This is a genomic window from Cupriavidus sp. GW823-FHT07A04 (assembly GCF_058794615.1).
This window is the reverse complement of record NZ_JBXAHA010000015.1, coordinates 57,672-169,823: the sequence shown is the minus strand read 5'-3', so window position 1 is coordinate 169,823 and position 112,152 is coordinate 57,672. Positions and strand designations below refer to the sequence as shown.

The 112,152-nt window shown below is 65.0% G+C and carries 102 protein-coding genes, 1 tRNA gene and 2 pseudogenes (2 of these 105 running past the window's edge); 59 read left to right on the top strand and 46 right to left on the bottom strand.

Annotated features, from left to right (window positions below):
• From AC1Q7Q_RS25615 to AC1Q7Q_RS25585, 7 genes and pseudogenes are all read left to right on the top strand, one after another.
• A protein-coding gene (locus AC1Q7Q_RS25615; RefSeq protein ID WP_492371236.1) for an ABC transporter permease crosses the window boundary here: on the top strand, positions 1 to 297 show its final stretch. It extends 501 nt beyond the left edge of the window; 297 of the gene's 798 nt are visible here — the last part of the coding sequence; its start codon lies beyond the left edge, outside the window; it ends in the stop codon at positions 295 to 297.
• 41 nt (positions 298 to 338) lie between these two features.
• Positions 339 to 1,010 carry a response regulator gene (locus tag AC1Q7Q_RS25610; RefSeq protein WP_492371235.1) on the top strand — a complete coding sequence of 224 codons (672 nt, stop codon included), beginning with the start codon at positions 339 to 341 and terminating at the stop codon, positions 1,008 to 1,010.
• Positions 1,007 to 2,326 carry an ATP-binding protein gene (locus tag AC1Q7Q_RS25605; protein WP_492371234.1) on the top strand — a complete coding sequence of 440 codons (1,320 nt, stop codon included), beginning with the start codon at positions 1,007 to 1,009 and terminating at the stop codon, positions 2,324 to 2,326. The genes AC1Q7Q_RS25610 and AC1Q7Q_RS25605 overlap by 4 nt, the downstream gene beginning before the upstream one ends.
• 51 nt (positions 2,327 to 2,377) lie before the next feature.
• Positions 2,378 to 4,108 carry a glycosyltransferase family 39 protein gene (locus tag AC1Q7Q_RS25600; RefSeq protein WP_492371233.1) on the top strand — a complete coding sequence of 577 codons (1,731 nt, stop codon included), beginning with the start codon at positions 2,378 to 2,380 and terminating at the stop codon, positions 4,106 to 4,108.
• Positions 4,109 to 4,949: 841 nt separating this feature from the next.
• Positions 4,950 to 5,210 (top strand): annotated as a pseudogene (locus tag AC1Q7Q_RS25595) (glycosyltransferase); the annotation flags it as partial.
• Positions 5,211 to 5,318: 108 nt separating this feature from the next.
• Positions 5,319 to 6,305 carry a lysylphosphatidylglycerol synthase domain-containing protein gene (locus tag AC1Q7Q_RS25590; RefSeq protein WP_492371279.1) on the top strand — a complete coding sequence of 329 codons (987 nt, stop codon included), beginning with the start codon at positions 5,319 to 5,321 and terminating at the stop codon, positions 6,303 to 6,305.
• 35 nt (positions 6,306 to 6,340) lie between these two features.
• Complete coding sequence (locus AC1Q7Q_RS25585; protein ID WP_492371232.1) at positions 6,341 to 7,204, top strand: hypothetical protein; 864 nt, start codon at positions 6,341 to 6,343, stop codon at positions 7,202 to 7,204.
• A gap of 165 nt (positions 7,205 to 7,369) precedes the next feature.
• Here the strand turns inward: AC1Q7Q_RS25585 and AC1Q7Q_RS25580 are convergent, their stop codons facing one another.
• Positions 7,370 to 7,933, bottom strand: a complete 564-nt coding sequence (locus AC1Q7Q_RS25580) for a c-type cytochrome (protein WP_492371278.1) — start codon at positions 7,931 to 7,933, stop codon at positions 7,370 to 7,372.
• Between the two features lie 109 nt (positions 7,934 to 8,042).
• Positions 8,043 to 9,251 (bottom strand): cytochrome C, encoded by a 1,209-nt coding sequence (locus tag AC1Q7Q_RS25575; RefSeq protein WP_492371277.1) that lies wholly within the window; start codon positions 9,249 to 9,251, stop codon positions 8,043 to 8,045.
• A 336-nt stretch (positions 9,252 to 9,587) separates the two neighbouring features.
• Here AC1Q7Q_RS25575 and AC1Q7Q_RS25570 point away from each other — a divergent pair, with 336 nt between their 5' ends.
• The 8 genes from AC1Q7Q_RS25570 (at position 9,588) to AC1Q7Q_RS25535 (ending at position 19,200) form a co-directional block, all read left to right on the top strand.
• Positions 9,588 to 10,283, top strand: coding sequence for a VIT1/CCC1 transporter family protein (locus AC1Q7Q_RS25570; protein WP_416052661.1), 696 nt, complete (start codon positions 9,588 to 9,590; stop codon positions 10,281 to 10,283).
• 466 nt (positions 10,284 to 10,749) lie between these two features.
• Positions 10,750 to 12,108, top strand: a complete 1,359-nt coding sequence (locus AC1Q7Q_RS25565; RefSeq protein WP_492371231.1) for a c-type cytochrome — start codon at positions 10,750 to 10,752, stop codon at positions 12,106 to 12,108.
• 79 nt (positions 12,109 to 12,187) lie between these two features.
• On the top strand, positions 12,188 to 13,366 hold the full coding sequence (locus AC1Q7Q_RS25560) for a porin (protein ID WP_492371230.1): 1,179 nt from the start codon (positions 12,188 to 12,190) through the stop codon (positions 13,364 to 13,366).
• 64 nt (positions 13,367 to 13,430) lie between these two features.
• A complete protein-coding gene (locus AC1Q7Q_RS25555; protein ID WP_492371229.1) occupies positions 13,431 to 13,967 on the top strand; it encodes a sugar dehydrogenase complex small subunit in 537 nt (178 codons plus the stop codon).
• Positions 13,960 to 15,600, top strand: coding sequence for a GMC family oxidoreductase (locus AC1Q7Q_RS25550; protein WP_492371228.1), 1,641 nt, complete (start codon positions 13,960 to 13,962; stop codon positions 15,598 to 15,600). Before AC1Q7Q_RS25555 ends, AC1Q7Q_RS25550 begins: the two co-directional genes overlap by 8 nt.
• Positions 15,601 to 15,718: 118 nt before the next feature.
• Positions 15,719 to 17,236, top strand: coding sequence for an MFS transporter (locus AC1Q7Q_RS25545; RefSeq protein WP_492371227.1), 1,518 nt, complete (start codon positions 15,719 to 15,721; stop codon positions 17,234 to 17,236).
• Between the two features lie 75 nt (positions 17,237 to 17,311).
• Positions 17,312 to 18,577: a M20 family metallopeptidase gene (locus AC1Q7Q_RS25540; protein ID WP_492371226.1), complete on the top strand. Its 1,266-nt coding sequence runs from the start codon at positions 17,312 to 17,314 to the stop codon at positions 18,575 to 18,577.
• The gene (locus AC1Q7Q_RS25535; RefSeq protein WP_492371225.1) at positions 18,574 to 19,200 is read left to right on the top strand and encodes a trimeric intracellular cation channel family protein; all 627 of its coding nucleotides are present in this window, start codon (positions 18,574 to 18,576) and stop codon (positions 19,198 to 19,200) included. Before AC1Q7Q_RS25540 ends, AC1Q7Q_RS25535 begins: the two co-directional genes overlap by 4 nt.
• A 477-nt stretch (positions 19,201 to 19,677) precedes the next feature.
• On the opposite strand, the gene AC1Q7Q_RS25530 is transcribed toward AC1Q7Q_RS25535, so the two are convergent.
• The 4 genes from AC1Q7Q_RS25530 to AC1Q7Q_RS25515 all read right to left on the bottom strand — a co-directional run bounded on the left by AC1Q7Q_RS25530 (position 19,678) and on the right by AC1Q7Q_RS25515 (position 27,190).
• Positions 19,678 to 20,748, bottom strand: a complete 1,071-nt coding sequence (locus AC1Q7Q_RS25530; RefSeq protein ID WP_492371224.1) for a porin — start codon at positions 20,746 to 20,748, stop codon at positions 19,678 to 19,680.
• Between the two features lie 451 nt (positions 20,749 to 21,199).
• A complete protein-coding gene (locus AC1Q7Q_RS25525) occupies positions 21,200 to 24,244 on the bottom strand; it encodes an FAD-binding and (Fe-S)-binding domain-containing protein (protein WP_492371223.1) in 3,045 nt (1,014 codons plus the stop codon).
• Positions 24,245 to 24,453: 209 nt separating this feature from the next.
• Positions 24,454 to 25,722 (bottom strand): MFS transporter, encoded by a 1,269-nt coding sequence (locus tag AC1Q7Q_RS25520; RefSeq protein WP_492371222.1) that lies wholly within the window; start codon positions 25,720 to 25,722, stop codon positions 24,454 to 24,456.
• A gap of 247 nt (positions 25,723 to 25,969) precedes the next feature.
• The gene (locus AC1Q7Q_RS25515; RefSeq protein ID WP_492371221.1) at positions 25,970 to 27,190 is read right to left on the bottom strand and encodes a pyridoxal-phosphate-dependent aminotransferase family protein; all 1,221 of its coding nucleotides are present in this window, start codon (positions 27,188 to 27,190) and stop codon (positions 25,970 to 25,972) included.
• 170 nt (positions 27,191 to 27,360) lie between these two features.
• Here AC1Q7Q_RS25515 and AC1Q7Q_RS25510 point away from each other — a divergent pair, with 170 nt between their 5' ends.
• A complete protein-coding gene (locus tag AC1Q7Q_RS25510) occupies positions 27,361 to 28,086 on the top strand; it encodes a GntR family transcriptional regulator (protein WP_150984617.1) in 726 nt (241 codons plus the stop codon).
• 85 nt (positions 28,087 to 28,171) lie between these two features.
• Positions 28,172 to 28,390, top strand: a complete 219-nt coding sequence (locus AC1Q7Q_RS25505) for a DUF2188 domain-containing protein (RefSeq protein ID WP_174425930.1) — start codon at positions 28,172 to 28,174, stop codon at positions 28,388 to 28,390.
• Between the two features lie 68 nt (positions 28,391 to 28,458).
• On the opposite strand, the gene AC1Q7Q_RS25500 is transcribed toward AC1Q7Q_RS25505, so the two are convergent.
• From AC1Q7Q_RS25500 to AC1Q7Q_RS25490, 3 genes are all read right to left on the bottom strand, one after another.
• Positions 28,459 to 28,755, bottom strand: a complete 297-nt coding sequence (locus tag AC1Q7Q_RS25500; protein WP_492371220.1) for a XapX domain-containing protein — start codon at positions 28,753 to 28,755, stop codon at positions 28,459 to 28,461.
• Between the two features lie 78 nt (positions 28,756 to 28,833).
• The gene (locus AC1Q7Q_RS25495) at positions 28,834 to 30,705 is read right to left on the bottom strand and encodes an amidohydrolase (RefSeq protein ID WP_492371219.1); all 1,872 of its coding nucleotides are present in this window, start codon (positions 30,703 to 30,705) and stop codon (positions 28,834 to 28,836) included.
• 86 nt (positions 30,706 to 30,791) lie between these two features.
• Complete coding sequence (locus AC1Q7Q_RS25490; protein WP_416052675.1) at positions 30,792 to 31,478, bottom strand: hydrolase; 687 nt, start codon at positions 31,476 to 31,478, stop codon at positions 30,792 to 30,794.
• A 341-nt stretch (positions 31,479 to 31,819) separates the two neighbouring features.
• On the opposite strand from AC1Q7Q_RS25490, the gene AC1Q7Q_RS25485 reads away from it, so the two are divergent.
• The gene (locus tag AC1Q7Q_RS25485; protein ID WP_492371218.1) at positions 31,820 to 32,584 is read left to right on the top strand and encodes an SDR family oxidoreductase; all 765 of its coding nucleotides are present in this window, start codon (positions 31,820 to 31,822) and stop codon (positions 32,582 to 32,584) included.
• Between the two features lie 39 nt (positions 32,585 to 32,623).
• Positions 32,624 to 33,415: a helix-turn-helix domain-containing protein gene (locus AC1Q7Q_RS25480; protein ID WP_492371217.1), complete on the top strand. Its 792-nt coding sequence runs from the start codon at positions 32,624 to 32,626 to the stop codon at positions 33,413 to 33,415.
• 20 nt (positions 33,416 to 33,435) lie between these two features.
• Here the strand turns inward: AC1Q7Q_RS25480 and AC1Q7Q_RS25475 are convergent, their stop codons facing one another.
• The 3 genes from AC1Q7Q_RS25475 to AC1Q7Q_RS25465 are packed head-to-tail and all read right to left on the bottom strand — an operon-like array spanning position 33,436 to position 35,835.
• On the bottom strand, positions 33,436 to 33,921 hold the full coding sequence (locus AC1Q7Q_RS25475) for a RidA family protein (RefSeq protein ID WP_492371216.1): 486 nt from the start codon (positions 33,919 to 33,921) through the stop codon (positions 33,436 to 33,438).
• Positions 33,918 to 34,805, bottom strand: coding sequence for a PhzF family phenazine biosynthesis protein (locus AC1Q7Q_RS25470; RefSeq protein WP_492371215.1), 888 nt, complete (start codon positions 34,803 to 34,805; stop codon positions 33,918 to 33,920). The genes AC1Q7Q_RS25475 and AC1Q7Q_RS25470 overlap by 4 nt, the downstream gene beginning before the upstream one ends.
• 16 nt (positions 34,806 to 34,821) lie before the next feature.
• Positions 34,822 to 35,835, bottom strand: coding sequence for a Bug family tripartite tricarboxylate transporter substrate binding protein (locus AC1Q7Q_RS25465; protein WP_492371214.1), 1,014 nt, complete (start codon positions 35,833 to 35,835; stop codon positions 34,822 to 34,824).
• Between AC1Q7Q_RS25465 and AC1Q7Q_RS25460 the strand changes: the two genes are divergently transcribed.
• The gene (locus AC1Q7Q_RS25460; RefSeq protein ID WP_492371276.1) at positions 35,829 to 36,203 is read left to right on the top strand and encodes a hypothetical protein; all 375 of its coding nucleotides are present in this window, start codon (positions 35,829 to 35,831) and stop codon (positions 36,201 to 36,203) included. The genes AC1Q7Q_RS25465 and AC1Q7Q_RS25460 overlap by 7 nt on opposite strands.
• Here AC1Q7Q_RS25460 and AC1Q7Q_RS25455 read toward each other — a convergent pair.
• Entirely contained in the window at positions 36,157 to 36,864 is a 708-nt protein-coding gene (locus tag AC1Q7Q_RS25455) for a hypothetical protein (protein ID WP_492371213.1), read from the bottom strand. The two genes, AC1Q7Q_RS25460 and AC1Q7Q_RS25455, sit on opposite strands and share 47 nt — an antisense overlap.
• Positions 36,865 to 37,092: 228 nt before the next feature.
• On the opposite strand from AC1Q7Q_RS25455, the gene AC1Q7Q_RS25450 reads away from it, so the two are divergent.
• On the top strand, positions 37,093 to 37,410 hold the full coding sequence (locus tag AC1Q7Q_RS25450) for a high-potential iron-sulfur protein (RefSeq protein WP_174425926.1): 318 nt from the start codon (positions 37,093 to 37,095) through the stop codon (positions 37,408 to 37,410).
• A gap of 18 nt (positions 37,411 to 37,428) precedes the next feature.
• Here AC1Q7Q_RS25450 and AC1Q7Q_RS25445 read toward each other — a convergent pair whose 3' ends face one another.
• The 12 genes from AC1Q7Q_RS25445 to gtdA form a co-directional block, all read right to left on the bottom strand.
• Positions 37,429 to 37,833 (bottom strand): Na+/H+ antiporter subunit G, encoded by a 405-nt coding sequence (locus tag AC1Q7Q_RS25445; protein WP_492371275.1) that lies wholly within the window; start codon positions 37,831 to 37,833, stop codon positions 37,429 to 37,431.
• Positions 37,834 to 37,860: 27 nt separating this feature from the next.
• The gene (locus AC1Q7Q_RS25440) at positions 37,861 to 38,136 is read right to left on the bottom strand and encodes a K+/H+ antiporter subunit F (RefSeq protein ID WP_441631606.1); all 276 of its coding nucleotides are present in this window, start codon (positions 38,134 to 38,136) and stop codon (positions 37,861 to 37,863) included.
• Positions 38,121 to 38,624, bottom strand: a complete 504-nt coding sequence (locus tag AC1Q7Q_RS25435; RefSeq protein WP_492371212.1) for a Na+/H+ antiporter subunit E — start codon at positions 38,622 to 38,624, stop codon at positions 38,121 to 38,123. Before AC1Q7Q_RS25435 ends, AC1Q7Q_RS25440 begins: the two co-directional genes overlap by 16 nt.
• Positions 38,625 to 38,628: 4 nt before the next feature.
• On the bottom strand, positions 38,629 to 40,161 hold the full coding sequence (locus AC1Q7Q_RS25430; RefSeq protein ID WP_492371211.1) for a monovalent cation/H+ antiporter subunit D: 1,533 nt from the start codon (positions 40,159 to 40,161) through the stop codon (positions 38,629 to 38,631).
• Positions 40,158 to 40,562 (bottom strand): Na+/H+ antiporter subunit C, encoded by a 405-nt coding sequence (locus tag AC1Q7Q_RS25425; protein WP_492371210.1) that lies wholly within the window; start codon positions 40,560 to 40,562, stop codon positions 40,158 to 40,160. Before AC1Q7Q_RS25425 ends, AC1Q7Q_RS25430 begins: the two co-directional genes overlap by 4 nt.
• Positions 40,562 to 43,399 (bottom strand): monovalent cation/H+ antiporter subunit A, encoded by a 2,838-nt coding sequence (locus AC1Q7Q_RS25420; RefSeq protein ID WP_492371209.1) that lies wholly within the window; start codon positions 43,397 to 43,399, stop codon positions 40,562 to 40,564. The genes AC1Q7Q_RS25425 and AC1Q7Q_RS25420 overlap by 1 nt, the downstream gene beginning before the upstream one ends.
• Positions 43,400 to 43,804: 405 nt before the next feature.
• Positions 43,805 to 45,655, bottom strand: coding sequence for an OPT/YSL family transporter (locus AC1Q7Q_RS25415; protein WP_492371208.1), 1,851 nt, complete (start codon positions 45,653 to 45,655; stop codon positions 43,805 to 43,807).
• 314 nt (positions 45,656 to 45,969) lie between these two features.
• Entirely contained in the window at positions 45,970 to 47,310 is a 1,341-nt protein-coding gene (locus AC1Q7Q_RS25410; RefSeq protein ID WP_492371207.1) for an MFS transporter, read from the bottom strand.
• A 144-nt stretch (positions 47,311 to 47,454) separates the two neighbouring features.
• The gene (locus AC1Q7Q_RS25405; protein WP_492371206.1) at positions 47,455 to 48,663 is read right to left on the bottom strand and encodes a 3-hydroxybenzoate 6-monooxygenase; all 1,209 of its coding nucleotides are present in this window, start codon (positions 48,661 to 48,663) and stop codon (positions 47,455 to 47,457) included.
• A gap of 61 nt (positions 48,664 to 48,724) precedes the next feature.
• Positions 48,725 to 49,369, bottom strand: coding sequence for a maleylacetoacetate isomerase (maiA, locus tag AC1Q7Q_RS25400; protein WP_492371205.1), 645 nt, complete (start codon positions 49,367 to 49,369; stop codon positions 48,725 to 48,727).
• A 40-nt stretch (positions 49,370 to 49,409) separates the two neighbouring features.
• The gene (locus tag AC1Q7Q_RS25395) at positions 49,410 to 50,108 is read right to left on the bottom strand and encodes a fumarylacetoacetate hydrolase family protein (RefSeq protein ID WP_492371204.1); all 699 of its coding nucleotides are present in this window, start codon (positions 50,106 to 50,108) and stop codon (positions 49,410 to 49,412) included.
• A 55-nt stretch (positions 50,109 to 50,163) separates the two neighbouring features.
• Positions 50,164 to 51,210 (bottom strand): gentisate 1,2-dioxygenase, encoded by a 1,047-nt coding sequence (gtdA, locus tag AC1Q7Q_RS25390; protein ID WP_492371203.1) that lies wholly within the window; start codon positions 51,208 to 51,210, stop codon positions 50,164 to 50,166.
• A gap of 157 nt (positions 51,211 to 51,367) precedes the next feature.
• Between gtdA and AC1Q7Q_RS25385 the strand changes: the two genes are divergently transcribed.
• Positions 51,368 to 52,312 (top strand): LysR substrate-binding domain-containing protein, encoded by a 945-nt coding sequence (locus tag AC1Q7Q_RS25385; RefSeq protein WP_492371202.1) that lies wholly within the window; start codon positions 51,368 to 51,370, stop codon positions 52,310 to 52,312.
• Positions 52,313 to 52,328: 16 nt separating this feature from the next.
• On the opposite strand, the gene AC1Q7Q_RS25380 is transcribed toward AC1Q7Q_RS25385, so the two are convergent.
• The 8 genes from AC1Q7Q_RS25380 to AC1Q7Q_RS25345 form a co-directional block, all read right to left on the bottom strand.
• Entirely contained in the window at positions 52,329 to 54,041 is a 1,713-nt protein-coding gene (locus AC1Q7Q_RS25380; protein ID WP_492371201.1) for an ABC-F family ATP-binding cassette domain-containing protein, read from the bottom strand.
• Positions 54,042 to 54,310: 269 nt separating this feature from the next.
• Positions 54,311 to 55,735 carry a DHA2 family efflux MFS transporter permease subunit gene (locus AC1Q7Q_RS25375; protein ID WP_492371200.1) on the bottom strand — a complete coding sequence of 475 codons (1,425 nt, stop codon included), beginning with the start codon at positions 55,733 to 55,735 and terminating at the stop codon, positions 54,311 to 54,313.
• A gap of 151 nt (positions 55,736 to 55,886) precedes the next feature.
• Positions 55,887 to 56,837 (bottom strand): cation diffusion facilitator family transporter, encoded by a 951-nt coding sequence (locus AC1Q7Q_RS25370; protein WP_174425909.1) that lies wholly within the window; start codon positions 56,835 to 56,837, stop codon positions 55,887 to 55,889.
• A gap of 24 nt (positions 56,838 to 56,861) precedes the next feature.
• Positions 56,862 to 57,326, bottom strand: a complete 465-nt coding sequence (locus tag AC1Q7Q_RS25365; protein WP_492371199.1) for a DUF6691 family protein — start codon at positions 57,324 to 57,326, stop codon at positions 56,862 to 56,864.
• Positions 57,327 to 57,334: 8 nt separating this feature from the next.
• Positions 57,335 to 57,769, bottom strand: coding sequence for a YeeE/YedE family protein (locus AC1Q7Q_RS25360; protein WP_492371198.1), 435 nt, complete (start codon positions 57,767 to 57,769; stop codon positions 57,335 to 57,337).
• A 14-nt stretch (positions 57,770 to 57,783) separates the two neighbouring features.
• The gene (locus AC1Q7Q_RS25355) at positions 57,784 to 58,104 is read right to left on the bottom strand and encodes a metalloregulator ArsR/SmtB family transcription factor (RefSeq protein WP_492371197.1); all 321 of its coding nucleotides are present in this window, start codon (positions 58,102 to 58,104) and stop codon (positions 57,784 to 57,786) included.
• A 96-nt stretch (positions 58,105 to 58,200) separates the two neighbouring features.
• Positions 58,201 to 59,052 carry a universal stress protein gene (locus AC1Q7Q_RS25350; RefSeq protein ID WP_492371196.1) on the bottom strand — a complete coding sequence of 284 codons (852 nt, stop codon included), beginning with the start codon at positions 59,050 to 59,052 and terminating at the stop codon, positions 58,201 to 58,203.
• A 164-nt stretch (positions 59,053 to 59,216) separates the two neighbouring features.
• Positions 59,217 to 59,906, bottom strand: coding sequence for a cobalt-precorrin-7 (C(5))-methyltransferase (locus tag AC1Q7Q_RS25345; protein WP_492371195.1), 690 nt, complete (start codon positions 59,904 to 59,906; stop codon positions 59,217 to 59,219).
• A gap of 243 nt (positions 59,907 to 60,149) precedes the next feature.
• Between AC1Q7Q_RS25345 and AC1Q7Q_RS25340 the strand changes: the two genes are divergently transcribed.
• On the top strand, positions 60,150 to 62,717 hold the full coding sequence (locus AC1Q7Q_RS25340; protein WP_492371194.1) for a sensor domain-containing protein: 2,568 nt from the start codon (positions 60,150 to 60,152) through the stop codon (positions 62,715 to 62,717).
• Between the two features lie 41 nt (positions 62,718 to 62,758).
• On the opposite strand, the gene AC1Q7Q_RS25335 is transcribed toward AC1Q7Q_RS25340, so the two are convergent.
• Positions 62,759 to 64,126, bottom strand: coding sequence for a M20/M25/M40 family metallo-hydrolase (locus tag AC1Q7Q_RS25335; protein WP_492371193.1), 1,368 nt, complete (start codon positions 64,124 to 64,126; stop codon positions 62,759 to 62,761).
• 220 nt (positions 64,127 to 64,346) lie between these two features.
• On the opposite strand from AC1Q7Q_RS25335, the gene AC1Q7Q_RS25330 reads away from it, so the two are divergent.
• The 3 genes from AC1Q7Q_RS25330 to AC1Q7Q_RS25320 all read left to right on the top strand — a co-directional run bounded on the left by AC1Q7Q_RS25330 (position 64,347) and on the right by AC1Q7Q_RS25320 (position 66,105).
• Positions 64,347 to 64,634, top strand: a complete 288-nt coding sequence (locus AC1Q7Q_RS25330; protein WP_492371192.1) for an HPr family phosphocarrier protein — start codon at positions 64,347 to 64,349, stop codon at positions 64,632 to 64,634.
• 25 nt (positions 64,635 to 64,659) lie between these two features.
• On the top strand, positions 64,660 to 65,802 hold the full coding sequence (locus AC1Q7Q_RS25325) for a DUF1275 domain-containing transporter (protein WP_492371191.1): 1,143 nt from the start codon (positions 64,660 to 64,662) through the stop codon (positions 65,800 to 65,802).
• Positions 65,803 to 65,925: 123 nt separating this feature from the next.
• A complete protein-coding gene (locus tag AC1Q7Q_RS25320; protein WP_492371190.1) occupies positions 65,926 to 66,105 on the top strand; it encodes a hypothetical protein in 180 nt (59 codons plus the stop codon).
• A gap of 23 nt (positions 66,106 to 66,128) precedes the next feature.
• On the opposite strand, the gene AC1Q7Q_RS25315 is transcribed toward AC1Q7Q_RS25320, so the two are convergent.
• Both AC1Q7Q_RS25315 and AC1Q7Q_RS25310 read right to left on the bottom strand, forming a co-directional pair.
• Positions 66,129 to 69,122 (bottom strand): transglycosylase domain-containing protein, encoded by a 2,994-nt coding sequence (locus tag AC1Q7Q_RS25315; RefSeq protein WP_492371189.1) that lies wholly within the window; start codon positions 69,120 to 69,122, stop codon positions 66,129 to 66,131.
• A 264-nt stretch (positions 69,123 to 69,386) separates the two neighbouring features.
• On the bottom strand, positions 69,387 to 70,928 hold the full coding sequence (locus AC1Q7Q_RS25310) for a methyl-accepting chemotaxis protein (protein ID WP_492371188.1): 1,542 nt from the start codon (positions 70,926 to 70,928) through the stop codon (positions 69,387 to 69,389).
• 245 nt (positions 70,929 to 71,173) lie between these two features.
• Between AC1Q7Q_RS25310 and AC1Q7Q_RS25305 the strand changes: the two genes are divergently transcribed.
• Entirely contained in the window at positions 71,174 to 72,730 is a 1,557-nt protein-coding gene (locus AC1Q7Q_RS25305; RefSeq protein WP_492371274.1) for a methyl-accepting chemotaxis protein, read from the top strand.
• A 50-nt stretch (positions 72,731 to 72,780) separates the two neighbouring features.
• Here the strand turns inward: AC1Q7Q_RS25305 and AC1Q7Q_RS25300 are convergent, their stop codons facing one another.
• Positions 72,781 to 73,647 carry a LysR substrate-binding domain-containing protein gene (locus AC1Q7Q_RS25300; RefSeq protein WP_492371187.1) on the bottom strand — a complete coding sequence of 289 codons (867 nt, stop codon included), beginning with the start codon at positions 73,645 to 73,647 and terminating at the stop codon, positions 72,781 to 72,783.
• 137 nt (positions 73,648 to 73,784) lie between these two features.
• On the opposite strand from AC1Q7Q_RS25300, the gene AC1Q7Q_RS25295 reads away from it, so the two are divergent.
• The 7 genes from AC1Q7Q_RS25295 to bluB all read left to right on the top strand — a co-directional run bounded on the left by AC1Q7Q_RS25295 (position 73,785) and on the right by bluB (position 80,283).
• Complete coding sequence (locus tag AC1Q7Q_RS25295) at positions 73,785 to 74,372, top strand: cysteine dioxygenase family protein (RefSeq protein WP_492371186.1); 588 nt, start codon at positions 73,785 to 73,787, stop codon at positions 74,370 to 74,372.
• A 136-nt stretch (positions 74,373 to 74,508) separates the two neighbouring features.
• Positions 74,509 to 76,149 (top strand): rhodanese-like domain-containing protein, encoded by a 1,641-nt coding sequence (locus tag AC1Q7Q_RS25290; RefSeq protein WP_492371185.1) that lies wholly within the window; start codon positions 74,509 to 74,511, stop codon positions 76,147 to 76,149.
• Between the two features lie 285 nt (positions 76,150 to 76,434).
• On the top strand, positions 76,435 to 77,442 hold the full coding sequence (locus tag AC1Q7Q_RS25285; RefSeq protein WP_492371184.1) for a Bug family tripartite tricarboxylate transporter substrate binding protein: 1,008 nt from the start codon (positions 76,435 to 76,437) through the stop codon (positions 77,440 to 77,442).
• 105 nt (positions 77,443 to 77,547) lie between these two features.
• On the top strand, positions 77,548 to 78,765 hold the full coding sequence (gene metC, locus AC1Q7Q_RS25280) for a cystathionine beta-lyase (protein WP_492371183.1): 1,218 nt from the start codon (positions 77,548 to 77,550) through the stop codon (positions 78,763 to 78,765).
• 57 nt (positions 78,766 to 78,822) lie between these two features.
• A complete protein-coding gene (locus AC1Q7Q_RS25275; protein ID WP_492371182.1) occupies positions 78,823 to 79,068 on the top strand; it encodes a FitA-like ribbon-helix-helix domain-containing protein in 246 nt (81 codons plus the stop codon).
• Positions 79,065 to 79,484 (top strand): type II toxin-antitoxin system VapC family toxin, encoded by a 420-nt coding sequence (locus tag AC1Q7Q_RS25270; RefSeq protein ID WP_492371181.1) that lies wholly within the window; start codon positions 79,065 to 79,067, stop codon positions 79,482 to 79,484. The genes AC1Q7Q_RS25275 and AC1Q7Q_RS25270 overlap by 4 nt, the downstream gene beginning before the upstream one ends.
• A gap of 121 nt (positions 79,485 to 79,605) precedes the next feature.
• On the top strand, positions 79,606 to 80,283 hold the full coding sequence (gene bluB, locus AC1Q7Q_RS25265) for a 5,6-dimethylbenzimidazole synthase (protein WP_492371180.1): 678 nt from the start codon (positions 79,606 to 79,608) through the stop codon (positions 80,281 to 80,283).
• A gap of 16 nt (positions 80,284 to 80,299) precedes the next feature.
• Here the strand turns inward: bluB and AC1Q7Q_RS25260 are convergent, their stop codons facing one another.
• A complete protein-coding gene (locus AC1Q7Q_RS25260) occupies positions 80,300 to 80,770 on the bottom strand; it encodes an Lrp/AsnC family transcriptional regulator (protein ID WP_045240794.1) in 471 nt (156 codons plus the stop codon).
• A gap of 172 nt (positions 80,771 to 80,942) precedes the next feature.
• Between AC1Q7Q_RS25260 and AC1Q7Q_RS25255 the strand changes: the two genes are divergently transcribed.
• Positions 80,943 to 81,263, top strand: a complete 321-nt coding sequence (locus AC1Q7Q_RS25255) for a hypothetical protein (protein ID WP_492371179.1) — start codon at positions 80,943 to 80,945, stop codon at positions 81,261 to 81,263.
• 54 nt (positions 81,264 to 81,317) lie between these two features.
• On the opposite strand, the gene AC1Q7Q_RS25250 is transcribed toward AC1Q7Q_RS25255, so the two are convergent.
• Complete coding sequence (locus tag AC1Q7Q_RS25250) at positions 81,318 to 82,031, bottom strand: NUDIX hydrolase (RefSeq protein WP_492371178.1); 714 nt, start codon at positions 82,029 to 82,031, stop codon at positions 81,318 to 81,320.
• A 191-nt stretch (positions 82,032 to 82,222) separates the two neighbouring features.
• Between AC1Q7Q_RS25250 and AC1Q7Q_RS25245 the strand changes: the two genes are divergently transcribed.
• On the top strand, positions 82,223 to 83,254 hold the full coding sequence (locus AC1Q7Q_RS25245) for an SPFH domain-containing protein (protein ID WP_492371177.1): 1,032 nt from the start codon (positions 82,223 to 82,225) through the stop codon (positions 83,252 to 83,254).
• A gap of 80 nt (positions 83,255 to 83,334) precedes the next feature.
• On the top strand, positions 83,335 to 84,264 hold the full coding sequence (locus tag AC1Q7Q_RS25240; protein WP_492371176.1) for a diacylglycerol kinase catalytic domain-containing protein: 930 nt from the start codon (positions 83,335 to 83,337) through the stop codon (positions 84,262 to 84,264).
• Between the two features lie 10 nt (positions 84,265 to 84,274).
• On the opposite strand, the gene AC1Q7Q_RS25235 is transcribed toward AC1Q7Q_RS25240, so the two are convergent.
• Positions 84,275 to 85,198, bottom strand: a complete 924-nt coding sequence (locus tag AC1Q7Q_RS25235) for a LysR family transcriptional regulator (RefSeq protein ID WP_492371175.1) — start codon at positions 85,196 to 85,198, stop codon at positions 84,275 to 84,277.
• Positions 85,199 to 85,351: 153 nt separating this feature from the next.
• On the opposite strand from AC1Q7Q_RS25235, the gene metE reads away from it, so the two are divergent.
• Positions 85,352 to 87,739: a 5-methyltetrahydropteroyltriglutamate--homocysteine S-methyltransferase gene (metE, locus tag AC1Q7Q_RS25230; RefSeq protein ID WP_492371174.1), complete on the top strand. Its 2,388-nt coding sequence runs from the start codon at positions 85,352 to 85,354 to the stop codon at positions 87,737 to 87,739.
• 258 nt (positions 87,740 to 87,997) lie between these two features.
• A pseudogene (locus AC1Q7Q_RS25225) lies at positions 87,998 to 90,115 on the top strand (TonB-dependent receptor family protein).
• A gap of 74 nt (positions 90,116 to 90,189) precedes the next feature.
• Here AC1Q7Q_RS25225 and AC1Q7Q_RS25220 read toward each other — a convergent pair.
• Entirely contained in the window at positions 90,190 to 91,614 is a 1,425-nt protein-coding gene (locus AC1Q7Q_RS25220) for a DUF1254 domain-containing protein (RefSeq protein ID WP_492371173.1), read from the bottom strand.
• A 312-nt stretch (positions 91,615 to 91,926) separates the two neighbouring features.
• Between AC1Q7Q_RS25220 and AC1Q7Q_RS25215 the strand changes: the two genes are divergently transcribed.
• From AC1Q7Q_RS25215 to AC1Q7Q_RS25200, 4 genes are all read left to right on the top strand, one after another.
• On the top strand, positions 91,927 to 92,103 hold the full coding sequence (locus AC1Q7Q_RS25215; protein WP_492371172.1) for a hypothetical protein: 177 nt from the start codon (positions 91,927 to 91,929) through the stop codon (positions 92,101 to 92,103).
• 255 nt (positions 92,104 to 92,358) lie between these two features.
• Positions 92,359 to 93,114 (top strand): hypothetical protein, encoded by a 756-nt coding sequence (locus AC1Q7Q_RS25210; protein ID WP_492371171.1) that lies wholly within the window; start codon positions 92,359 to 92,361, stop codon positions 93,112 to 93,114.
• 132 nt (positions 93,115 to 93,246) lie between these two features.
• On the top strand, positions 93,247 to 93,768 hold the full coding sequence (locus AC1Q7Q_RS25205; RefSeq protein WP_492371170.1) for an MFS transporter: 522 nt from the start codon (positions 93,247 to 93,249) through the stop codon (positions 93,766 to 93,768).
• A gap of 187 nt (positions 93,769 to 93,955) precedes the next feature.
• Positions 93,956 to 94,162, top strand: a complete 207-nt coding sequence (locus AC1Q7Q_RS25200; RefSeq protein WP_492371169.1) for a hypothetical protein — start codon at positions 93,956 to 93,958, stop codon at positions 94,160 to 94,162.
• Positions 94,163 to 94,188: 26 nt separating this feature from the next.
• Here AC1Q7Q_RS25200 and AC1Q7Q_RS25195 read toward each other — a convergent pair whose 3' ends face one another.
• A complete protein-coding gene (locus AC1Q7Q_RS25195) occupies positions 94,189 to 94,578 on the bottom strand; it encodes a hypothetical protein (RefSeq protein ID WP_492371168.1) in 390 nt (129 codons plus the stop codon).
• Between the two features lie 61 nt (positions 94,579 to 94,639).
• Between AC1Q7Q_RS25195 and AC1Q7Q_RS25190 the strand changes: the two genes are divergently transcribed.
• A complete protein-coding gene (locus tag AC1Q7Q_RS25190) occupies positions 94,640 to 95,617 on the top strand; it encodes a tripartite tricarboxylate transporter substrate binding protein (RefSeq protein WP_492371167.1) in 978 nt (325 codons plus the stop codon).
• Positions 95,618 to 95,658: 41 nt separating this feature from the next.
• Here AC1Q7Q_RS25190 and AC1Q7Q_RS25185 read toward each other — a convergent pair whose 3' ends face one another.
• Both AC1Q7Q_RS25185 and AC1Q7Q_RS25180 read right to left on the bottom strand, forming a co-directional pair.
• On the bottom strand, positions 95,659 to 96,597 hold the full coding sequence (locus AC1Q7Q_RS25185) for an alpha/beta fold hydrolase (RefSeq protein ID WP_492371166.1): 939 nt from the start codon (positions 96,595 to 96,597) through the stop codon (positions 95,659 to 95,661).
• A gap of 79 nt (positions 96,598 to 96,676) precedes the next feature.
• The gene (locus tag AC1Q7Q_RS25180) at positions 96,677 to 98,248 is read right to left on the bottom strand and encodes a flavin-containing monooxygenase (RefSeq protein WP_492371165.1); all 1,572 of its coding nucleotides are present in this window, start codon (positions 98,246 to 98,248) and stop codon (positions 96,677 to 96,679) included.
• A gap of 192 nt (positions 98,249 to 98,440) precedes the next feature.
• On the opposite strand from AC1Q7Q_RS25180, the gene AC1Q7Q_RS25175 reads away from it, so the two are divergent.
• The 6 genes from AC1Q7Q_RS25175 (at position 98,441) to AC1Q7Q_RS25150 (ending at position 104,182) form a co-directional block, all read left to right on the top strand.
• Positions 98,441 to 99,091 (top strand): TetR/AcrR family transcriptional regulator, encoded by a 651-nt coding sequence (locus AC1Q7Q_RS25175; RefSeq protein WP_492371164.1) that lies wholly within the window; start codon positions 98,441 to 98,443, stop codon positions 99,089 to 99,091.
• Between the two features lie 312 nt (positions 99,092 to 99,403).
• Positions 99,404 to 100,564, top strand: coding sequence for a hypothetical protein (locus AC1Q7Q_RS25170; RefSeq protein WP_492371163.1), 1,161 nt, complete (start codon positions 99,404 to 99,406; stop codon positions 100,562 to 100,564).
• Positions 100,555 to 101,628, top strand: a complete 1,074-nt coding sequence (locus AC1Q7Q_RS25165) for a hypothetical protein (RefSeq protein ID WP_441631497.1) — start codon at positions 100,555 to 100,557, stop codon at positions 101,626 to 101,628. Before AC1Q7Q_RS25170 ends, AC1Q7Q_RS25165 begins: the two co-directional genes overlap by 10 nt.
• 80 nt (positions 101,629 to 101,708) lie before the next feature.
• On the top strand, positions 101,709 to 102,383 hold the full coding sequence (locus tag AC1Q7Q_RS25160) for a hypothetical protein (RefSeq protein WP_441631495.1): 675 nt from the start codon (positions 101,709 to 101,711) through the stop codon (positions 102,381 to 102,383).
• Between the two features lie 37 nt (positions 102,384 to 102,420).
• On the top strand, positions 102,421 to 103,746 hold the full coding sequence (locus AC1Q7Q_RS25155; RefSeq protein WP_492371162.1) for a CsgG/HfaB family protein: 1,326 nt from the start codon (positions 102,421 to 102,423) through the stop codon (positions 103,744 to 103,746).
• Between the two features lie 250 nt (positions 103,747 to 103,996).
• Positions 103,997 to 104,182: a hypothetical protein gene (locus AC1Q7Q_RS25150; RefSeq protein WP_492371161.1), complete on the top strand. Its 186-nt coding sequence runs from the start codon at positions 103,997 to 103,999 to the stop codon at positions 104,180 to 104,182.
• Between the two features lie 65 nt (positions 104,183 to 104,247).
• On the opposite strand, the gene AC1Q7Q_RS25145 is transcribed toward AC1Q7Q_RS25150, so the two are convergent.
• A tRNA-Met gene (locus AC1Q7Q_RS25145) sits at positions 104,248 to 104,323 on the bottom strand.
• A gap of 142 nt (positions 104,324 to 104,465) precedes the next feature.
• A complete protein-coding gene (locus tag AC1Q7Q_RS25140) occupies positions 104,466 to 104,666 on the bottom strand; it encodes a DUF6566 family protein (RefSeq protein ID WP_492371160.1) in 201 nt (66 codons plus the stop codon).
• 334 nt (positions 104,667 to 105,000) lie between these two features.
• Between AC1Q7Q_RS25140 and AC1Q7Q_RS25135 the strand changes: the two genes are divergently transcribed.
• The 9 genes from AC1Q7Q_RS25135 to AC1Q7Q_RS25095 all read left to right on the top strand — a co-directional run.
• Positions 105,001 to 106,098: a TauD/TfdA dioxygenase family protein gene (locus tag AC1Q7Q_RS25135; protein ID WP_492371159.1), complete on the top strand. Its 1,098-nt coding sequence runs from the start codon at positions 105,001 to 105,003 to the stop codon at positions 106,096 to 106,098.
• Positions 106,099 to 106,296: 198 nt separating this feature from the next.
• Complete coding sequence (locus tag AC1Q7Q_RS25130; protein ID WP_492371158.1) at positions 106,297 to 106,476, top strand: hypothetical protein; 180 nt, start codon at positions 106,297 to 106,299, stop codon at positions 106,474 to 106,476.
• 58 nt (positions 106,477 to 106,534) lie between these two features.
• On the top strand, positions 106,535 to 107,212 hold the full coding sequence (locus AC1Q7Q_RS25125) for a hypothetical protein (protein WP_492371157.1): 678 nt from the start codon (positions 106,535 to 106,537) through the stop codon (positions 107,210 to 107,212).
• Positions 107,212 to 107,952 (top strand): 2OG-Fe(II) oxygenase, encoded by a 741-nt coding sequence (locus AC1Q7Q_RS25120; protein WP_492371156.1) that lies wholly within the window; start codon positions 107,212 to 107,214, stop codon positions 107,950 to 107,952. The genes AC1Q7Q_RS25125 and AC1Q7Q_RS25120 overlap by 1 nt, the downstream gene beginning before the upstream one ends.
• Positions 107,942 to 109,135 (top strand): PLP-dependent transferase, encoded by a 1,194-nt coding sequence (locus AC1Q7Q_RS25115; RefSeq protein WP_492371155.1) that lies wholly within the window; start codon positions 107,942 to 107,944, stop codon positions 109,133 to 109,135. Before AC1Q7Q_RS25120 ends, AC1Q7Q_RS25115 begins: the two co-directional genes overlap by 11 nt.
• A 58-nt stretch (positions 109,136 to 109,193) precedes the next feature.
• Positions 109,194 to 109,772: a GNAT family N-acetyltransferase gene (locus AC1Q7Q_RS25110; protein ID WP_492371154.1), complete on the top strand. Its 579-nt coding sequence runs from the start codon at positions 109,194 to 109,196 to the stop codon at positions 109,770 to 109,772.
• Positions 109,773 to 109,815: 43 nt separating this feature from the next.
• Positions 109,816 to 110,814: a hypothetical protein gene (locus tag AC1Q7Q_RS25105; protein ID WP_492371153.1), complete on the top strand. Its 999-nt coding sequence runs from the start codon at positions 109,816 to 109,818 to the stop codon at positions 110,812 to 110,814.
• Between the two features lie 13 nt (positions 110,815 to 110,827).
• A complete protein-coding gene (locus tag AC1Q7Q_RS25100; RefSeq protein ID WP_492371152.1) occupies positions 110,828 to 112,003 on the top strand; it encodes a YcaO-like family protein in 1,176 nt (391 codons plus the stop codon).
• Between the two features lie 24 nt (positions 112,004 to 112,027).
• Positions 112,028 to 112,152, top strand: the 5' portion of a protein-coding gene (locus AC1Q7Q_RS25095; RefSeq protein ID WP_492371151.1) for an O-acetylhomoserine aminocarboxypropyltransferase/cysteine synthase family protein. 1,171 nt of this gene lie beyond the right edge of the window; the window shows 125 of its 1,296 coding nt (coding positions 1-125); its start codon is at positions 112,028 to 112,030; the stop codon falls past the right edge of the window.

Below are 112,152 nucleotides of genomic sequence, written 5' to 3'. Positions count from 1 at the left end.
CTTGGCGACGACCGCCAGGCGGCGCTGCGCGTGATCGTGCGCCAGGCGGTGCGCAGCGGCATGCTGCCCACCATGAACACCATGGCGGCGGCCGGCATCATCACCATGCCAGGCATCATGACCGGCCAGATCCTGGCCGGGATGGACCCGATCGCCGCGGCCCGGTACCAGATCCTGCTGATGTTCCTGCTTGCCGGTGGCAGCATGCTGGGCGTGATCCTGGCCGCCACGCTGGCGGTCCGGCGCCTGACCGACCACCGCCACCGCTTGCGCCTGGACCGGCTGCAACGCCGTTGACCCCAAGGCACCCACTCATCACCAACCAAGGAATCCATGCCATGCGCCTGCTGCTGGTGGAAGACGACCCGATGATCGGCGAAAGCGTAGAGGAAGGCCTGCGGGCCGAAGGCTACGCGGTCGACTGGGTCAGGGATGGCCGCCTCGCCGATGCCGCGCTGGCCGCCAATGCGCCCGGCACCTACGACGCCGTGCTGCTCGACCTTGGCCTGCCCGGCCGCTCCGGCGAGGCGGTGCTGCGGCAACTGCGCGCCCGCGGGCTGGCGCTGCCGGTGCTGATCCTGACCGCGCGCGACGCCACCGCCGACCGCGTGCGCGGCCTGGATGCCGGCGCCGACGATTACATGGTCAAGCCGTTCGACCTCGACGAGCTGTTCGCGCGCATCCGGGCCTTGCTGCGCCGTAGTGCCGGGCGCGTCAGCACCGAGCTGGCGCATGGCCCGGTGCGCCTGGACCCCGCCACGCGCGAGGTGCGCTGCGACGGCGAGATCGTGGCGCTGTCGATGCGCGAGTTCATGGTGCTGCAGGCCTTGATGGAGCAGCCGGGCCACGTTGTGACCCACGAGCGCCTGCGCGAGGCGGTCTACAACATGAATGAGGAAATCAGCAGCAATACAGTGGAAGTCCATATCCATGCGCTGCGCAAGAAGCTTGGCGCCGACTTTATCCGCAATGTGCGCGGTGTCGGCTACAAGCTGGGCGGCCCGGCATGAGAACGATCCGCGCCCAGTTGCTGGCTGGCCTGCTCGGGGCCATGCTCGCATGCGCCCTGGTGGCAGGCGCGGCCGCCTATTTCAAGGTGCGCCGCGAAGCCAACGAGGTCTTCGATGCGCAACTGCAGCAAGCGGCACGCATGTTGCCGACACATCTGGAGCGCGACGCCACGCCGCCGCTGAACGGCAGCGAACTTGACGAGGAGATCGTGGTGCAGGCCTGGGATGTGCAGGGCCGCCAGATCTACGCCTCGCACCCGGTCACGCTGCCGCGCGCGGACCTGCCGGGCTTTCATGACCTGCAGGCGCGCGGCAGCGAATGGCGCATCTATGGCGTGCTCGCCGGGGATCGGTATGTGCAGGCCGCGCAATCGGTCGTGTTCCGCCGCAAGCTGGCGGCCTCGCTGTCGCTTGGCGCGTTGCTGCCCATCCTGGCGCTGGTGCCAGCGCTTGGCTTGCTGATCCACCTGGTGGTCAGGCGCTCGCTACGCCCGGTCGAGGAGATCGCGCGCGCGGTCGGCAGCCGCTCGGCAGATGCGCTGGCGCCGCTGGACGCGCACGGCTGGCCGCCGGAACTGGTGCCGGTGGTGGAAGCCCTCAATGCCCTGCTGGCCCGCCTGCAGCAATCCATGGACACCCAGCGCGCCTTTGTCGCCGACGCCGCGCACGAACTGCGCACGCCGCTCACCGCGCTCAAGCTGCAACTGCAGCTGGCCCTGCGCGCCGACAGCGAAGACAAGCAGAAACTGGCGCTCGCCAAGCTGGGCGAGCGCCTGGACCGCACCACCCACCTGGTGGCGCAGTTGCTGACGCTGGCACGCAGCGAAGACGGCGCCCCTGCCACCCAGGCCCCGCTCGCCGACGTGCGCTTGCGCGATGTGGCGGTGCAGGTGGTGCGCGAGCTGCTGCCTATGGCCGAAGCCAAGGATGTGGACCTCGGCCTGGACGCGAGCGCGCCCGAATGCCGGGTGCGCGGCGTGGGCGGCGATCTCTTCATCCTGCTGCGCAACCTCGCCGACAACGCGATCCGCTACACCAGCCCGGGCGGCCGGGTCGACCTGCGCATCGAATGGCGCAACGGCGCGCCCATGCTGGGCGTGAGCGACAGCGGCCCGGGCATCGCGCCGGCCGAGCGCGACAATGTGTTCCGCCGCTTTCATCGCGGCGACGCCAGCGACGCGCATGGCAGCGGACTCGGCCTGGCGATCGTGCAGAGCATCGCCGCGCGCCATGGCGCCACGGTGTTGCTGGAGGACGGCCCGGCGGGCCGCGGGCTCACGGTGGCCGTGGTATTCCCGGCGCAAAACGGTGCCTGAAAGGCAACGCCGGTCGTGCACGGCTAGACTTCATTCTTATTCGGAGTTCCGATGCATCCCCAATCCGACTCTCGCTCCCCTGCATTCTTCGCCCGGCGGGTGGCCGGCCTGCCGACAGCCCTGTGGCTGCTCGCCGGCCTGCTGATCCTGCTGCTGTGGTTCGGCACGCTAGATTTTCGCCACCTGCTCAGCTCCGATGAAGGCCGCTACGCCGAGATCTCGCGCGAGATGTTCGCCAGCGGGGACTGGGTAACGATCCGCTACAACGCACTCAAGTACTTTGAGAAGCCGCCTTTCCATATGTGGGTGACGGCGCTGTCGTATACCTTGTTCGGCGTGGGCGACTGGCAGGCCCGGCTATGCGTGGCGCTGTCCGGCATGGTTGGCCTCATCGCGTCGATGTTTGCGGCAACGCGCTGGTACGGCATTCGCGCTGGCCTGCTGACCGGCCTGGTGCTGGTGGCCGCGCCGATGTGGAGCGTGGCCTCGCACTTCAACTCGCTGGACATGACGCTGTCCGGCGCCATGGCCTGCGTGCTGGCCTTCATGCTGGTGGCACAGCATCCCGACGCAACGCCTGCGGCCCGCCGCTACTGGATGTGGGCCTGCTGGGTGTCCATGGGCGTGGCGATCCTGAGCAAGGGCCTGGTGGGCATCGCCCTGCCTGGGTTGGTGCTGGTGATTTACACCCTGATCTCGCGCGACTTCGGCCTGTGGCGGCGCCTGCACCTGATCTCCGGCATCGGGCTGATGCTGATCGTCACGGTGCCCTGGTTCTGGCTGGTGTCGGCGCGCAACCCCGAATTCCCGAATTTCTTCTTTATCCACGAGCACTGGCAGCGCTACACCTCGACGGTGCACTCGCGCGGCGGGCCGGTCTGGTACTTCGTGCCATTGCTGGTGGCGGGCTTCGTGCCCTGGCTGGGCCTGGCGCCGCGCATGTGGGAGGTGGTCCGCGACGATGGCGCCGCGGCGCGCGTGGCGACGGTGCGGCGCCTCCGGCCGGCGCTGTTGCTGGCTGTGTGGGCCATCGCCATCTTTATCTTCTTCAGCCTGTCCGGCTCCAAGCTGCCCGGCTATATCGTGCCGGTCTTCCCGGCGCTTGGCATGCTGGCAGCCATGGCGCTGGAGCGCATCGGCGAGCGCGGCTGGCGCCAGCAGCTCAACGCCATGCTGGTGATCATGGCGATCGGGTTGCTGGCCAGCCCGGTGGTGGCCACGCTGCATTCCAACCACACCGCGACCGCCGACTACCGCCGCTACGCGGTCTGGGTGACCGCCGCGTTTGTGGTGATGCTGGCGGGCACGTGGCTGGCGCGCCGGCTGCTGCGCACCCACGGCCTGATGCCGAGCATCGTGGTCTACACGCTAGCGCTGTTCACGGGTTTTACCGGCGCGCTGCTCGGGCACGAATCGATCGGCGGCCCGGCCTCGGGCGCCAGCCTGGTGCCGGCCATCCGGGCGGTGCTCAAGGACGACATGCCGATCTACGGCGTGCGCACGCTGGACCACACCCTGCCGTACTACCTGCGCCACACCACCGTGATGGTGGAACACCCCGACGAACTGGAGTTCGGCACCCAGCAGGAGCCGCAGAAATGGCTGCCCACGCTCGACAGCTTTATCGCCCGCTGGCGCGAGGGGCCACCGGCGCTGGCGATCATGTCCGCCGATACCTACCGCGAGCTGACCGCGCGCCAGGTGCCCATGCACCTGGTTGCGCAAGACCAGCGGCGCATCGTGGTAGCCAATTTCCCGGTGCCGGCTTCGCCTGGCCGCTAAGCGCGGCCAAGACAGATCCAGGACGCCGCAGCATCTAGCTCCTCATGGGTGGCCGACGAAAAACGGTAACGATTGTCATTTGCTATCCGCACCCACCCCTCCCCTTGTTCCACGCGCCGTCTCACGTAAGGTGCCTCCTGTTCCTTGCCGGTGCATCCCCCGCCCGGCGCTACGATTTATCCCGGCCGGTACTGCCGGGACCGGCTACACCAGTGACTTCCCGCATCGATTCCAGGCAAGAAATCGACCTGACATATACCCTGTTTTCGAATTACTTAATCAACGATTCCAATCAAATATGACGGCACGTTCAATAGCACATTTAAGCTGTCAATTTAATAGATCGCCTTACCCCACCAAAGCATGGGACACCATTCCTTGACAGCCACCATCGCTCTTTTTCCGGACGCATACTGATCTGATTCCGTGCACCCTCACGGCCCCTTTCTTCCATCCACCCTTAAAATTCAAACAACAATCATTATCAATACATGCAATATTTCTCGCAGCAATTTGTCAATAACTGCAGATAATTGGGGCGAGAACCTTACGTTTTCATTTCAATGCCCTCCATAATTTTCCTGATCAGGCAGAGTGCCTTTCTTTCCAGTACCGTATGATTGAGCCTCATCGGAATCGACGTGCGCGGACCACGGTGAATGAATCGGGAGTAGCCCATGCAAATGATGTCTTCCCAGTTCAGTGGCTTCCGGTACGAGGAGCCTGCAGCTCCCGTCATCTGCCTGCGCGACGTCGCCCGCCCGTGTCTTCGTAAGCGGGCCACTGGCAATGCACCCGAAACGCAGGGCCAGGCCAGCGTCGCTGCCAAGGGCTTCTCCAGATGAATTGGGGCGTGCTTGCCTACACCGTGCTGGCGTGCCCGGTGACCGGGTATGCCGCTACTGCGGCCTGGGCAGCATGGCGGCCACCGGCTGCCAGCCACGATCCGGAAAGCACCGGCCTGCGCCCGGTGAGCGTACTGAAGCCGTTGTGCGGCGCCGACCCCCGGCTCTATGACAACCTTGCCGGCCTGTGCCGGCAACAGCATCCGGCGTTCCAGCTGGTGTTCGGTGTGCGCGCGGCAGACGACGCGGCCATCGCCGTGGTGGAACGTCCGGAACGAACAGCTGTGTCCCGCCAGGCGGCGGCATCCGATTTCGATCCTCCTGTCGTCATTGACGCTATTCATCCTAGGAGCGGCAATCGCATCATGAAGTATCTCGGTTCCATAGCGGCCTTTGTCGGCCTGGTGGCTGCGCTCTGGCTCGTCTGGCACGAAGACCCCGGCCAGGTGTTCTCCTTGATGCGCGCCGCGGGGGGCGGACTTGTTATCGCCGGGCTTGCGCATTGGCTTCCCATGCTGTTCAACGCGTGCGACTGGCAGACACTGATTCCAGAAACGAAACGGCCCGGGATTGGCTCGATGCTGCGCCTGGTCTGGATCCGGGAGTCGGTGAACGGCTTGCTGCCTGTCGCCCGCGTAGGGGGCGAGATCGTCTCGTTCCGGCTGATGCGGCACTGGGGACTGCGCGCGTCGACGGCATCGGCCAGCCTGATCGTCGATATGCAACTGACCTTGATCAGCCAGCTGATTTTTACGATGGTGGGAATCGGCTTCCTGCTCTCGGCACACTCGGACTCGAAGGCACTCCAGCTCGCCGGCAGTCTCGCCTGGGGTGTAGTCGCGCTCTTGCCGCTGCTGGCGTTGTTCGCATTGGTGCAGCACGCTAGCCCATTCGAACGGGCCAGTCGTGCTCTCAGCCGGTTGACCAGCGGCAAATTTGCCGCGCTGACTGGCCAGTCGGCCAGGATCGATCAATCGATCAAGCTTGTCTGGCGCCGCCGGGCCGTCATCATTCGCTACCTGTTCTTCTGGCAGCCGCTGCAGTACATGGCGACTGCGCTGGAGCTATGGCTAGCACTGTATTTCCTTGGGGAACCGGTGAACATGATGGATGCCCTGGTGCTCGAAGCCCTGGTTCAGGCACTCAGCAGCGCGGCTTTTTTCGTGCCTGCGGCACTGGGAGTCCAGGAGGGTGGCTTTGTCCTGATCGGGACCGCGCTGGGTCTTGAGCCGACGACCTGCATTGCGCTGGCCGGTGCCCGTCGCATCCGGGACTTGATGATTTACCTGCCCGGGCTGCTTGCCTGGCAAATCTCGGAATCGCGCAGCCGCATCGGCCGGCTTCGCTCCTGACTCGATCTGCAGCGATGCGGAATATGCACCAACTCATGAAAAAGACGCGCCGCGCGCGCCTGAAATCCCGGCAGGGTGACCGCGAGCCACTAACTGGGCTGCCCGGAACGCGCGCCAAGTCCCACTCGTGCGCCGCCCTTTGCTTGTGTTCCGCGTTGCTCGGTTTGCTCAGCGCACCGGCCTCGGCGGTGCTACCGGATGAAATCCAGGTGTACACCGGCGATATCAACGCGCCGGGAGAGTTCGGACTCGAACTGCATCTGAACACCACGCCAAGCGGCCATTCGCGGCCATCTTATCCCGGGGAAGTCACCACGCCGCACGGCTGGCGCGCGACCGCCGAGTTCTCCTATGGCCTCGCGCCTGCCTGGGAACTTGGGCTTTACATCCCCACCATGCTGTCGCGAGACAACAGCTATTACGTGACCGGTCCAAAGCTTCGCGTGAAGTGGATGCCAATCCGCACTGTCGATGGCGCTGGATACTTCGCTGGCGCCAACGTTGAACTCGCGCGCGTCGGACAGAAATTCGAGAGCGCAACCAAGACCCTGGAGCTGCGTCCAATCATTGGTTATCAGGACAGTAATTGGCTCTTTGCCTTTAACCCCGTGTTGGGATGGGATCTTGCTGGCCCGGACAAAAGCGCTGTCCCCAGCGCAACCCCTAGCTTCAAGGTGGCCCGAACAGTATTGCCAGGGTTGCGCGCGGGCGCCGAATACTACACGGATCTGGGCCGCGTCAATCATCCAGCCACGGGGCCTTGGCAGGCGCAGATCATCTATCTTGCTTTCGATGTGAGTCGCGGCCCCCTGGTCTTCAATTTCGGCATAGGCCGCGGGCTATCCCAGGCAGCTGACCGCTGGACACTGAAATGGATCTTCGAAATACCGTTCTCCTGAGCCGCCAGCCTGGGAGAGAACCGCGCCAGGATAGGCGCCAGGAGGTTCTTGAGTCTGGCGCCTTCACGCGCAAATCGGTCATCGACCTATGACCGTCGGGTCCGATTCCTTTGCCCACCCAACAATCACAAACAAGATACGACTGAACCTGAATCCGAATCTGAATCACTTGGATTGCAGATAGGTTGCAACGGCGTTGGCTTGATCGTTGTTCAGATTGTGTGCCACCGCACTCATGACCGGTGCATTGCCGCGCGACTTGTCCCTGAAAGCCTCGATCTGACGTAGCAGATAGGATTTATGCTGCCCGGCAAGTCGCGGGAATTGCGCAGCCCCCTGCCCCTGCGCGCCATGACAGGACGCGCAGGCTGGCACCCCGCCATCGGGAGCGCCATGCTCGAAAATGGTCTGCCCCTTGGACATCAGTGCCGTGTCTCCGGCCGCACCGGGTGCCGCCGTTTGACCTGCATAGTATTCGGCCAGCGATCGGATGGTTGCGTCGTCAAGTTGTGACGCGATACCCCACATGAATGAACGCGCCTCCGATTCGCCACGCGCATGCTCCCGGAAACCTTTGAGCTGCGTCTCCAGGTATTCAGGTGTCTGAGCGTCAAGCCGGGGGAACATTGGCGATTCGCTTCGCCCGTGAATGCCATGGCAAGTTGCGCATAGCTGGGCGGCGAGCTTGGCGCCATCCTCGCCATAAGCCCGCATGATCGCCATGCTCATGCCTGCAAAGGTAAGCAGCGCGAACAACGGTACACGGATGGTCAGCGTCATTTTCATAGTCGTACCAGGCCCGGAAAATCTCCAGCGGCAGATGTTGCCGGTGGCTCGTTCAGAACAGAAACCAGCCGAGCAGATATAGCGTGTTGTTATCGCCGGCATTCCTGCCGTTACCGTCGTAGTTGGAGCGTGCGCCATTGAATTTAAGGAACCACGTGTACTGCACCGCAAACTTGACTTGCGGGTGAGGCAGATAGTTGAGCTCGAAGATCAGCCCGCGCGAGTCGGGATATCCATTGGCGCTGCCTATGACCGGCGCCGGAGTGTACAAGCCCGTATCCGCGTTTCCGGTGGTCGAGAAATAGGCCAGCGTGCCACCATACTTGCGCTGGTAGATATAGGACGCCTTGGCCTTGAAGGTCGTAAGGTGGTCGGTCGGGTTCGCCGGTGTGGGGCCAGCGCCTATGCCGCCGCTGGGAAAGCTCGCGCGCCAGTCCTGTTTCTCGTAGATCCAGGCTGCCTGGGCAGTAAAGGCATGGGGTAGCGTGAGGTACTGGTACTGCGCGTCCAACGCATAGTCGCTGAAGCGGTCCGTGGGCGTGCCGGGCAAGGTGTTGTCCGGATACCGGCTGGCTATCAGGCCAAAGGTGCCCGCCATGATGGAGTGCGGGCCCCACTCCCGGTTGTACGCCACGCGCCAATATGGGTTCGCGCCACTCAAGCGTGCCACGCCCCCGGGTGTGTTGCTATCTTGTCCGGTCCGGAACACCGAGAATGCCTGGTCAGCTGTCCGATAGAGGCCAAACTCGATATAGAGGCTGCGCTGCCAGAAGAGGTACGCGGACGCGCCCGCCACTTGTTGCGCCAACCCGCCATCGATGAGCGTGCTCGCCATTGGCGTTAGCGAAACACTGCTCGACGCGTAGGGATAACCGAAGGCTGGCGTGCTGTTCCACACGTCGGAGACCGTCGGGTTATTGTTGACGGTCATGCCGTAGATGAAGTCGACATCGTTATCTGTCAAGTGCCACGCGGCGCGGATGTCTGTGTTGTCGAGCGCGGCATGATGGGCGATGCCATCGTAGGTCCATTGCGCAAAGGCGCCCACATGGTCAACGATGCGGCCGGCATAAAAGAGGCTCGCCTGCTGCAGCGTAGTGTCGCCATCGCGCAGGAAGTCGTAATTGGCCCGGTCAAGGGTCCTGGTATGTGTTTTTGATACCTGCACCATTGCCGAGACCGGAATGGTGGTGTTGTTCGTCAAGGTGTAGCCAGTCAACTTGAAGAAGCGGCCGAACGGGGTCAGTTCGGGAAAATTCACATGGCAGGCCATGCAGGCCATGCCCGTCTGGCGGGCAAAGGCGGGAACCGCCTCCGCCTGCCTCGGCAGCAGAGCGACCACGCAGGCAAGCGTCAATAGCGCCTCTACCGCGTACCTTGTGTGAGCTCTCATCATGTCCCCCCGCCTTCCCCTCGGATTCCGCTCTTAGGCTGGCACTTTTTCCCAGCCTAGAAAATCAAGTAACCTTTGAACAGGAACTTCGACGCAAAAGCTTGCGCTGCGTCAAGTTGAGCGGATGCGGGCGGCCAGCCGCTACTTCGGCGTTCCCCTTTGCCGCCGTCCAGGCGATTCTGCCAACCCCCTTGATGAGGAAATATGCCCAGGCGACATAAGGAACAGCATCGTGTTGAGGCCATTGGGTGGCTGCGTGCCGCGGTGCTCGGCGCCAATGACGGCATCGTATCGACCGCAAGTCTCGTTATCGGCGTGGCATCGGCACACACCGCTCACGAGAATATCGTGCTCACGGCCGTAGCAGGTCTGGTCGCAGGGGCCATGTCGATGGCAACAGGGGAATACGTATCAGTTTCATCTCAGGCGGATACCGAAGCGGCGGCCTTATCCGAGGAGCAGGCTGAACTCGACGCCGATTTTCCACGCGAGCAGCAAGAACTGACCGCAATCTATATGCATCGTGGCCTGGATCTTTCGCTTGCCAAGCAGGTTGCCGAAAAGCTGATGGCGCACGACGCGCTTGGCACGCATGCACGCGATGAACTGGGGCTTTCGATTGCGACCTCTGCCCGGCCTTTGCAAGCCGCGCTGGCTTCCGCCTGCAGTTTCTCGGTCGGCGCTGCCCTGCCGGCTACCGTCGCAGCGCTTGCCCCTGAATCAGCAGTGATCCCGTGCATAGTCATCTCGGCGTTGATATCGCTGGCTGCCCTGGGCGGCCTGGCCGCAAAAACCGGCGGTGCCAAAGTCGGCCCGGGTGTTATCCGCGTGGTCTCCTGGAGTGCCTTGGCCATGGCTGTGTCATCAGGCATCGGCCTGTTGTTTGGCAACATAGGCTGAGACGCCATAGCCCGCTGGCGCGCAGCTCGAGGCGCCGCCTGAAAGGCTCCCGCTCAAGCTCGCGCAAGCCGACTGCGCAGCGTCGTGACGATGTGGGTCGACGAACGCGTACTCAAAGCGGCTACCACCGGGCCTCGCGCGTCGATCACTGCATGTACCGACTCGAGACGTTTACCGTCGATCGCCTCCGGGCTCGCCACTTCAGTTCCCAGGCAACCGAAGGCCGGTCCGTGCGGGAGTGCTCAACCGCGCGTCCGCTGCCTGTCCGCCGTGCGTCCGCATCACTTGGTGCTTACTACTGTTCGCACACCGGGCGCCGCAATGAGGAATGTACATTGCACAGTTTCGTTCTTTACACTAGGCTCAATCGAATTGAGGAGCTTACACTCTTCGCTTGGAAGCGAGATCGATCAGCGTGCACTCAACCCGATGGATGCCTCGCTTTATCCTTGCCCTGAGTTACGTGATGGCTTCGCTCTCAGGTTTCTATGCATCGCAAAGCGAGGCACAGGACACCGTGGATGCCGATCAGGTCAAACGAGGCCAATACCTGGCAACGGCAGGCGACTGTGTGGCCTGCCACAGTGCCCCTACCGGGAAGCCCTATGCAGGTGGGCTGTCGCTTCCAACGCCCCTGGGTGCCATAGTTTCGACGAATATCACTCCATCGAAAACCCACGGCATCGGCAACTATACGCTTGCACAGTTTACCGACGCGTTGCGCAAAGGCGTGCGTGCAGACGGGCAACGTCTGTATCCGGCCATGCCATACACGTCCTATGCGCTGGTGACCGATGAAGATGCGGCAGCGCTCTATGCCTATTTCATGCATGGCGTAGCGCCTGTAGATGCCGCGCCCAACGCCACTGCCCTGCCCTTCCCCTTCAATATCCGTATGTCGATGGCGGCCTGGAATCTGCTATTCCTCGACGACAAGCCATTCCGCACCGACCCGGGCAAGAGCGCTGAGTGGAACCGCGGCGCCTACCTGAGCCGCGGGCTGGCGCACTGCAGCGCCTGCCATACCCCACGTAATGTCATGATGGCCGAAGATAGCGCTCGTGAGTTCGGTGGCGGGGATGTGGGGACATGGTATGCACCGAATATCACTTCGGATGCGATCAGCGGCATCGGGAGTTGGAACGAGCAGGAGATTGCCGCCTATCTGCGCAACGGTGATGCCGTGAATAAATCACAGGCCGCCGGGCCAATGGCCGAAGCCATTGATCACAGCCTGAGACATCTGAACGACGCCGACCTGCATGCTATTGCGATCTATCTGAAGAGCGTGCCCCCGATTCACGATGTCGCGGATACCCGTGCAGCCTCTGCATGGGGTGCCAAGGCGGACGATCTGATCAGTATTCGCGGGGTTGCCTTGCCCACTGACCTGAACCGGATGAGCGGCCCCCAACTCTATGATGCCCATTGCGCGACTTGCCACCAGGCACACGCGGAGGGAAGTTTTGACGGAGGGTTGCCCTCATTGTTTCACAATGCGGCGCTTGGCAGGTCCAAGGCCAACAACCTGGTCATGGTGATACTGGACGGCGTTCAGCGCCAGGTCGATCCGCCTGAACTGCGGATGCCCGGATTCGCCCATTCACTCACCGACCAGCAGATCGCGACGCTGGCGTCCTACCTGACGCAACGCTACGGTAATCCCAAGGTGATCGTCACGGCCGATGAAGTCAAATCGCTGCGGCAGGGCGGAGCGCCGTCGAATCTTGTCGCCCTCGCCCGTGCCGGCATGGCGGTAGGTCTGCTTGTGGTCATTGGCCTGGTATTTTTCGTCGTCCGACGCAAGCGCAGAAGGTCAACCTAAGCGGATGCAGGGCCGGCATGACGGCTGTGGGGCGAACCGTCAACCTGAAACTGGCATATTTGCGGAGCCACCTGGAGAGATGATGAAGCCATCCCATTTTCTCAAGGCTACAGCTATCCCGTTGCTCTGGCTTGCTGGCGCGTCGGCCAGCGCGCAAAGCAGCGTCACGCTGTACGGCATCGTGGACGATGCGCTTGTCTATGCGAACAATCAGCAAGGCCACTCCAATTTCTATACCCGAAGCGGCAATGTCTCGGCTTCGCGTTTCGGCCTGCGCGGTAGCGAACCCCTCGGCGGGACAACCTCAGCCATCTTCGATCTGCAGGAGGGTTTTGATATCGACTCGGGCAAGGAATCCAGTTCCGGCCTGATATTTAACCGGCAGGCCTTTGTCGGCCTGCAGGACACACGTGCCGGGACGCTGACATTAGGTCGCCAGTACTCAGCCTATTACCAAATACTCGGCGGGATCGGGCCCGTTGGGTATCTGACCGGCGCGACGGGCGCACACCCTGGCGATCTCGACGCCCTGGATACCACGGTCCGCCTCAACAATTCTGTCCAGTACGTCACCCCGCTACTTTCCGGCTTTAGCGCGGCCGTGCAATACGCCTTTGGGGAGATACCTGGAACCTTGCAGCGCGGCAGTTCCTTTAGCTCGGGCATCAAATACGCAAATGGGCCGTTTACCATCGGTGCAGCCTATCTGCGTTTGTACAACACCGGAAACGTGCGGGCGCTCGATCCCAATGCGAGTGGCAGCTATGGTTCCTCATCGGTCACTACCGGCTTTGTGTCCGCGCATGATGTCCAGCACGTTGGCGCGGCGGCTACGTACAAGCTGGGGCTGGCGCTCCTTGGACTTAATTACACCAACGTGCGGTTCAAGCCAGGCAATAGTTCGCTATTTACCGACACCGCTGTATTCAACACTTACGGCGCCATCGCCCACTTCGATATCGCCCCGCAGTTCGACGCCGCCGTCGGCTATAGCTACACGCGCGCCAGTACCTCAAACGGCATTTCCGATAGCGCCCGCTATCACCAAGTGTCGCTCAAGGAGTCCTATCACTTCTCGAAGCGCACTGCGCTATACGCGCTGCAGGCCTACCAGCACGCAAGCGGGCAGACGCTCGGTGCTGCCGGCGGTGCGCAAATCGTCAATGCAACGGCGACCGTGGGCGATTCGCAAAATAGTACGCCGGCTTCTGGCAGCAATCAGTTTGTTGGCATGTTTGGCATCGTGCATAATTTTTGAGCAAACCGGGCGTCAACCGCTTCCGCAGGAGGCGACGGCATTTTTTTCCTGGACGGGTATCGCTATGGAATCTCGCGAACAAATAACGACCAAGGACGCTGAGCCAAATCGCGCCCGCCGGGCGTTGCTGGCCGGCTTGCTCTCCACCTATACAGCCTCGCTGATTCCCTGGGCGCTGGCCCAGCCCGTAGCCAATGGCGATCAGGGTGCGTTTCTCGCGCTCTCCGCCATCATAGCGGGGCGACAGACACTTGACGGCGCACTGGCAAAGCGCCTGTATCAGGCGCTGACCGACGACGATGCCAAATTCCCCGCGGAGGCCCGCCAGTTGCTGGCCCTCATCGACGAGCGCAAGATCGACCCACTTCAATTACAGCAGGTGCTCGACAGTGAGCAGTCGCCGCTGGCCACCTTACCGCGCAAGATTGCGACGGCGTGGTTCATGGGCATGGTTGGCAGTGGCGACAACGTGCGGACTATCGCCTATGAAAACGCACTCAATGCCGTCATCGTCTCGGATGTCTTGAAACCCCCGACCTACTGTTTTGGCGTCTATGGCAGCTGGGCAGCGAAGCCGAACGCAGGAGCGAAGAATGGCTGACCAGTCATCTGCTGATTTTGTCGTCATTGGATCGGGAATCATCGGTTCGCTGACCGCGCGAAAACTGGTCACGAGTGGCGCCTCCGTACTGATCCTGGAGGCGGGGCCGCGTATCACTCGCGCCGAAATCGTTGCACGATTCCGGAACTCCACGCGCAGGAGCGACTGGCTGTCGCCCTATCCGCCCGCCCCATGGGCACCACACCCGATCTACCAGCCTAAGGACAATGGGCATCTGATTCAAGCCGGACCCTACCCATATCCCGCTGAATACATGCGGATCTACGGTGGCAGCACCTGGCACTGGGCGGCACAAGCCTGGCGCAACGTACCGAACGACTTCCGGATACAGAGTTTGTATGGCGTCGGAGTCGACTGGCCTATCACCTATGAAGAGCTCGAGCCGTTCTACCAGGAAGCGGAAGAAATCATGGGCGTGTCGGGAGCGCCCAATACCGGCTCGCCACGCACCAAGCCGTTTCCGATGGAGCCAGTAGCGGAAGCATGGGCCATGCGCCGGATTCGGGAGCGGCTCGCCCCCGCCTATGAAGTGGTCAGCAACACCACAGCGCGCAACAGCCGAACCTACGACGGCAGACCGCCGTGTTGCGGCAATAACAGTTGCCAGCCGATCTGCCCGATCGACGCGCAATACAATGGCGGCGTCGCCGCAGCCTCGGCGGAGGCTGCTGGCGTCACCATCCTGACAAGTGCAAACGTCTACAAGCTGGAGCACGACGACAAAGGGCGAATCACCGCAGCCCTGTACTATGATCCGGACAAGCGATCTCATCGTGTCACCGGCAAGATCTTTGTCGTCGCGGCCAACGGGATCGAAAGCCCAAGGCTGCTCTTGCTCTCGGCGAGCGACAAGTTCCCCAAGGGCCTGGCGAACAGCAGCGACATGGTCGGCAGGAACCTGATGGATCACCCGAGCACCTCGCTCACATTCGACGCCGATGAAGACCTGTGGCTGGGACGGGGACCACAGAGCCCCACCTCCATCAACACCCTGCGCGATGGCGCCTTCCGTTCCGAGCACGCCCCATACCGGCTGGACTTCACGAATATCTCCCGCGTCGATGGCACCACGAGAGCATTGATCAGCGCGGGAGTCTATGGCGTGGAATTCGAACAGCGTTTGCGCTACAGCGCGGCACGGGAGATGAGCCTGAAGAACGTCCTGGAAGTGCTTCCGCACCCGGAAAATCGGATTACCCTGAGCGACCAGAAAGATGCCATGGGTATCCCGAAACCCCAGGCTCACTATTCCATCGACGACTACACACGCCGGGGAGCCGAACGTTCAAAAGATGATTTCAAGCGGGTTGCAGAACTGATGGGGGGCACAAATCTGCGCCAAAGCAAGGACGGTGATTTCGCCAATAACCAGCACATCTGCGGCACGCTGAGCATGGGTAACGACCCCGCAAAGTTCGTTTGCGACCAATGGGGGCGCACGTACGACCATGAAAACCTGTTCCTCGCGAGCACCGGGGTGTTACCGACCGCAGGTACCTGTAACTCGACGGAGAACGGCCTCGCCGTGGCCTTGCGGACAGCCCAACACATTCTGTCGGAACAGGCAGGCCGGCCAACACCAAATGGAGATCAATCAAAGCCCTCTGGGTGAAGTGACTGTTGCACACGGCAGTGAGCCGCACCCTGGTCATGGCGTACCATTTCGGCACCAACATGCGCTTCTTCTGTGAATTGATTCAAAAATCACTCACGCTGATTCTCCTACCGCCATGACGCGTAGCAAGCCGCTGCTGAGCATGCATCCGGAGCTCTCCTCTGTGCGTGTCTATCTGATCGGGCTGGCGCTCGGCTGCGCGACCGGCGTCGACTTTTGGGCATCGGCGATGATGGGGGTCGCGGGCACCCACATTCGCGGTGGGGTACATGCCTCGCCAGAAGATTTCCTCTGGAGCATGACTTCCTATGCCGCGGCTGCGGTAGTCGCCAACCTGATGCTGCGCCGCCTGGCCCGCGACATTAGTTATCGTGGTTTCACACTTGCGGGCCTGGCAATAGCCGGCTTCGGCGCGGTGTTGTGCGCACTCTCTCGAAATTCGCTGGAATTGAGCCTTGCGCGTGCCGTCCAGGGGTTCGGGGCGGGGGGCCTGTTTGCCGCTTCGCGCATCATCATTCAGATCGCTGCGGCGCGCGAGGAGCGGCGCCCGCTCTTTATCGGCTTCAGTATTGGCTCCATGGGCCTGGTCGCCCTGGCTCCATGGATTACGGCAAAACTCGTAGAAAGTGCGGACTGGCAGATGGTCTTTGTTCTGCAGGGGGGGATCGCGTTGCTGACGCTGATCTTTGTGCTGGCGACCTATCCGAAGCGGCTTACCGCCACACGTGCGCCATGGGAGGTCGATGTCCAGGACATGGACTGGGTGACGGTCGTCCTGCTCGGCGCCGGTGCGCTAGTTCTGCTGCACGGACTGGGCGACCTGCGCTTCTATGAACTGACCAGCTCGCCCTCGGTTGTCCTGACCCCGATTGTCGGCCTGATCTTCTTCGCAGCTGCCTTCGCTCACTTGCACGGGCATCCCGACCCCTGGCTTGACCCCAAGCTGCTGCTAGGTCGCCGCTTTCTGGTCGGGCTGACCTTTTACGCGATTTATTACTTCCTGAACGGGCTGTGGACCTATGTGGTGTCCACAATGCTACAGGGCGGGCTAGGTTTCACATTCCAGACCACCGGCACGGTACTGACAACAACTGGCCTGATCGGCTTTGCCGCAGCCATGGCGTTCACTTTCGGCAGCACGCTACTGGTCGGGACAAGGCGCTATATTGCGATTGGCTATCTGTTGTTCGCGGGTTCCGCCTGGCTGCTCTCTCAGCGCATGATGCCTGGCGCATCCATTGCGGTGCTTCTGCCCGCGCTCGCCATGCAGAGCCTAACGGTTCCGTTCATCCTGATGCTGGTAGCAGGCCTGACGTGGGCGGACTTTAACGTGGACGATTTCGCCCATGGCTACCAGTTCAAGAACATCGTGCGACAGATCGCCTCAGCAGGAGGAACAGGACTTGCAAGCCTCTGGCTGCAATTTGGCGAGGTCCTGGCCCGCACGCAACTGATTGCCAAGGTGACGCCGTTTGACTTCCCACAGGGGATCGACCAGACCGAGCTTGCACGGTTGTCGCAACTGATCGACCAGCAGGCGACGCTAGTTTCCACCAGCAATCTGTTTGCGCTGCTGGCATTCACCTGCGTTGTCATTGCCGCAATAGCCGTTGTCCAGCATGCGCTGCGATGAAGTGATCACATGCCCCTGCTAGCCGCTAGCGCGATGGCATGAGGCATCCTACATATTCACGATCTGGAGGTTGCCATGAATCCGCTCATCCAAGCCCTGACTACCTGCGGCGCAGAGCTGCTGGCGGAACTCGAAACGATCTACGAGGATATCCACCAGCACCCAGAACTGTCGATGCAAGAGGTTCGCACCGCCAAGCTCGCGGCCGATTACATCGAAACGCTGGGCTACGAGGTGACGCGCGCGGTGGGCGTCACAGGCGTCGTTGGCGTGTTGCGCAATGGCGAAGGCCCTACCGTGATGCTGCGTGCCGACATGGATGCACTACCCATGGCGGAGAATACCGGCTTGCCCTATGCCAGTACCGTCAAGGCAAAAGATGAAGATGGTGTGGAGGTAGGCGTGGCCCACTCCTGCGGGCACGACCTGCACGTGACCTGGCTGATGGGGGTGTCGCGCATTTTTGCAGAACATCGCGACGCCTGGAAAGGCACTGTCATGCTCGTGTTCCAGCCCGGCGAGGAAGTGGGCCGGGGTGCAGCGAGCATGGTTCAGGATTGGGGGGAGGGGCGCTTCCCCAAGCCTGACATTATCTTGGGGCAGCACGTGATGGTAGGACTGAGTGGAACGGTCTGCTACCGCCCAGGTGTCATCCTGTCAGCCGGTGACAGCTTGAAGATCAAACTATTCGGTCGCGGGTCACATGGCTCACAACCGCAGACCGCCATCGATCCGGTGATCATGGCTGCCGCCACCACATTGCGCCTGCAAACCATCGTTTCGCGTGAAATCTCGCCACTGGACAATGCAGTGTTGACCATTGGCTCGCTGCAGGCCGGCACCAAGGAGAACATCATTCCCGACGATGCCACGATCAAGCTCAATATGCGCACCTTCGACGAAGATGTGCGCGAGTACATGCTGTCATCCGTCAAGCGAATTTGCTGCGCCGAGTGCGATGCCTCCAATGCCGAGCGGCCGCCCGAGTTCACCACGCTCAGCAGTTACCCGCTAACCGAAAACGACGATGCATCGACCCAGAAGATCGCGGCAGCCTTCAAAGCACAGTTTGGCGACAAGGCCTTCGAGACTTCTCCGGCGTCGGCAAGCGAGGACTTCAGCATCTTCGGGCGTACGTGGAATGTGCCATACGTTTTCTGGTTCGTCGGCGGCACCGACCCCAGCGTGTATGCACAGGCCAAGAAGGAAAAGCAAATCAATAAGATACCTAGCAATCATTCGCCCAAGTTTGCACCGATCATCCACCCAACACTGGAAACGGGGCTGCAGGCCATGTTGACAGCGGCGTCTGCCTGGCTTTGCGGTCATCAAGCGCCATGATGGAACACAGTCTCTTTGTCGTGGTCGACCTGTTTGGTACCTTCGCCTTTGCAGTCAGCGGTGCTCTTGCCGCTGAACAGAAGCGCCTCGATCTGTTCGGTGTCGTCGCGATCAGCTACATGACAGCCTGTGGCGGAGGAATCGTTCGGGATCTCTGCCTGGGCTCGTTACCGCCGGTGGGCATTTCAGATTGGCGGTATCTCGCGACCTCGGTGTTTGCCTCGGCAATGGCAATCTGGGCGCGTCCAATCGTTGACTACCTCAAGCATCCTGTCGTTTTTTTTGACTCGCTTGGACTGGGTTTCTTTGCGGTCGTTGGCGCACACAAGGCGCTGCTGCTTGGCCACAACATCGAGGTGGCCATCGTGCTCGGCATGGTGACCGCTGTTGGCGGCGGCATGGCGAGAGATGTGGTGCTCAATCGCGTGCCGATCATCCTGCAGAAAGAAATCTATGCACTCGCCGCACTGGTCGGCGCAGCCATACAAGTTCTTGGACAATTCATGGAATGGAGGGTGGCAGTTACGCCTTGGTTTGCGGCGTCGATCTGCTTCGCAATCCGCCTACTTGCCCTGCGCTATTCCTGGAGCCTTCCAGTTTTTCATAAGACGGACGCCGCGTAGTCAGCGAGAGCGTCCGACGCCAACCGTGTAGACGCAAGCGCCGCACTTGACCGACCATTCGCGTGATGGGCGTGTGACTGGATCGCGCTCGCGACAGGTGATGTGGACGGACACGATCCTCGCCCTCCCCCCTCCGATCACCGCCTGTTCGCTGGGCACTGACAAACGAGGAGTCTGTCTTGCGTAGATCTGCGGGAACGTGCGCAAGGGATGGTTTGACAAGGAGGCCGTGCTTCCGACGATTCGCGAGCAAATTGCCGATCGCGCATGCACGACTTGAGTACTGAATTTCCTTGGCACGCTCCGATACGTCAAGAAATGACGACAGTATCGTCATCCCTGGGCAACGTGACTGCGCGAAAAAAGGCCGGCAAATCTGCCGGCCAAGCGTCCTTGCACCCAGTGAACAAAGGCAAGGTCGATATGACTTGTCTCCAGCGCACCCCGACAGCACGCTGGCTGATATCGCGAGCGGTATTAGAAGCGGTGACGCACACCAACCATGGCGCCGGTCTGGTTCTGGCCGGGCAGGGTGTTCATTGCGTTGGTCACGCCGTAGGTTGCCTGCCCCTTGTTCTTCACGTAGCCGAGCAGCACGTAGGCATCGGTGCGCTTGGACAGGGCATAGTCGGCATTCAAGACGTACATCCACGAACTGTTGCTGTCCTTGCGGGCGTCGGTGTAGTAAGCCGCGCCGGTCAGGCTGAAGGCAGGGGTGAACTTATACAGCGCGCCCAGCCAGTACAGGTTGTCCTGGCGGACTACGGTCGCACTGGTGACCTCATCGCGCATCCAGCGATAGCCGGCGAACACCTTGGCATCGCCGAACGCATACGCGCCACCGATTGCGGCGCGCTTGGCCGCAGCGCCGGACGTGGCAATGGTGCTGCCCTGGTACTGGTCATAGGCGACACCCACCGAGACCGGGCCGTTCGCGTACGCCAAGCCGCCACCGAAGTTCTTGCCAACCCGGAAGCTACCCGGCACTTCCCCACCGTTGGTGATGTTGCTATCGCGGCCGAAGCTGTAGAAACCGGTGGCGGTCAGGCCGCCGAACTTGCCGGTGTACTTGACGGCGTTGTCGGCGCGGCCGTTGAAGCCCTGGGTATCGACCGAGTTGAGCGAGTAGCTGCTGCCGACCGCCATCGGGTCGTAGGCGCCGAACAGGTCATACAGGGCGTTTTGCTGGCGGCCCAGCGTGACTGCGCCGAAGTTGCTCTGCAGGCCAACATAGGCTTGACGGCCGAACAAGCGGTTGCCTTGGGCGGACTTTCCCGTGTCGAGGTCAAAACCGCTTTCCAGCACGAAGATGCCCTTCAGGTTATTGCCCAGGTCCTCCACACCGCGAATGCCCCAGCGCGAACCGGAGAGGCCACCGGACGTCAAGCCTGTGACCGAGCCGCCACCGTTAGGGCCTTGCACGTGACTCTGGAAGCTAACGCCAGCATCGGCAATGCCGTAAAGCGTCACGCCAGACGATTGCGCTGAAGCAGCGGTGGACACGGCGCACGCAGCGACTGCTGCCAAAACGAAGAGAGGTTTTTTCATGATCATTTTCGGTTTCTGATTGATCCGGTAGGGTCACGCTACCGGGGAAGCCTGCCTTGGCAAGAAAGCGAGACAGCCAAGGCCAACTCCATGCGAGTGACGCATCGTAAGGCACTTATGTGACAGCAATAAGTAAATAGTTATCCAATCGGAACATCTATTGTTCCGGATACGGGAATAACTGTTCGAGCGGGCAGCCAAGTGAAGCGTCGCCCTGAGGGCGTGCGTGGCGCTGAGCGGGGGACGAGACTCACGCGGTTGAGTCGCAGTAAGGCAGTGAGTTTGGCAATAGCCCCGAAGGACCTGCCAGGCTATGCCGCCAGGCCATGGAATTGCCGCACCGCGGCGGTAGTGCTCCCTCCGGGCCGGTGGATTTGCCCCGTGGCAAAACAGCGATCCACGCAGCGATCGCTGCGCGGCCAGAGCAGCACCACGGTGAACTGCGCGGGCCTCAGGCCTGCGGCCCGCCCTGCCGCTTCAGCGCCATCGCCAGCACACGCGCCACGTGCATGGCCTCGGTGTCGGCGCCGTCCAGGATCTGGTGGCGGCAGCTGGTACCGTCGGCCACCACGATGGCATTGGCGGCGCGCTTGCGCACCGCTGGCAGCAGCGACAGCTCGGCCATGGCCTTGGACGCCTCGTAGTGCTCGGCCTCGTAGCCAAAGCTGCCCGCCATGCCGCAGCAGGACGATTCCACCGGGGAGACCTTCAGGCCGGGGATCCAGCCCAGCACGGTCTGCACCGGGGTGAAGGCGTCGAATGCCTTCTGGTGGCAGTGGCCGTGCACCACGGCCTCGCTCGTGTGCAGCGCATCAAGATCGAGCGAGAGGCGGCCGGCTGCCTTCTCGCGCACCAGGAACTCCTCGAACAGGAAGGCCTGTGCGGCCAGCTTCCTGGCCTCGTCGCCGTAGCCGTAGCTAAGGAACTCATCGCGCAAGGACAGCAGGCACGAAGGCTCCAGGCCGACGATGGGGATGTCGCGATCGACATAGGGCTTGACCGCATCCAGCAGGCGCCGCGCCTCCTCCCTGGCCTGGCCCACCAGCCCCGCCGCAAGGAAGGTGCGGCCGCAGCACAAGGGGCGCTCGCCTTCGCGGCGGTTGAAATGCACCGTGTAGCCCGCCGCCTCCAGCACCTGCTGCGCCGCCAGCGCGTTCTCCGGCTCCATGTAGTTGCTGAAGGTGTCGACGAAGAGCATGACTTCGCGGCCCGCCCCGCCTTGGCGCGTTGCCTTGGCTTTTGACAGGAACGCGGCCTTGAAGCGCGGCAGCGAGCGTTGCGGCGCGAATCCCATGGCCCGCTTCACCACGCCGGAGATGCCGGGAATGCCATCGGCCAGCGCTAGCAGCGCGGCAAGGCGGCTCGCCACGGGCGCATAGCGCGGCATGAACGCCACCATGCGCTCGCGCACGGTGATGCCGTGCCGCTGGGCCCAGGCATGGCGCGCTTCGATCTTGAACCTGGCCATGTCCACGCCGGTCGGGCAATCGCGCTTGCAGCCTTTGCAGGAGACGCACAGGTCGAGCGCTTCCTTGACTTCACGGCTGGCAAGGCCGTCATCGCCCAGCTGGCCCGACACTGCCAGCCGCAGCGTATTGGCACGGCCGCGCGTGACGTGCTGCTCGTCCTTGGTCACGCGATAGCTCGGGCACATGGTGCCCGCATCGAACTTGCGGCAGTGGCCGTTGTTGTTGCACATCTCCACCGCCGCAGCCAGGCCGCCGGCGCGGTCGGTGCCCGTGCCGGGCGCCGTTTCCTCGCCGGTCAACGGGTTGCGGCTGACGTTCCATGCGGACCAGTCGAGCGCCGGCGTGAGTGGCAAGGCGGCATAGCCCGGCGCAAAGCGGAAGTTCTCGCGCGCGTCCATCCTGGGCGGGCGTACGATCTTGTCCGGGTTGAAGCGGTTGTCCGGATCGAACAGCGCCTTGATCTCGCCGAAGGCGGCGTTGATGCGCGGCCCATACTGCCAGGCCACCCATTCGCCCCGGCACAGGCCATCGCCGTGTTCTCCGGAGTACGCGCCCTTGTACTCGCGCACCAGCTCTGCCGCTTCCTCGGCGATCTCGCGCATGCGCACTGCGCCGTCGCGCCGCATGTCCAGGATCGGGCGCACATGCAGCGTGCCCACGCTGGCATGGGCATACCAGGTGCCTTCGGTCTCGTGCTTGTGGAACACGGCGGTAAGCCGGCGGGTGTACTCGGCCAGGTGCTCCAGCGGCACGGCGCAATCCTCGATAAAGGAAACCGGCTTGCCATCGCCCTTCATGCTCATCATGATATTGAGCCCGGCCTTGCGCACATCCCACAACGCCTTCTGCGACCTGGCGTCGGCCATCTTGACCACCGAGCCGGGCAGCCCCAGGTCGCTCATCAGCGCTGCCAGGTCGTCGAGCTGCGCCAGCAGCGCGCTGTGTTCCTCCCCGGCGAACTCGACCAGCAAGATGGCCTGCGGCTCGCCGGACAAGGCGCTCTCGATGACGGGGCGGAACGCCGGGTTCTCCATCGACAGGTCGATCATGGTGCGATCCACCAGTTCCACCGCAACCGGCTTGAGCCTGACGATATGCTGCGTCATGTCCATGGCCTGGTAGAACGTGGGGAAATTCACCACGCCCAGCACCTTGTGCCGCGGCAGCGCAGACAGCTTCAGCGTGACCTGCCGGCTATAAGCCAGCGTGCCCTCCGAACCCACGAGGATATGCGAGAGATTGGCGTGGCCGTCGTCGGTATAGGCACGCGGATTCTGGCATGCGAACAGGTCGATGTTGTAGCCGGCCACACGGCGCAGCACCTTGGGCATGCGCTCGGCAATCTCGTCGCGCTCGCGCGTGGCGATGCGTTGCAAGCCCTTCAGGATGCCCGCTGCGCGCGGATCGGAAACGGGAGCCTTCAGCGAGCCGAAATGGCATTGGCTGCCATCTGCCAGCACGGCATCGATGCCCAGCACGTTGTGCACCATGTTGCCGTACTCGATGGAGCGCGAGCCGCAAGAGTTGTTGCCGGCCATGCCGCCGATGGTGCATTGCGCCCCCGTCGATACATCCACCGGGAACCACAGGCCGTGCGGTTTCAGCCAGGCGTTGAGGTGGTCCAGCACAATGCCGGGCTCAACCGTGATGGTGGCGGCCACGGGATCGAAATCCACCACGTTGTTCAGCCACTTGCTGTTGTCGATCACCAGCGCCTCGCCAACCGTCTGTCCGCACTGGCTGGTGCCGGCGCCGCGCGCCAGTACCGGGGCTTTTTCGTCGCGGGCGATCTCCAGCGCCAGCAACAGGTCCGCCTGGTCCCGCGGCACCACCACGCCGATGGGCGTGATCTGGTAGATCGAGGCATCGGTGGCGTAGCGGCCCCGGTTGGCGCGGTCGAAGAACACGTCGCCGCGCAGTTCCTTGCGCAAACGGGCCGAGAGCGGCGACAGCGCCGGGCCGGCGCGGCCCGGCGACGGCACAAGATGGATTGGCTTGACGAGCATCGGGGAGGAGGATGGGTTCATGGCTTTCTACCAGGGCTTGTGTGGAGCGGTGCCGTGCCGGCACGCCGTGTCATGCGAGTGTCAGTTCAACCGGCGGCAGGCCGGCGATCCGGCCCAGCGCCACGCCTGCCCGGGCGGGAAAATGCATGCCCGTGTACGACCCGGCGAGGGATAGAGATGGGCATAGGGCTGGCGCATGGTTTGCGGGTCGGTTGGCATGTCTGCGTGGCTCAGGCGCGCAACGGCTTCGAGGCATCCGCGGGCTCAGCTTCGAACTTGCTCTCTGGCTGCATGCGCAAGGCCAGGATCACGCCGATACCCATCAGCACCATGCTGCCGATAAAGGGCAGCTCCCAGCTGCCGAAGCGATCGATCAGGTAGCCCGAGAGCACTGGCGAGATGATCGCGGCCAGCGCCGAGCCGGAATTCATCATCCCGCTCGCGGTGCCGGAATGCTCCGGCGCGATGTCCATGGGAATCGCCCACATCGGCCCGATCGTCATCTCGGCAAAGAAAAAGCCGCCGGCCAGGCAAGCCATCGAGACATAGAGGTTGTGCGTAAACAGCAGGGGGAGCAGCGACAACATGGTCAGCAGCATGCAGACCGCCACCATCCCGCTGCGCGCGCGCTTCAGGCTGCCGGTGCGGTCGTAGAGCTTGTCAGTAACGATGCCGCCCAGGGTGTCGCCGATCACACCGGCAAAGAATACGGCGGAGGCAAAGATGGCGGACTTCTTCAGGTCCAGGTCGTAGCTATGCAGGAAGTACTGCGGAATCCAGCTCAGGAACAACCACAGGGTCCAGCCGTAGCAGAAGTAGACGATGGTCACGGGGGCCATGCGCTTGAACAGGCGGCGCCAGGGCACGTTGGCAGCCTTTTTCCTGGGGGCGGGCAGCGTCTCGAGTTCTGCCGGGGTCATGCGGGGATGGTCCTTCGGATGCTCGGTGAAGGTCACCGCCCACAGCGCCACCCAGACCAGGCTGATCGCGCCGCAGATGTAAAACGACTCGCGCCAGCCGTAGACCGCCATGATGGCGACGACCGCGGCCGGGGCCACGGCGTTGCCGACCCGGGCGCAGGCATGGGTGATGCCCTGCGCGAAGCCGCGCTTTTCCTTGGGCACCCAGCGTGCCATGGCGGCGGTGGCAGCCGGAAAGGTAGCGCCCTCGCCCAGGCCCAGCAGCAAGCGCGCGGCGAGCAGGGAAACCAGACCGCCGGCAAAGCCCGTGAGCAACGTGGCGACGGCCCACAGCACGCCGCAGACCATCAGGGTACGCTTGGCGCCGAACCGGTCGCTCACCCAGCCGCCGATGATCTGGAACACCAGGTAGGGATAGGCAAAGGCCGAGAACACCAGGCCGATCTCGGTCTTGCTGAGGTTGAACTCCTGGCCAAAGCCGGCCGCGGCCGTGCTCACATTGACGCGGTCCAGGTAGGTGATGAAATACATGATGCATAGCATCCCCAGCACGACGCTGGTTGCACGCAGGCGCTTCATGGTTTGTCTCCGTTGTGTTGTTCCTGCCCGCCCGGCGGGACGCCGGGGCCAGGGCAAATTCATCGCGGCCGGCTCTATGGCCGGTTCCCGCTACTGCGCACAGGCGTTGGCATGGCTGCCGAACGGCAAAAATGGGCAACACCTGTCCCTGGCCTCACCCCAGGGGTGAAGCCATGCCTGCTTGCACTCGCTCGCTTGTTATTGCGTTGCGCGGTTCAGGAAGGCCGCCCGGCCCTCCCTTGCTGGCTTATGCCGCGGCCTTCAGCACCGGGCTATCCGCATGCGATGCCAGGTACTCCATCGCCGCCACGACGCCGCTGGCCGCCACCGGCACGCCGGCGAGCTTCAGCCCCATTTCGCAGCCGGACAGCGTGGCCATCAGCGTGAGGTCGTTGCAGTCGCCGAGATGACCGATGCGGAACATCTTGCCGCGTATCTTGCCCAGCGCCTGTCCCAGCGACATGTCGAAGCGTTCATAGATGCGCTTGCGCACGTCGTCGGCATCCACGCCGTCGGGCATCATCACGCCCGTCAGCACGGGGCTGTACACGGAGGCATCCGCGCACTGGATCTCCAGGCCCCAGGCCCGCACCGCGCGGCGCGTGGCTTCGGCCAGCCGCTGGTGCCGCGCGAAGACGTTGTCCAGGCCCTCCTCCAGGATCATGTCCAGCGCCTCGGACAGGCCATAGAGCAGATTGGTGTTCGGCGTGTACGGCCAGTAGCCGTTCTTGTTGGCTTCGATGATCTCGTCCCAGGCCCAGAACGCGCGCGGCAGCTTTGCCGCCTTGCTGGCCGCGATGGCCTTGGGCGACAGCGCATTGAAGCTGATCCCCGGTGGCAGCATCAGCCCTTTCTGCGAGCCCGATACCGTTACGTCCACGCCCCACTCGTCGTGGCGATAGTCCGCCGAGGCCAGGCCGGAGATGGTGTCCACCAGCAGCAGCGCCGGGTGGCCGGCCGCGTCGATGGCGCGGCGCACCGCGGCGATGTCGGAGGTCACGCCGGTCGAGGTCTCGTTGTGCACCACGCACACCGCCTTGATGGCGTGCGCGCTGTCGGCGCGCAGGCGAGCTTCGATCATGTCGGCCTGCACGCCACGGCGCCAGCCCTCGATGCCGGGCAGCCCGAGAAATTCCGGCTTCAACCCGAGCGCTTGCGCCATCTTTTTCCACAGCGTGGCGAAGTGACCCGTCTCGAACATCAACACCGTGTCGCCGGGGCTCAGCGTGTTGGTCAGCGCGGCCTCCCAGGCGCCGGTGCCAGAGGCCGGATAGATGATGACCGGCTGCTCGGTCTTGAAGATCTTCTTGATGTCCGCCAGCACCTTGCGGCCCAGCGCGCCGAACTCCGGGCCACGGTGGTCAATGGTCGGATAGCTCATGGCACGCAGGATCCGGTCGGGCACTGGGCTCGGGCCAGGGATCTGCAGGAAGTGGCGGCCAGCGGGGTGGAAGTCGAGTTTGATCATGGGTTGTCCCTCCTTTGTGAATTATGCATTTTGCATTCAAAATACTTTAGCAGACGAAACGCACCACCTCCAAGCGCTGTTTTGGCCTGAACATTGGGTGTTTACCCCGAATTTGGGTGCCTGCCAGGAGATGCAGTAGAATGCGAAAAACGCAAAGATAAGGACTTTGAATGCAGAATCCATCTGGCAGCGACCTCACGCGCCCTGCCGCGGTCCTCCCCAAGGTCGAGCGCCAGCGGCTGCACGACACGGTAGTCGACCACCTGCGCAAGTTCATCGTGGAAGGCGTGCTGTCCCCGGGCATGAAGCTCAACGAACGTGAGCTATGTGAAACGCTGGGCATCTCCCGCACGCCGCTGCGCGAGGCGTTCAAGGTGCTGGCGGCGGAGGGCCTGATCGAGATCTCGCCCAACCGGGGCGCCAGCGTCTCGCGCATGACGGAGGCGGAAGTCTGGGAGACGTTCGAGCTGATGAGCGGCCTGGAAGCCTTCTCGGGCGAGCTGGCTTGCGAGCGCATCACGCCGGCCGAGCTGGCCGAGATCAAGGCGCTGCATTATTCGATGCTGGCCTGCCGTGTGCAGAACGACCTGCCGGGCTACTACAGCCGCAACCAGGAAATCCACGACCGCATCAACGAGGCGGCGCGCAACACCGCGCTGCGCCAGACCTACCAGGGCATCAACCGCCGCCTGAAGGCGCTGCGCTTTCGCTCCAACCACCAGACGGACAAGTGGGATCGCGCCGTGCATGATCACGAAGACATGATCAAGGCACTGGAGGCGCGTGACGGCAAGCTGCTGGGCGCCATCCTCAAGCGCCACTTGCTGGAAAAGCGCGACGCCATCATGCAGATCCATCCGGACCCGGTCGGCGACCCGCCCGCCCACAACGATTAAAGTCAGACGGTCTCCGATAGCCATGTGCTGGCACTGGGCCAGAATGGAGTCAGCCGCTATCAGCTAGAAGCCACAGGAGATCGTCATGACAGCCCATAACATCCACGTTTTGCCGCATGGTTCCGGATGGGACGTGATCCAGGAGGGCGCGCGGTATGCCAACTCGCATCACGCGTCGCAGGAAGACGCCGTGGAGGCCGGCACGCGCGACGCCCAGCGCGAGCAGGTCGAGTTGTTGATTCATGGACTGGACGGACAGATCCGTACCCGCAGCAGCTTTGGGCATGAGCCTCGCTCGATATAGCGCTGGATATGGGCAAGCCGGGGCATAAGTCCAGGTCCTGACGCCATGTCCCCCGCGTGGGCCGGCACCTAGGTGCCGCTCTTGTCTCCTGTGCTGGCCACCGTTGCCGCCGCCCCCTGCGCCGACACAGGCGGCGCGGGGGGTGCACCACTGATCTTGGGCACGCACTCGGAGCGGAACCACGCAACAGTGATCGGCTCGCCGGCCATCAAGCGCTTTGCGGTAGGCACCACCTGCTCGCCAATCAGCATCCCAAGCAGCCCGATCAAGGCAATGGCGGGCGGGGCCGGCGAGCGGACCTGCAACAGCGCATAGATGATGCCAACCAGAATCCCCGCGCCGAACGAAACAAGAAACAGCTTCATGGTGCTTCTCCCTGGAAGTAGCCGCCGGTCAGGATGGTGGTGCGGACCAAAGCGTCTTCACTGCCGTCTTCACTGCCATCAGAACGCCCAGCAGGAGCAACCCAACGCGCCCCAGAACCCGCGGTGATCCGACACCGGCGCGCTGGACTGCCACGCACCGGCATGTGCATGGCCGTGCACGCCGCAGGCGCTCGCGCAGCCGCAGCCAGCCGTCACGGCCAGCGCCTGCGCGCCTGGCGCCCGCCGTGGCTGGTAGCCGCCGAAAGCGCGCACCGGCGCCCAGTCCGGCATGGCGGGCGGCAGCGGCGGCGCCAGCTTGCCGAAATCGCCATCGCCATACACGACTTTGCCGCCCAGCATGGTCAGCACGGAGGTGATGTCCTGGATCTCGTCGCCCGGCACGGAGAAATAGTCGCTCGACAGCACCGCCAGGTCGGCCAGCTGCCCAGCCTGGATCTGGCCCTTCTTGCCTTGCTCGGAGGAGAACCAGGTATTGGCCTCGGTCCACAGGCGCAACGCGGCTTCGCGGTCGAGCAGGTTGGCCTGCGGATACAGCGAGAGTCCGCCCAGGGTCTTGCCAGTGACCATCCAGGACAGCGACACCCAGGGGTTGTACGACGCCACGCGCGTGGCATCGGTGCCGCCGCCCACATTGACTCCGCGCTCCAGCATGCGCTTGATGGGCGGCGTGCTCTCGGCGGCCTTGGCGCCATAGCGCTCGACGAAATACTCGCCCTGGTAGGCCATGCGGTGTTGCACGGCGATGCCGCCGCCCAGCGCCGCGATGCGGTCGATGTTGCGGTCGGTAATGGTCTCGGCATGATCGAAGAACCAGTGCAGGCCGTCGAACGGCACGTCCCGCGCCACCTTTTCGTAGACGTCCAGCGCGCGGGAGATGGTCTCGTCATAGGTAGCGTGCAGGCGCCATGGCCAGCGGTTTTCCGCCAGCAGGCGGATCACCGGCTCCAGGTCGCCTTCCATCGATGGCGGCATGTCGGGCCGCTCGACGCGAAAGTCCTCGAAGTCGGCGGCACTGTAGACCAGCATCTCGCCGGCGCCGTTGTGGCGGTACAGGTCGTCGCCCTGGCCGGGCTTGATCTGCTTGGACCAGCCGCTGAAATCGCTGAGCTCGTCCTTGGGCTTTTGCGTGAACAGGTTGTAGGCCAGGCGCACCGTGAGCTGCCCGTCCTTGTGCAGCTCCTCGATGATGTGGTAGTCCTCGGGGTAGTTCTGGTAGCCGCCACCAGCGTCGATGACGCCGGTCACGCCAAGACGGTTCACCTCGCGCATGAAATGGCGCGTGGAGTTCTTCTGGTATTCGGGCGGCAGCTTCGGGCCCTTGGCCAGCGTGGCGTAGAGGATGGTGGCGTTTGGCTTGGCGAGCAGCAGGCCCGTGGGATTGCCGGCCTTGTCGTGCACGATCTCGCCGCCCGGCGGGTTCGGCGTGTCCTTGGTATAGCCCACGGCGCGCAGGGCGGCGCCGTTGAGGATGGCACGGTCGTACAGGTGCAGGATGAATACCGGGGTATCCGGCGCGGCCGCGTTCAGCTCATCGATGGTAGGCAGGCGCCTCTCCGCGAATTGCTGATCGGTAAAGCCGCCTACCACGCGCACCCATTGTGGTGCCGGTGTGCGCGCCACTTGCTCCTTGAGCATGCGCATGGCATCGGCCAGCGAGCGCACGCCATCCCAGCGCAACTCCATGTTGTAGTTCAGTCCGCCGCGGATGATGTGCATATGGCTGTCGATCAGCCCCGGCACGACGCAACGGCCATGCAGGTCGATCACCTGGGTGCCGCTGTCCGCCAGGGCCATCACATCCTGCCGCGCGCCCACGGCAACGAACTTGCCATCCCGGATGGCAACGGCATCGGCCTGCGGGTTGGCGCGGTCAAGCGTGGCAAAGCGCCCGTTCATCAGGATCAGTTCGGGCTTGGCGGTGGCATCCATGGCGAGGCTCCGGTCGATGGCAACGACATGCAGCGGGGGCCGCGGCAAAGCGGCACCCGCCGGTTCGGCAAAGCGCAGTCTGAGCGCTAGCGGGCGGGCACGGCCGGCAGGGCCTCGTGCTTGTCGCTGGTCCGTTGCTCGGCCTTGTGCACCATCGTGTAGGCATAGTCCACGCCCATGCCGTAAGCGCCGGAATGCTCCTTGACCAGTTTCATCACGGCGTCATAGGTGTCGCGGTGCGCCCAGTCGCGCTGCCATTCGAGCAGCACCTGCTGCCAGGTCACGGGGACGACGCCAGCCTGGATCATGCGCTGCATGGCATAGTCGTGCGCTTCCTTGGAAGTGCCGCCCGAGGCGTCGGCCACCATGTAGATTTCGTAGTTGCCCTCGGCCATCGCGCACAGCGCAAAGCTGTTGTTGCACACCTCGGTCCACAAGCCGGAGACGACGACCTTCTTGCGCCCGTTCGCCGCGAGCGCATCACGTACCTTCTGGTCATCCCAGGAGTTCATCGACGTGCGTTCAAGCAGCGTCTTGCCGGGAAACACATCGAGCAATTCCGGATAGGTGAAGCCCGAGAAACTCTCGGACTCCACGGTAGTGATCGTGGTGGGAATATTGAAGATCTTCGCCGCCTTGGCCAATCCGACAGTATTGTTCTTGAGGGCCTGCCGGTCCATGGATTGCACGCCGAAGGCCATTTGTGGCTGGTGATCGATGAAAATCAACTGACTGTTCTGCGGCGTCAATACCTCGAGCTTCGGGTTAGTCATGGTGTTTCTCCGATACGGACGTACGGATCGATCGAGGACGCGTGACGCCCTCGCCTTGAATTCGCCTCGTGGGCGCGGCGCCCGCGTGCGTGCACATGCGGCGGCGTGAAGCGCGCCCCATGCTTTGAGCCTTACTAATATAGGAACTCTTTTCAAACGGGCCAGGCTTTTCTTACCCGGCAGCGGGCGCTTTTTTCCTTGCCTTCAGCGCCGGCATGGCGTCATGCGCTTGCGTGAATTTTGCGATACAGCCCTGTTGGAAATCGCTTTTGACAACCATACTCGCTTAACCAGGCGCCATCAGGCGGAACCCTCCGCATGCGCCGAACAGGAGAAACGCTATGGAACGCTTGGCCGGAAAGGTCGCCATCATCACCGGTGCCAGCGGCGGCATCGGATTCGCCACGGCGAAGCTGTTTGCCGCCCAGGGCGCCAAGGTCGTCATCGGGGCACGGCGCCAGGACGAACTGGACAAACTGGCCACGCAGATCCGCGCGGCCGGCGGCGACGCCACCGCGTTGGCTGGCGATGTGCGCGCGGAGGACTATGCCAAGGCGCTGGTCGCGCTGGCAGTCGAGCGTTACGGCAGGCTGGATGTCGCGTTCAACAACGCCGGCACGCTGGGCGAATCCGGCCCCAGCACCAGTGTTTCCGAAGCGGGCTGGAATGACGCCATCGCGATCAACCTGACGGGCTCCTTCCTCGGCGCCAAGCATCAGATCGCGCAAATGCTCAAGAATGGCGGCGGCTCGGTCATCTTCACCTCGACGTTTGTCGGCTACAGCTTTGCGTTCCCCGGTGTGGCAGCCTACGCGGCGAGCAAATCGGGGCTGATCGGCCTGACCCAGGCGCTGGCCGCCGAGTTCGGGCCACAAGGAGTGCGTGTCAATGCGATACTGCCGGGGGCCGTGGACACCGACATGTACCGCAGCATGAACAGCACGGCGGAGTCCCAGTCCTTTATCACCAACCTCCACGCCCTCAAGCGCGTGGCCAGTGCGGACGAACTGGCCCGTTCGGTGCTGTACCTGGCATCCGACGATTCAGCCTTCGTGACCGGTACCGCATCCCTGGTGGATGGTGGTGCATCGATCACCCGTACCTGAGCAAAGGCTCGAAAGCCACGACACCAGCAACGCGTTCCGATGCCCATCACTGCGCCACTCTCCTCCAAGCTTGCCCTGATCTCGGCCCAAGGATTCGCGTTCCGCGAGAGCCGCCAGCCGGACTATCGCTTCGAATGGCATACGCACGATTGCGCCATGCTACTGTGGCCGCGCCTGGGCAGGCTCAAAAGTGCGTGGATGGCGCCAGGCCATGATTCCGATCGCGCCCCAGGCCTCGCAGACTCCCGCGCCGCAAAGCTGGTCCGGGGTTCGGCCGTCTTGCTTCCCGTTTATGCCGCGCACCTCACCGTCTCGGATTCGGGCCGCCAACAACACGGGGAGCTGTACCTGCCGCCCGACAGCCTGCACGAGTGCCGGCATTTCGGGGCCCTCCGTCTGGACGGCGCCACCATCGCCATGCTGGATGCCCTGCTGGCGCCAACCCTCGCCACGGCCAGCACCGCGCTATTGGTGCGCGCGATCATTGCGCAAGTGCTATCGAGCCAGCCGCTGGCCTTGCCGCCAGCGCCCATCTCCATCGGGAGCAGGATGGTGCAGTGCTTCATGCTGGCATTGGAATACGAGGCCGCGCTCCCCGCCGTGGAAGCGGTGGCTTGCGAGCTCGGCGTCTCAACGCGCCAGCTTCAACGCGCCGCGCAAGAGGAATTCGGCGCCAGTCCCGTCAGCATCCGGCGCAGGCTGCTGGCAGCGCACGCCAGGGCATTGCTGAGCGAGGGGCATTCACTGGCCCGGGTCAGCGAGCGGCTTGGATTCGCTACCAGCGGGCACCTCGCCAGGCTACTGCGGACGGCCGGCGAGCAAACCCGTTAGCCAGCCGTCCGACATCGCGTTTAGCAAGCCAGCGCCCACGCATCGATCTCGATTTCGATCCAGGCTTGGCTCGGCAGGCTCGCCACGCCAACCGCGCTGCGGGCAGGCAGCAACTGGCCGGGAAACGCCACGCACAGCACGGCCGAGGCCGCGTCCAGCACCGCGGGATGGTGCGCGAAATCCGCCGATGCACGAATGAAGCCGCGCAAGCGCATCACTTGTGCCACCCGGTCCAGCTGGCCGCCGCAAGCGTCCCGTAGCGCCGCCAGCGCATTCAGCATGGCCACTTCGGCGGCAAGGCGCGCGTCGGCCACGTCGTACTCGCCGTGGCAAATGCCCGCGATGGCTATCCCATCTTGCCGGCAGGTCTGGCCGCTGATGGCAATCCATCGCCCTTCCTGTCCGGACACCATGCAGGAAGGGGCATACATGCCGCGCGGCACGGGAGCGCTCGGCAATGCAAAGCCGGCGGCTGCCAGCCGGGCCTCCGGAGATGCATGGCTCACGGCGCCTCCCATTCCACGTTGCCGCTTAGCCAGCAACCATCTTCCCCCCCTTCCGGCGAATACCGAGGGCTCACCTGGATCTCGGACGGGCAGCCCATGGCTTCGCCTTGCACGACGGTGACCGCTTGCGAGCCAGCACCGTCGTTGGCAAACGCGCCCGACGCAATCAGATGCCCCCAGAGCGCGGCCGCGGCGATGCCCGTCGCCGCGTCCTCGGGGTAGCCAGAGGATTTGGGGAACTGCCGGGCATGCACAACGTGCGGCGCCGTCGCATCCATCGCAAACGGATAGAGCCCCGTGGAACCGATCGACTCGCACAGCGCTGCCATCGCGTCGAAATCCGGCTGCAACCGGTTGAGCGCCGCCACATCCGGCAGTGCCACCAGGGTCTTGACCCGGCTGGTGGATGCGTTTGTCATGGCGTAGTGCGCGGCGCCGGCCGGCAAACGAAGCACGTCGGCCACGCGCTGGCGCTCCGGCTCCAACAGCGCACGGCGATTGACGGGCGGCTGCGAGATCCAGGCGCGCTGGTGCGCTTCATCCCACCGGGCAACGACCGGGCCGCTCAAGGTCTCCACCCGTGCCGTGGGGCTGGTCCAGCGTTTCCATTGGCGCAGCGCCCAGAGCGTGCCGACGGTGGCGTGCCCGCACATTTCCATCTCGTGCTGCGGGACAAAGAAGCGCAGGCGCCAGTCGAATCGGCTATCGCTCGGCGGCAGGACAAAGGCGGATTCATGTCCATGGCTGAGTGCCACCTGCTGCATGGCAGCATCGGACATGCCGCGCGCATCGGCGACAAGGGGAACCGGGTTGCCGCCACGGGCCGCGTTCGCACCGCGCACAAACACGCGCATGACCGTGACCGCGCCGGGCGTAGTGGGCATGCTGATCGAGGCGGGCTTATTCAACGGTGGCCCCCACGGATCTAGCAATAGCGCCCCAGTACGGAATGTCCTTGTTCACCGTTGCCTGCATCTCGGCCGGCGTGCCCGGGTGAGCGGTAACGCCCTTGGTGGCCAGGTCGCGGGCCACAGCGCGCTGCGCGAGCACCGTGTTCAGCGCCGCATTGAAGCGGCTGACGATGGCCAGCGGCGTGCCCTTGGGAAAGGCCACGCCATACCAGAGCTGCTGCTCGAAATTGACAATGCCCTGCCTGGCGAAGGTCGGCACGTCCGCCAGCAGCGGCGTAGGCGCGGTCGTGGCGATGGCCGTGATCTTCTGCGCTTTCACATAAGGCGCCAGGCCGACCGGGTTATCGAACATCAACTGGACCTGCCCGCCCATCAGGTCGGTATAGGCCGGCGCCGCGCCGCGATACGGCACGTGGATCATGGGCACGTTCGCCAGCTTGCTGAACTGCTCCCCCATCAGGTGGGAGACCGTGCCCACGCCAACCGAGCCGATCGTGGGCTGCCCGCCTGCCGCCTTCAGCTTCTCCACCAGCGCCTTGACGTCCTTGGCCTGCAAGGACCGGTTGACTGCCAGCACATAGGGCGACGTGCCGATGAAACCCGCGTAGGCGAAGTCGCTGGCCGGGTCATACGCCAGCTTCGGGTACACGCTGACGCTGACCGCATGCGTGCTGGTGGTGACGACCCCGGCGGTGTAGCCATCCGGCGCGGCCCGTGCGACAAAGGTCGAGCCGATGGTGCCGCCGGCCCCGCTACGGTTGTCGATGACGACCGGCTGCCCGAGTTCCTTTTGCAGCAGCGGCTGGATCGACCGGATGACAAGGTCGGTGCCCCCGGCTGCCGGGAACGGGACGACCAGCGTGATGGGCCGGGTAGGCCAGCCTTGTGCAAAGGCCGTCCCGAAGCTCAGGGCGGCAAGGATGGCGGCCGAAGCCCCGTAGGCTCCGTAAGACAGCAAAGATCGATGGAAAGGTCGGTAAGGCAGTCGTGGCGCAGATGACATGGCGTTCTCCCTGGATGGAAGCAACGAGTCTATTCAGGCGCCCTGGGCAGGCCAAACCCGGATGCGACAAGCGGCAAGCCCAAATGCGACAAGCCGCCGCGCGGCCCCGCGCGTTCTACGACCTGGTGGTCGAGGTGGCCATCGTCCGGCCGGGCCCGGTGCAAAGCGGCATGGTGCATCCTTACTGCGCCACCGGCAGGGACTCGGCCGGCCGCTTATTCCAGCATCGCCATGGAGAAAGCGCTATCGTGCGCGCCCGGCGTGCCAATCTTCCAGGAACAGGCCATGCCGGTGGCCATGAACGCGTTCCCCGCCCTCGCCTCAACCCGCCGAGTTGGCGGGAAGCACCGAAACACGGACGCTGGTAATGCCCAGCGGCTCGCGCCCGGCAGCATCCGCTGCGACCGTCCACGCCTTCAGCGTCTCGGCGGCCGACTGCAACAGCGCCGCGCCCGTAGTGGACGCTTGGTCCTGCCCCAGCAACACCTCGAACGACGCGCTACGCTCGCCCGCCACCTGCAGCCGCGCATCCAGGTCGCCCAGCAAGGCGTAGACGGCATTGGCCAGCAGCTGCACAAAGCCGCGCTGCAGGCCAAGCGGCTGGTACTGCGGGCGAATCCACGACTCGACCAGCGTGACGAAGATCACGCCGGTTTCGTCGGCATTGATCTCGAACGCGCAGTACCCGACCGGATCCAGGTCTCGCGCGAGGATCAGGCGGTAGAACAGCACCTGGCCGCAAACCTCATCGGTATCCATGTCCATCTCGAATGCCTGGCCCGGCTCCCAGTCCTCGCTGTCGAGGACTTCGCCAACGGCCGGCTCGTCGCCGGCATGCACCTCGAGATGGCTGCGCAGCGCAGCGAGCACCTCATCGCGCCCGGGCGCTTCCGGCGGTTCCGTATAGATGGCAAACCGCTCTGCCTCGCCCGCCTCGGCAAAGGCGGTGCCCATCAAGGGCGCGAGCTGCAAAGGCAGCGGCTCCTGCAGGGCTTGGCGGAGAGTGTCGGTATTGGTGGACGCGGTCATGGGCTTGATTAGACTTGATGAGGGCTTGGGATTGAATGCGCGCCAGCGGCGCAGGCACAAAAAAGTTAGCGCCGAGTTTGCCACAGATATGGCGCGGCGAAGCGCTCGGATGGGTTGGCGCCGCATCAACCCGCAACCAGCCAGCAGCGCCTGTGCCACAATCGCCCGGCCGGATACCGAAACACCCCGCAAAATAGCCGCCGGCCCACAGAAAAAAAAGGAAACCCCATGTCCTCCCGCCGTCAATTCATGAAAACAATGCCGGTGGCCGTTGTCGCAAGCCTTGCCGCCGTCCCGGCCTGGCGTGGCGCTTACGCCGCCGCGCCCACGCTCGACGAGGCCGATCCGCAGGCGGTCAAGCTGGGCTACAAGGCGGATACCCGCAAGGTAGACCAGGCCAAATATCCCAGGCATGCCGCCAGCCAGACCTGCGCCAACTGCCAGCTGTTCCAGGAAGGCGCCAACCCGGCAACGGGCGGCTGCGTGCTGTTTGGCGACAAGCAGGTAGCTGCCGCCGGATGGTGCAGTTCGTGGGAACAGGGATAAAAGCCGAAGGTTGCACGCTCAGTTGCCCTGAGCGTCCCGGGGCGAAGCCGGCTCCACGCCCTGCGCCGGCGCATCGCTGCGCTCCCGGTCCTGCGCATCCCACAATCGCCCGCGCGTGCGCGGGTCCACCGGCAGGCGCTGCTGCATGGCCGCCTTGGCCAGCATATGGGCGCTGATCGGCGCGGTAAGAAACAGGAAGGCAGTCACCAGCAACGCATGCAGGCTCAGGCCGTCGCCTTGGTTGCTGAAGAACACCACCGACGCCAACACTACGCCGCCAACGCCAAGCGTAGTCGACTTGGTCGGGCCGTGCAGGCGCATGAAGAAATCCGGCAGCCGGACGAGGCCGATCGCGCCGACCAGGGTGAAGACGCTGCCGATCAGCAGCAGCGCGCAGGTGGCGATTTCCGCGACGGGGCTCATCGAGTCCATTGGGTCTCCCGGTGCCGGTTACTTGAGTTCGATGATGTCGCCGCGCTGCAGGTACTTGGTCAGCGCGACGGTGCCAATGAAGCCCATCACCGCGATCAGCAGCGCAATCTCGAAAAACAGCGCCGAGCGCAGCCAGATGCCGAACACCACGATCAGCGCGATGGCATTGATATTGAGCGTATCGAGCGCCACGATGCGGTCGGGCAGGCCCGGGCCGCGCACCAGGCGGATAAAGGCCAGCAGGCAGGCAACCCCGAGGATCGCCAGCGAAATCGGTATTACGACGGCAAGCATTCGAATATCTCCCTTAACGGTGTCTCGTAGCGCGTCTTGATCAGCGCGATCAGCCTGGCCTCATCGTCAAGATCCAGCACATGCACCAGCAGTCGGCGGCGGTCGTCGCTGAGTTCGGCGCACAAGGTGCCAGGGCTGAGCGACACGATGCTGATCAGCGCGGCCAGCGCCAGCTCGTGCTCGACATCGATCGGCAGCTGGATAAAGGCCGGGCGCAGCCGGGATACCGGCCCCAGCACCAGGATGGCCACTTCCACATTGGCCACCACGATGTCGATGAGCACATGCACGAACAAGCGCAGCATCAGGTCGGGACGAGACAGCCGCACCGGCCGCAGCCAGAGCCGTGACCCGATTCGCAGCGAGAATGCCCAGCCGAGGAAGGCACCCAGCGCCAAGTTGCCTGGCGATGCGCTATTGGCCAGCAGCAGCCAGATCGCCAGCAGCGCCAGGCTGAGCCAAGGATGCGGGAACAAGCGTTTCCACATGGTGTCAGCCTCCCCCGGACGGCAGCACCGCGCGCAGGTACGCGCCACGGTCGAACAACTGGGCGGACGTGTCGGCAAGATACTGACTCAGCGGACGAGCACACACGACCAGCGCCAAGCTGCAGGCCAGCAGGAACGCGCAGCAGCCCAGCTTCCAGCCATCGGGCGCAATGCGCTGGCAAGCGCCATGGCGCTCCGGATCGTGATCCTGAGGCAGGCGCCACAACAGGCGCGTGCCCGTGCGGCTGACCGCAATCAGCAGCGCCAGGCTGGACAGCAGGATGCAAGGCCACAACACGGCCGCCGCCGGCAGCGAGGCACTGCGCATGACCATGATCTTGCCGATGAAGCCGGATAGCGGCGGCAGGCCGATCGCCGCCACCGCCGCGACCAGGAACAGCAAGCCTGCCAGCCGCGAGCCACGGACCACCGCCACCGGCTCGCGCGCCGGGGCGGCAGGCGGCGCGGGCTCCAGCGCGTCCGCCAGCAGGAACAGCGCCGCCGTGCACAGCGTGGTGCTGAGCAGGTAATACAGCGCCCCTGCCCAGCTTTGCGCTGTCTGCATCGACACGCTGGCCGCCAGCAACCCTACCGATGCCAGCACAAGGTAGCAGGTCAGCGATTTGAGGTTCGGGGCGGCCAGCGCGCCGAGGGCGCCGAACGCCATGGTGGCAAGGGCCAGCCACCACACCCAGTCATGCAGGAACACGCCCAGCATGCCATCCGGCGCATCGAAAACCAGCGCGGCGCAGCGCAGGATGGCGTAGATGCCCACCTTGGTCATGATGGCGAACAGCGCCGCGGCCGAGCCCGTGGCGCTGGCGTAGGCCTTGGGCAGCCAGAAAACCATGGGAAACAGCGCGGCCTTGAGCGCGAAGACCAGCATCAGCATGACGCCCGCCGCCGTGGCCAGCGGCACATCGGCCGGCGCCAGTCCGGCCAGCCGCACGCCCATATGCGCCATGTTGAGCGTGCCGCTCAGCCCGTACAGCACGCCGATCGCGATCAGGAAGAAAGCGGATCCGGCCAGGTTCAGCACGACGTAGTGCAGCCCGGCACCGATGCGTGCCCGCCCGCCGCCGTGCAGCAGCAAGGCATAGGAGGCGATCAGCAGGATCTCGAAGAAGACGAAGAGATTGAACAGGTCGCCGGCCAGGAAGGCGCCGTTCAGCCCCATCAGCTGGAACTGGAACAGCGCATGGAAATGCCGCCCGAGGCGCGCATCGCCCCGGCCCGCCGCCACCACGGCGGCCGCGCCCAGCACCGCGGTCAGCAACAGCATCAGGGCGCCCAGCCGGTCGAGCTGGAGCACGATGCCAAACGGCGCTGGCCAGTTCCCGATGTGATCGACCATGATGGCGCCCGTGGCCGCCACACTGACCATGCACGCCGCGACCGGCAGCAACAGCAGCGTGACCGCGGTGCTCAGCACGCGCTGGGCCCGTGCCCAGCGCGCCGGCGCGGCCACCAGCAGGCCGCCGGCAAACATCGGCAGCAGGATGGGCAGGAGAATCGACAGTTGGAGGCTGTGGGTCATTGGCCGCTCGCCGTGTCTGTGCCGGGGGTGCCGGAGGGGCCGGGGGTACCGGCCGCCGGCGGCTCGCCCTGCGCCGGGCCCGCTTCCCTGCCGTCCACATGATCGCTGCCCGTGATGCCGAGGGAGCGCAAGGCCAGTACCACCGCGAATGCCGTCATGGCAAAACCGATGACGATGGCCGTCAGCACGAGGCCCTGCGGCAGCGGATCGGCATACTGCGCGCCCGTGGCAATGATCGGCGGGCGGCCGGTGGAGAGCCGCCCCATCCCCAGCAGGAACAGGCTCACGGCGTACGAGATCAGCGCCAGCCCCACCACCACGGAAAACGTGCGGGCACGCAGCAGCAGGTAGATGCCGCAGGCCATCAGGATGCCGACCGTGCCGGCGTAGACGGCTTCCATCAGTCCCCCTCCTTCGCATTGACATTGACATTGCCATTGCCATTGCCATTGCCGTTGACACTGACGCGCTTGTCGCGCACACCGAGGTGGGACACGATCAGCAAGGTCGTGCCCACCACCGTGAAATAAACGCCAAGGTCAAACACCATGGCGGTCGCCAGTTCGATTTCTCCCAGCACCGGTATGTGGAAATGGCCGAAGGCCGTGGTCAGGAACGGAAAACCAAACGCCCAGCTGCCCAGGCCGGTCAGCCCCGCCACCAGGATGCCGCCACCGGCCAGCGCGCGATAGTTCAGCGCGATGCGCGCCTGCGTCCACAGCACGCCGCTGGCCACGTACTGCAGCAGCAAGGCTACCGCCGTGATCAGCGCGGCGATAAAGCCGCCGCCCGGCAGGTTGTGCCCGCGCAGCAGCACGAAGACCGCGACCAGCATGGTCAGCGGCAACATCAGCCGGGCCAGGATGGCGAGCAGCAAGGGATGGCTCTGGCTTGACCATGGCAGCCCGTTGGGCCCCGCTGGCGGCGCTGTCAGGCGCATGCCCTTGAGCAGCGCCTGCACCGCCAGTCCGGCGACCAGCAGCACGCAGATCTCGCCCATCGTATCGAAGCCGCGGAAGTCCACCAGGATCACGTTGACCGCATTATGGCCACCGCCGCCTTCCACGCTGTTGGCCAGGAAGAACGAGGAGATCGCGTCGTAAGGCCGGGTCATCACCGCGTAGGCCAGGATGGCCAGCAGCGTGCCGCCGCCCAGCGCCAGGCAGCCGTCGCGCACGTGCCGGCCCACCGAGGACGAATCCGGCCGGTCAACAGGCAGGAAGTACAAGGCCAGCACCAGCAGCAGGATCGTGACGACCTCGACCGAGACCTGCGTCAGCGCCAGGTCCGGCGCCGAGAAGCGCGTGAACAGCAGCGCCACCAGCAAGCCGCACGCGCTCAGCAGCACAAGCGCGTTCAGCCGTTGCCGGTGGGCAATCACCACGCCGATCGCCGACAGCCCCAGCAAACCCATCCCCGCCACCGTCATGAGGTCGAGCGGCATCGATGGCACCGGGCCAGCCAGCGTGTCCAGGTCGGACAGGAAGACGGCGGGAATCAGCAACATGGCGGCCAGCATCCACGCCAGGTAGCCTTGCAGCGAGCCAGTCTCGAATGCGCCGGTGACGCGCCCGGCCATCTGCGCCAGGGTGTCGATGCCGGCCTCGAACGCATCGCGCGCGTTCAGATGGGCAAAACGCGCGTGCGTCCGATGAAAAGCGTTACGCCGCAAGAAGAACAGCACGCCGCCGCCGCCCATCGAGACCAAGCTCATCACCAGGGGCAGATTGACGCCATGCCACAGGCTGAGGCTGTATTCCGGCAGCGGGCCGCCCAGCGTCGCCAGGGCGGCCGTCGCCAGCAAGGGCCCTACCGTATACGCCGGGAACAGCCCGACCACAAGGCAGATGGCAACCAGCACCTCCACCGGGATCTTCATGGAGCGCGGCGGCTCATGTGGCGGATAGTTCGGCAAGTCGTCCGGCTCGCCGCCAAAGAACACACCGTAGATAAAGCGCAGCGAGTACGCCACCGTCAACGCCCCGGCAAGGGTCGCCGCCGCCGGGATGATCCAGTTGAAATCCCCCAGCAGACCCTGTGCGAGCGTCTCACCGAAGAACATCTCCTTGCTCAGGAAGCCGTTGAACAGTGGCACGCCCGCCATCGAGAGCGACGCCACGATGGCCAGCAACGCCGTGTGCGGCATATAGCGGCGCAGGCCCCGCAGCCGTTGCAGGTCGCGCGTGCCGGTCTCATGGTCGATGATGCCCGCCGCCATGAACAGCGATGCCTTGAACACCGCATGGTTGATGATGTGGAACAGCGCGGCCACCGTGCTCAGCTGCGTGTCCAGGCCGAACAGCAGCGTGATCAGGCCAAGATGGCTGATGGTGGAATACGCCAGCAGGCCTTTGAGGTCCCGCTGCAGCAAGGCCATGCCCGCGCCAAGCACCAGCGTGGCAAGGCCGGTGAGGCTGACCATGTAGAACCACCAGTTGGTGCCGTCCAGCACCGGATACAGCCGCGCCAGCAGGAAGACGCCGGCCTTGACCATCGTGGCGGAATGCAGGTAGGCGGACACCGGCGTGGGCGCTGCCATCGCATGCGGCAGCCAGAAACTGAAGGGAAATTGCGCGGACTTGGTAAACGCCGCCAGCAAGATCAAGCTCAGCATCACCGGATACAGCGGGTGGCGCTGCACGCTGCCGGCCTGGGCCAGCACCACGGAGAGCTCCATGCTGCCGCAGATATGCCCGAGCAACAGCACGCCGGCCAGCAACGCCAGCCCGCCCCCGCCGGTCACCGTCAGCGCCATGCGCGCGCCCTTGCGCGCATCGGAGCGATAGGACCAGAAGCCGATCAGCAGGAACGACACGATGCTGGTCATCTCCCAGAACACCGCCAGCAGCAGCAGGTTGCTGGACAGCACCACACCCAGCATCGCCGCCATGAACAGCAGCAGCAGGGAGAAGAAACGTACGGTGGACTCGCTGCGCGGCAGGTAGTAGCGCGCATAAAGGATGACCAGCAACCCGATGCCCAGCACCAGCAGCGCAAACACGTAGGCCAGGCCGTCCAGCCGCAGGCTGAGGCTTAGCCCGATGTCCTCGAGCCAGGGCTGGCGCCAGGCAATGGTGCGGCCCTCGAACACGGCGCTGCGCACGCTGAGCAGCAAGCCAAGGCCAAGCAACGGCGTGCCCACCACGATGGGCGTGGCCAGAAAGCGTACGCGGCGCCGCACCAGCAACAACAGCAACGCTGCCAGCAAGGGAAGCGCGATCAACCAGGCCATCACCATCGGCGGGCTCCGCAAACGCGCCGCGTGCTGCCGGCGACGGGGGCATCAATGAGGTTAAAGGGGTTTTCGATGGCGTTCAATGTGTCGGCGTCCTGGGAAGCTCCGTGGCGTTCATGGACATGCATGGGGTAAGTGTGATGGCGTCTGCGCCTCAGGCAGGTTGACGACAAACACCGGCACATCCGATCTCGCGACAAGGGCGGTGGCGACGGGGCCGGGCGTGCCCACGCTGCCAGGTTTCCCCCCAGCTGCCGCGGCCTATTTTGCGCCACAGCCACTCGCCTCCGGCGCGGCCCCGCCTTCCCGGATAAAGAATTCAGATCCATCTCAAAAGAATTGAACACGAGGCTGGGCTTCGAGCCAAATGGCAGAAATGGAAGGCTGGTCATCGATTTCTCACATGCGCTAGCCCAAAGCCGTAAACAGCAGCCCCGCGATGCCCAGCCCGACCGCCGCCAGCGCATCCCCTGCGATCAGCCCGCCCCCCACCAGCGATGTCGTGCTCATGTCCTCGGGCAAGGCATCCGGCGCGTCCCCGGGCTTGCGCAAACGGTTGAGCACGCTGGCCACGACGCCGCCCAGCGCAAACCACGCCGAGGTGGGCAGGTTAACGAATCCGCCAAAGGACGAGGCATAGGGCGACGGCAGCACCACCGCATCCAGCAGGAAATCGGCAACGCTGCCACCGCTTCCCGCCCGGGCAAAGCGCTGGTAGCGCGGCCACGACTTGACCAGAAGGCGCAGCACCGCCGTGGCCAGCCCAAGAACGATGCCCAGCACAACCGCCGTGCGCTGGTGCGGCAAGTCGTTGGTCAGGCCGCGCAACGCGCCGACGATCTTGTAAGTCATGGCCGAAGCCCAGTGCTGGGGCTGCTCGCCGGCCGAGAGCACAGTCTGGTCGAGCGCCAGCACCGGATAAGCCCGCATGAACAGCCTGGCGAACAACACCGCCAGCACCGCGCCGGCAACAATGCCCGCCACCTGGAAGCGAAACTGCATGGTGCGGCTGGTGCCGAGCCGCCAGCCGGTGGAGCGGTCTTGCTGCATGTCGCACGCCTCGCTGGTCGAGACCAGCAGCACCGTCGCCGCGATCAGCCCCACATTCGGGTCACGCAAACCCAGCGCGGCCATCAGGATCACGGACAGCACGAAAGCGGAAGAAATCGGGTTCTGGTCGACCATGCCCACCGAGATGCCGTTGACCATGGCGAACACGAACACCAGCAGCACCGCCAGCACCATGTAGCCCGCGGGCTGATGCAGCAGGCCCACGCCCACCGCCACCACCGCGAGCCCCCAGAACAGCACCCACGCCACCATCCGCCACAAGCTGCCGCCACCTGCCGCCGCAGAGGGTTCGCGCCGTATCCGGGCGGGCAACTGCCGGCCATACCGATACACCTTGAGCAGGATCAGCGAGATATCGAGCAGCGCGGCGCCCATGATCATGCCGAGCGCAATCAGGAAGGTGATCTTGCGAAAGGGGTCGCCCGGCGCCAGCCAGCCGATCGCGACAAAGAAGGGGATCAGCGCCTGGCCCGCCAGTCCGGCAACCAGCGCCGCCACGCCGATGCGGGCCCCGACGATCATGCCCGCGCCATAGGTGGACGCGGACAAATCGATGGCGGCAAGCCGCTCCACGCGGGCCGCACCGATGCCGCTGACGATGCCCAGCACCGTGCCGCCGGCCAGCCGCGACACCGACTGCCTGAGCAGCACCGGATCCGTCAGGGCGCGCAGGATATTGGCCACCGCCAGCCCGGAGGGAAAGGTGAGTTGCAGCCGGTCGACCAGGATTGGCGTGTACAACATGCCCACGCCCACACCGAACATGCCCACGCAAAGCATGTACAGCATCAACTGCCAGATCGGCGGCTCGGGCAGGCCCATCCAGGTCATCGCCTGGATCACCACGGCCATGCCGCTCATGCCGGCGACCGATGCGGCAATGGTCTGGATATAGTTCGCGCCATGGCGGCCGTCCGCGCCATAGCCGTAGGTCACCGTGGAGCCGAGAATGCCGGCCAGCACCTGCCCGCCTACGAAGAAGCCGAGCGAGAAGTTCATGTACGCCGCGGCAATCCCGCCCAGCGGGCCGAGGACAAGGACCCCGATGGCGCCGAGCAGCGCATAGTATTTCCAGCCGCCCTGCTCTGGCAGCCATGCCCAGCGCCGGCCACTGGCGGCAGCAGCACCGAGCCTCCCGGCGTGTGCCGGCGAGGTAGCGTCTTGCGGTGGCCTGCCGACTGCCGTCATTGGCTTCCCCCATGCGGGCAAGCCGCATCGGTGGCGCTGGATCGAAGGAAAAGGAAAAAGCCCGCGCGGCGAGGACAACGCTGCCGGCGCTGGCCAGATGCTACCGCAAGCGGCGCACCGCAGGCACGGCGTGCGTGCGCAAGGGCACGCTAAGACGCAGTAACGGTAAGGCGGAGGCACAAAAAAACCGGACACGAGACGTGTCCGGTAACCCATTTGCTGACTCAGATCGTGTCACTAACCCGAGTATTCAAATGATAACGATTATCATTTGAATACTCAAGGATGAAACGCGCACCCGCCGCTGGCAGCCCTCAAGCCGCCGCCATGCGTCGTGCCTGGCCCGCGCGATGGCGTCCGAACCGGAGCATGGTGGCGCCAGCGATCACCGCCGGTATCCCCACCATCAGGAACAGCGCCGGCATGGTCAGGCCCATCGACAACATCGTGCCGCCCCCGACCGAGCCAACCACCGAGCCCATCCGCCCGACGCCATTGGCCCAGCTCACGCCGGTGGCGCGGCAATCGGTGGGATAGTAAGCCGCCGACAAGGCATTGGCGCCCACTTGCGAGCCGGAGATGCAGAAGCCAGCGGCGAATACCGCCACCCCGGCCAACCATGGCGCCGTGGTCAGGCTGCCGATGGCGGTGATGAACACACCTGCCAGCGCGTAGCTTGCGGCCAGCACATAGTGCGGGTTGGCCCGGTCCATCAGCCAGCCCAGCACGATGGCGCCGAGTGTGCCGCCCACCTGGAACATCATGGTGACCAGGGCCGCCGTCTTGAGCGAGATCCCGGTTGCCCGCAGCAACGTGGGCAGCCAGCTGGACAGCAGGTAGATCACCAGCAAGCTCATGAAGAAGGTCAGCCACAGCAGCAAGGTCCCGCGCACCAGTTCGGGCTTGAACAGGTGCGCAACCGGCGAGCCGGGCGCGCGCTTGTCCGCCACCACGATACTGCCAGGTGCGACACGCTCGCGCGGCGCGATCCGCTCCAGGATGGCCGCTACCTTCTCCGGGTGCTTGCCGCTCAGCACCAGGTAGCGAACCGACTCAGGCAGCTTCCAGACCAGGAGCGGCAGCAGCAGCAACGGCAGCACGCCACCCAGCAGCAGCACGGCGCGCCAGCCGTGCTCCTCGATCAGGTTCGCCGAGGCCAGGCCGCCAAGGGCCGAGCCAATCGTGAAGCCGCAGAACATGGTCGTGACCAGGAAAGAGCGGCGCTTGGCCGGGCAATACTCGGAGGTCAGCGTGATGGTATTGGGCATGGCGCCGCCCAGCCCCAGACCGGTCAGGAAACGCAGCGCCACCAGCCCCCACAGCGAGCCGGAGAACGCGGAGGCCAGGCTCGCGATGCCAAAGAACAGCACGCAGAAGAGCAGCACGCTCTTGCGGCCAAAGCGGTCGGCCAGCGGGCCGAACAGGAACGCGCCGGCCATCAGGCCGGTGAGCCCGGCGCCAAACAACGGCGCCAGGTGCGCCGGCGTGAGCTGCCATTCGGCGCGGATCGCGGGTGCGATAAAGCCGATCGCGGCGGTATCAAACCCGTCGATGGCGACGATCAAGAAGCAAAGCGCGACGATCGTGACCTGGAAGGCCGATAGCGGCTGGCGATCGATGAATTCGGTAATGCCGATGGATGGTTGCGTGGGCACAGCGGTCTCCTGCATTGTGTTTCGAAGCGGCCGATTTGCGATCGACTCGCCATTTTTTGGCGGCTCTTTGGCCGCTCTTTGGTTGCTCTTTGCTTCTTTTGGACACTTTGGGCCACTTTGGGTCACTTCGGGCCGGCGCTCCTCCTACCGCGCCCCGCCCAGGCAGTCTTGCGCGCGCCAGCCGTGCAGCCATTGCAGCGTGTCGTAGAACTGGTCCTGCGTGCGTCCGACCCACAACGAATTGCGCACCAGCCGCTCCACGCCCTTGGCGTGATACAGCCGGCCCATCTCGCGGGCGGAGTACAGCACGCGCGCGGTGCGCGGGATGCGCGCCTTCTCGTACAGCGCAAAGGCCGCCACGAAATCGCCGTCGGTCTCGGCCACGGCCGCGCCGAGTGTCACGGCATCTTCCAGCGCCTGGCAGGCGCCCTGCGCGAGGTACTGCGTCATGGGGTGGGCGGCATCGCCCAGGATGGTGGCGCGGCCAAAGCTCCATTGCTCCACCGGGTCGCGGTCCGCGGTGGCCCAGCGCCGCCAGGAGGTGGGCCGGTCCAGCATCTGGTGCGGGCGGGCGTGGATGCCCTCGAAGTACGACAGCACTTCTTCCTTGCTGCCATCGCGCACGCCCCAGACTTCTTTCTCGCGGCTATGGAAGGTCACCACCAGGTTGTACTGCTCGCCGCCGCGCAGCGGGTAGTGCACCAGATGGCAGTTGGGGCCGGCCCACACTACCGGCGCGTTGATCTGCAGGTCGGCCGGCATGTCGGCCACATCCACCACGGCGCGGTACACCACGTGGCCGGTCACGCGCGGTTCGTCGCCGAGCAAGGCCTGGCGCACGGCGGATTTCACGCCGTCGCAGCCGATCACGGCATCGCCCTGGTGGCGTTCGCCGTGCTGGTCGATCACGGTCACGCCGCGTTCGTCCTGCTCCAGCGCGCACACCGTGGTGGCGGTGCGGAACTGAATCAGCGGGTGATTCCGCACGGCTTCCAGGATGGACAGGTGGATGTCGGCGCGATGGATCACCGCATAGGGGTTGCCGAAGCGCTGGCGATAGCGCTCGCCGACATCCACCTTGGCGATTTCCGTGGCGTCAATCGCATCCATCATCACCAGGTAGTCGGTGAAAACGGAGCGCTTGCGCGCGGCTTCGCCCACGCCCAGCGCATCCAGCGCGGCAAAGGCGTTGGCGCCAAGCTGGATGCCGGCGCCGATTTCACCGATCTGGGCCGCCTGTTCCAGCAATTCAACGCGGATGCCCTGCCGGGCGAGCGCCAGTGCGGCGGCCAGGCCGCCGATGCCGCCGCCGACCACGATCACCTTGCGGTCCGTGCTGCGCGTGTTGCTCATGTTCGTCTCCTTGGGTGCGCACCCGGTGGCCATCCGGCCTCGGGGTGCCCTGTCGCGTTGGTTAGCGCGCCGTGTAGTCCGGCTGCCGCTGAGGTTCTGCCTGCTGGAAGGCCGGGTGCTCGCAGGCATGGCGGTAGACCGCCATGGCGTGCTCGAAATGTTCGGTACGGCAGCCCATGCGCTGCGCATTGGCGATCTGCGGCACCAGGCAGCAGTCGGCCAGCGTGGGCTGGTCGCCGAAACACCACGGGCCGCGCCCGTGCTGCGCCAGCAGCCGTTCCACCGCGCCCAGCCCTTCGTCCACCCAATGCTGGTACCAGGCGTCCTTTTGCTCCGGTGTCACGCCCAGCGTGTCCTGCAGGTAGCGCAGGATGCGCAGGTTGTTGACCGGATGGATATCGCAGGCAATCACATTGGCCAGCTCCAGCACCCGCGCGCGCAGCTCCGCCGCTTGCGGGATCAGCCGCGGCTCGGGATGGCGGGCATCGAGGTAGTCGATGATCGCCATCGACTGGCCCAGGTGGAAGTCGCCGTCCACCAGCGCCGGCACCACCGCCGAGGGGTTGATGGCCGCCACATAGTCCGCGACGCGATGCTCGCCCACGCGGATGTTGACCGGCTGGTAGTCGTACGGCAGGCCCTTGAGCGCCAGCGCGATGCGCACGCGGTACGACGTGGAGCTGTTGAAGAAACTATAGATCTGCACGGTGAAGCCCTCTTTCTCGAAATCCGGAGTCTCGACGCCGTCAGGCCACCCGCACCGACAGCTCGCCGAGGCGCTCCACGCCGGCAACCATCAGGTCACCCGGCTTGACGGCCCCGACGCCTTCCGGCGTACCGGTGTAGATCAGGTCGCCCGGTTCCAGGCGGAAGTACTTGGAGAGGTCCGCCACGGTCTCGGCCACCGACCAGATCAGGTGCGTGACGTCGCTGCGCTGCTTGTCGGCGCCGTTGACGGTCAGCCAGATCGCGGCCTGCTCGAAATGCCCCACATCGCTAGCCGGATGGATCGGGCCGATCGGCGCCGAGGCGTCGAAGGCCTTGCCGATTTCCCACGGGCGGCCCATCTCGCGCATCTTCATCTGCAGGTCGCGGCGGGTCATGTCCAGGCCCACGGCATAGCCCCAGACGTGCTCCAGCGCCTGTTCCAGCGGAATATCGGAGCCGCCCTTGCCGATGGCGACAACCAGCTCGGATTCATAGTGGTAGTTGCTGGTCTGGGCCGGGTACGCCAGCGCCAGGGTCTCGCCGTAGGCGACCGGGATCACGGCATCGGCCGGCTTGCAGAAGAAGAACGGCGGCTCGCGGTCCGGATCGAAGCCCATCTCGCGGGCATGCGCGGCGTAGTTGCGGCCCACGCAGTAGACGCGGCGCACGGGAAACTGGTCGCTGGTGCCAACGACCGGCACGGCCACGGCAGCGGGAGGGGTAATGACAAAAGACATGGAAGACCTCAGGCAAGGAAATGGGAAAAAGGCAAAGAAATGGGACTGCGCCGGATCAGGTGCGCTCCTCGCGCAGCAGGTTGAGCGCGGACAGCACCGGGCGGTCGGAATAGCTGAACAGCACCGTGTCCTCGACCGAAGCCAGTTGCACCGGCTGCCAGGACGGCGCCACGAAGGTGTCGCGCGGCTCGAACTGGAACTGCGCCTCGCCGATGCGCACGGTGCCGCGCCCTTCCACCACGGAATAGATGGTGGCGTCGGTACTGCGATACGTTTTGCCCTGGAAACCGGCAGGGAGGTATTGCATGAAGGTAGCCATGGTCGGCATCGGCCAGCCGCCGGTGGCCGGGTTCACATAGCGCAGCTTCACGCCATCCCAGGCATCGAGCTCGCCGTTGCGGTAGAGCTGGTCCAGCGCCTCGCGGCTGCGGGCATAGGGATAGCTGAAGATTGGCGAGGTGGGATCGGTGACGCGGTGGCGCACCGGCAGCATGTTGTGGCCGAAGCGGGCAAAACTGTCGCCTTCGGGACGCAGCACCGGCTGCGAGGCTTCGGGGTAGTTTTCCGCAAAACCGGCGTCCAGGTGCTGCAGCAGCGGGATATCCAGCCCGTCGAGCCAGACCACCGGCTCGCCGCCCTGCTCCACGGACGGGTTGCCGTGGTCATGCCAGGTCCACGACGGCGTGATGATGAAATCGCCCGGATGCATGGTGGTGCGCTCGCCGTTGACGGCGGTCCAGGCGCCGCGGCCTTCCACGATAAAGCGCAGCGCGGACTGGGTATGGCGATGGCTGGGGGCAATCTCGCCGGGCAGGATCAGCTGCAAGCCGGCGTACAGCGTGGAGGTGATGCTGGACTTGCCGGGCAGGCCAGGATTCTCCAGCACCAGCACGCGGCGCACGGCTTCTTCCGCGCTGATGACCTCGCCCGCCTGCATCACCAGCGGGCGGATCTCGGCGTATTTCCAGATCGCCGGCTGCGCTTGCGGACGAGGCTCGCGCGGGACCAGCGCGTGCAGCGATTCCCACAGGGGCGCCATCTGGTTGCGGCCGATGCGGCTGTAATAAGCTGAACGGTCGGTGCTCTTCTTTGCGTCTGGCATGGCCTTGTCTCCGATTCATCGCCCGGTCGGGGCGCTGGGCAGCCGCCGTGGGCTGCGGGGTGCGATGGAAGATTTATACGCCCGGAGATATACCTTGTAAAATGATGGATTCCTCTTATCCATATGGATATGGATATACCTCAAAGGGAATACCCTGATGGATTGGACCCAGCGGCTCCGGCTGCGCAACTTGCAGATGCTGCTTAGCCTGGCGCAGACCGGAAACATGAGCCAGACAGCCGCGGCGCTCAGCACTACGCAGCCCGCCTTGTCGAAATGGCTCAAGGAACTCGAAGACGACATCGGGCTGCCGCTGTTCGAGCGCCACGCGCGCGGCCTGCGCCCCACGCCCTATGGCGAATCGATGATTGCCCATGCCAGGCGCATCGAGGCGCACCTGGATACCGCCCGCGACGACATGCAGGCCATGCGCGAAGGCGGCAGCGGTCTGGTGGTGATCGGCGCCTCCGGCGCGTCGGCTGCCGATACCGTGCCGCTAGCCGTCACCTCGCTGTTGCAGCGCCTGCCGAAAGCCCATGTCCGGCTGGTGGAAAGCACCATGAACCTGTTGATGGCGCAACTGGCCCGGGGCGAGGTCGATATCGTGGTGGGCCGCTCCGCGCCGGAACTGCAGGACGGGCAAATGCGCGCCGAGGCGCTCTACATGGAGCCGATCCATTTCGTCACGCGCCCGCGGCATCCGCTGTTTGAGCTGGCCGAACCGGGCTGGAGCGACCTGCAGGCATACCGGTGGATCGTGTGGCCACGCGGCACGCCCATCCGCAACACGCTGGAGTCGGCGCTGAACGCGGCTGGCCAGGGCATGCCGGCCGATTGCGTGGAGTCGAACTCGGTCATCCTCAACCTGACCTTGCTCAACCACAGCAACATGATCGGCGTGGCCTCGCACCGGACCGCGCGGCGCCTGGAGCATCTCGGCGCCCTGCGCATCCTGCCGCTGCGGCTGGCGGGCTTTGGCTCGGTATCCATGTACTGGCGCGACGACGGCTTTGGCCGTATCGCGGTCAGTGTCGCGCTGGACGCCCTGCGGCGCGCGGCGGTGCGCTCGGTCGATGAAATCCCCGACGACACGCACGGGTGACACCAGCCCGCGCGGCTTACCTGCAAGCCGCCAGTTGCCAGTCCCCGCCTTGCCACGCCAGCACGTGGGTCAAATCCAGCGCGTCGAGGAAGCGCCGGTCGTGCGACGCCACCAGGATGGCGCCGGGATAGGCGCTCAAGGCCTGCTCCAGCGCGTGCACCGAATCCAGGTCGAGGTGATTGGTAGGCTCATCGAGCAAGAGCATTTGGGCAGGCTGCGCGGCCCATAAAGCGCAGGCAAGCGCCGCCTTCAGGCGCTCGCCCCCGCTCAATTCGCCGGAAGGCTGCCGCACCAGCGCCGCACCCAGCCCGAGCAACGACAAATGACTGCGCAGCACGCCCTCCGGCAAGGGGCTGTCCAGTTCGCGCAGCCGCTCCAGCACGGACATCGCCGGCGGCAGCAGGGTCGCCGCCTGCTGATCGAGCCAGGCATTGGGAACACCTGCCGAGCAGGTCCCGGACACCGGGTTCTCGACGCCGGCCAGCAGCTTGAGCAACGTGGTTTTACCGCAGCCGTTCGGCCCGGTCACGGCAACGCGCACCGGCCCCGCCAGCGTCAGGCTGAGCGGCTTTGCGCCGGCCGCAAACGGCAGGATCGCATCTTGCGCGTGCACCACGCGCTTGCCCGCGGCGACCACCGCGCCGGGCAGCATCAGCGCCACCGGCGGGCCGGCCTCGATGCGCTGCGCGGATTGCCGCACGGCATCGTCCAGCGTCGCGCGGGTTTCCTGCTGGCGCCGCTGCTCGCGGCCGGAATACCCCTGCGCACCGTCCTTCAGCCGGCCGAGGTGGATGCCGGGCAGGTTGGCCATCGTGCCCGCGCGGTCGTTGCGCGCGGCACGGCGCTGATGGGCATCGTGCTGGCGCCGCAAGTCGCGCAAGGCCGAGTTACGGCTGGTCCGCGCGTGATCCAGCGCGGCTTGCGCGGCGGCGGCTTCGGCATCGCGCTGCACCGCATACAGCGTGTAGTTGCCGCCGTAGTGGCGCAAGCCATCCGGCGTCAGCGCGGCGATATGGTCCATGTCTTCCAGCAATTCGCGGTCGTGGCTGACCACCACCACGCCGCCGCGCCATTGCCGCAACTGAGCGCGCAGCCATTGCCGGGCGACGAAGTCGAGGTGATTGGTGGGTTCGTCGAGCACCAGTCCATCTGCGCTGGAAAGAAAGGCCCCCACCAGCGCCACGCGCGTGAGTTCGCCACCGCTGAGGCTGGCGGCGAGCCGCTCCGGCTCCAGATGCCCCAGGCCAGCCGCCTCGCAGGCCAGCCGCAGCTGGCCGCGCAGGTCCCACCGCCCTTCCAGCAGGTCGAAGTCCGCCCCCTCCGGCTCGCCCCGCTCCACCCGGGCGAGCGCATCGAAAGCCGGCGTCAGGCCGGCGACATCCGCTAGCGTCGCGCCAGCTGCCAGCCTGCCGTCTTGCGGCACATAGGCAACGGTGGCATGCCTGACGACGCGCCCGGCATCCGGCGTGACCAGGCCCGCCAGCACCTTTGCCAGCACGCTCTTGCCGGTGCCGTTGCGGCCAACCAGGCCGATGCGCCGGGGTGGGAAGGTGTCGCTCAGGTCGTCCAGAAGCACCCGCCCATCGGGCAGCGCCACGGTGACGTGGCGCAAAGAAATCCAGAACGCCGGCTGCGAAGCTGAGTGGGAATCCAGGGGGGTGGCACCAGAATTACCGCCGGACTGCGGCGCGGAGAAAACCGCGAACGGAATCGATGTGAAGTCAGCCATGCAAGCTCCAGACAAGACAGGTAGCGCGCCTGGAACCCAAGTGCTCAACGAGGGCACAACAAGGGTTAACAAGGGTTCAACAAGCGCGAACAGGTTTGAAGTGGGCTTACAGGATCATTTTGCGTTGACTCCGGTGGATGCGGATGGTGTGACCGGTCAGGCCCCTGCCGAGTTCCGTTCAGTTTGTGTAGCCCGCAGCGGGCGAGCATTGCGCAGCGTTCGCCCGGCTCACGCTCGCCCGCCACTCACTTCATATCGGGAGGAACCCGTCATCCAGCCGCCCGCCGGCTCGACAGATGCCGCCCCGCATCCGGCACGAGCCGGACATACCCGATCAACGACACCAGCGTCAGCGCGCCCGCGAAGAGAAACGCCCAGCGAAAATCACCGAGCGTAAAGTGCGGCACGTCGCTGGCCTCGCCGCGCAGCGATGCGGCAATCCTCAGCGACAGCGAGCCAAACGCAATGCCAAGGCCGATCGACATCTGCTGGGCAGCATTCCATAGCGTATTGGCGCTGCTCATCTGGTTTTGCGGGATATCGGCGTAGGCCAGCGTGGCGAGCGTGGAGAACTGCATCGAGCGCGTCACGCCGTAGATAAACACCACGAACAGCACGATGGCGAGCGGCGTCTCGGGCGTGAGCAAGCCGCACGCGACGATGAACACGCTGGCGAAAGCCACGTCGACGATCGCGGTGGCGCGAAAGCCGTAGTGTTGCAGCACGCGCGTGGTCAAGGCCTTCATGCCGAGGTTGCCGAGCGCGCTGGCGAGCAGCAACAGCCCGGAGCGGAACGCGGACAGCCCGAAGCCAACCTGGAACAGCAGCGGCATCAAATACGGCACCGCCCCGATGCCGATGCGGGTGACGGACCCGGTGATCACGGTGACCGAGAACGTCGGCACGCGCAGCGTCGTGAAATCGAGCAGCGGATGCTCGCGGCCCGCTGCATGGCGCACGGCGAGCACGCCCAGGGCGAGGCCGGCGGCCACGAACGCGCCCGCCGTTGCCAGGCTGGAGCCTTGCTGGCTGGCCAGCTCCGTGCCGTACAGCACGAAGGTGAGCGTGGCGCCGCTGAGCAGGAAGCCGACGATATCAAGCGGCTTGGGCTCGCTCGCGCGTTCGTTGCGGATCATCATGAAGGTGGCGATCAGCGCGGCGATGCCGAATGGCACGTTGAGCAGGAAGATCCAGCGCCAGGAGGCGTAGGTGGTGATGAACCCGCCAATGGGCGGCCCCACCACAGGCGCCACGATGGCCGGCCAGGTGATGGTGGAGATGGCCTTGATCAACTGGCGCTTATCCGTGTTGCGCACCACGATCAGCCGCCCGACCGGCACCATCATCGCGCCGCCAATGCCTTGCAGCACGCGCGCCGCGGTGAACGCGAATAACCCGTTCGATGCGCCGCACAGCACCGAGGCCACCGTGAAAACAACGATCGCCCCGCCGAACACCGTCCTTGACCCGAAGCGATCAGCGATCCATCCGCTGATCGGGATAAACACCGCCAGCGCCAGCATATAGGCCGTCATGCCCAGGCTCAGGTCATTCGGCCCGACCCCGAACGACCGCGCCATCTGCGGCAACGCAGTGGCGAGCACGGTGGTATCGAGGTACTCCATGAAGAAGGTAGCCGCGACGAGATACGGCAGGAATCTCATCGACGATGACTGGGTTTGCGTGTGGTCCATGGAGCGGCGGGTGCGGGGGGTGCGTGTCTGCGCGGCGAAGCGGGCGGACCGCTTTTTGCCACCGGGAAAGCCATTTCAAGCCAGGATGGCAATCATACCGGGCATCGGCAAAGGACGTTTGCCCCGCCCGGCCCACGCTTTGGCCAGTCCATCATGCCGCGCCTGCGCGCGCCGGGTCTTCCGCCTGGCGCTGCGGCACGCGCACCGGGTCGACATGGGTCATCACATTCAGCACGTCCTGAATCTGCATGGCGGCGAGGCGCGCCTCCACCGCAATACGGTGCCCCGCCTCGACCGTCATTGCGCCATCGATCTCCAGATGCACGTCGACCAGGATCGCGTCGCCCATCTTGCGGGTCTTCAGGTCATGCAGGCCCAGCACGCCTGGCGTGGCCAGCATGGCCTGCCGGATCGCCTCGATGCTCTGCGCATCCACGGCGCGGTCCATCAGGTCATGCAGGGCATCCCAGGAGAACTTCCAGCCCATCCTGGTCACCATCAGGCCGACCACCAGGGCGGCCACTGGATCAAGCATGTGGTAGCCAAGCAGGTTGCCGCCGATGCCCACGGCGACCACCAGCGACGATGCCGCATCCGAGCGCGCATGCCATGCGTTGGCAACCAGCATGCTGGAGCGCACGCGCTCGGCCACGGCGAGCATGTAGCGGAACAACGATTCCTTTGCCGCCAGCGCGCCCAATGCCACCCACAGCGCGACACCCTTGACCGGCTGGATCAACTCGGGATGCTCCAGCTTTTGCACGGCCGACCACAGCATGCCGACGCCGACCGCAAGCAGCAGCAGGCCGATTGCCAGCGAGGCGGCGGTCTCGAAACGCTGGTGGCCGTATTGGTGGTCGGCATCCGCGCCCTTGCGGCTATGGTGACTGGCGAACAGCACCACAAAGTCCGAGACCAGGTCGGAGAGCGAGTGAATGGCATCCGCGATCAACGCCTGGGAGCCGGCCACCACGCCCGCCACCAGTTGCATGCAGGTCAGCAGGATATTCACGGCCACGCTCACCCAGGTGCTGCGCCGCGCCGCCTGGGCTCTGGCGGGCGTTTCTACCTCGGCCTCGTCGATGACCTCATCAGTTCGCATCGATGGATGACTCCTGTTGTCCGGTTAATGTCCGGTTAATGCCTTGCCGGGTAAAGCGCGGCCGCGCCCCAGCCATTCTAGCCACTCGAACAGCGCCATGCCGGCCAGCATGGCCAGCGCAAAGACTGCGCCTTGCCATGCGCCCGCGCCCAGCAGCACCAGCGCGGGCCCCGGGCAGATCCCCGCCAGCCCCCAGCCCACGCCGAACAACAGGCCACCACCAAGCAAGCGCCGGTCAATCCGGCGCGACGCCGGCAGCTGCATGGGCATGCCCAGCAGCGAGACGGCACGCCGCCGGGCGATACCGAACGCCACTACGCCCACCGCGATCGCGCCGCCCATCACCAGCGCCAGCGAGGGATCCCAGCGCCCGGCAAGGTCGAGAAATCCGAGCACCTTCTGTGGATTGGCCATGCCGGCCAGGATCAGCCCGAGGCCGAACACCAGGCCAGAGGCCAGCGAGATCAGCAAGGAAGAAAGGCGGTTCATGTCGCTCCTCATGCGCCGAGCAGGTGCCGTGCGACAAAGACCGTCGCAAAACCGGCCCCCATGAAGGCCGCGGTGGCCGCCAGCGAGCGCGGAGAGAGCCGCGACAGCCCGCAAACGCCATGCCCGCTGGTGCAGCCCGCGCCGTAGCGGGTACCCAATCCCACCAGCAAGCCGGCTACGACCAGCAGGCCAGCGCCGGCATGGACCCGGATCTCCGGCAGCGCGCCGAACAGGCGCCAGAGCAGCGGTGCCGCCAGCAGGCCAAGCACAAAGGCGATACGCCAGCCGGCTTCCGCGCGCGTTGGCCGCAGCAAGCCACCAACGATGCCGCTGATGCCCGCGATGCGCCCGTTGAACAGCACGAGCGCGGCGGCGGCCAGTCCAATCAGCAGGCCCCCGCCCAGCGCGGACCAGGGCGTGAAGTGTGTCCAGTCGATGATCATGGCCAGTGGCTCCTTCATTCAGTGGGGCAATACAGGGCGTAAAGCGTTTCGAGCACGGCCAGCGCCCGCGCATCGGCAACCGCGTAAAAAATCCGCTTGCCGTCGCGCCGCGTGTTGACCAGCCCTTCCGCGCGCAGCACACCAAGCTGTTGCGACAAGGTGGGTTGATGGATGCCAAGCAGCGCTTCGAGCTCGCCCACCGACATCTCGCCCTGGCTAAGCTGGCAAAGCAGCAGCAGCCTGTCTTCATTGGCGAGGGCGCGCAACATGGCGGTGGCGTCGCCCGCGGCGGCGCGCATCGTGTCCAGGCTCAGGGAGGGAGAAGCCGCTTGCATGGGTTCGGCAAAGGCCGGGCGAGACCCCGGCCTGCTAATCAATATACGGTTTAATATTATATTAAAAAGTATATTGATGCCAGTCGAGACCGACCTTCAATGCGACATCAACACCGGAATGTCGGCGTGGCGCATCAGGGTGCGGGTGGTGCCGCCAGTGACCAGCTCGCGCAGCCGGGCGTGCCCATAGCCACCCGCCACCAGCAGGTCGGCCTGCAAGTGCCGCACCGCCTCCAGCAGTAGTTGGCCAATCCCATGGCTGCCTTGCACGGCGTGCATGACGCTGGTGATGCCCTGGCGCGCCAGGTGATCTCGCAGGCCGGCGTGCGCACCGGGCACATCGGGCATGCCGTGGGTCGCCGAGCCGTCATGCGCGCTGGACGCCGACACCACGGTGACACGCTTGGCCAGGCGCAGCAGAGGCATCGCATCGGCCACGGCCCGGGCGGCTTCCCGCCCACCATCCCATGCGATGGCGACATGTTCGCAGGGTAGATGCCGCACGCCCGGCGGCACCAGCAGCACCGGGCGGCCGGTGTTGAGCAACACATATTCCGGGGTCTGTGCCACCAGCACGGGAATGGACTCCGGCCCGGGCAAGCGGGCCAGGACGACTACGTCCGCCACCCGCCCCTGCTGGACCAGCGCCCAGCCCACGTCGTCCTCGATGACCCGGTGGGTGAAACCCACGCCGGGCGCCGCTTCGCTCATGGCCCGATGAAATGCGGCGCTGGCTTCGGCGCCCTGCGCCAGCAACTGGCGCCGGGCCAGTTCCGCGTAGTATCCCGCCTCGTCGCCCGCGCCCCGGAACGGCTCCAGCCGCATGCCGGTGGCCGTCACCCCGATCACATGGCCGGCCGAGCGCTGCGCCAGTTCCGCAGCCAGGTTGACGCGATCCGCACAGCCGGGATCCGCACCGAGTTCGACCAGCACGGTCTTGAAATCCATGATGTTTTCCTCCGATCTGGAGACCCCTGCACACGGTTGCAGACGTTTTTCCGACTATCCGAAAATGGACTCTACTCCGTGCGCGGGGCAGCGCAAGCGGGCAATGCGGGCGAATTGCGGCAGATCAATGCCGAAAGCCTGCCCCGCGCGGCCGGCGCGCGGGACTACGCAAGCGGCGCCAGCTCGATCTGGCTGGCCATTGGCGCCAGCGCACGGATCAGCATGATGCTCATATCGGTGAACGCCAGCGTGCAACTGGCCAGCGTGCCACGCCAGTCCGCATCGGCCAGCGTCAGGTTCTCCCAGACCTCGACCGGATGCTCGGGCGGCACGCCCTGCGCCACCAGCCAGGCGGCGATATCGCTGGGCATGAAATCCCATGGGCGCGGAATCACGATGGCGTTGCGCTGGTCCGCCAGCACGTGCACCAGATGGCGCTTGAACGGCTCCAGGTCTCCGCGCCGGTGAAAGGTCAGGAAGGTGGTCTCGTCGAAGCAAACCTTGCCGCGCGCAGCCAGCACCTGGGCCGAAGAGATGCCGGGCACGGTATCCACCGGATGGCCGCATGCCCGCTCGACCCGCTCCAGGTACTGGAAACCGCTGAAGTGCATGTCGCCCATGAACAGCACCACACAGCGCCGGCCGCCATGGTGCTCGGCGGCAACCCAGGCAAGCCGCTCCACCTGGTCCTGGTATCCCATGGTGACCACCTGGGCCGCCGGCGGCACCAGCGGGCGGATGACGTCGATGACCGTGTCGAAGCCGGCCACGATGTCGGCGCCACGGACCAGTTCCGCCACGCCGTGGGTCAGGAAGTCGAGGTGCCCGGGGCCAACGCCGGCGCAGATGATCATGAAGAATCCCGGTTCGATCGATGCAAAAGGGGACGGCGCGCGCATCGCCCCGTCAAGACAGGGCGCAATTATGCCAAGCCATCGGAGCGCGAGGCCTGCGCCGAGGAACGCCTGGCGCAAAAAAAAAGTACTTCAGGATCCGGCACTGGATGCCGATAGCTGCTTCAGAGCCGAGTCAATGTCCCGCGAGCCCCCACCGGGCAAGGCAGGCACCCTCGGTCGTTAGCGACGTTTACCTCACTCATGCCAGATAGAGACAAAGCGCTCAGCATAGCCGACCCCCATCAGTTGTTCCGCAATTCGCTCGAGCAAGCCACCGATGCCGTCTTCATCCTGAACACGGACAACAAGGTGATCTTCCTGAACGCTGCTGCGGAGGCACTCTATGGCGCATCCCGTACGCAAGTCTTCGGCATGAACGTGGAGGCGCTCGTGCAAAAGCTGCCGGATGCCGACGCGCAGCGCGCCCAGCCCTTGCCCGCCGTCCGGATACTGAGGCCGGATGGCGAACTTCGCTTTGGCCATGTCGCGGAATCCAGCACCCGCCTGGGCGACGTGACACTGCGCACGCTGCTGGTAAAGGTGGCCAACCACCCGGATGCCAGCCGCGACCATCACCCGTTGCTATCCGTCATTGCCGACGAGATCGACAGTGCCGTGCTGGTGGTCGATGCCGACTGGCACATCGTGTACGGCAACGCCGGGCTCACGCGCATGCTGGGCTACAAGCCCTGCGAGCTGAGGGGCAAGACCCCGCGCGAGATACTGGCCGGCGAGTTCACCGATCCCGGCGTGATGCAACGCTTGCATGCCCAGCGCTCATCCCCGGGCGGTGAGCGCCACGAGGCTCTGGTGTATGCGCGCGACGGCAGCGCACTCTGGGTCAGCGCCACCGTGCGCCATCTGGTCAGCGCGACCGGCGACCGGCATCACGCCATCGTCATCCTCTCCGACATCACCCAGCAGCGGACCTACGAGATGCTGCAGCGAAAGGTACTGCAAGCCATGGTGATGGAGCAGCCGCTGCCCGCCGTGATGGAATTGATCTGCGAAGAAGTACAACGCGTGGCACCCGCCGTGATCGCGTCCGTGCTGCGGGTGGCCGCCGATGGGCGCCTGCACCCGCTGGCCGCGCCTGGCCTGCCGCCCGAGTATTCGGCCGCGCTGGACGGCCTGACCATCGGGCCATCCGTGGGCTCCTGCGGCACGGCCGCCTGGCTGGGCGAGCCGGTGATGGTCAGCGATATTGCCAACGATCCGCTATGGGCGGATTTTCGTGATCTTGCCCTACCCCTCGGCCTGGCGGCATGCTGGTCCTATCCGATCAAGGCAAGCGATGGCCGCGTGCTTGCCACGCTGGCCTTCTACTGCCGCACCGTCCGCCAGCCCGACGCCTTCCACCAGCAGCTGGCCGAGGTATGCGCCTCGCTGTGCAAGCTCGCGTTCGAGCGCGAGGAAGCCGCCGAGCGGATCCTGCAGCTCGACCACTACGATTCACTGACCGGCTTGCCCAACCGCAGCCTGCTGCAGATGCAGGCCGGCACCCTGCTGCTCGCGGCGCGCTCGGCCGGCACCACGCTCAGCGTGCTGTTCGTCGACCTGGACCGCTTCAAGCATATCAACGACTCGCTCGGCCACGTCGGCGGCGACAAGCTGCTGCGCGAGGTTGCGCAACGCCTTAGCGCGCACGCCGGGGATACCGCGCTGGTGGCGCGGCTGTCGGGCGACGAATTCGCGCTGGTGCTCCCCGACTGCGACCGCACCCAGACCATTGCTGCGGGCAAGCGCATCCTGGCCGCGCTGCGCCAGCCGCTGCGCATCGACCACGCCAGCATTGCGCCCTCGGCCAGCATCGGCATCAGCATGTTCCCGGCCGACGGCGATGCGCTGGACTACCTGCTGCACTGCGCCGAGATGGCCATGTACGACGCCAAGGCCGCGGGGCGCAACTTGTTCCGCTTCTTCAGCATCGAGATGAACTGGGCCGCCCAGGAGCGCCTGGCGCTGGAGTCCGCGCTGCGCGACGCCCTGCTGGCCGAGGAGCTTCATCTCAACTTCCAGCCCCAGGTGTTCCTGCGTGATGGGCGCCTCTATGGCCTGGAGGTGCTGGTGCGCTGGCACCACCCGCACTTTGGGATGGTGTCGCCGGACCGCTTCGTGCCACTGGCCGAAGACAGCGGCCTGATTGGCACGCTGGACCGCTGGGTGCTGGAGCAATCGTGCGCGCAGCTAGCTGCCTGGCGCCGGGAAGGGCTTTCCGTACCCACGATCTCCGTCAATATCTCGCCCGCCAGCTTCCGCGACCCGGGGCTGCCTGCGCAAGTGGCCGAGACCCTGGCCCGCCATGGGCTGCCCGCCCAGGCGCTGGTGCTGGAGATGACCGAAGGGCTGCTGATGGAAGACGACGCGGGCCTCGCCGCCACCGTTGCCGCCATCCACGCACAAGGCGTGCGCTTGTCCATGGACGACTTCGGCACGGGGTATTCCAGCCTGGGCTACCTCAGGCAGTTGCCCGTGCACCAGCTCAAGCTGGACAAGAGCTTTGTGATCGACCTGGAAAGCGATGCCGCCGCCCGCGAGCTGGCCAGCGCCGTCATCCGCATTGGCGACAGCCTGAAGCTCGCGGTGATCGCCGAAGGCGTGGAAAACGAAGCCCAGCGGCGCTTCCTGCTATCGCAGGGATGCCATATGGGGCAAGGCTATCTGTTCTCGCGCCCGCTGGATGCCTTGGCGGTGGCGAAATGGATCGCCGCGCCGCAGGCGGTCGAGCGGCAGCCGGCGGAACATGGGGAGCGGCATTCCCGGCGTTGAATGAAGAGGCGGTGGCGGCTTAGGCCGGCACCGCCCGCTGGCTACCTGGCGGCGGCGCGCTTTTCCAGCAACGGCTGGCTCACGCCCTGCACGCCCACCAGCCCGAGCACGGTGGTTAGCCCGACCTGGGCGCCTTCCCAGGCGTTGGTCGGGTCGTACCACTCATCGCGGGCATGGAAGCCGCCGGTCTTGCCACCGCTGCCGATGATGATGGCGGGAATGCCAAGCGACATCGGCACATTGGCGTCGGTGCTGCCGCCGCGCAAACTGGGCGTGCCCTTGCCGTAGCCCTTGATGGCGCGCACCGCCGCCTGCACGATGGTGGCGTCTGGCGGCGTGCGGCCCGCCGGACGGTCGCCGATCAGCTTGACCTGGTAGGTGATCTGGCTGGCAGCGTCGGCCGGATGCCAGCGGCGGTTTTCCTCGGCAACCCCGGCCTCGATGGCCGCCATGATCTGCTTCTCGGTTTCCAGCAGCGATGGCGTAGCGTTGGAGCGGATATCCACCGCCATGCGCGCATCGCCCGCAATCGCGTTGACCGACGTGCCGCCGCCCACCGTGCCCACCGTGAATGTGGTCTTGGGATCCTCGGGCGGGCGCACGTCGCTCACCTTGGCAATGGCCCGTCCCATCGCGTGGATGGCGCTGGGCAGGCCGAAGGCGCCGAAGCTGTGGCCGCCCGGGCCACGGAACGTCACCTCATAGCGATGGCTGCCGGTGCCGAGCGACAGCACCCGGTCGCCCACGCCCGGCTCCAGCCCGACCATGCCGTCGATATCCGGGTGGTCGCGAAACACGGCCTTCATGCCGCGCAGGTTGCCCAACTCTTCCTCGCCCACGTTGCCAACGAACACCAGGTCGCCCACAGTGCGCACCTGGTTGTCGTTGAGCACCTTGAGCCATGACAACAGGACTGTCAGCCCGCGCGTGTCATCCGAGATGCCTGGCGCATAGAGGCGGCCGTCGCGCGGCTTGACCGTGACATCGGTGCCTTCGGGAAAGACCGTGTCCAGGTGCGCCGAGATCAGCAGCTTGGGGCCGTTCCCGCTGCCCTTGCGGATGCCGATGGCATTGCCCTCGGCATCGATATGCGCATCGGCAAGGCCAAGCGCCTTGAGCCGGGAGAGGAAATGCTCGGCCCGTGCCTTCTCCTTGAACGGTGGCGCGGGGATCTCGGTCAGCGTCTTGAGATCGCCCAGCGAGCGCGCGTCATCCGCCTTCACGTCGGCCAGCACCTTCTTGACTAGCGGGGCGGCTTCGAGTGTGGCGTAGGTGCGCTCCACCACAGGCGAGACCGCAGGCACGGGGATGGTCTGCGCAACCGCGTGGGTGCCTGCCAGGGCAAGCCCCGCGAGCATCAGGGAAAGCGGACGGAACGGGACGGCAACGGATTGGGGGCGTGCTTGCATGGTGGGGCGATGGCTCCGGAAAGGACATGGCGGCATGGCGAACGGCACAGGCATCGGTTGTGGCCGGGCGAAGCCATATTCTGCCAGCGAGGCGGGAGATAGTGGGCTGCAAGAAGTGGGCTGCATGAGGCATCCATGTGCCAGGCAAGGTAATTGGATTACCATTCAATACCTGGCGGCAGGCCATGCCGCGCCAGTTGCCCGCCTTCCGGCTTGCCCGGTGTCCACGCTGCATAGAGGTTTTACCGAGGGTGATGTGGTAGAAGCAACGATTGAGATGTCCAGTCCTCACGGCCTGCAGGGCCGCAGGGCCACACGGCTGACCGCCACGGCCAGCCAGTTCGAGTGCAACATCCAGCTAAGCAGCAACGACTGCGCGGCGGACGCCAAGAATGTGTCCGAGGTCATGCGCTTGTCGGCGCGCGCCGGCCTGCGTTTGCACATCCAGGCCAGCGGCCCGGACGAGTCGGTGGCGCTGCGCGTCATCTGCGCCTTGCTGACCGACTAAGCGGCCGGCCCGGCAGTCAGCGACCATGCCCATCACCTACCTGCGCAACCTCACCGGACGGGTACGCAGCCCGCACGCCAACCGGCAGCTTGCCGGCTATCTCAGCTTTGTGGCCGGCGCCACCAACGCCGGCGGCTTCCTTGCCGTGCAGCAGTACACCTCCCACATGACGGGCATCGTCTCGGCCATGGCGGACCACCTGGCGCTGGGGCAGGTCGGGCTGATCCTGGAGGGACTTGGCGCGCTGCTGTCCTTCCTGGCGGGCGCGGCCACTTCCGCCGTGCTCATCAACTGGGCACGGCGCGAGCACCTGAACAGCGAATATGCCCTGCCGCTGATGCTGGAGGCCTTCTTGTTGCTGTGCTTTGGCTTGCTCGGCGGCAACCTTGGCAATCACCAATGGCTGTTCATACCCGCCACGGTGATGGTGCTGTGCTTCATCATGGGCCTGCAAAACGCCATGATCACCAAGATTTCCCACGCCGAGATCCGCACTACCCATATCACCGGGATGGTGACCGATATTGGCATCGAGCTTGGCAAGCTGTTCTACTGGAACCTCGCCAAATCCGACGAGGCCAGGCCGCCGGTGCTGGCCAACCGGTCCCGGCTGCGCATGCTGGCCATGCTGGTGGCGCTGTTCTTCTTCGGCGGCGTCGTCGGCGCGCTGGGCTTCAAGCATCTGGGATTCAGCGCCACGCTGGCGCTGGCGGCGTTGCTGCTGGTGCTGGCGTTCGTGCCGGTGGTGGACGATGTGCGGGCCCACGGCGCGCGGCTGACCGCCTACGGGCGCAAATGGGCGCGCGAGGTATTGCGCGATGTCCATGCCCTGTGGCTGGCCGCGCGCGACCCGCGCACCCCGTGGTACGCAAAAGCCGTGGCCCTGCTGGTGGCGGGCTACGCGCTGTCGCCCATCGACCTGATCCCCGACTTCATCCCGGTGCTCGGCTACCTGGACGATGTCGTGCTGGTGCCGCTCGGGGTCATGCTGGCCATCCGGATGATCCCGCCGGACCTCATGCGCGAGCACCGGGCCGCCGCCGTTGCGGCCGGGCAACGCCCAAGCAGCCGCGTGGCGGCCGCGGTCATCATCGTGCTGTGGATTGGGGGCACGCTTGTGATGGCTGCGCTGCTCGCGCGCTATGTTCCGTGGCTCCGAAGCAACTGATTTGCGATTCCAGGCCCTGAAGGTACGCGCGGACACATTGGTTTGCATTTGGCACGGCCGGTGCTACCTACAATCGAATTGTCGGGAGGCACATCCCGCCCATCACCGAGCCAGCAACGCATCATGCAGGACCAAGCCTTACCCCCCACCGTGACCTGCCTGCAGGGCCTGCGCGATCTCGCGGCCCTGCTCACCGCAGGCTCCCTGCTCCAGTCCGCCACCTTGCAGGTCATTGCCGAGTACGAACGGCACGCCCGCACCTCCGAAGACGAGTACTGCGCCCGACGACATAGCTGGGATTAGACTCGCCCCGGCAGCGCTGCCGCTCAGTGCTTGCATGCCAGCGGTGAACGCACGCCGCCGTCGCGCACCAGTGGCAGGATGGTTGGCGCCAGCGATTTGAGCAACTGCACGGACAGCGCGCTGGTGAAGGCATAGCGCGCGGCATAGGGCTCTTGCACGTACGCCGTGACGTTGCCGAAGTAACGGTCGCCAAGGAAAAACACGAAGGTGGCCGAGCGGCTGACCACGCGTGAGGAAATCAGCCTGCCGCCTGGCCCGTAGACTTCGTAGCGATGATCGCCCGTGCCGGTCTTGCCGCCCGCCACGATGCCGCTGCCAACCAGCGCCGACTTCAGCATGCCCGCCGTGCCCGAATCCACCACGCCGATCAGCGCGGCACGCACCACCTCGGTGATATCCTCGCTCAGCAAGCGCGTGCCCTTCTGCCCCAAGCCAAAGTCAGTCGCGTACGGCGTGCCCGCCGCAAATTCCAGGCTGCGCAGCGCCGTGGCCTGCTGGCGCACGCCATTGCCCTGCACGATGCCGACCAGCTCGGCCAACGCAGCCGGCCGGTCCCCCGCCGCGCCGATCGCCGAGGCATAGGACGCCGTGATCGCGCTGAACGGATAGCCCAGGCGCTGCCACCGGCGTGCAATCTCAACAAAGGCCTGGCGCTCCAGCTGGCTGCGGATGCGGCGCGTCTGGCCGCCGGGATGGCGGGTCTTGAACAGCCACGCATACACCTCCTGGCGTTGCTCGGTGCTGTCGCGCAAGGCTTCATCCAGGCTGGCATCGGGGCGCTGGCGCAGGTAATTGAGCAGCCATAGCTCAAGCGGATGCACGCGCGCCAGGTAGCCCCGGTCATTCAGCGAAAAACTGGTCGGTCCGTATTTGCTGTACAGCTTGGCCAGCTTCTCATCGGTCAGCCCCGCCTTGGGCAGGGTGGCGAGCATGACCTTGTTGAACTGCGCCGGATCGATGTCGGGATCGATGCTGCGCAGCGTCACCGCCAGCCCCACCGGCGAGAAGTGGCGGTTCTGGAGCACGCGCCTGGCCGCTTCCTGCTGGCTCATGCCGCGATACTTCCCGTAGAAGGCACGCAGGTAGTCGCTGCCCTCCTTGTCGGCAAAGCGCACCAGGTAGGCGCGGCGTTGCGGCGCGGCCGGATTGTTCAGCCAGTCGTCGGCATCGGGATGCAAGCGATAGGTTTCGTAGCGCACGATATCGCGCATCAGGCGGATAAAGACCAGGTTCACCGAGTGCTCGAACGCTTCGCGCACGGTCATGATCTTCATGTTTTCCCAGCGCTCGAAGTTGGTGAATGTCTGCAGCCCGCCCCCGGTAAAGAAGGCCTCTCCCGCGCTGCCGGAATAGCGGCGCAGCATGGCGGCTTCCAGCATGGCGCGGCGGCTCTTGTCGGGTGCGGCGAGCAGGTAGCTCAGTACCCACTGGGTCAGCGCATCCAGCTTGGCCGGCTTGATTTCGCGCAGCTCGGCGGCGGACATGCCGGCATATTTCTCGTGGAGCTCGGAGAGGATTTCCAGATAGGTCACCAGCGTGCGCAGCTTGGCGGTGGAGCCCAGGTTCAGCCGCGCGCCGCGGTTCAGGTCGAACGGCAGGTCCAGGTTGTCGGCTTGCACGCGCAGCAGGTTGGCGCCGTCGACCTTCTCGTAGAGCGTGAAGCTGATCGCCAGCTTGCCCGGGTCGTCGCCCTCGCGCAGCAGGTTGTGGCCGTACATCCCGAAACCATGCGCGCCGTCACGCGTGCCCGCCCGCAGCAGCGCCTCGGTGACCACCCGTTGCAGGCCCGTATTGATGGTGCTGTGGGCAGTCAGGTCGAGCCGGTCCAGCTCGTAGCTGCTGCCAAGGTCAAGATAGCGCAGCAAATCGGTGCGCACCCCGCTGATGGCCTTGCGCGAGATAAATGACACCTCCGGCCGGTCCAGCGCCGGGGCGCCCAGCGTCAAGGGCTGGGCCAGCGAAGCGTCGCGCAGCCAGGGCGGAATGGCGCCGGCGGCCGAGAGCAAGCGGATATAGCTGTCGGTCAGTTCTACCAGCGTGGCTGTATCGCGCCGCAGGAAATGCGATGGCCCGCGCTGCGCAATGATCAGCGAGAGCGCTTGCTTGAACACCCGCGCCTGCCGCTGGCCGAGTTCGCCCTCGCCCTGTCCCGCGCCGGGTCCCGGCCCGGCGGCATTCGCCAGCAAGCGGTTGGCCTCGTCGAAGTCCTGCCCGTACCAGGCCCACAGGCCATCGCCCAGTCCGTTGACCTCGCCCAGGCCGGCCCGGGCCGAGAGTGGCACGGTGTTGAGGTAATCCAGCAGGATGCGCTCCCTGGCGGCCACGGTGTTCGGGCCGTCCAGGTAGGCGCGCATCGATGCGCTGGCCATCTGGCGCAGCTTTTCCTTGGGCGAACCGGTGCGGCCGGCGCGCGAATGCCGGTATTTCTCGATCTGGGTAGCGAGCGTGCTGCCGCCAGCGGCGTCGTGCTTATCGTTGAAGAAATGCACGCCCTGATCCAATGCGGCACGCGTGAAGCGCCGCACGTCCAGCGCGGGATTGCGCGTGGGAAATTCGGGATCGAGCAGATCGCGGTTCTCGATGAAGAGCAGCGCGTTCACGAGCAGGGCCGGAATGTCCTCGAAGCTGGCGTAGGTACGAGGCGGTGTGCGCCTGGCGCCAAATGGCAGGTCATTGCAGTCAAGCAGGTCCAGGCCGGCCTGGGTTTTCTCGTGATAGGGCGCGAACAGGCCGGAGTCCGTCAGTTCCAGCATGCGGTCGGACCACTGCGCCTGGCGTTCGCGCCGAAAGCCCCGCGCTTCCAGCAATTCGGTGAACTGCGGCATCCGGCTATAGCCGAAGCGCAGGTCATAGGGGCCGTCGTCCGGAAAGCGGATGCGTTCGCTCGGGCCGTCCTTTACCGCGAAGGCGACGTCTTTCGCCCGCCCGGCAAAGTAGCGCGCCTGCAACCGCGAGGTGGCAAGTTCCTCGGCAACGACGGCGCAAAGGAGGTAACCGCCCCCTACGAGCAGAGCCAATACCAGGAGCCTGGGCCAGACACGTCGACGCACGATTCAGGTCCATTTGCGAGGAAACCGGGGCTTTTCCCGGCGCGTCGGCCTATGCCGGGCGCCTGCTGGCAACGATGGCACTATTCCACCACTCTCGTCACAACGTATACCCTAGTCCAATGGGGCCTAACGCACAAAGTGCGCGTGCGCCATCCCGGCGTTTCCTGCTGTCTTCCCGCCATTTCCTGCCACGCGCCGCCGCTCCCGGCGCTCCCAGCGCTCCTGGTCCGCCTATACGCGGAACGCCGCGATAGCCTGGTTAAGCTGGCGCGCCTGGTCCTCCAGCGACGCGGCGGCAGCAGCAGCCTCCTCGACCAGCGCCGCGTTCTGCTGGGTGGACTGGTCCATCGACGCCACCGCCTGATTGACCTGCTCGATGCCGCTGCTCTGCTCGACTGAAGCCGCCGCAATCTCGCTCATGATGTCGGTCACCCGGCGGATCGCCGCAACCACCTCCTCCATGGTGCTGGCCGCGCGCCCGGCCTGGCCACTGCCCAAAGCCACATGCGCCAGCGACGTCTCGATCATGGACTTGATCTCGCGGGCCGCCCCGGCGCTGCGCTGGGCCAAGCCGCGCACTTCGCCCGCAACCACCGCGAACCCGCGCCCCTGCTCGCCGGCGCGGGCAGCTTCCACGGCGGCGTTGAGCGCCAGGATATTGGTCTGGAAGGCGATGCCGTCGACCACGCCGATGATCTCCGCGACCGTCCTGGCCGCCGTGCTGATATCGCCCATGGTGGCCAGCACATCGCCCACCACCGCGCCGCCCTGGCTAGCCACCTCGACCGCGCTGACAGCAAGCTGGCTGGCCTGGCGCGCGTTGTCTGCGTTCTGGCGCACGGTGGAGGTCATCTGCTCCATGCTAGAGGCGGTTTCCTCAAGCGAGGCAGCCTGCGCTTCCGTTCGGCTGGACAAATCCGAGTTGCCTGCGGCGATCTGCCGGGTGGCCGACGTGATCGCATCCGAGCCCCGGCGCACCCGCCCCACGGTCAGCGCAAGGCTGGCCTGCATGCGCGCGAGGCCCTCCAGCAAGCGGCCCATTTCATCGCGGCGGGTGACCTGCACCGGGTGGCTCAGATCGCCGGCCGCGATGCGGTCGAATTGTGTCAGCGCCTGCTCCAGCGGCCCAACGATGGCACGCAGCAGGAACACCGCGCAGGCGGCCGCGACCAGCAGTGCCAGCACGATCGCGGCAATCACGCCATGGCGGAAAACCCGGTACGCCACCTGCGACGCCTCGAAATTACCTGCCGCCATCTTGAGCTGGAACTGGCTCAGCTTCAGGCTGCTGTCGTTGGCGTCCCGAAACAGCCGGGACAGCTTGCCATCCATGATCTGGTCGGCCAGCGCGCGGTCCTTGGCGCGCAGCGCGGCGATGATGGCGGCGATGCCTTCGCGGTTGGCGGCCTCCCGCTTGGCCGACACGGCCACCGCGAGCTGGTCTTCCTCGCTGTCGCGCGGCAGGGCCATGAAACGCTTCCAGGCCTCGTCAGAGCGCCGCGTGAGCTCTTCGGTGCGCTCCAGCAGGCCCGGGGCTTCCGGGCTGTCCGGGTATAGCATGGCGCGGTCCAGCGCGGTACGCGCCCGGGTGAGGCTCAGGTCCGCCTCGCCCAGCGCCAGGGCAGAGGCAAGCTGGTTCGAGTAAGTAGACTCATGGGCGTCGTTGGCGGCGCGCAAGCCAAGCAAGCCGGCCACGCCCACACCAAGCGCAAGCAGGAACAGCAGGGAGACGGTGGCAATGAGGCGGGCGCGGATGGTAAGGCTGGCAAGCATGTGAAAGAGGCCCGGATAGTGAAAGGCTGAAATGGCGCGCTGGGCGGAAAACCTGTCTATCGGTGAGGTGCAACAACAACTTGAGGCCGCGCCATCGGTTGTGCGCAAGACGGCACCTGAAGGGCGAATTCAGACACCGCGATTGATTTTGCGCAAACTTTCATGCGTCCGCGCGCCGGCTTCGGTCAAGTCCGGCCAAAGCCGTCCGTTAGCCCAGTGATCTCAAACCCCTGTTCCAGACGATGATGAAAAACCTGAGCGTGCGCACTGCCCTGCTGGCAGTCCTGGTGACCTTTGCCTGCATGATCGTGTTCGGCGCGGGCGTTGGCGTGCTCGCGCTGCGCGCCGCGGACCAGGCGACCGGGCGCGTGGAGCAACTCTCCGCCAGCGCCCTGCTGCTCAACGATGCGTACAAGGACATGACCCGTGCGCGCTCGGCGCTCGCGCGCGCCTACGCTTCGGCCCGCGAGGGCAGCACTGAAGTCAACGCCAGCGCGCTCGATGCCGCCGGCAAATCGCTCAAGCACTCAGCCGAGGCGTTGCAGCGCTTCGAGGCCGCGCCCGCGCAGGAAGGCCAGGACGATGCCCAGCGCCGACAGGTCGCGGATGCCGCTCGCCGGCATGCCGGCACGGTCGAGCGAGCCCTGGCCGCCTTGCGCGCGGGAGACCCCGCCGCCTACGCGGCGATCAACGACCGCGACATCACCGCCTCCGGGGCCGAGTATTCGGTGGGCGTCGAGCGCTTCCAGGAGCAAGCGAGCCAGTTGGCGCGGCAGGAAACCGAGACCAGCAGCGCGCGCTACCAGTGGGTGGTGCGGCTCGTGGTGGTTGGCATCACCGCCGCGCTGGGCCTGATCGTGGCGGTGCACCTCGGACTGCGCGCGGCCATCGTGGCACCTCTGGCCACGGCCGCCGAGCACCTCGACCGTGTGGCGCAGGGCGACCTGAGCCATCCCGCCGCGGCCGCCGGCAACAACGAGGTGGGCCGCGTGCTCGCCGCCGTGGCGCGCATGCAGGTGGCGCTAACGCGCACTGTCAGCCAGGTACGATCCAGTTCGGACTCGGTCAACATCGGCGCACGCGAGATCGCCGCCGGTAATACCGACCTGTCCTCGCGCACCGAACAGCAATCCGCGTCGCTCGAGCAAACCGCCGCCAGCATGGAAGAACTCACCTCCACGGTGAGCAACAACACGGAAAGCGCGCGCCAGGCCAGCGCGCTGGCCGCCGAAGCGGCGCGGCTGGCTACGCGCGGCGGCGACGACGTGCGCGGCGTGGTGCAGACCATGGGCGACATCAGCAGCAGTTCGCAACGGATCGCCGACATCATCGGCGTGATCGACGGCATTGCCTTCCAGACCAATATCCTGGCGCTCAACGCCGCCGTGGAAGCGGCGCGCGCGGGCGAGGCGGGCCGCGGCTTTGCCGTGGTGGCGGGCGAGGTGCGCGCGCTGGCGCAGCGCAGCGCCAACGCGGCACGGGAGATCAAGTCGCTGATCGACGACTCGGCCAGCAAGGTGGGCGCCGGCAACGCGCTCGTCGCCCAGGCCGGCCAGACCATGAGCGAGACCGTGGATGCCGTGGGCCGCCTGGCGCGGATCATGGAAGACATCTCGTCGGCGTCGCTGGAACAAAGTGCCGGCATCGTGCAGGTCAGCCAGGCGGTGACGCAGATGGAAGCCGTCACCCAGCAGAACGCGGCGCTGGTTGAGCAGGCAGCCGCCGCGGCCGGATCGCTGGAAGCGCAGGCGCGCCAGCTTGCCGAGGCGGTAGGTGCCTTCCGGCTCGCGCCGGCAGCCTGAGGGACCGCGGCGCCCCCCAAGGCCAAGCTCAAGCCAACCTCAAGCCACCTTCACACGGCCGTGATGCCGCGCTGCAAGGTGGTCTTGAGCATGGAAAACACCTGCCGCGCCACCGGGTTGGCCGCATTGGGCCGCGCCCACAAGTAGTACGTCACATCGGGCAAGCGCGGCAGCCCGTCCTTGTCGCCCAGCACCCGCATGTCGGCGCCCAGCAGGTCGATGCTGCGCGCCGTGATCCCCAGCCCGGCGCGGATCGCCGCCTTGATGCCGATCAGGCTCGGCGCGAAATACGCCGCGCGCCAGGGCACGCCAGCCTCCTTCAGTGCATCCAGCGCCAGCTTGCGAAACAGGCTGGGCTCGTCAGCCAGGATCAGCGGCACCGTGCTGCCGCTCTCATAGGCGAAATCCGCCGCGCAAACCCAGATCGTGGGTGAGGTGCGCAAGACCAGGCCGTCCAGGCTGGTGTCTTCCCGGGTGGAAACGGTCAGGTCGATCTCCCCCCGCCGCAACGATTCCATCAGGAAGGGGCTGCGCCCCACATGGATCTCCAGCCGCAGGGCGGGCGACGCACGCGCGATATGCGACAGTAGCGGCGGCAGGATCGTGTCGGCAACATCGTGCGGCGCCCCGATCCGCAGCGAGCCTGTCAGGTCGCCCTCGCGCAGCACGCGCAGCGCCTCGTCGTTCAGGTTCAGCAATTGCCGCGCGTATTCCACCAGCTTGTTGCCATGCCGCGTGAGCTGCTTGCCACGCCCCTGCCGCTCGAACAGCACCAGCGCCACCTGCTCCTCCAGCCGCTGCATCTGCTGGGTGACGGCGGACTGGGTGCGGTGCAACCGCTGCGCCGCGGCGCCGAAGGTACCGTGGTCGGCGATGGCCACCAACGTGCGCAAGAGGTCCAGATCGAGATTACGCATTCATTAGACTTGCTTAAGTATTTTCATGGGTGATTAAGTGGTTTCAGGTGCCGGGCTTCATTAAAGTGAAACCATGCAAGGTGATGTACCACCCCGTAAACCAAGAACCATCAAGACTCAGCAAGGATTCTAGAGACATGTCGATCGCACAACAACGCCAGGCCGCCGTCGGGGAGACGATTCAATCCATCAAGGAAATCGTGGCTAGCGGTGGCGTCACCCGCGAATCGCTGGCCAGCGTGCTGGGCCAGGTGGAGCAGCTCGCGGCCAAGCCGCACCTGTGGGCGCAGAGCGAATTCGCCCCGCCGGAGGAAGGCGAGCGCCAGGCCCGCTACCTGATCGCCGAAGACCCCGACCAGACCTTCGCGCTGTACCTCAACGTGATGCGCCCCGGCAAGCGCATCCCCCCGCACGACCACACCACCTGGGCCTGCGTGGCCGGCGTGGTGGGCACCGAGTACAACGACGTCTACCTGCGCACCGACGATGGCAGCGAGCCGGGCGTCGGCACGCTGAAGCACTCGCACACGGTGGAAGTGGGCCCGGGGTCGGGCATCGCGCTGCTGCCTGACGACATCCACTCGGTGGAGATCCGCGGCGAATCCGTGATCCGCCACCTGCACATGTACGGCCGCGCGCTGGAAACCCTGACCGGGCGCACCGCCTACGACCTCGAGACCGGCCGCTGCCAGGCCATGAGCGTGGGCGTCAAGACGCGCCGCTAAACGGCACCCGGGAGGTGCGGCGCTAAGCAACCCCCACCTCCCGGCTTCAGCCGAAGCCCATATCCAACGCATTTCCAGTTGCCTCCCGCCCGCGTGCGGCCAGGAGGCCTGGCCCCCTTCTTGCCTGAACAAACGCATGCCCGCCATCCTGAACACGCCCGACACCCGCTACACCCAGGTCGACCCGGTCACCCTCAAGGCCTGGCTGCACGACCAGGACGAGATTGCCCTGTTCGATATCCGCGAGCATGGCCAGTACGGCGAGGGCCATCCGTTCTACGCAGTGCCGCTCCCCTTTAGCCGGCTGGAACTGGATATCGGCCGCCTGGCGCCCAACACCGCGGCGCGCATCGTGCTGGCGGACAACGCCGACGGCGTGGCAGCGCGCGCCGCGCAGGCCCTGTCCACCCTCGGCTACACCCGCCTGTTCGTGCTGGACGGCGGCGTGCCGGGCTGGCAGGCCGCCGGTTACGCCTTGTTCGCTGGCGTCAACGTGCCCTCCAAGACCTTCGGCGAGCTGGCCGAGCACCATTACGGCACGCCGCGCGTCTCGGCCGCGGAGCTGGCGGCCATGCAGGCAGGCAAGCCAGCTCCGGTGGTGCTTGATGGCCGGCCCGTCTCGGAATTCCGCAAGATGAATATCCCCGGCGCCATCTGCTGCCCCAACGGCGAGCTGGCTTACCGGCTGCGCGACCTGGTGCCGGACCCGGCCACGCCGATCGTGATCAACTGCGCCGGCCGCACGCGCAGCATTATCGGCGCGCAAACCCTGATCAACTTCGGCGTGCCCAACCCTGTGTTCGCGCTGGAAAACGGCACCCAGGGCTGGTACCTGAACGACTACAAGCTGGAGCACGGCGGCACCCGGCGCTATCCCGACAGCGCCGCGCCTGCCGGGCTGGATGCCGCCCAGGCCGCGGCGCAGACAATGGCGGTGCGCTTTGCGGTGCCGCGCATCGATGCCGCCGAAGCGGGCGCGTGGCTGAACGACCGCTCGCGTACCACTTTCCTGTGCGACGTGCGCACGCCGGAGGAATACCGCGCCGGCTCAGTGCCCGGCGCCCAGAACGCGCCGGGCGGCCAGTTGATGCAGGCCACCGACCAATACGTGGGCGTGCGCCGCGCGCGCCTCGTGCTGATCGATGCCGATGGCGTGCGCGCCACGGTGGTGGCGAGCTGGCTGCGCCAGATGGGCCATGACGCCGTGGTGCTCGAAGGCGGGCTTGCGGCTGCGCTTGCCTGCGGCCTCGCCGCGCCCGCCGGCCCCGTGGCGCCCTCCCATGCCTTGCCGGGCATCGATGCCAGCTCGCTGGCGGCGGGCCTGGCCGGGCGGCAGCTGCTGGCGCTCGACGTGCGCGCCAGCATGGCGTATCGCGCCGGGCACGTGCCGGGCAGCCGCTGGTCGATCCGCCCGGTGTTTGCCCGCGACCTCGCTGGCGTGCCGCGCGACACGCCGATCGCGCTCATCGGCGATGACGATCAACCGGGTGTGGCCACGCTGGCCGCCGGCGAACTGGCCGCACTGGGCTACAGCGACATCAGGCTGCTCGCCGGTGGCACAGGCGCCTGGCAGGCGGCAGGCCATGCGCTGGCAAGCGATGCCGGCGATGGCGATGCAGCAAGCAGCCTGCCCGACGCGCGCTGCATCGATTTCCTGTTCTTCGTCCACGACCGTCACGACGGCAACAAGGAGGCCGCTCGCCGCTACCTGGCCTGGGAAACCAACCTGATCGGCCAGCTCGACGCCCAGGAACTGGCCACTTTCCGCTTCGCCTGATCCGCACAGCGTCCTTTCAACATGACCCGCCATCAGCGACCGAGCCCGTCATGCAGCCACCTCCCGCCTCTCGCGGCCGGCAACGGTACGCGTGGCTGGCAAGGCGAGTCGCAAGGCATTGATTCCCATCCGGCTCGACGGTGCAGCGCCAAGGGGACGCCCCGGCACTCCGGGGACACAGGGGCAAGAGGCAACAGCCGGTACGCCACAGCGGCCAGCGGGGCCAAAGAAGCCTGCCCAGCCGCCCTTCGCTCTGACATCTCTCTACATACACAGGGGTTTTTCATGTCACGCATCAAGCAAGTCCTGACCAGCACCTTTGCCACCGTCGCCACCGTCACCCTCGCCATGGCCGGCGCCCCCGCCAGCGCACAGCCGATGGCGCCGGTCGGCGGCTTTCCCTCGCAGCCGCTGCGCTTCGTCTCGCCGTTTCCCGCCGGCGGCGGCAACGATGCCGTCACGCGCATCGTCACCACGCGGCTCGGCGAAGTGCTGGGGCAGACCGCCGTCACTGACAACCGCGGCGGCGCCGGCGGCAACATCGGCACGCGCTTCGTCGCCGAGGCCAAGCCGGACGGCTACACCCTGCTGACCTCGCAGGTGTCGGTCATGGCCGTGAACCCGACGCTGTACAGCGCGCCTGGCTTCGACCCGATCAAGAACTTCATGCCGGTCACGCAAATCAATGCGGCGCCGCTGGCCATCGTGGTGGCAGCCAACGCGCCCTGGCAGACATTTGCCGAACTGGCCACGCAGGCCAAGGCCCAGCCGCAAAAGATCACCTTTGCCACGCCCGGCAACGGCACGCTCTCGCACCTGGTCGGCGTGGTGCTGGACAAGGATGGCGGCATCGCCTTGCAGCACGTGCCCTACAAAGGCGCCGGCCCGGCCATCAATGACCTGCTGGGCGGGCAGGTGAACGTGCTGATCACCTCGACCTCCTCGGTAGCGGGCTTTATCCAGGCCGGCCGCATGCGCGCGCTGGCGGTCACCAGCCCGCGCCGCCTGGGCGTGTTCGCCAAGGTGCCGACGCTGGAGGAGCTGGGCTACCGCAATGCCCGTTTCGAGGACTGGTACGGCGTATTCGCCCCCGCCGGCACCTCGCCCGAGCGCGTGGCCTACCTGAACCGCGCCATCCTGCAGGTACTGCAGATGCCAGAGGTGGTGAAGCTGATCAACGAAGGCGGCAGCGACGTGGTGGGCAGCAAGCCGGAGGCATTCGCCGCGCAGCTCAAGGGCGACATCGCGCGCTGGTCGCAGATCGTCAAGCTTTCCGGCGCCCGCGTGGACTGATCCGGGCGCAGCCGGTGCAGGCGGCATGGCTCTTGCTGCTGCCTGCCACCACAAGTTGTCATACCAGCCGCGCCACCCTGGCGCGGCACCCCACCAGGCCAAGCCATGAAGCCCAGCATCCTTACCCACCTCGCGCACGCCGGCCGCGCCAGCGCCGTGGATGGCGGACAGCCCGTCAACCCGCCCGTGGTGCGCGCCAGCACCGTGTTGTTCGACTCGGTGGCACAGATGCGCGAGATGCGCTCGCGGCGCGGCAGCGAACGCCTGTTTACCTACGGCGCGCGCGGCAATCCCACGGCATTTGCGCTCGAAGACATGGTCACCGAGCTGGAAGGCGGCTACCGCACGCGCCTGTTTCCCAGCGGGCTGGCAGCCGCTGCGATGACGCTGCTGGCCTACCTGCGCCCCGGCCAGCACGTGCTGCTGCCCGATTGCGTGTACGAGCCGGTGCGCAAGCTGGCCGAAGGTTTCCTGGCGCAGCACGGCATCGCCGCCAGCTTCTACGCGGCCGATGGCCACGACCTGCAAGCCAGGCTGCGGCGCGAAACCCGGCTGGTGTACGTGGAGGCGCCCGGATCGCTGGCCTATGAAATGTGCGACCTGCCGGCCATCGCCGACATCGCCCACCGGCACGGCGCGCTGGTGGCGGCTGACAACACCTGGGGCTCCGGCCTGCTGTTCCAGCCCCTTGCGCTGGGCGCCGATATCTCCCTGATGGCCGCGACCAAATACCTGTCCGGGCATTCGGACGTGATGATGGGCACCGTCTGCACCCTGGAAGCCGCCTGGCCGGCACTCGCCGCAGTGGCCGACGCCTTCGGCATCAGCGTCAGCCCGGACGACGCCTACCTGGTCCAGCGCGGCATGCGCTCCCTCGGCGCGCGCCTGTCCCAGCACGAGCGCAGCGCGCTGGCGGTCGCACGCTGGCTGCGCACCCGTCCCGAAGTGGCGGAGGTCTTTTGCCCCGCCCTACCCGGTGACCCCGGCCACGCACTATGGCAGCGCGATTGCCGCGGCACCAACGGCCTGCTGTCGTTCTCGCTGCGCGCAGCAGCACCGGACGCCGCCGAACGCTTTATCGACAGCCTTGCACTGTTCGGCATCGGCGCCTCCTGGGGAGGCTTCGAAAGCCTCGCCGTGATCGCCGACATGCGCGGCGCGCGCAGCGTCACCGACTGGTCCAAGCGCGGCCAGGTGATCCGGCTGCATATCGGGCTGGAGGATGTGGACGACCTGCTGGTGGATCTGGCGCGGGGGTTCGAGGTGATTGGCGCCGGCCGGATTGCCGGGCAGGCGTTGGAGGCGCGCCTGGATATGGCGTAGTGAACCAATCTGCGCCCTGTGCTAGCATTGCATGCATTGCTAGCACAGGAGATTGACATGGCGACATTGACCATCCGGAATCTTGATGAGGAACTCAAGGCACGTTTGCGCATGGAGGCCGCGCAGCACGGCCACTCGATGGAAGAGGAAGTTCGCGCCATTCTGCGGCGTGCGCTGAACAAACCCCCTGGCCCCGGCGCATTTGGAAGTCGACTGCGCCAGCGCTTCGCAAGCCTGTCCGATCCAGGGCTCGAGCTTCCCCCGCGCGACGACCAACCGCGAGCCGCGGATTTACCCGAATGATCGTACTTGATACCAATGTGCTATCCGAATTCATGCGAGGCCAGCCAGAGCCAGCGGTAATACGTTGGCTCGACCTGCACTCACAACATGAATACGCGATTACGGCGGTGACTGTTGCTGAACTTCTATATGGCATTGCCCGTTTGCCCGAAGGGCAAAGGAAAAGCGGGCTCCAGGAAGCGGCACTCCAAATGATCGCAGACGAATTCGCGGGCATGGTGCTTCCATTCGACGAACATACGGCCCCCCATTACGCCGCAGTCGTAGCTCAGCGGGAGCGATCTGGACGGCCCGTCAGCATGGCAGATGCGCAGATTGCAGCTATTTGCCGTCACCACGGCGCCGTGCTTGCCACTCGCAACGGCAAGGACTTCGAAGGAATAGGCCTGAGCTTGGTGAATCCTTGGCTCGAGTAACATCAAGCGTGTCAGCGCAAAGACTCAGCGCTACGTCCTGACCGTGGCCCTCGCAAGCCCACCTTGCGATCCGCCGCTTCGCACAGGCATACAATGCCGGCTTTTGCCCTTGCGCCCCGCGATGCCTGCACCCCTGACCGAAAGCTACTCCGCCGTTTTCTCGCCCGAGGAACAGGAGAGCTTCTACCGTCTCATCGCGTCGCGGCGCGACATGCGGCATTTCATTGCGGGCGCGTCGGTCGATGAGGCTGTCCTGATGCGCCTGCTGCGGGCCGCGCACAGTGCGCCCTCGGTGGGGCTGATGCAGCCGTGGCGCTTTATCCGCGTCGCCGATGCCGCCTTGCGGGAAGAGATCGCCGCGCTGGTCGAGGCCGAACGGCAAAAGACCGCCGTGGCACTGGGCGAGCGCGATGGCGAATTCCTGCGGCTGAAGGTGGAAGGCGTGCGCGAGTGCGCCGAGCTGTTGGTGGTGGCGATGGCACCGGATGACGGCACCGTGTTTGGCCGGCGCACCATGCCGCGCGAGATGGCGCTGTGCTCGGCGGCCTGCGCCATTGAAAACCTCTGGCTGGCGGCGCGCGTGGAGAACCTCGGGCTGGGCTGGGTCTCGATGTTCGCGCCCGACGCGCTGGCGGCGCTGTTGCGGTTGCCCCCGGGTGGCCAGCCTATCGCCATTCTCTGCCTCGGCCCCGTGCAGGCCTTCTATCCCGCGCCGATGCTGGAGCTGGAAGGCTGGCGCCAGGGCCGCCCGCTCGCGGACCTGATGTCCACGGACACCTGGGACCGGCCGGACGCCTGAAGCCCCATCTGGCCACTCAAGGCGCCACTGACGGCTCCCGCTTCATGCAGCGCAGCACGAAAGTGGAATGGCTGTGCCGCAAGCCCGGCAGCTTGTAGAGCTTGTGGCGCAGGAATTCCTCATACCCTTCCGTGCCCGCCACCGCTACCTTGATCAGGTAATCGTATTCACCGGTGAGCAGGTACGCCTCCATCACTTCCGGCAATTCGGCCAGCGCTTCGCCGAAGCGATCCAGCATGTCATCGTCGTGCCGGTCCAGCGTGACCTCGATCAGCACCGTATCGGGCAGGCCGAGCGCCTTCTGGTTCAGCAGGGCCGCATAGCCCTCGATTACACCGCTTTCTTCCAAAGCGCGCACGCGGTTCCAGCACGGCGTGGGCGACAAGCCAACCTGCTCGGCCAGCTTGAGGTTGGAGAGCCTGCCGTCGCGCCGCAGCGCACGCAGGATGCGGCGGTCGGTTTCGTCCAGTTTTGGGGAGGTTGCCATGTCTTCTGCCTACGATAAGGAAGGAATCACCATAAACTCTACCACTCACAGATAATTTATCTCCAAATTAATCAAAACAGGAGGCAATAAAGAAACCCATTCTGGGGTGGCGCTGGTAAATTTGTCGCATGCCTTCCCGGCCACAAACCCCACTAAAACTGCCGCCGATACCATGTCAACCTTGAACCTCGCCCTGCGGCTGGACCGCACTGACCTCTTCGGCGCCGTCGAATGGACGCTGGCCAACGCCCGCCGCACCGGCCTGCACCTGATCGACCTGTGCTTCGGGCAAGCAGCCGCGCCCTACCAGCTCACATTGTCGGTCGGCGCGGAAGATGCGGACCGGCTGGACCTGTTCGTCAGGCGCCTGGAAAACGGCGTGGACGTGCTGGAGGTCTTCGAGATAGCGGCGCCGGGCGAGGGTGCCGCCGAGGCGCCGGCGCGCATCGAGGCACGGCGTGACGTGGCGGAACCTTCGCTGGCATTGGCCTAGGCCGTTGCCAAAGAACCGGTCCCGGTACGCAACCCGGCACCGCGCCCGCCTGATTCAGCGCTGCTCGAAGCTGCGCGTGAAGTAGACCAGGCCGGCCTGCTCACGCAAGCGGTACAAGGAGGCCGGGCGGCGCCCGGTCTCCTTTTGCGCGCCCAGGTCTTCCAGCAAGTCCGCCGCGAGCATGCGGGTGCGGAAAGCCTTTTTTTCGAGAGGGCGGCCCAGCACGATCTCGTAGACATGCTGCAGTTCGCCTAACGTGAACGCGGCCGGCAGCAAATGCGCGGGCAGCGACGTGTACTCGGTCTTGCCCCGCACGCGCCCGAGCGCGGCGCTCAGCAGCGTGGCGTGATCAAAGGCCAGCGCCATCCCCACGCCATCGCCCTCCACCGGCGCCCAGCGCAAGTCGGCGGCGTTGCCGCCCTTCTGCAGAGCCAGCGTGTCATCCGCCAGCAAGGCAACGTAGACATGGGTGGTGGACCATCCGCGCGGATCGCGCGTGGCACTGCCCCAACTACCTACCTGTTCCAGGTAGGGACTATTGACCCCGGTCTTCTCCGCCAGCTTGCGCAACGCGCAGCCCTGCAGATCCTGGTCGCGTTCGATATCGACAAAGCCGCCCGGCAAGGCCCATTGGCCAGGAAATGGCTCGCCGGACTGTTGCGGCCGCTGCACGAGCAGGACCTGCAGCGCCCCCGCACGGATCGTCAGGATGACCACGTCGACGGTGGTCAGCGGGCGCGGGAATGCGGCAGTGGTGGGTTTCGTCATCGGGCGGGCGTTCCTGGAAGGAGGCGGTTCAAGCGGCTCAAGCGGCTCAAGCGATTGAAGCGATTGAAGCGATTCACGCAGGATTATAGATTGACAAGTGTCTCAGCCACACTTATATTAGTGGCACAGACACACTTAATGCCAGGCGCCCGGCGCGGGCGAATCCAACACCACCACCGGAAAGGACCACCATGTTCGGCATCCGATTCATCAAGGCAGATCCCACCACCTATCTGATGCAGATGAAGAGCGGCAAGATCATCTGCGAAGGCAGCGGCCAGTCGTTCTACTACTACGCGCCCACCACATCCCTCGTTGCGGTGCCCGTGGGCAGCCAGATCCTGCCGTATATCTTCGAGCTGATCACGACCGACTTCCAGTCCGTCACCGTGCAAGGCAACCTCTCCTACCGCATCACCGAGCCGCGCAAGACGGCCGCCATGCTCAATTTCGCGCTCAAGCCGGACGGCCGCAACTACATCTCCGAGGATCCGCAGAACCTGCGCACCCGCGTGGAGGGCGTGGTGGAGGTACTGGTGCAGCAGGCCGTGAGCGCCGAAACGCTGCGCTCCGCGCTGCAGGCGTCCGACCGCATGGCCTGCCAGGTCGAAGGCGCGCTCAAGGCGCATCCAGACGTGCTGGCCCTCGGCCTGGAAATCCTGTCGTTCTCGATGGTGGCCGTCAAGCCGCGCGCCGAAACCGCGCGGGCGCTCGAAGCCGAGGTCCGCGAACAGATCCTGAAGGCGGCCGACGACGCCATCTACGCGCGCCGCAACGCGGCAGTGGAAAACGAACGCGCCATCAAGGAAAGCGAGCTCGACACCGAAGTCGCGGTGGAGCTCAAGCAGCGCACGATCCGAGAAACCCAGATGGAAGCCGAAGCCGCGGTGCAGAAGAAACAGGCGGAACTGGAGGCCAGCACCATGGAGGCACAGATCACGCTGGAGGCACGCCGCAAGGAGTTCGTGGGCCTGGAGGCCGACAACACGCGCACCACCGCCGAGGCCGAGGCACACCGTCTGGGCGCCGTGATGCAGGCCCTGCAGGGCGCCGACGCGCGCATCGTGCAGGCGCTGGCCGCATCGGGCATGGCGCCGGGCCAGTTGATCGCGCAGGCCTTCGGCGGGATTGCCGACAAGGCCGAAAAGATCGGGCAGCTGAATATGTCGCCGGAACTGCTTCAGTCGCTGCTGGCACCACAGAGCAGCGGCCGCGCAAAATAACCGAAGATCTGCGCAGCTTTAAGACGCTTTAAGACGCTTCAAGCGGGATTAAGCAGTTAAATGAAAAAGGAGCCAGAACAATGAGCGCAACCGCCGATCGCAAGGTAGTGCTGGTGACGCGCAAGACACGGCTGGAAGAGCTGCTGGCGCGCTACCACTCGCTGGCGCAGGCACGCTTCTACCTCGAACACCTGGGCGCGGACATTACCGATTACCAGCGTGAGCACGACACCTATCTTGCCGCGCGCGAACAGGTGGCAGCCGTGCTGTCGCGCTGCCTGCGCCGGCAGGTGGTGGACCGCCAGTTCCTGCCCAACTTCCTGTTCGGCCCGGAAGACATCGTGGTGGCGCTGGGCCAGGACGGCCTGGTTGCCAACACCATGAAATACCTGAACGGCCAGCCGCTAATCGGCGTGAACCCGGATCCGGCGCGCCACGACGGTGTGCTGCTGCCATTCAAGGTGGGCGACCTGGCGCGCGTGCTGGCCGAAGCCATGCAGGACCGCCGCCCCGCGCGCCCGGTCACCATGGCGCGTGCCGAACTATCGGACCAGCAGGTACTGTACGCGGTCAACGACTTCTTTATCGGGCCGCGCAGCCACACCTCGGCGCGCTACGAGATCCAGCTCGGCGCGCGCAGCGAGGTGCAGTCGTCGAGCGGCGTCATTGTCTCCACGGGACTTGGGTCCACTGCCTGGCTCAAGAGCATCGTCACCGGCGCGCGCGCCATTGCGCAGCCAGACGGTGGCGCCGAAGCCGCGTATCAACCCTTGCCATGGGATACCGACCGGCTGGTGTTTGCGGTGCGTGAGCCCTTTCCGAGCCGCGCCAGCCAGGCCACGCTGGTCTACGGCAACGTGCCACGCGGCGAGCAGATCGTGCTGCGCTCGCTGATGCCGGAAACCGGCGTGATCTTCAGCGACGGTATCGAAGCGGATTTCCTGCAATTCAACGCGGGCACCGAGGCCCGCATTGGCGTGGCCGAGCGTAGCGGGCAGCTCGTGCAGTAGGGCCGCCCCCTTATTCGCCCTCCGGCAGCAGTTCGATCCCATCCAGCTCGGCCGCGCAGGTATCGCGCACGATGGAGACAAAGTCGCGCACATAAGGGCGCTGCGCAAGCGGCGCCGGCGTGGTGGCATAGAGCTCGCTCCACAAACCCTTGGCGCCGATGCGCTTGGCCAGCACGTAATCGTGGTCGACGTAGTTCTTCACGCCCCAGTTGGGCAGCGCTGCCACGCCGCGGCGGCTGGCCACCAGCTGCAGCACGGCCACCGTCAGCTCCGCCGTGCGCCGCTGCAGCTTGATGCCGGCGGGCTCCAGCACTTCGCGGATCAGGTCGATGCGCTGCTCCGGCACCGGGTAGGTGATCAGCGTTTCGCCGTCCAGGTCGGCCGCCTCGATCCGGCGCTTGTTGCGCAGCCGGTGCTCGTTGGCGATCACCGCGAGGATCTCGAAGCGGAACAGCGGCGCCACCGCCAGGCCGCGCTTGGCCGGCGGCATCGAGCCGATCACCATGTCCGTGCGGCCCTCGGCCAGCAGCGCCAGGGGATCGGCGTGGAAGCCCGCCACCAGGTCCACCTCCACCTCCGGCCAGCGCCGGCGGAACTCGTCCATCACGGGCATCAGCCAGTCAAAGCAGGTATGGCACTCCAGCACGATGCGCAGCTCGCCGCGCGTGTCGCCCTTGAGCCGGGCCAGGTCGCGCTCGGCCGTGCTGATGGCCGCCAGCGTCTCGCGCGCCAGCACCAGCAGCCGGTCGCCGGCCGGCGTGAAACGCAGGCCCTGGCGGGTGCGGTCGAACAGTGGCAGGCCGTAGTGCGCCTCGATGCCTTTGATCTGATGGGACAGCGCCGATTGGCTGACGTGCACGCGCTCCGCGGCCGTGGCGAGCTTGCCGGATTCGGCGATCGCTACCAGCGAGCGCAGGTGCCTGACTTCGATCACGGCTTGCTCCTGGAATGTGAAGAACGGCGCCTGGATGGCATGATATGAAACTGATTCATACGTTGATTAAATCTTATCGCTTGATTCATTTTACGCTGGATTCCACACTGGGCGCCATCGTCACATTCCCAATATCCCAATACGGAGCACTGCATGGCACGCACTCATATCGCTGGATTTCCGCGCATCGGCGCCCAGCGCGAACTGAAATTCGCCCAGGAGGCGTTCTGGCGCGGCGAAACGGACGAGGCCAGCCTGCGCCAGGTAGCAGCCGGCCTGCGCCAGCGCCACTGGCAGTCGCAGGCGCAAGCCGGGCTGGACAGCGTGGCGGTGGGCGACTTCGCCTACTACGACCAGGTGCTGGGCCTGAGCGCCTTGCTGGGCGCCCTGCCCGCGCGTTTCGGCTTCGACCCGAAGCAGCTGAGCCTGGCGCAGTATTTTGAGCTGGCCCGTGGCAACAAAGGCCAGCCGGCCATGGAAATGACCAAGTGGTTCGACACCAACTATCACTACCTGGTCCCGGAACTCGGCCCCGACACCCGTTTCGACGGCGGCGTGGACTGGTTCTTCGACGAAGTGGAAGAAGCGCTGGCGCTGGGCCTCAAGGCCAAGCCGGTGCTGATCGGGCCGGTCACCTACCTGTGGCTGTCCAAGACCCACGTGGACGGTTTCGACCGCCTGAGCCTGCTGCCCAGCCTGGTGGCCGCCTATGGCCGCATCCTGGCCCGCCTGCGCGAACGCGGCATCGAATGGGTACAGATCGACGAGCCCGCACTGTGCCTGGACCTGGAGCCGGCATGGCTCGATGCCTATGACGGCGCCTATGCCGAACTGGCCAAGTCCGGCGCCAAGCTGCTGCTGGCCACCTACTTCGACAGCGCCGCCGACCACGCCGCACGCGCCGCCGCCCTGCCGGTGCAAGGCTTCCACATCGACCTGGTGCGCGCACCGCAGCAGCTCGACGCCTGGCGCAAGGTGCTGCCGGCCGGCGCGGTGCTGTCCGCCGGCGTCATCGACGGCCGCAACATCTGGCGCACCGACCTGCGCCGCGCGCTGGCCGCGCTGGCACCGCTGCATGCCGAACTGGGCGAGCGCCTGTGGGTCGCGCCGTCTTGCTCGCTGCTGCACGTGCCGGTCTCGCTAGAGGCCGAGCGCAAGCTCGATGCGGAAATCAGGACCTGGCTGGCCTTCGCCACCGAGAAGCTGGCCGAGGTCAGCGTGCTGGCCCGCGCCTTGAACGAAGGCGAGGCGGCGGTCGCCCCCGAGCTGGCCGCCGCCGATGCCGCGCTGGCCTCGCGCCGCAGCTCGCGCCGCGTGGTCAACCAGCAGGTGCAGGCACGCGTCGCGGCAGTCACCGCTGCCATGGCCCAGCGCAAGAGCCCGTTCCAGACCCGCATCGAACGCCAGCGCGCCGCGCTGCAGCTGCCGGCACTGCCGACCACCACCATCGGCTCCTTCCCGCAAACGCCGGCAATCCGCCAGACCCGTGCCGCCTACCGCCGCGGCGAGATCGGCGCGCTGGAATACCTGCAGCGCATCCGCGGTGAAATCGAGACCGCCGTGCGCAAGCAAGAAGCGCTCGGCCTGGACGTGCTGGTGCATGGTGAAGCCGAGCGCAACGACATGGTCGAGTATTTCGGCGAGCAGCTGTGCGGCTACACCTTCACCGAAAACGGCTGGGTGCAAAGCTATGGCTCGCGCTGCGTCAAGCCGCCGGTGATCTACGGCGATGTGTATCGCCCCGAGCCGATGACAGTGGAAACCACGCGCTATGCGCAATCGCTCACCGAGCGTCCGATGAAGGGCATGCTCACCGGCCCCGTCACCATGCTGCAATGGTCCTTCGTGCGCGACGACCAGCCGCGCGCCACCACCACGCTGCAACTCGCGCTGGCGATCCGCGACGAGGTCTCGGACCTGGAACAAGCCGGCATCCGCATCATCCAGATCGACGAGCCCGCGCTGCGCGAAGGCTTGCCGCTGCGCAAGGGCGACTGGGCCGCGTACCTGGACTGGGCCGTGCATGCGTTCAAGATCTCGGCCGCCTCGGTGGCGGATGAAACGCAGATCCACACCCACATGTGCTACGCCGAGTTCAACGACATCCTGCCCGCCATTGCCGCGCTGGACGCCGACGTGATCACCATCGAAACCTCGCGCTCCGCCATGGAGCTGCTCGAAGGCTTCGGCGAGTTCGACTACCCCAACGAGATCGGACCGGGCGTATACGACATCCACTCGCCGCGCGTGCCTAGCGTGGAAGCCATCACGCACCTGCTGGAGCGCGCCTGCGAGGTGATTCCGCCGCAACGGCTGTGGGTCAATCCGGACTGCGGGCTGAAGACGCGCGCCTGGCCCGAAACCGAAGCCGCGCTGGCCAATATGGTCGCCGCCGCGCGCAGTCTGCGCGAGCAGATCGGCAAGGACAGCGCGACCAAGTGGCAGCGCGCCACCCGCCGCACCGGGCTGGGCTGGCACGCGGCACACCAGGGCGCCGCGCACGCAGCGGGTTGCGTCGATTGCGCTAACCAGGCAGCCTGATCCGCGCCCAGTCGGGTCCGATCAAGTCCTACCAAGCCAACGGGCCGGCATGCATCGCATGCCGGCCCGTTGGCCGTCTTACTTTCTCTTGCACGCAAAGCGGCAAAACGCCGCACCGCGACGGACAGACTGCCCCGGGCGCACGTTGCGGCACTGTGTCACATAGCGCACACCAGGCTTCCCTCCGTATCGTACGCGGCTATCCAAGCACGGTTAAAAGGCGCGGCCCAAAGCAGGCTTGGCGCCACAAGGGAAATCATGAAACGAGCCAGACACTGGAAGCAGCGCGCCGCCCTGCCCGCCGCCGCCTTCACCACATTCACCACATTCACCACCGCCGCGCTCGCACAGGCCAGCGCGCCCGCCACACCCGATGCAGCTGTCACGTTACCTGCGGCGACCGTTACGGCCAAGGCCCCAGGCTCGCTCACCGCGCCGAACGTGCAGCAGCAACAACAGGCACTGGACCAGACGGCCGGCTCGGTCGGCTTTGTCGACGCCGCGTCCTACAGCGACACCTACGCCAGCAATCTGCGCGACGTGCTCAAGGATGCGCCCGGCGTGTATGTGCAGGAGCGCTACGGCCAGGAACTGCGCCTGTCGATCCGCGGCTCGGGCGTTGCGCGCGGCTATCACGCGCGTGGCCTGGATCTCCTGCAAGATGGCGTGCCCACCAACTTTGCCGACGGCAGCGGCGACTACTACCAGATCGACCCGCTCGGCCTGAGCGCGGCCGAGATCTACAAGGGCGGCAACGGGCTGGCCTACGGTACCACCACGCTGGGAGGTGCGATCAACTTCACCACGCCCACCGCGCTCACCGCCGATGCGCCCAACCAGGTGCGCGTCGATGGCGGCAGCTTCGGCACGGCGCGCGCCAGCGGCCAGGTCTCGCGCCAGATCGGCGCCTTCGACTTTCTCGCCAACCTGAGCGTCAACCACTCGGACGGATTCCGTGCGCACGAGCGCGGCCAGTACGAGCAGTTCAACGCCAACTTCGGCTATCGGTTCAGCCCGGCGGTGGAAACCCGTTTCTACGTGGGCGCCTATATCGTCGACCAGCAATTGCCCGGCGCGCTGTCGCTCACCGATGCGCTGAACAATCCGAAGAAGGCCGCGCCGGCCGCGCTGTCCGGCGACCAGGCGCGCAACACCCGCACCGAGCGCGTGGCCAATGTCACCACCGTCAAGCTCGACAGCGGCCAGCTCGATGTCAGCACCTGGGTCATCCACAAGAGCCTGTACCACCCGATCTTCCAGGTCATCGACCAGGACTACTGGACCTATGGCTTCGCGCCGCGCTACACCGGCACCCAGACCATCGGCGGCCTGCGCAACCAGCTCATCGTCGGCGCGCGCTTCTTCGGCGGCAACAACGATGCGCGCCAGTACGTCAACAACGCCGGCAACCGCGGCGCGCAGACGCTTAACGCCGCGCAGGATGCGTACAACTACGAGGCCTATCTCGAAGACCGCCTTTACGTGACCCCCACCATCGCGCTAATGGCCGGTGCCAAGGCCTACCGCAATGTCCGCCGCTATCAGGACTACGGTGGCCTGCCGGCCAATCCCACGGCCAAGTCCGATAGCGCCACCTACAGCGGCGTGAACCCGAAATTCGGCGTGCTGTGGGAGCCGGTGCCTGACGTGCAGGCATTTGCCGACATCACGCGCAGCGCGGACGTACCCGACTTCACGGACCTGAGCCAGACCATGGCCACCACCACCCGCTTTGTGCCACTAAGCGCGCAGCGCGGCTGGACACTTGAGCTGGGCACGCGGGGCAAGCGCGAACGGTTCTCCTGAGACGTGACGGCCTATCGCTCGCTGGTGCGCGACCAGTTGCTGCAATACACCACCAATCCGAATATCCCGGCCGCTACCTTCAACGCCAACCGCACCACGCTGCAAGGCGTGGAGCTCGGCGTCAGCGGCGACGTGCTGCAAAACCTGTTCGGCTCCGGCGACAAGCTCACGCTGTCGCAACTGTGGAACTACAGCGACTTGCGCTTCGACAAGGATCCGCAGTACGGCAACAACCGCATCGCCGGCATACCCGAGCACGTGCTGCGCACCACCATTGCCTACAGCCGCGCGGCCGGGCTGCGCGTTGCCGGCACCATCGACTGGGTGCCGGGCGGCGCCTATGTCGACTACGCCAACACGCTGCGTACGCCTGGCTACGTGCTGTTTGGCCTGCAGGCCAGCTACGAATTCCAGCGCGGCGTGACGGTGTTCCTGGATGCACGCAATCTCGGCAACAAGCGCTATGTGAGCGACTTCAGCACCGTGGCCGATGCGCGGACAGCCAACACCGCGGTGTTCTATCCCGGTTCAGGCCGCGCGCTCTATGCCGGCGTCAAATACAAGTTCTGAGCCTGCGCCTTGTCATGAAAAAAACCCGCCTCGGCGGGTTTTTTTCATGACAAGGCGCGGCTTGGGGCCCGCAATCACTCCACCCGCATCACCGGCGGCGTGCTCCAAGTGCCGTCCAGCATCACCTGCCGGGGCCAATACACCCGCATCATCAGGTTGAAGCCATCAGGCGGCGCCGGCAGCCAGTTGACCACCCGCTTGCCCGCTGGGCGCGCATTCTGAATATAGATATCGAGCGAGCCGTCACGGTTGTACCGCAGCCGGTCGCGGTCCCCGATGGCATAGCGGTTGAGCGGATTGGCGACAAACGCCTGCTTGTCGTTATAGAGCGTCAGTGACCAGAAGGCCATGCTCGGCGGCATCTGGCCCTTGTTGAAATGCATCACGTAGCGGTTTGCCCCGTTCAACGGCTTGCCGGCGGCGTCGACCCGCGTGCTGGGATACAGCGCGTCCGCCGGCAGGTTGGCGCCAAGCCCAACCCAGGCCACCAGCGCGCGCTTGCCGTAGGCCGTGCCGTAGTTGCCGAGATCCCGGTGCACGGTCCATTTGCCGTCCCCTTCGCCGCCACCGCGCTTGGCCATGGCCACGATACCCGCCAGGGCAGCGGTGGCGCCCTCCTGCACCGCGCGGGCCGTCGATGGCTCCAGCGCGGTCACGGAGAAGGGCATGCCCGAAACGATCCCGAACTGCTTGATCGATTCCACCATGGCCGCATCGGCCGCGGCCGGAGGATTGGCCGGCAGCAGTTCGGCGAAACGGGTGAAGAACGCCTGCGCGTCCATCGCCGCCACCTGCTCAACGGGCGGCGTTTCCACATCCACCGGAACCGCTTCGGGCAGCATCGCCTCGGCGGGCTTGGGCCGCGCCTTGCCGCTACGCTGCAAGGCGGAGAGCGGCGCCAGGCGATATTGGTCCTGCAGGCGGCGGACCGCTGCGTAATCCTGCTTGCCATTGGTTTGCGTACGGCCGATCAGCCACACCATCTCGGTCGGCGAGCGGATTTCAGTGACCCCTGGCGGCAAGGTGCCGTTCCACATCGGCCCCGTTACGGCGTAGACCGCTTTTTTGGTGCCCGCGGTGCGCTTGCCCGGCGACGCGAAGACGTTGGTCCAGGCGTCCATCAGCGGCATCAGGTAATAACGCCCGTGCGTGTCGGGCAGCGAGAGGATCACCGGGCCGCCGGACAAATCCAGCCATGCCGTCGAATAGAGCGTATCGGCATTCGGGCTGACGACGTCGGTGAAGGTGGCATCCGGGAAACTGCGCTTATGCGAGAAGGTATTGGCCGGCACGCGGGCACTCATGACCTCACGCGTGACATCCATCAGCACCAGCGGATAGGCGTAAACAAAAATCTGGGCAGATAAAGCCTTGATCGCCCCATCGGACGGCGGCGAAGCTGGCTGCGGCGCCGCGGAAGTTTGCGGGCCCGCGGCGCAGGCAGACAACAGCAGACCGAGCGCAAGCGCGCTCGCAATTCGGCGTAGCGAAATAATCATGACCCCGGTTCCTCGTCGGAATGGCTACCTTCCATGCAATTTTCGCCGACGAACGGGCGACATCGTTGCACAGAGGCGCGTCTATTTTCCCGAGCGATGATGTTCCCGGCAACCGGAGTTGTCAATTGAACAACGGTAAACAGTGAGGGCAAACGCACCAACGCCCACCAACGCTGCCCCCAAGCAATGCATTTGACTGGAAAGCTGATGGTCCGGTGCAGCCTCTCATTACGGCTGCGCTTATCTTGGAAATTACCTTGGCGATTACCTTGATGATTATCTTACCGATAAGAGCCGTCTGATGAAATTAATATGACCAAGCCCCTGGAATCCATTATTTTCCCAACACATTCGGCCTGGATCGCTGCCCGGCAAAGCCGGAGCCTGAGCGCGTGGGGCTGCGGCGCGCACCCGTACGCGCAACATCCAGAAGTGCATGACAAAGCGCACAAGCGAAGCGACTCGGATTGTGTCGTCTGGCGGATCTGAAAGTAGTTTTGTCCGTTCGGTAACGCTCGGAAGCCGTAGATTCATAACACCGGACATGGGACCGCCCGCGTTTTCTTCCCTGGCAACGCCAATCGATGCCAGCGGCGGCCTGCGCAAGATCATCAGGAGGAAGGCCGGCAACGCGAGCCGCGCCTCGTCCGGTAGCGGCGGGCCATTTGTGGCCGGCCGCAACATATCGCCCCCTTCCCGGCCCTTGCACTGGCCGGAGTGGAGCGGGAAGCGGAGCAACATGCGATGCATGACTACGACATCGACGCGGAGCCGCCCGGGCTCCAGGTATTCGAAGGCGTCGTGACTCGACATCTGCTCGACGAGATCAATGCGGCAATCGACGCCAGCCGGGAAACGTGGCGGCCGGCGGATGGCCGCCGCGCCACGCAGGCAGCCGTGCAATTTGCAGACATGCTGCGGCAAAACGAAGGCTTTCAACTGGCGGAACGGCAGGCCTGCGAGATCTCAAGACGATGGGCACGCAAGGCCGGCTGGGAGCTCAACGGCGAGCCGCCACTGTGCGTGCTGCGCTGTGTCAATAGCGGCTTGCCCGCCCAGAGCCACCTGCGGCATTACGACTCCCATATCCTGACGCTGCTGATTCCGCTGCAAGAGGCGCAGGCCACCCAGGAAAACGGGGACCTGATCATCTACCGGCGCCAGCGCCATGCGGTGACGGCCATGTCGAATATTGTTGCGAAGATCCGGCTGATCCTGTTGCGTAACCTGCCGTTCGTCATCCGCCGCGCGCAGACCTTCCGCCATCTTGCCGAGCACCAGTGCGACCGCATCGCCTGTGTGCCGGGCAATGTCTATGCGTTCAACGGCTTCGTCACGCTGCATGCCAACCTGCATGCCGAGGCGGGCGAGCGCCGCTCATTGATCGTCCACTATTATGATCCCGGCCTGACCGCCGGGCTCAGCACGGTGCCGCGCGCGTGGCGCGCGTTGCGCGACCGGCTGCTTGACGCGTTCCAGCACACCAGGCCGCGGGCCTGAAGCCACGCCCTCCTGTCATCCCCCATCGGTTCCGCTTGGGCGCCCGGATCATTTCGCCGATACTGGGTAAGCGGGTCGTCGCCCCAGCGGCGCCAGACTGCGAATTGCATCTACGCGATCGATGGGACCGTCATGGCAACTGGCAGTGCGATGCTGGGCAAGCACCCTGACCTGTCGGCTGCGCAGGTTTATCTCTTCGCCTTTACCCTGGGCTGCACCACCGGCGTGGACTTCGTGGCGTCGTCCATGATGGGCGTCGCGGGCACCCATATCCGGGGTGGCATTCACGCCTCGCCTGAGGACTTTCTCTGGAGCCTCACCTCCTATGCCGCCGCGGCCACCGTTGCCAACCTGGTGCTGCGGCGCATCGCGCAGGACATCAGCTATCGCGGATTTACCCTGCTCGGCCTGCTCATCGCCACCGTGGGCGCCGCGCTTTGCGCCGTCTGCAATACACCGCTCGAACTGAGCCTGGCGCGCGCGGTGCAGGGTCTTGGCGCGGGTGGCCTGTTCACCGCGTCGCGCATCATCATCCAGCTGGCAGCCGCCCGTGAAGAGCGCCGGCCCCTCTTCCTGGGCTTCAACGCCGGCGGCATGGATTGGGTGACCGTCATATTGCTGGGCATGGGCTTAGCGCAGCGCGCGCTGCGCTAAGCCGCTTCAAAGAAGGTGGCGGGAGGGGGCGGAGGACTCAGCGGCGCACGGAATTGCGACGTAAGTATGGATGCCGGACCGGCAAAAATCCCCCGAAGTGGCGGGATTGTGAGCGAACGAATGGGTTCTACAATGCGGCTGCGCGGGGCATACGCTTCGCCAGGCGAGCCGCACAGGAAGCACAACCATGACGCTTTATCTACTCGGATTCCTATTCTTCGAAGCCTTGTGGTTCTTCCCGTTCAGGAAGGTATTCAAGGCTGCCCATTTTGGTCCCCTCTACGCGTATCTGGCGCTGCTGCCGTTCATCGGGCCGCTGCTGTGCATCTGGATTCTCGCCTCACGCCCCTGGCCCCTGAAATCCAAGCTGGTCCGCTCGTTCTCGCAGGCGTAGCGCGTGCGGCGGGCCGCGTGACCCAATCAGAAATCGTGGTCCCCCAGCATGACGGGGTTAATAGACGGGTCGGCAGACCACTTCTGCAAGGCCACTTCCTGGATGCGGTCGAGATTACGCTCGAAAATATCCAGGTGGCTGCCAATCTGGCCCTGAGCCAGTTCATCCAGCGCCGAGCGCGAAACAAAGCCGCTGCTGTCCACGCCGTTTGCCACAATGGAAAAACCGATTTGCTCGCCATCGTCGGACGGGGCCGGATTGAGTATCAGGAAGGCTGTCGACATCGTTAGCTCACGTTGATTCGGAGGCTGGATCGTAGCATGAGCGACTCCGCGCGATCGAGATGCACAATCGGCGTCCATGCACGCCGTCATGGGAAGGGTATCGCCCGATTCCATGACCATCCCCTCTTCCATGAGTATCTTCCTTGCGCACTAAAGAGCACATGAATGTGCATCACCGCCAGGAGACAAAAACATGGATCGTCGTCATTTCCTTACCACCGCGGTTGCAGCCGCCGCGCTCGGCGCAGCCCCCGCCTTTGCCAATGGCTGGCCAAGCCGCCCGCTGCGCCTGGTCGTGGCCTACCCTGCTGGCGGCGGCACCGATGTGGTCGCGCGGCTGTTCGCGGACTTCCTTGGCAAGGCCCTTGGCCAATCGGTCGTGGTCGAGAACAAGCCGGGCGGCGCGACGATTCCCGCGACGCTCGACGTGATCCGCGCCAAGCCGGACGGCCACACGCTGCTGATGACGCTCGGCTCCTCGGCCACTTCGGGTGCCCATATCAACAAGGTTCCCTACGACCCGCTCACCGACCTGACCGCGCTGGCCGAAGCCGCACGGGCACCCGTCCTACTGGTCGCCACCAGGAACGCGCCCTTCTCCACGCTGGCGGAGATGATCACCTACTCCAAGAGCGCGAAGTCGCCGCTGCATTCGGCCTCGTATGGTCCGGGCACATCGTCGCACTTTGGCCCGCTGCTGCTGAACAAGCTATCTGGCAGCCGGCTCGAGCCGGTGTTGTACAAGGGTTCGGCTCCTGCCACGCAAGACCTGGTGGGTGGCGTGGTGCCGGTAATGATCGACGGGCTGACCACCGCCGTGCCGCTCTATCAGTCGGGCAAGACCAAGGCGCTGGCCATCACCACGCCCGAACGCTCCGACATGGCGCCGGGCGTCGCCTCGTTCCGTGAACTGGGGTTTCCGGGCATGGAGCAATTGAGCGGCTACTTCGCGCTGTTCGGCCCCAAGGCCATGCCGGCGGACGTGGTTGGCGCGGTCTCGGCGGCGATCCAGAAGGTGCTCGCCGACCCGGCCTATCACAAGCGGCTGTTCGCGGTCGGCGTGCTGCCGCCGCAGGCCATCACGCCGCCCGCCTTCGCCGCGCAGGTCAAGGCGGACTACCTGCGCTGGGGCGAGTTCATCAAGGAGATCGGATTCACCATCGACGCTTGACCGGCAGCGCGGCGACTGCCGTGCGCCGCGTCGGTGCCGCGTCAGAGCCGCGCGGCAGCCGCCGTGAGCCAGGCCGCGGTCTGGTCGGGAAATGTGACCGGCAACATATGGCCGCCAGGGACAAGTTCGAGATCCAGCGCCGGCAGCTTGTCCTTCATCGCCTTGCCCTGCGCCTGCCAGTCGAGCACGGCATCCCCGGTCCCGTACAGGATGCTGATCGGCAAGGCCAGCGAGGCATAGCGCTGCGCCATGGATGGCAGGTCCTCCTCCACGCTGACCATATCCGTCGATGTGGCATAGAAGCTGCGCGGCCTCAGGCTGAGAAGGCCGCCGCCTACGGTGCCGAAATCCTGCGGCGGCCGGTCGGGGCTGAAGACCAGTTCAACCATGGTCTTGCCGCGCAAGATAGATCGTGGGATCGCCCACGTCCACGCGATCACACGGCGCATGGTGGCTGAGGAAATCGACAGCGTACGGAACATGGGCGGCACGCCCTCCACCGGATGCGTCAGCGGTGCAATCAACGCCAGTCCGCCGACCGTGCCGGGATGATCGAGCGCGACGCCAAGCGCCACCGCGCCACCCAGGGAGTGCCCGACCAACAGCGGATTCTGCAGGTCTAGCGCACGGATGAACTTGGCCACGACGGTGCTCTGCACGCTCAGGCGGGCCGACATCGCCGATGGCCGGGTCGAATGGCCCGAGCCGGGCCGGTCGACCAGGATCACACGGAACCGGCCGGTCAGTTTTTCAAGCAGCGCGTAGGAAAAATTGCCGGTCTGCCCCCCCAGCCCGTGAACCATCACGATGGCCGGGCCCTCGCCCTTGTCGATGTAATGGAGGCGGGCGCCATCGATCTCGATGAACTTCCCCTTGGGCGGCAGCGCATTTTCCACCTTGCGCGCAATCAGGCCGGAGAATGCCACCAACCCAAACAGAACGACGGCGCCCACGGCGACGCAGGCAATCAATATGGTCATTGTGTATGTACCTTCACCCTTGAAATTCAACCTTGACGTTCAACCTTGACGTTCAACCTTGACGTTCAAGCATTATCCATTAGCCATCCACCGAGGCAGCCGTGCCCGCGCGGCCGAAGGCCATCTCGCTGTCTTCCACCTTGCCGAACTTCAGGGCCATCAGGTCGAACAGGTAGTTCTGATGCACCTTCCACGGCCGCCTGGAGCCCTGCTTGGGCAAGATGTTGCTGGCCCGCTGGACATAGCCGGAGCTCAGCGAGAGCGAAGGCTCCTCATCGGATGCCGGATCTGTGCGGCGCGGCGCGCACCAGGCATGGCCCTTCGCGTCCATATGATTGATCAGGCGGCACACGTAGGTCGACGAGAGCTCGGCCTTCAGCGTCCAGGAAGCGTTGACATAGCCCATGGCTACCGCCAGGTTCGGCATGTCGCTATACATCATGCCCTTGTACATGAAGGCCTGCGCCGGGTTCATCGGGGTGCCGTCCACCTCGATCTTCATCCCCCCGGCCACCTTCAACTGAAGCCCGGTAGCCGTGATGATGACATCCGCGTCGAGCCGCTCGCCGGAGCGCAGCAGCAGGCCAGTCTCGGTGAACGACTCGATCTGGTCTGTGACCACCGAAGCCTTGCCTGAGCGGATGGACTTGAACAGATCCGAGTCGGGCACCAGGCAGAGCCGCTGATCCCATGGCTTGTAAGACGGCGTGAAATGCTTGTCGATATCGTAGTCCGGACCAAGTTGCGCGCGCACCCCCTTGAGGATCTTGCTCTTGACCAGGTCCGGCTTCTTGCGCGAGAGATTGTAGAAATACATGCCCAGGAGCACGTTCTTCCAGCGCGTGGCCCGATGCGCCATGGACGCCGGCAGCCGCCGCTGCAACCATGCGGAGACAGGATCGCTGGACGGGCGCGCCACGATGTACGTTGGCGAGCGCTGCAGCATGGTCACGTGGGCCGCCCGCTCGGCCATCGCCGGCAGCAGCGTGACGGCCGTGGCGCCGCTGCCGATCACGACCACCCGCTTGCCGTCGTACGCCAGGTCCGCCGGCCAGTGCTGGGGGTGCACCATACGGCCATTGAAGCGCTCCATGCCCGGCCACCCGGGCATATAGCCGTCCGCATAGTCGTAGTAGCCGCTGCACAGGTAGAGAAAACTGCAGGTAAAACGGGCAGGCGTGCCTTGCGGGCCTACCGTGGCATCGACCGTCCACCTTGCGGTCTCGGACGACCACGACGCACGCGATACGCGATGGCCAAAGCGGATGTGCCGCTCGATGCCGAATTCCTTCGCCGTGCCGCGGATGTATTCGAGGATCGAGTCACCATCGGCAATGGATTTTTCGCTTCGCCATGGGCGAAAGCTGAAGCCCAGGGTGTACATGTCCGAATCGGACCGTACGCCGGGGTAGCGAAACAGGTCCCATGTCCCGCCGATGGCGTCGCGCCCTTCCAGGATCGCGTAAGTCTTGCCCGGGCAACTGGTCTGCAGATGGTAGCCAGCGCAGATGCCGGAAAGCCCCGCCCCGACTACCAGCACATCGATGTGCTGCGCCGCTGCCTGCCCCGGCGCCTGCTCGTCCTGGCGCTCCGGCGCCGCTGTGCCGTCGTGAACGTCGGGATGCGGGTGCTTCGCATTGCCTGAAAGCATTGATCGTCTCCTGTTGGCCAAACCGAGCCGGCGCTTGTCGCGTCGAATTCTCACGGTGCATCCGTGCTGTATTCAGACTAGACTAGGGTGTTCACCCTAATTAATCAACCGAGATTGCCAAAACTAGGGCTTACCCCTAACCATCTGTCGTGCAAACATGCAGATAACGGAATATGCAGGGAGTTACCAGCCATGACGGTGCAAATCGCGCCAGCCCGGCGCCCCAAAACGCGCGAGCGCATCCTTGACGCTTGCCTGAGCCTGTTCAACGAGCGCGGGCCAGTCGTCGTAACCACCGCGGAGATCGCCTCGGCTGTCGGCATACAGGAAGGGAATCTCTACTATCACTTTCACCGCAAGGAACAGATCCTCGATGCCCTGTTCGACAACTTCGAGAGGGCGCTGCGCGACACCTCGGTTGCGGATCTGGCACAAGGCGATGCCCCCAACCGTTTCGCGGGCTACCTGAGCGGCTGGTTCAACCTGATGTGGGAGTGGCGCTTCTTCTATCGCGATGCGGCGTCCATCCGCGGCCTGGCGCCAACGCTGAGGTTGCGCACCGAAGCGCTGGCCAACGACGGACAGCACCATGTCCGTCGGGTGTTCGGCGCCATGCAAGCGCAAGGATTGCTGCGCGCCACGCCCGAGCAACTTGACCAGTTAGTCGTCAACACGTGGATCGTATCGACCTACTGGATCGACTACCTGCGGTCACGCCATGGCATCGATGCCATCAAGCGCGAACACATCAATTGGGGCGCGTCGCAGGTCATGAGCCTGTTCTCGCCATTCCTCACGCAGGCCGGCACCGGCTTGCTGAATATCCAGCCAAGCGAAGGCTGACGCAGCACGCCGCGACCTTGAGAGGCAATTCTCCACCGCCCTCTAATTGCCAACGCCAGCATGGCATGCCATTAAAGGCACACAGAAGTCAATAAGGCAATTCTCAATTTTTCTAAAAAAAGCCACTAAAGTCATTTTTGCTGTTTTTCTACAGTAGAATCCCGGCCTTGCGAGCGCGCGAGTCCTAAGACATTTCGGATTGAGTCCTAAGACATTTCCGAATACCCGCCAATGTTCATAGGCCAGCGCGTTCGCTTGAATGCGCGGCACCTTGCATCTCTCGCTGCCCTCCCTTCATTTTTGACTCTGCCCATGCAAGCTTTCCGACTTGTCGTTTTGCTGTTTACTGCCCTCGCGGCGACCCAGGCAGCCGCTGCCGACAGCGTCGCCTTTGCTGGCTTTGCCTATGCCGGCGACGCTCAGCAGATCGCGGCCCGCTTCCCGGTTACGCGACAGGTCGAGGCCGAGCTGACCGCCTCCGGCAGCGCGCCGAACAAGGCCATCAGCCGGTCCCTGGCCGCGCGCCCGCCCGCCAATTTCACGCTGTCCAGCGACGGCATGGCCAGCCTGAAGAATAGCGACCAGGCTCTCGCCACCGCACTGGTGGTAACCAGCGAGACTATCTCGTCCGAGCGCTTCGGCCGCCTGTACAAAGTGCTGGCCAACGTGCGTGGCCAAGCCCTGGTGTTCGACTTCAAGGCCATGACGGTGCTGCGCGCCTACCCGATCAACGTGACCTACCTCGACGTGCTCGACCATCAGCCCAGCGAGCGTGAGAAGCGCGACCGCGTCAAGCGCCTGCTGCTCGGCGGCGACAAGCCGGGCCTGTTCGATCGTTACGCTCAGGTCCTGTCGGGCGCGAAGCTGCCGTCGTCGGGCACCCGCTACCTGCAAGTGTCGCAAGTCAACGTGGCGCCCGAAGCGCTGGCCCAGTTGCCCGAAGGCCTGAAGTCGGGCTCCGGCGTGGCCGAAGGCTGGCTCGCCGACATGTTCGGCGAAGCCCTGCTGGATAAGGCTGGCGTACCGATCCTGCCGTTCACCAAAGGCTATGCCATTGGCAATGCGATGGCGATGCGCTTTGCCGACGGCGAGGTCTTCAACCTCAAGCTGCCTGAGCCCGACTACACCATCCAGGTGGACCTGAAGGGCTTCAAGCGGGTCGAGTACGGCAGCTCCGCGGCCGGCACCAGCTACATCTACGCGGTGTACAGCCACGTCAAGCTGGGCGAGCCGATGTCCGGCAAGCAGTACCTCGACGCCGATTTCAAGAACGGCGAAGTGAAAGCCGTCCCCGTCACGCAATCAGAGATCGACGATTTCCCGGCATACGCGGATTCCCTGCGAGGCCTGTTCACCAAGCTGTCCAGTTCGCTGGGCGGCCAGGACAGCGACTGGCTGGCTGCGGCATCGTCGGGCGATAACGTTGGTAAACAAGTAGATGTCACAAGAGGAGTGGTCAAGTCATGCAAGTAATCCGTCAGCTCTGTTGGCTGTTTTTGTTCGCGTGCAGCCTGGCGTCGGCACAGGTGGTGTCATCCAAGGGCATGGCAAACGTGAAGTACGACAGCTCGGTGTTCTCGAGCAAGGCCAGCGCCGAGGACAAGGACCGCGCCTTCAAGACCGCGCAGGTCAACGCCATCGAGCGCTACTACGCCGAGAGCGGTGAGTCGCAAGCCGAGAATTTCGACAGCATCCGCGACAAGGTCGCGGCCAACCTCGACAAGTTCGTGCTGGGCGCGACCATCATCAGCGAGGAAGACAAGAAGGACGCCAGCCAGTATTCGGTGGTGGTCCGCGTCGACATCAACGTCGCCAAGCTGCGCAACGCGGTCAAGGGCGGCGCGGCTGTGGCCACCGCCTCGGACGCGCAGAAATCCCCGCTGACCTTCCTGTTCGTGGCGCGCCAGCAGGACTCCGTCAAGTCCTTCGATACGCGCGTCTACAAGCGCGCGGACATGAAAGAAAACGTCAACGAGAAGTCGACCCGCAACAGCTATTCGGCCAATGCCTCCGTCTCCGTCGAAACTGGCGGCAGCCGCACCCGCAAAGCGGATGACGTGAGCTGGCGCCTGGTGCCGTCGGGCAACCTGAACTCGGTGTTCACCGGCGTGTTCGCGCAGTCGGGCTTCCAGGTGGTGGAAGCCGCCTATGTCGAGCCCTCCTCGGGTGGGCACCTGCGCATCAGCGCGCTGGAAAACGACTACAAGAGCGGCAACGACCTGCAACCCGCCACCATGCGAGAGGCCGTGCTGGGCCTGCAGACCGCCCAGGTCCCTTACCTGGCGCTCGGCACGCTCGACATCGGCATGCAGGACAGCGACCCGGTCACCGGCCTGACCCGCGTGTACGTGACGGTAACGGCCAAGCTGCTTGACGTGACCACGCGTTTCCCGCGCACGGTGTCGTCGGTCGGCCCGGTCCAGTACGCCGGCACCGGCCCGGACGCCAGCGTGGCACAGACCAACGCGCTCAAGCGCGCGGCCGATTCTGCGGCACGCGAACTGGCGGCGCAACTGAACAACGCCAAGGTCCGCTAATTGCTCCCAGGCCGGCGCAAGCGCGTCACGGTGCCGTAGGGCCGGCCTTCCTACCCCTTTGCTTTCCCTGGAGAACAAACATGTTGAAGAAAGTCATCTCGATCGCTGCACTGTCCCTGCTGGCCGCTGGCCAGGCCCACGCCCTGCCTTCGCTGGGCAGCCTGACGGGTGGTTCGTCCTCGTCCAGCAGCGGCGCCACCGCCGACGCAAGCGGCGCGCAAGATCAGTTGTCCAAGGCCTACGTCGCTGCCGGCCGCGAAGTGCTGGTGGCCCAGTCCCACCTGGCGGACGCGGTTGGCCTGAAGGAACTGTCGGCCAAGGCAAAGGCAACGGCTGACGCGTTGACCGACGGCGCCACCAAGGGCAACCTGGAAGACTCCGACAAGCTGCAGAGCGAAGCCTCGGCCGCCATCGAAGCCAAGCTGAAAGACTCGAACACCAAGATCGACGCCGCCGGCAAGCAATCGTACGTCGAAGGCATGAAGCACCTTGGCCTGGGCGTGCTGCGCTATGTGGGCCTGCGTCCCAGCCTGATCGCCTTCAAGGATGCCGCACAGTCGCAACTCACCAGCGCATCGGTGATGGAAAAGCTGACGCTGACCAACAAGCTGTCGACGGGCACCTACATCGCTAGCGAAGCACCGGGCCACGTGACCCGCCTGGGCAGCACGCTGCAGGCTGCCACGGCCTACGCGAAGAGCAACGAAATCCCCGTGCCGAAGGATGCCACTGCGGCACTCTCGGCCAAGTTCTAAGCCTGTTGCCATCGTGAACCAGAGCGGAACACTCCCCATGAAATGGCATCGTGCGCTGGCCGTCTGCGGCCTCGCATTGACGGTGTCGGTGGCTGGCTGCAAAGGCCGTGACGCAGAGCCGCCACCTGCCGCCGCATCCGCCGGCGCTTCCGCGCCGGCGGCAAGCGGCAGTGGCGCACCCGACGTGGGCCAGGTCGAAAAGGTGCGGGTCACCACCACCGGTCTTGGCCATACGCCGGCCGAAGCCATCGACCAGGCACTGCGCCAGGCCGTCATGCAGGTCAATGGCATGACCATCGAGCAGTCGTCGACGCAGTTCAAGTCGGTGCTGGGCCTGGCCGTGGGACGCGATCCGCTCACGCTGAGCTCGGCCGGCTTCGCGGAGCTGGTGAGCCAGAGCAGCCGTGGCGCCATCAGCAACTTCAAGGTGATCGAGATCAGCGAGCCCGGCCTGACCGAGCGCATGATCAAGGCCACCATCGAAGCCAATGTGGCCAAGTACAAGGCGCCGGCGGACCAAGGCAAGCTGCGCATCGCCATCGCCCCGCTGCGCGTGGACAGCCGCGCCGGCGGCGACACCGTGCGCATCGCCGCCGAGCTGCGCCAGCGCATTATGGACGCGCTGACGCAGAGCGGACGCTTCACCGTGCTGGAGCGCGATGTTGCGCCGGAGCTCGGTGACGAAATGGATCGCATCTCGAACGGCCAGACCTCGGCGGACCAGTTCGCCAAGCTCGGCCAGGGACTCGGCGCGGACCTGATCTGGTTTGGCCGCGTCAATGCCTTCGAGCCGGGACGCCGCGCCAATGCAGATGGCGAGGGCAGCGTGCCAGGGCACTGGTCGGTCTCGCAGAAGTTCGTCAACGTGACCACCAGCGAAGTCCTGTTCAGCAATACCGCCAAGGGCGACGCCGGCCGCGCGGCAGGCGAGCGCGTGGAAGCCATGGAAGGCGCCGTCGTCTCCAAGGTGGTAGCCGACATCCTGGTGCGCCTCTACCCGGTCAGCGTAGCCTCCCGCGATGGTCACAACGTGGTGCTGAGCCAGGGTGGCCAGTCGGTGAGCAGCGGCACAGCCTATCAGGTCGTCATGCTGGGCAACGAGCTGCGCGATCCGCAGACCGGCCGCTCGCTCGGACGTACCGAGCAGGAATGCTGCACCGTGGTGGTGGACCGGGTCACGCCCTCCTTGTCGTACGGGCATCTGGAAGACGTCAAGGTAAAGCTTGACGATGTTCCAGCTGGCTCCCTGCAGTTGCGCGCGGAAATTCCGCCTGTGCCGGCGGCTGATACCAAGCCCAAGAAGAAGGCAGCACCGCGCAAGGAAGAGTCCCTGGGCCCGCCCAAGAGCGACTCGAACTGGTGATCGGGTGATCGGGTGATCTGTTGAAGCCTTAGCGCCAGCCGGGCTGAAGAACGGCTCGCACTACAAAGCCGCACGCCATCCTGGCGTGCGGCTTTGTCCATTCTGGGCGCCGCCTGCGCATGCCATCGCCATCGCCATCGCCATCGCCATTGACGACAGGCAAGCACGCGAAATGGTCCTAAGGTAAGAGTTGGCCCCCTCCTGCGCGACTGGCAGTTGGGGTTCTTTGAGTCACTTACCGGAGAGGAACATGTCAGTGACGCTCAGGTATTGGTCAGAAGACGGCGATGAGGAAACCGTCAATGTATCGTCCGCTCAACTCCTGTCTCAAATTGCGCCCCAACCCCTTTCGCGATCGCAGAAGCCGCCACCGGCCACTGAAGAAAAGCCGATCAAGTGGACCATCCCGGACGACCCGCCGGGTGATTTCGCCTAGCGCACAACGGCAAGGCGACAATGCAAAAAGCCCGTGCGGCTTGAACCGGACGGGCTTTTGGAATTTGGTTGCGGGGGCAGGACTTGAACCTGCGACCTTCGGGTTATGAGCCCGACGAGCTGCCAACTGCTCCACCCCGCGAATGAGAATATACGCGGATTGGCGGCATCTGGATAGCCTTAATACAAAAAGAACTGAAAAGTGCTAGCGCCCATTCTTTTTGGCGTGCGGCGGCGGCCGCTCCATGTACGCTCGCGAGTGCACGCAGCCGCGCCAGCGCCACTCAGCTATTTCCATCTATCCACTGCTTCGCCCACTCGTAAGCCGCGATTTTTGCGTCGGCTGCGGTGGCGTGATTGCGGCCGATGGATTTGGAATCCTGCACTACCGCCCCGTCCTCCCAGATCGCGCATGACGCGATGTGCAAACCGTCCTTGATCGTCTTGCAGAAGACGTGGACTACGTACCCTTTGTACTCTGTCATGCCGCTTTCCATCGGTGTCCTGGCTCCCCTGCATGCTTCTCGTCGAAATCTCGCTGGATCCTAGCACGCGCAGGGTTTTTCATTCACATCAGCACCGGCGTATCCCCGACACGAAATGCCAATTGTCATTTTTTGCAAAATTGCCGAATCACCCCACCGCCGGGGGGGGTGCCTTTGACGTCTCTTCCTGTAATCTGCATGCGCAGCGTGGTCAGGGACTCGAAAACCCGCTGTATCTACAGATAATAAGGAAAGGGAAGCCGTGATCTGGGTTGACCGTCGAAAACTATGCTGATGACTGGTCATTGCTGCGCTGGAAAGCACAGGTTACCCGATGCACGCAGACTTGCGTTATTCTCCGCGACTCCATGTTCTCGGCGGTCGATTGTTCCGCCCACCGCATATGACGGAAACTTTCAGTCTGGTTGCCCCTCTGCCCTCCGCCACGTTCGGTGGCCGCGTAACAAGCCATGGGATGAGCGCCGAAGCGTTGGTCCGTGCCGCGGAGCTAGAGTCCGCTCGGCTTCAGCGCGCGCTCGGCGAGTCCCATGGCCTATTGCTGTTTCCTGGCATGGACGAACTGATCCGCAAGCCTGTACTGCTGCTCCGGATGAGCCGCGTGTTCGGTCCGCATGTTGAGAACTATCGCGAAACCGGCATGACGCCGCAGATGGTTCATGCGGAGGTTCCGGAGATCCTGTTAGTCTCCAACGATCCCAAGGTGTCCCGTGCGCCCCCGGCACGGCCTGAACCGCCATTGACCGCGGAGGGCGCCCTTCCCACCCGCTATCCGCATCGCCGTGGTTGGCACACCGACCAGAGCTATCGCCGGCCGCCTCCCGATGTGTCTCTGTTCCTGGCAGTAACGCCAGTGCCGCATGGACAGGGGCAGACCCTGTTCGCTGACACCACGGCGGCCTATGCGGCGCTACCAGATGCGCTCAAGAGGCGAATCGATGGGCTGGAAGGCTTGCATGCGGCGCCGGGAACAGGACGCAGGCGCGATGCCATGTTGGCGGGCGCCGTTCCGCGTGCGCTCGCCGAACACGAGCAGTCACAGCGTCAGCCGGTGGTACGCATCCACCCCCTCACGGGTCAGCGATCAATCTATCTTTGCGAATACGGGCAGATGGATTGGCTCGATGGTCCATTCATCGGCATGGAGAAAGGCCCGTCGGGCGCAGGGGCGGCGCTCCTCGATACGCTGATGACCCATGTCACGCAACCGGAGTTTGTCTACGTCCACGAGTGGACGGCGGGCGATCTGCTGGTTTGGGACAACCGCTCTCTCCTGCACGCAGCAACGTGGTTCGACGCTGGGCGGCATACCAGGATGATGTGGCGTACGACAGTTCAGGGAAACCCCGGCTCGGCGTATGCGGCCGACAAAGGAAGAGAGTGTCGCCAGCCCAATTCAAAAAGTGTATTTTAAGACTCTTTTCTAACAGTTTTCTTTCCACGGAGACTGTTTCCCACCAACGATCTGATCCGCAAAACTAAACGAGTTCTGGAATTGCCGGATATATGGGTTAGTTGGACATCCCAACTGCAAACCCCGGTTCAATTGCGGTCAATACGACGACAGGCGAGCGCGCTCCCCTGTCGCTTTACGTTTACCTCTGGAGCAAGCATGCAAAATTCGTCGAACCTCACCGTGGCACCCGCTTCCAACGGCCCCGCGCTCTCGCAAGCCGCCCAAAGCGCCTGGAAAGTAACCTTCACCACGTCGCAACCGGCACCGATGCCGTCGGACCGACTGCAAGCCCGCGCGCAAATCGTCTCGAACGCACTCACCAGCGGCATCTACTGATCTCCGCTTGCCCCGTCACGAGACGGGGCCGTGCACCAAACCGTCGCCGTGTCCCCGCATGTATCTACCTACGCGCCTGTATCACCCCCTCGCCCAGATCGATGATTCGGGCTGGCAGCAAATCCTGAAACGACATACGTTCTGGAGCGAAACAGGCATCGCTCTGGATGAGGAACATCAGGACATCGCCTTTCATATCCTGCTCGAGGAAGGTGAAATCGCCCGACATAAGGCCGAGAACGCGAAGTCCGATCGCGAATTCGACGCCGTGGCGATTCCGGCACCGAGCTTTGAAGACGAAGTGCTCTGCGACTGGATCCGCTCATGGTCGACCATGCACGCGGAGAACTTCGGGGCAGGCATCACCACCAAGATGGGGCTGTACGTCATTCGGGCCGGAGGCACGCTGGGCTTCCACGTCGATGGCCCCGTCTTCCTGAAGGGCGAGCGCGCGGATCTGTCCATCCCGGACATCCAACGCGGCATCATCGAGCTTCAGGCGTCCCACCGGACCATTCTCCCGTTGCGATTCAACAAGGAGGACAGCTTCATGCTGTGCGGCTACAAGGCGCCGCTGAAACGCGGTGAATTGTTCGAGTTCAGCAACGTCCTGCCACACGCATACTTCAATCGGGGCAGCGAGCATGCCGTCCTGCTCGTGACCACTTATCTGGACGAAGCGCTGCTGCCCGCCGAGGTCGACTATTCGCCACCCGAGACCCTGGTGAGTCAGTGATGCACTACAACTTCGTCGCTCCCAAGATGGAGCTCGCCGGCTACCAACCGGTGCCAGGCTGGACCCAGAAGCCCGAGATCCTGCGCGCCCAGCTGTTCGACCACGTGGCCGCGACGGACTTTGCCAGGCTCGTGATCGCCGCGCACCTGGCCGGTCAGAGCGCGCCGTCGAGAACACGGTATGCGCAGAAGCAGAACAAGGATTGGGACGTCAACAAGGCGTTTCGCAGTTCCAAGAACGTACCGCCTTCGCTGGAGGGCATGCTGCCCGCGTTCGCCGCCATGCAAGCGTTCGCGGAGCAGTCGTTGCCAGCCTTCGGCGTCGACGCCCGCGCCTACACCGTCCGATCGGTCGACGACCAGTGCCTGTTCTACCAGGAGGGCGACTACGTCTGCGATCACGCCGATGACAGCGCCCTCGATGAAAGCGACGGCCTGAACATCTGGCGTCCCGTGAAGCCGGACCGGCATCTGGTGGGCATCGTCTGGCTGACCTCGCAGCGCGACGAGGTCCTGTCGTCAACGGACGACCCTTACGTTTTCTCGGGCGGCGAACTGCGAATCAACTCGTTGGTCAACGTGGCGGACGGAACACCGCTGAGCGTCATTCCTCAGGCGGGCACGATGGCCCTGTTTCCGGCCAACCCGTGGTACCGGCATGAGGTGTTGCCCGTGCGCGGTGGCAACCGTGTGGCGCTCACGACTTGGTGGAAGATCTGCGCGAAGACAGATGAAGAATAGTCCGCCGCCGATGCCGGCCTTGCCCACCCGGTTGCTGGACGTCGCACGGTGGCCTGGCGACAAGTTCGACGGGCCTCAACCGGCGATTCATTCGGCAGGTTCCGTCTACTTCCCCAATGCGGCAGCCTTTCATGGCCGCGATTGGACCAGCAAGGACGGGTTCATCTACGGCACGCACGGCACGCCGACCACGTTCGAGCTCGAAGCGAGGATCGCCATGCTGGAAGGCGCCGCGCACGGCCTGCTCTTTCCTAGCGGGCTGAGCGCGATCGCAGCCCTCTACATGGCGATCCTGGCGCCAGGCGACGAGCTCGTGGTGCCGTTGAATGTCTACAGCGCAAATCGCGAGTTCATCACCAATACGCTGTGTCGCTGGGGAATTGAGGTTCGCCTGTATGACCCGACCGATCTCTCCACACTGAGCTTCGGTCCTGCCAGCCGATTGGTCTGGATCGAGGCGCCAGGCACCACAACGTTCGAGTTCCCCGACATCCAGGAGATTGCGAGCCGGGCCAGAGCCAGCGGCGTGGCCGTCGCGCTGGACAGTACCTGGTCGGCGGGCATTGCCTTTCGTCCGTTCGACTTTCCCATCGATTATTCCGTCCATTCGCTTTCTAAGTTTGCGAGTGGCAGCGGCGACACGCTGATGGGTAGCGTGACCTGCGTCGACAAGGCCAGATTCGATGTGGTCCGGGTGGCGGCCGCCCGCCAGGGACTCTATGTGTCGCCTGCCAGCGCGGCTTCCGTGGGGAAGGGCCTGGACACGCTGCCGATGCGGTACCACGCGCAGGATGTCTCGACCCGACGGATTCTCGATGAACTGGCATCGGATCGCCGAATCAGCCGGCTTTTCCATCCTTCGCGAGTGGACAACCCTGGCCACCAGACCTGGAAGACGCAGTGCTGCGCAGCGGCAGGACTCTTCAGCATCGAGTTTAACGAGCGGTATACGCAGCAGGACATTGATGCGTTCGCGGATAGCCTGAGCTTGTTTCGCATTGGCTTCGGTTGGGGCGGCCCTCGCAGCCTGGTTCTGCCCTGCGGCTCATCGATCGTCAGTCCGCAACAAACTTCGGGCCAGGTGGTGCGCGTCAGCGTCGGCCTGGAGGACCCAACGGATCTTCTCGCCGACCTTCGGCAGTCCCTGGACCGTCTAGGGGCTGGGCACCATGGCAACGGCTGAATCCGGATTTTGCCTGCGGCGCTCCGCCCCGCGTGCTCCCCAACCCTTTTAGCAGCCAATGGAACATGTACTGAGCGGCCAACAGGTTCGCCTTCGCATCATGAAGCGGACAGACGCTAGCGCTTTGCTTGCGGCCGCGGCCGACGGCAATCTGTGGGAGTTGCCTTACACCTTCGTGCCGGACCGGGACACCGTCAATGGCTATGTCGAATCCGCCTTGAACAGCCAGGCATCTGGGAAGACGATTCCTTATGTCATCGAACGGGCCGGCGATGAACAGATCATCGGTACTACCCGCTTCGTCAATGCCGATCCACTGGCCCGCACCGTGGAAATCAGCCATACATGGATCGCAGGCAGCTTTCAGGGCACCAAGGTCAACACGGAAGCCAAGTATCTGATGCTGGCATTTGCATTTGAAACGCTGGAGTGCATTCGCGTGCAGCTTCGGGCCGATAAGACCAACATCCGGTCCCGTCGAGCCATCGAGAAAATCGGCGCGATCGAGGAAGGCACGTTGCGCAACGAGCGAATGATGCCGGACGGGCGAAAGCGTGACGCCGTGCTGTACAGCATCATCGACAGCGAATGGGCGACGGTCAAGACGTGTCTGCTGTCGCGCCTGGGCGCGCACTGACACGCCCGAACACCCTCCCAGAACACCCCGGACTCTCAATCGCATGGCCATCTATATCAACACCGTCTTCACGCATTTCCTTGCCTTGCAGTCGTGGGCCGCGGGCAAGGACATGCGTCTTACCCTCGATGCCAGGAACTTTACGCTCGAGGTCAAATATCGCGGTCGCTACTTCACCATGCTCCCGATGTTCCAGGGGCTTGCGAACGGTCAGTTGTTCCATATGGATTCGCTGACGAAGGATGTCGTGGGATTTGGAGGGTGGCGCCCGTACCGGACGATCCAGCATCCGTATTCGAATGACAAACTCCTCTTCAAACAATTCCTTCGCGAAAACGGACTGAAGACGCCGGAGTACCAGCCCCAGGACCCGATGCGCGCGCCGTCTTTCGACTATGTGATCAAGGGCGCCCGAGGCTCGTTCGGCAAGCAGATCTCGGGCCCCTACCGGGGCGGCACGCAGCCGGAGAAAGATACCTGGACGCAATGGGCCCAAGGCAGCCCGATATTTACCGAACGATTCGTCAGTGGAGCCACCGCCAAGGTCTGGTTCTGGGGCAACAAGCCGATCTATGCGCTGGCACATGCGTTTCCCAGCGTGCGGGGAGACGGCAAGCAGACCCTGGACGAGCTGATGCGGGTCAGGCTCGCCAAACGGCGCATCGACTGGGCCACCTGCGCCGATCGCGAGCTCCTTCTTGCTTGCCTGGCGTTCCAAAGAGCCGACGTCGCGCGTGTGGTCCCTGAAGACACGGAGATCTGGTTCGACTACCGCTATGCGCAGCGCTATGAGGGCATCCCGGTGAATGCGATCGAGTCGGACAACATGCTGGCTGAGCTGATCGACCGCGACGGTGATCATGTGCAACGGATGGGCAATGCACTCGCGGATCTGATGCGCAAGTCTGTACCTGCGCCCGTGCTGCTGACTGCCGATTGCATGATCGATCAGGAGGGGCACCTCTGGTGGCTCGAGATGAATACCAATTCGTTGATGCCTCCGGAGGGCTATGCGGCCATGTTTGACGATCTCTTTCCCTGAGACGGCGACGCAAATGCCGGAAATCCTTCTCTACCAGGAGAACGCTGTCCTCACCGATACGGTGCTCCACCTCGTGCGTGCGGAGGTCACCCTGGAAACTGGCCGCACCCATACAGGCTTCGGTCGGGACAGCGACCTCGAGCTCGCCCAGCGAAAAGCAATCAGCGAGGCGATCGAGCGTATCTCGTATTGCACTTTGCCTGCCACACGCTGGTCGGAAGCGACCACATTGCCTTCATACATCAGGCCCGGCGATCTGGTTGGCTATCTCCCCGAGCAATATGCCGATCCGGCGTTTGGCATGACGCCGTTCAGCGAAGACGAGCCACGACACTGGGTGATGATGCACAACGCAGTCGACAGCGGGACAACCTTTGCGCTGGCGGATTTTGTGTGCGGCCCGTCGGCGTTCGACGAGCCCTACCGCAGAAAGCTGGTCACGCACGCCACGACATCGGGATGTGCGAGCGGAGACAATCTGGCGACGTGCATCGAGCGTGCCACGCTGGAACTTGTCGAGCGCGACGCGTTCATGCTGCACTGGTTCACGCAGGTACCGGGCATTTCCGTCACGCCGGCAACGCTGCCCGGGGCCATTCGCGGCAGGTTGGCGCGTCTGGCATCGCGCGGGGCCACTGCAGGTGTCCAGTTGCTTGCGCTTGGGCGGCATCCGACCTGGTTTATCTGGATCCAGCACGAGGCGCTGCATTTCACGACGATTGGCACCGCGACCGGATTCGATGGCGCTACGGCACTGATGACGGCGATGGCCGAAGCAGAGACACTGGCCCTGGCGCGTCTCGATGGCGTGCCGCCGGTGGACATCGACCCCGCCCAGGTTCGCACGCCCGCCGACCATGCCGCCCTCTATGCCACGCAATCTTATTTCAGACAGGCGGACGCGATATGCCGGCGCTCCGCCGAGGAAATTGACTACCCGACGGCGCGTGCGTCGTTCCTATCTGACTGGGGCACGCTTCGGTCACAGCTTGCCGCTGCGGGGCATCCCGTCTACTGGACTGAGCTCTGCCCACCTGGTGGGGCACCGACCATCGGCTCCGCCACCGTTCACACCGTTCGTGCGCTGGCGCCCGGTCTGATCCCGATGAGTTTCGGCCACGGGCGTCAACCTGCCGGCATGGACCAATGGGGACGGACCGGACTGGACCTGACCCACCCCTTCGCATAACCAAACCGCATTGATCCCATCAATATGACAAGATACTGGCGCTTCGAGACGTCCGCCGTTCATGCAGGGTATGACCACACCGAATCTCAGCTTTCCGTGGCCCCCCCAATCTACCAGACGGCCGCGTTTGGCTTCGAGGATGCCCAGCA

Bases quoted from the DNA above. Each gene is read 5' to 3' on its own strand.
- AC1Q7Q_RS25610 (WP_492371235.1), top strand. From the start codon at position 339: ATGCGCCTGCTGCTGGTGGAAGACGACCCGATGATCGGCGAAAGCGTA.
- AC1Q7Q_RS25605 (WP_492371234.1), top strand. From the start codon at position 1,007: ATGAGAACGATCCGCGCCCAGTTGCTGGCTGGCCTGCTCGGGGCCATG.
- AC1Q7Q_RS25600 (WP_492371233.1), top strand. From the start codon at position 2,378: ATGCATCCCCAATCCGACTCTCGCTCCCCTGCATTCTTCGCCCGGCGG.
- AC1Q7Q_RS25590 (WP_492371279.1), top strand. From the start codon at position 5,319: ATGAAGTATCTCGGTTCCATAGCGGCCTTTGTCGGCCTGGTGGCTGCG.
- AC1Q7Q_RS25585 (WP_492371232.1), top strand. From the start codon at position 6,341: ATGAAAAAGACGCGCCGCGCGCGCCTGAAATCCCGGCAGGGTGACCGC.
- AC1Q7Q_RS25580 (WP_492371278.1), bottom strand. From the start codon at position 7,933: ATGAGCATGGCGATCATGCGGGCTTATGGCGAGGATGGCGCCAAGCTC.
- AC1Q7Q_RS25570 (WP_416052661.1), top strand. From the start codon at position 9,588: ATGCCCAGGCGACATAAGGAACAGCATCGTGTTGAGGCCATTGGGTGG.
- AC1Q7Q_RS25565 (WP_492371231.1), top strand. From the start codon at position 10,750: ATGGCTTCGCTCTCAGGTTTCTATGCATCGCAAAGCGAGGCACAGGAC.
- AC1Q7Q_RS25560 (WP_492371230.1), top strand. From the start codon at position 12,188: ATGATGAAGCCATCCCATTTTCTCAAGGCTACAGCTATCCCGTTGCTC.
- AC1Q7Q_RS25555 (WP_492371229.1), top strand. From the start codon at position 13,431: ATGGAATCTCGCGAACAAATAACGACCAAGGACGCTGAGCCAAATCGC.
- AC1Q7Q_RS25550 (WP_492371228.1), top strand. From the start codon at position 13,960: ATGGCTGACCAGTCATCTGCTGATTTTGTCGTCATTGGATCGGGAATC.
- AC1Q7Q_RS25545 (WP_492371227.1), top strand. From the start codon at position 15,719: ATGACGCGTAGCAAGCCGCTGCTGAGCATGCATCCGGAGCTCTCCTCT.
- AC1Q7Q_RS25540 (WP_492371226.1), top strand. From the start codon at position 17,312: ATGAATCCGCTCATCCAAGCCCTGACTACCTGCGGCGCAGAGCTGCTG.
- AC1Q7Q_RS25535 (WP_492371225.1), top strand. From the start codon at position 18,574: ATGATGGAACACAGTCTCTTTGTCGTGGTCGACCTGTTTGGTACCTTC.
- AC1Q7Q_RS25530 (WP_492371224.1), bottom strand. From the start codon at position 20,748: ATGAAAAAACCTCTCTTCGTTTTGGCAGCAGTCGCTGCGTGCGCCGTG.
- AC1Q7Q_RS25525 (WP_492371223.1), bottom strand. From the start codon at position 24,244: ATGAACCCATCCTCCTCCCCGATGCTCGTCAAGCCAATCCATCTTGTG.
- AC1Q7Q_RS25520 (WP_492371222.1), bottom strand. From the start codon at position 25,722: ATGAAGCGCCTGCGTGCAACCAGCGTCGTGCTGGGGATGCTATGCATC.
- AC1Q7Q_RS25515 (WP_492371221.1), bottom strand. From the start codon at position 27,190: ATGATCAAACTCGACTTCCACCCCGCTGGCCGCCACTTCCTGCAGATC.
- AC1Q7Q_RS25510 (WP_150984617.1), top strand. From the start codon at position 27,361: ATGCAGAATCCATCTGGCAGCGACCTCACGCGCCCTGCCGCGGTCCTC.
- AC1Q7Q_RS25505 (WP_174425930.1), top strand. From the start codon at position 28,172: ATGACAGCCCATAACATCCACGTTTTGCCGCATGGTTCCGGATGGGAC.
- AC1Q7Q_RS25500 (WP_492371220.1), bottom strand. From the start codon at position 28,755: ATGAAGCTGTTTCTTGTTTCGTTCGGCGCGGGGATTCTGGTTGGCATC.
- AC1Q7Q_RS25495 (WP_492371219.1), bottom strand. From the start codon at position 30,705: ATGGATGCCACCGCCAAGCCCGAACTGATCCTGATGAACGGGCGCTTT.
- AC1Q7Q_RS25490 (WP_416052675.1), bottom strand. From the start codon at position 31,478: ATGACTAACCCGAAGCTCGAGGTATTGACGCCGCAGAACAGTCAGTTG.
- AC1Q7Q_RS25485 (WP_492371218.1), top strand. From the start codon at position 31,820: ATGGAACGCTTGGCCGGAAAGGTCGCCATCATCACCGGTGCCAGCGGC.
- AC1Q7Q_RS25480 (WP_492371217.1), top strand. From the start codon at position 32,624: ATGCCCATCACTGCGCCACTCTCCTCCAAGCTTGCCCTGATCTCGGCC.
- AC1Q7Q_RS25470 (WP_492371215.1), bottom strand. From the start codon at position 34,805: ATGCCCACTACGCCCGGCGCGGTCACGGTCATGCGCGTGTTTGTGCGC.
- AC1Q7Q_RS25460 (WP_492371276.1), top strand. From the start codon at position 35,829: ATGACATGGCGTTCTCCCTGGATGGAAGCAACGAGTCTATTCAGGCGC.
- AC1Q7Q_RS25465 (WP_492371214.1), bottom strand. From the start codon at position 35,835: ATGTCATCTGCGCCACGACTGCCTTACCGACCTTTCCATCGATCTTTG.
- AC1Q7Q_RS25455 (WP_492371213.1), bottom strand. From the start codon at position 36,864: ATGACCGCGTCCACCAATACCGACACTCTCCGCCAAGCCCTGCAGGAG.
- AC1Q7Q_RS25450 (WP_174425926.1), top strand. From the start codon at position 37,093: ATGTCCTCCCGCCGTCAATTCATGAAAACAATGCCGGTGGCCGTTGTC.
- AC1Q7Q_RS25445 (WP_492371275.1), bottom strand. From the start codon at position 37,833: ATGAGCCCCGTCGCGGAAATCGCCACCTGCGCGCTGCTGCTGATCGGC.
- AC1Q7Q_RS25440 (WP_441631606.1), bottom strand. From the start codon at position 38,136: ATGCTTGCCGTCGTAATACCGATTTCGCTGGCGATCCTCGGGGTTGCC.
- AC1Q7Q_RS25435 (WP_492371212.1), bottom strand. From the start codon at position 38,624: ATGTGGAAACGCTTGTTCCCGCATCCTTGGCTCAGCCTGGCGCTGCTG.
- AC1Q7Q_RS25430 (WP_492371211.1), bottom strand. From the start codon at position 40,161: ATGACCCACAGCCTCCAACTGTCGATTCTCCTGCCCATCCTGCTGCCG.
- AC1Q7Q_RS25425 (WP_492371210.1), bottom strand. From the start codon at position 40,562: ATGGAAGCCGTCTACGCCGGCACGGTCGGCATCCTGATGGCCTGCGGC.
- AC1Q7Q_RS25420 (WP_492371209.1), bottom strand. From the start codon at position 43,399: ATGGTGATGGCCTGGTTGATCGCGCTTCCCTTGCTGGCAGCGTTGCTG.
- AC1Q7Q_RS25415 (WP_492371208.1), bottom strand. From the start codon at position 45,655: ATGACGGCAGTCGGCAGGCCACCGCAAGACGCTACCTCGCCGGCACAC.
- AC1Q7Q_RS25405 (WP_492371206.1), bottom strand. From the start codon at position 48,663: ATGAGCAACACGCGCAGCACGGACCGCAAGGTGATCGTGGTCGGCGGC.
- AC1Q7Q_RS25395 (WP_492371204.1), bottom strand. From the start codon at position 50,108: ATGTCTTTTGTCATTACCCCTCCCGCTGCCGTGGCCGTGCCGGTCGTT.
- gtdA (WP_492371203.1), bottom strand. From the start codon at position 51,210: ATGCCAGACGCAAAGAAGAGCACCGACCGTTCAGCTTATTACAGCCGC.
- AC1Q7Q_RS25385 (WP_492371202.1), top strand. From the start codon at position 51,368: ATGGATTGGACCCAGCGGCTCCGGCTGCGCAACTTGCAGATGCTGCTT.
- AC1Q7Q_RS25380 (WP_492371201.1), bottom strand. From the start codon at position 54,041: ATGGCTGACTTCACATCGATTCCGTTCGCGGTTTTCTCCGCGCCGCAG.
- AC1Q7Q_RS25375 (WP_492371200.1), bottom strand. From the start codon at position 55,735: ATGGACCACACGCAAACCCAGTCATCGTCGATGAGATTCCTGCCGTAT.
- AC1Q7Q_RS25370 (WP_174425909.1), bottom strand. From the start codon at position 56,837: ATGCGAACTGATGAGGTCATCGACGAGGCCGAGGTAGAAACGCCCGCC.
- AC1Q7Q_RS25365 (WP_492371199.1), bottom strand. From the start codon at position 57,326: ATGAACCGCCTTTCTTCCTTGCTGATCTCGCTGGCCTCTGGCCTGGTG.
- AC1Q7Q_RS25360 (WP_492371198.1), bottom strand. From the start codon at position 57,769: ATGATCATCGACTGGACACACTTCACGCCCTGGTCCGCGCTGGGCGGG.
- AC1Q7Q_RS25355 (WP_492371197.1), bottom strand. From the start codon at position 58,104: ATGCAAGCGGCTTCTCCCTCCCTGAGCCTGGACACGATGCGCGCCGCC.
- AC1Q7Q_RS25350 (WP_492371196.1), bottom strand. From the start codon at position 59,052: ATGGATTTCAAGACCGTGCTGGTCGAACTCGGTGCGGATCCCGGCTGT.
- AC1Q7Q_RS25345 (WP_492371195.1), bottom strand. From the start codon at position 59,906: ATGATCATCTGCGCCGGCGTTGGCCCCGGGCACCTCGACTTCCTGACC.
- AC1Q7Q_RS25340 (WP_492371194.1), top strand. From the start codon at position 60,150: ATGCCAGATAGAGACAAAGCGCTCAGCATAGCCGACCCCCATCAGTTG.
- AC1Q7Q_RS25335 (WP_492371193.1), bottom strand. From the start codon at position 64,126: ATGCAAGCACGCCCCCAATCCGTTGCCGTCCCGTTCCGTCCGCTTTCC.
- AC1Q7Q_RS25325 (WP_492371191.1), top strand. From the start codon at position 64,660: ATGCCCATCACCTACCTGCGCAACCTCACCGGACGGGTACGCAGCCCG.
- AC1Q7Q_RS25320 (WP_492371190.1), top strand. From the start codon at position 65,926: ATGCAGGACCAAGCCTTACCCCCCACCGTGACCTGCCTGCAGGGCCTG.
- AC1Q7Q_RS25310 (WP_492371188.1), bottom strand. From the start codon at position 70,928: ATGCTTGCCAGCCTTACCATCCGCGCCCGCCTCATTGCCACCGTCTCC.
- AC1Q7Q_RS25305 (WP_492371274.1), top strand. From the start codon at position 71,174: ATGAAAAACCTGAGCGTGCGCACTGCCCTGCTGGCAGTCCTGGTGACC.
- AC1Q7Q_RS25300 (WP_492371187.1), bottom strand. From the start codon at position 73,647: ATGCGTAATCTCGATCTGGACCTCTTGCGCACGTTGGTGGCCATCGCC.
- AC1Q7Q_RS25295 (WP_492371186.1), top strand. From the start codon at position 73,785: ATGTCGATCGCACAACAACGCCAGGCCGCCGTCGGGGAGACGATTCAA.
- AC1Q7Q_RS25290 (WP_492371185.1), top strand. From the start codon at position 74,509: ATGCCCGCCATCCTGAACACGCCCGACACCCGCTACACCCAGGTCGAC.
- AC1Q7Q_RS25285 (WP_492371184.1), top strand. From the start codon at position 76,435: ATGTCACGCATCAAGCAAGTCCTGACCAGCACCTTTGCCACCGTCGCC.
- metC (WP_492371183.1), top strand. From the start codon at position 77,548: ATGAAGCCCAGCATCCTTACCCACCTCGCGCACGCCGGCCGCGCCAGC.
- AC1Q7Q_RS25275 (WP_492371182.1), top strand. From the start codon at position 78,823: ATGGCGACATTGACCATCCGGAATCTTGATGAGGAACTCAAGGCACGT.
- AC1Q7Q_RS25270 (WP_492371181.1), top strand. From the start codon at position 79,065: ATGATCGTACTTGATACCAATGTGCTATCCGAATTCATGCGAGGCCAG.
- bluB (WP_492371180.1), top strand. From the start codon at position 79,606: ATGCCTGCACCCCTGACCGAAAGCTACTCCGCCGTTTTCTCGCCCGAG.
- AC1Q7Q_RS25260 (WP_045240794.1), bottom strand. From the start codon at position 80,770: ATGGCAACCTCCCCAAAACTGGACGAAACCGACCGCCGCATCCTGCGT.
- AC1Q7Q_RS25255 (WP_492371179.1), top strand. From the start codon at position 80,943: ATGTCAACCTTGAACCTCGCCCTGCGGCTGGACCGCACTGACCTCTTC.
- AC1Q7Q_RS25250 (WP_492371178.1), bottom strand. From the start codon at position 82,031: ATGACGAAACCCACCACTGCCGCATTCCCGCGCCCGCTGACCACCGTC.
- AC1Q7Q_RS25245 (WP_492371177.1), top strand. From the start codon at position 82,223: ATGTTCGGCATCCGATTCATCAAGGCAGATCCCACCACCTATCTGATG.
- AC1Q7Q_RS25240 (WP_492371176.1), top strand. From the start codon at position 83,335: ATGAGCGCAACCGCCGATCGCAAGGTAGTGCTGGTGACGCGCAAGACA.
- metE (WP_492371174.1), top strand. From the start codon at position 85,352: ATGGCACGCACTCATATCGCTGGATTTCCGCGCATCGGCGCCCAGCGC.
- AC1Q7Q_RS25220 (WP_492371173.1), bottom strand. From the start codon at position 91,614: ATGATTATTTCGCTACGCCGAATTGCGAGCGCGCTTGCGCTCGGTCTG.
- AC1Q7Q_RS25215 (WP_492371172.1), top strand. From the start codon at position 91,927: ATGACCAAGCCCCTGGAATCCATTATTTTCCCAACACATTCGGCCTGG.
- AC1Q7Q_RS25210 (WP_492371171.1), top strand. From the start codon at position 92,359: ATGCATGACTACGACATCGACGCGGAGCCGCCCGGGCTCCAGGTATTC.
- AC1Q7Q_RS25205 (WP_492371170.1), top strand. From the start codon at position 93,247: ATGGCAACTGGCAGTGCGATGCTGGGCAAGCACCCTGACCTGTCGGCT.
- AC1Q7Q_RS25200 (WP_492371169.1), top strand. From the start codon at position 93,956: ATGACGCTTTATCTACTCGGATTCCTATTCTTCGAAGCCTTGTGGTTC.
- AC1Q7Q_RS25195 (WP_492371168.1), bottom strand. From the start codon at position 94,578: ATGGAAGAGGGGATGGTCATGGAATCGGGCGATACCCTTCCCATGACG.
- AC1Q7Q_RS25190 (WP_492371167.1), top strand. From the start codon at position 94,640: ATGGATCGTCGTCATTTCCTTACCACCGCGGTTGCAGCCGCCGCGCTC.
- AC1Q7Q_RS25185 (WP_492371166.1), bottom strand. From the start codon at position 96,597: ATGACCATATTGATTGCCTGCGTCGCCGTGGGCGCCGTCGTTCTGTTT.
- AC1Q7Q_RS25180 (WP_492371165.1), bottom strand. From the start codon at position 98,248: ATGCTTTCAGGCAATGCGAAGCACCCGCATCCCGACGTTCACGACGGC.
- AC1Q7Q_RS25175 (WP_492371164.1), top strand. From the start codon at position 98,441: ATGACGGTGCAAATCGCGCCAGCCCGGCGCCCCAAAACGCGCGAGCGC.
- AC1Q7Q_RS25170 (WP_492371163.1), top strand. From the start codon at position 99,404: ATGCAAGCTTTCCGACTTGTCGTTTTGCTGTTTACTGCCCTCGCGGCG.
- AC1Q7Q_RS25165 (WP_441631497.1), top strand. From the start codon at position 100,555: ATGCAAGTAATCCGTCAGCTCTGTTGGCTGTTTTTGTTCGCGTGCAGC.
- AC1Q7Q_RS25160 (WP_441631495.1), top strand. From the start codon at position 101,709: ATGTTGAAGAAAGTCATCTCGATCGCTGCACTGTCCCTGCTGGCCGCT.
- AC1Q7Q_RS25155 (WP_492371162.1), top strand. From the start codon at position 102,421: ATGAAATGGCATCGTGCGCTGGCCGTCTGCGGCCTCGCATTGACGGTG.
- AC1Q7Q_RS25150 (WP_492371161.1), top strand. From the start codon at position 103,997: ATGTCAGTGACGCTCAGGTATTGGTCAGAAGACGGCGATGAGGAAACC.
- AC1Q7Q_RS25140 (WP_492371160.1), bottom strand. From the start codon at position 104,666: ATGACAGAGTACAAAGGGTACGTAGTCCACGTCTTCTGCAAGACGATC.
- AC1Q7Q_RS25135 (WP_492371159.1), top strand. From the start codon at position 105,001: ATGCACGCAGACTTGCGTTATTCTCCGCGACTCCATGTTCTCGGCGGT.
- AC1Q7Q_RS25130 (WP_492371158.1), top strand. From the start codon at position 106,297: ATGCAAAATTCGTCGAACCTCACCGTGGCACCCGCTTCCAACGGCCCC.
- AC1Q7Q_RS25125 (WP_492371157.1), top strand. From the start codon at position 106,535: ATGTATCTACCTACGCGCCTGTATCACCCCCTCGCCCAGATCGATGAT.
- AC1Q7Q_RS25120 (WP_492371156.1), top strand. From the start codon at position 107,212: ATGCACTACAACTTCGTCGCTCCCAAGATGGAGCTCGCCGGCTACCAA.
- AC1Q7Q_RS25115 (WP_492371155.1), top strand. From the start codon at position 107,942: ATGAAGAATAGTCCGCCGCCGATGCCGGCCTTGCCCACCCGGTTGCTG.
- AC1Q7Q_RS25110 (WP_492371154.1), top strand. From the start codon at position 109,194: ATGGAACATGTACTGAGCGGCCAACAGGTTCGCCTTCGCATCATGAAG.
- AC1Q7Q_RS25105 (WP_492371153.1), top strand. From the start codon at position 109,816: ATGGCCATCTATATCAACACCGTCTTCACGCATTTCCTTGCCTTGCAG.
- AC1Q7Q_RS25100 (WP_492371152.1), top strand. From the start codon at position 110,828: ATGCCGGAAATCCTTCTCTACCAGGAGAACGCTGTCCTCACCGATACG.